Source organism: Methylobacterium sp. PvP105 (assembly GCF_017876975.1).
Taxonomy (GTDB): Bacteria; Pseudomonadota; Alphaproteobacteria; order Rhizobiales; family Beijerinckiaceae; genus Methylobacterium; species Methylobacterium radiotolerans.
In genome coordinates this window covers 360,001-475,343 of the sequence record NZ_JAGIPA010000005.1, presented here as the reverse complement: position 1 = coordinate 475,343, position 115,343 = coordinate 360,001, and the positions used below count along the sequence as shown (strand labels likewise).

97 protein-coding genes and 1 pseudogene (1 of these 98 running past the window's edge) are annotated in these 115,343 nt (G+C 71.5%); 55 read left to right on the top strand and 43 right to left on the bottom strand.

What is annotated here, in order from left to right; genetic code table 11:
• Positions 1-349: 349 nt before the first annotated feature.
• The 3 genes from J3A75_RS35710 to J3A75_RS35700 form a co-directional block, all read right to left on the bottom strand.
• Entirely contained in the window at positions 350-1,342 is a 993-nt protein-coding gene (locus J3A75_RS35710) for a hypothetical protein (protein ID WP_209651340.1), read from the bottom strand.
• Positions 1,343-1,690: 348 nt separating this feature from the next.
• On the bottom strand, positions 1,691-2,128 hold the full coding sequence (locus J3A75_RS35705; protein WP_052516883.1) for a hypothetical protein: 438 nt from the start codon (positions 2,126-2,128) through the stop codon (positions 1,691-1,693).
• A 438-nt stretch (positions 2,129-2,566) separates the two neighbouring features.
• Positions 2,567-3,229 carry a ribonuclease H gene (locus J3A75_RS35700; protein ID WP_024827260.1) on the bottom strand — a complete coding sequence of 221 codons (663 nt, stop codon included), beginning with the start codon at positions 3,227-3,229 and terminating at the stop codon, positions 2,567-2,569.
• A gap of 459 nt (positions 3,230-3,688) precedes the next feature.
• Here J3A75_RS35700 and J3A75_RS35695 point away from each other — a divergent pair.
• Positions 3,689-4,685 (top strand): annotated as a pseudogene (locus J3A75_RS35695) (MFS transporter); the annotation flags it as partial.
• Positions 4,686-4,760: 75 nt separating this feature from the next.
• On the opposite strand, the gene J3A75_RS35690 reads toward J3A75_RS35695, so the two are convergent.
• A complete protein-coding gene (locus J3A75_RS35690; protein ID WP_043073816.1) occupies positions 4,761-5,171 on the bottom strand; it encodes a group III truncated hemoglobin in 411 nt (136 codons plus the stop codon).
• Positions 5,172-5,487: 316 nt separating this feature from the next.
• Here J3A75_RS35690 and J3A75_RS35685 point away from each other — a divergent pair, with 316 nt between their 5' ends.
• The 5 genes from J3A75_RS35685 (at position 5,488) to J3A75_RS35665 (ending at position 12,887) form a co-directional block, all read left to right on the top strand.
• Positions 5,488-6,573: an efflux RND transporter periplasmic adaptor subunit gene (locus J3A75_RS35685; protein WP_024827263.1), complete on the top strand. Its 1,086-nt coding sequence runs from the start codon at positions 5,488-5,490 to the stop codon at positions 6,571-6,573.
• Positions 6,570-9,683, top strand: coding sequence for an efflux RND transporter permease subunit (locus J3A75_RS35680; protein WP_029359010.1), 3,114 nt, complete (start codon positions 6,570-6,572; stop codon positions 9,681-9,683). The genes J3A75_RS35685 and J3A75_RS35680 overlap by 4 nt, the downstream gene beginning before the upstream one ends.
• A 247-nt stretch (positions 9,684-9,930) precedes the next feature.
• Positions 9,931-10,473: a TetR/AcrR family transcriptional regulator gene (locus J3A75_RS35675; RefSeq protein ID WP_053621274.1), complete on the top strand. Its 543-nt coding sequence runs from the start codon at positions 9,931-9,933 to the stop codon at positions 10,471-10,473.
• A gap of 347 nt (positions 10,474-10,820) precedes the next feature.
• Positions 10,821-11,315 (top strand): PaaI family thioesterase, encoded by a 495-nt coding sequence (locus J3A75_RS35670; protein ID WP_245337763.1) that lies wholly within the window; start codon positions 10,821-10,823, stop codon positions 11,313-11,315.
• 111 nt (positions 11,316-11,426) lie between these two features.
• A complete protein-coding gene (locus J3A75_RS35665) occupies positions 11,427-12,887 on the top strand; it encodes an MATE family efflux transporter (protein ID WP_209651339.1) in 1,461 nt (486 codons plus the stop codon).
• 147 nt (positions 12,888-13,034) lie between these two features.
• On the opposite strand, the gene J3A75_RS35660 is transcribed toward J3A75_RS35665, so the two are convergent.
• The gene (locus tag J3A75_RS35660; protein ID WP_116656673.1) at positions 13,035-14,732 is read right to left on the bottom strand and encodes an IlvD/Edd family dehydratase; all 1,698 of its coding nucleotides are present in this window, start codon (positions 14,730-14,732) and stop codon (positions 13,035-13,037) included.
• Between the two features lie 443 nt (positions 14,733-15,175).
• On the opposite strand from J3A75_RS35660, the gene J3A75_RS35655 reads away from it, so the two are divergent.
• Entirely contained in the window at positions 15,176-16,099 is a 924-nt protein-coding gene (locus tag J3A75_RS35655) for a CDP-diacylglycerol diphosphatase (RefSeq protein WP_209651338.1), read from the top strand.
• Between the two features lie 16 nt (positions 16,100-16,115).
• Here the strand turns inward: J3A75_RS35655 and J3A75_RS37330 are convergent, their stop codons facing one another.
• Both J3A75_RS37330 and J3A75_RS35645 read right to left on the bottom strand, forming a co-directional pair.
• Positions 16,116-17,225 (bottom strand): DUF2254 family protein, encoded by a 1,110-nt coding sequence (locus J3A75_RS37330; protein ID WP_209651337.1) that lies wholly within the window; start codon positions 17,223-17,225, stop codon positions 16,116-16,118.
• A gap of 92 nt (positions 17,226-17,317) precedes the next feature.
• A complete protein-coding gene (locus tag J3A75_RS35645) occupies positions 17,318-20,482 on the bottom strand; it encodes an efflux RND transporter permease subunit (protein ID WP_012329726.1) in 3,165 nt (1,054 codons plus the stop codon).
• A 115-nt stretch (positions 20,483-20,597) separates the two neighbouring features.
• On the opposite strand from J3A75_RS35645, the gene J3A75_RS35640 reads away from it, so the two are divergent.
• The 11 genes from J3A75_RS35640 (at position 20,598) to J3A75_RS35590 (ending at position 31,663) form a co-directional block, all read left to right on the top strand.
• On the top strand, positions 20,598-21,815 hold the full coding sequence (locus J3A75_RS35640) for an efflux RND transporter periplasmic adaptor subunit (protein WP_209651336.1): 1,218 nt from the start codon (positions 20,598-20,600) through the stop codon (positions 21,813-21,815).
• A 7-nt stretch (positions 21,816-21,822) separates the two neighbouring features.
• Entirely contained in the window at positions 21,823-22,140 is a 318-nt protein-coding gene (locus tag J3A75_RS35635) for a DUF3862 domain-containing protein (protein WP_209651335.1), read from the top strand.
• A gap of 604 nt (positions 22,141-22,744) precedes the next feature.
• Positions 22,745-23,770, top strand: coding sequence for an ABC transporter substrate-binding protein (locus J3A75_RS35630; protein ID WP_043073811.1), 1,026 nt, complete (start codon positions 22,745-22,747; stop codon positions 23,768-23,770).
• Positions 23,767-24,522, top strand: a complete 756-nt coding sequence (locus J3A75_RS35625; protein ID WP_127993213.1) for a succinate dehydrogenase/fumarate reductase iron-sulfur subunit — start codon at positions 23,767-23,769, stop codon at positions 24,520-24,522. The genes J3A75_RS35630 and J3A75_RS35625 overlap by 4 nt, the downstream gene beginning before the upstream one ends.
• Entirely contained in the window at positions 24,519-24,848 is a 330-nt protein-coding gene (locus J3A75_RS35620) for a succinate dehydrogenase (RefSeq protein ID WP_029359020.1), read from the top strand. The genes J3A75_RS35625 and J3A75_RS35620 overlap by 4 nt, the downstream gene beginning before the upstream one ends.
• Positions 24,845-25,222 carry a succinate dehydrogenase gene (locus J3A75_RS35615; protein WP_024827274.1) on the top strand — a complete coding sequence of 126 codons (378 nt, stop codon included), beginning with the start codon at positions 24,845-24,847 and terminating at the stop codon, positions 25,220-25,222. The genes J3A75_RS35620 and J3A75_RS35615 overlap by 4 nt, the downstream gene beginning before the upstream one ends.
• A gap of 35 nt (positions 25,223-25,257) precedes the next feature.
• Complete coding sequence (locus J3A75_RS35610) at positions 25,258-26,130, top strand: fumarate hydratase (RefSeq protein ID WP_209651334.1); 873 nt, start codon at positions 25,258-25,260, stop codon at positions 26,128-26,130.
• 261 nt (positions 26,131-26,391) lie between these two features.
• The gene (locus J3A75_RS35605) at positions 26,392-27,003 is read left to right on the top strand and encodes a fumarate hydratase C-terminal domain-containing protein (protein WP_209651333.1); all 612 of its coding nucleotides are present in this window, start codon (positions 26,392-26,394) and stop codon (positions 27,001-27,003) included.
• Entirely contained in the window at positions 27,000-28,724 is a 1,725-nt protein-coding gene (locus tag J3A75_RS35600) for an L-aspartate oxidase (RefSeq protein ID WP_209651332.1), read from the top strand. The genes J3A75_RS35605 and J3A75_RS35600 overlap by 4 nt, the downstream gene beginning before the upstream one ends.
• A 13-nt stretch (positions 28,725-28,737) precedes the next feature.
• Positions 28,738-30,363, top strand: coding sequence for a thiamine pyrophosphate-binding protein (locus J3A75_RS35595; protein ID WP_209651331.1), 1,626 nt, complete (start codon positions 28,738-28,740; stop codon positions 30,361-30,363).
• Between the two features lie 295 nt (positions 30,364-30,658).
• Positions 30,659-31,663, top strand: coding sequence for an ABC transporter substrate-binding protein (locus J3A75_RS35590; protein WP_209651330.1), 1,005 nt, complete (start codon positions 30,659-30,661; stop codon positions 31,661-31,663).
• Positions 31,664-31,681: 18 nt separating this feature from the next.
• Here the strand turns inward: J3A75_RS35590 and J3A75_RS35585 are convergent, their stop codons facing one another.
• Positions 31,682-32,428 carry a sulfite exporter TauE/SafE family protein gene (locus tag J3A75_RS35585; RefSeq protein WP_012329714.1) on the bottom strand — a complete coding sequence of 249 codons (747 nt, stop codon included), beginning with the start codon at positions 32,426-32,428 and terminating at the stop codon, positions 31,682-31,684.
• 545 nt (positions 32,429-32,973) lie between these two features.
• Between J3A75_RS35585 and J3A75_RS35580 the strand changes: the two genes are divergently transcribed.
• The 7 genes from J3A75_RS35580 (at position 32,974) to J3A75_RS35550 (ending at position 42,481) form a co-directional block, all read left to right on the top strand.
• Positions 32,974-33,291: a UxaA family hydrolase gene (locus J3A75_RS35580; protein WP_029359027.1), complete on the top strand. Its 318-nt coding sequence runs from the start codon at positions 32,974-32,976 to the stop codon at positions 33,289-33,291.
• Between the two features lie 7 nt (positions 33,292-33,298).
• Positions 33,299-34,579, top strand: coding sequence for a UxaA family hydrolase (locus J3A75_RS35575; RefSeq protein ID WP_012329712.1), 1,281 nt, complete (start codon positions 33,299-33,301; stop codon positions 34,577-34,579).
• Between the two features lie 152 nt (positions 34,580-34,731).
• Positions 34,732-36,096, top strand: coding sequence for a cation:dicarboxylate symporter family transporter (locus J3A75_RS35570; protein ID WP_043073813.1), 1,365 nt, complete (start codon positions 34,732-34,734; stop codon positions 36,094-36,096).
• A gap of 12 nt (positions 36,097-36,108) precedes the next feature.
• Entirely contained in the window at positions 36,109-37,050 is a 942-nt protein-coding gene (locus tag J3A75_RS35565; protein ID WP_147021437.1) for an NAD(P)-dependent oxidoreductase, read from the top strand.
• A gap of 4 nt (positions 37,051-37,054) precedes the next feature.
• Entirely contained in the window at positions 37,055-38,044 is a 990-nt protein-coding gene (locus J3A75_RS35560; protein WP_024827283.1) for an Ldh family oxidoreductase, read from the top strand.
• A gap of 75 nt (positions 38,045-38,119) precedes the next feature.
• Positions 38,120-38,944: a GntR family transcriptional regulator gene (locus tag J3A75_RS35555; RefSeq protein WP_012329708.1), complete on the top strand. Its 825-nt coding sequence runs from the start codon at positions 38,120-38,122 to the stop codon at positions 38,942-38,944.
• 1,206 nt (positions 38,945-40,150) lie between these two features.
• Complete coding sequence (locus J3A75_RS35550) at positions 40,151-42,481, top strand: putative bifunctional diguanylate cyclase/phosphodiesterase (RefSeq protein WP_209651329.1); 2,331 nt, start codon at positions 40,151-40,153, stop codon at positions 42,479-42,481.
• Here the strand turns inward: J3A75_RS35550 and J3A75_RS35545 are convergent.
• Together J3A75_RS35545 and J3A75_RS35540 are read right to left on the bottom strand one after the other, a co-directional pair.
• Positions 42,470-43,483, bottom strand: coding sequence for a crotonase/enoyl-CoA hydratase family protein (locus tag J3A75_RS35545; protein ID WP_209651328.1), 1,014 nt, complete (start codon positions 43,481-43,483; stop codon positions 42,470-42,472). The two genes, J3A75_RS35550 and J3A75_RS35545, sit on opposite strands and share 12 nt — an antisense overlap.
• Positions 43,484-44,286: 803 nt before the next feature.
• Positions 44,287-45,240, bottom strand: coding sequence for a LysR family transcriptional regulator (locus J3A75_RS35540; RefSeq protein WP_043074684.1), 954 nt, complete (start codon positions 45,238-45,240; stop codon positions 44,287-44,289).
• Between the two features lie 95 nt (positions 45,241-45,335).
• Between J3A75_RS35540 and J3A75_RS35535 the strand changes: the two genes are divergently transcribed.
• The 3 genes from J3A75_RS35535 (at position 45,336) to J3A75_RS35525 (ending at position 48,635) form a co-directional block, all read left to right on the top strand.
• A complete protein-coding gene (locus tag J3A75_RS35535; RefSeq protein ID WP_245365012.1) occupies positions 45,336-46,517 on the top strand; it encodes an alanine racemase in 1,182 nt (393 codons plus the stop codon).
• A 185-nt stretch (positions 46,518-46,702) separates the two neighbouring features.
• Complete coding sequence (locus tag J3A75_RS35530) at positions 46,703-47,344, top strand: HAD-IA family hydrolase (protein WP_012329703.1); 642 nt, start codon at positions 46,703-46,705, stop codon at positions 47,342-47,344.
• 172 nt (positions 47,345-47,516) lie between these two features.
• On the top strand, positions 47,517-48,635 hold the full coding sequence (locus J3A75_RS35525; protein ID WP_053622053.1) for a metallophosphoesterase: 1,119 nt from the start codon (positions 47,517-47,519) through the stop codon (positions 48,633-48,635).
• Here the strand turns inward: J3A75_RS35525 and J3A75_RS35520 are convergent.
• Together J3A75_RS35520 and J3A75_RS35515 are read right to left on the bottom strand one after the other, a co-directional pair.
• A complete protein-coding gene (locus J3A75_RS35520; protein ID WP_012329701.1) occupies positions 48,613-49,038 on the bottom strand; it encodes a YeeE/YedE family protein in 426 nt (141 codons plus the stop codon). The two genes, J3A75_RS35525 and J3A75_RS35520, sit on opposite strands and share 23 nt — an antisense overlap.
• Complete coding sequence (locus J3A75_RS35515; protein WP_053622059.1) at positions 49,035-49,490, bottom strand: YeeE/YedE family protein; 456 nt, start codon at positions 49,488-49,490, stop codon at positions 49,035-49,037. Before J3A75_RS35515 ends, J3A75_RS35520 begins: the two co-directional genes overlap by 4 nt.
• A gap of 574 nt (positions 49,491-50,064) precedes the next feature.
• Between J3A75_RS35515 and J3A75_RS35510 the strand changes: the two genes are divergently transcribed.
• The gene (locus J3A75_RS35510; RefSeq protein ID WP_076730001.1) at positions 50,065-50,283 is read left to right on the top strand and encodes a hypothetical protein; all 219 of its coding nucleotides are present in this window, start codon (positions 50,065-50,067) and stop codon (positions 50,281-50,283) included.
• A 124-nt stretch (positions 50,284-50,407) separates the two neighbouring features.
• Here the strand turns inward: J3A75_RS35510 and J3A75_RS35505 are convergent, their stop codons facing one another.
• Complete coding sequence (locus J3A75_RS35505; protein WP_012329698.1) at positions 50,408-50,572, bottom strand: hypothetical protein; 165 nt, start codon at positions 50,570-50,572, stop codon at positions 50,408-50,410.
• A gap of 560 nt (positions 50,573-51,132) precedes the next feature.
• On the bottom strand, positions 51,133-53,940 hold the full coding sequence (locus tag J3A75_RS35500) for a hypothetical protein (protein ID WP_209651327.1): 2,808 nt from the start codon (positions 53,938-53,940) through the stop codon (positions 51,133-51,135).
• A 359-nt stretch (positions 53,941-54,299) separates the two neighbouring features.
• On the opposite strand from J3A75_RS35500, the gene J3A75_RS35495 reads away from it, so the two are divergent.
• The 4 genes from J3A75_RS35495 to J3A75_RS35480 all read left to right on the top strand — a co-directional run bounded on the left by J3A75_RS35495 (position 54,300) and on the right by J3A75_RS35480 (position 60,321).
• The gene (locus J3A75_RS35495; protein ID WP_209651326.1) at positions 54,300-56,108 is read left to right on the top strand and encodes a di-heme-cytochrome C peroxidase; all 1,809 of its coding nucleotides are present in this window, start codon (positions 54,300-54,302) and stop codon (positions 56,106-56,108) included.
• Positions 56,109-56,275: 167 nt separating this feature from the next.
• Positions 56,276-57,415, top strand: a complete 1,140-nt coding sequence (locus J3A75_RS35490) for a helix-turn-helix transcriptional regulator (RefSeq protein ID WP_012329695.1) — start codon at positions 56,276-56,278, stop codon at positions 57,413-57,415.
• Positions 57,416-57,474: 59 nt separating this feature from the next.
• Positions 57,475-58,755, top strand: coding sequence for a cytochrome P450 (locus tag J3A75_RS35485; RefSeq protein ID WP_012329694.1), 1,281 nt, complete (start codon positions 57,475-57,477; stop codon positions 58,753-58,755).
• 198 nt (positions 58,756-58,953) lie between these two features.
• Complete coding sequence (locus J3A75_RS35480; protein WP_043074688.1) at positions 58,954-60,321, top strand: peptidoglycan-binding protein; 1,368 nt, start codon at positions 58,954-58,956, stop codon at positions 60,319-60,321.
• 27 nt (positions 60,322-60,348) lie between these two features.
• On the opposite strand, the gene J3A75_RS35475 is transcribed toward J3A75_RS35480, so the two are convergent.
• From J3A75_RS35475 to J3A75_RS35420, 12 genes are all read right to left on the bottom strand, one after another.
• Entirely contained in the window at positions 60,349-60,549 is a 201-nt protein-coding gene (locus J3A75_RS35475) for a hypothetical protein (protein WP_012329692.1), read from the bottom strand.
• A complete protein-coding gene (locus J3A75_RS35470; protein ID WP_209651325.1) occupies positions 60,546-61,754 on the bottom strand; it encodes a PepSY domain-containing protein in 1,209 nt (402 codons plus the stop codon). Before J3A75_RS35470 ends, J3A75_RS35475 begins: the two co-directional genes overlap by 4 nt.
• Before the next feature lie 12 nt (positions 61,755-61,766).
• Positions 61,767-64,424, bottom strand: a complete 2,658-nt coding sequence (locus J3A75_RS35465) for a TonB-dependent siderophore receptor (RefSeq protein WP_209651324.1) — start codon at positions 64,422-64,424, stop codon at positions 61,767-61,769.
• 116 nt (positions 64,425-64,540) lie between these two features.
• Positions 64,541-65,488 (bottom strand): FecR family protein, encoded by a 948-nt coding sequence (locus tag J3A75_RS35460; protein ID WP_012329689.1) that lies wholly within the window; start codon positions 65,486-65,488, stop codon positions 64,541-64,543.
• A gap of 72 nt (positions 65,489-65,560) precedes the next feature.
• Positions 65,561-66,070, bottom strand: a complete 510-nt coding sequence (locus J3A75_RS35455; RefSeq protein ID WP_209651323.1) for an RNA polymerase sigma factor — start codon at positions 66,068-66,070, stop codon at positions 65,561-65,563.
• Between the two features lie 281 nt (positions 66,071-66,351).
• Positions 66,352-66,534 (bottom strand): hypothetical protein, encoded by a 183-nt coding sequence (locus tag J3A75_RS35450; RefSeq protein WP_012329687.1) that lies wholly within the window; start codon positions 66,532-66,534, stop codon positions 66,352-66,354.
• A gap of 27 nt (positions 66,535-66,561) precedes the next feature.
• Positions 66,562-67,263 carry a GntR family transcriptional regulator gene (locus J3A75_RS35445; RefSeq protein WP_209651322.1) on the bottom strand — a complete coding sequence of 234 codons (702 nt, stop codon included), beginning with the start codon at positions 67,261-67,263 and terminating at the stop codon, positions 66,562-66,564.
• Positions 67,264-67,547: 284 nt separating this feature from the next.
• Positions 67,548-68,849 carry an oxalate/formate MFS antiporter gene (oxlT, locus tag J3A75_RS35440; RefSeq protein ID WP_012329685.1) on the bottom strand — a complete coding sequence of 434 codons (1,302 nt, stop codon included), beginning with the start codon at positions 68,847-68,849 and terminating at the stop codon, positions 67,548-67,550.
• Between the two features lie 1,102 nt (positions 68,850-69,951).
• Positions 69,952-71,370 carry an FAD-binding oxidoreductase gene (locus tag J3A75_RS35435; protein ID WP_029358903.1) on the bottom strand — a complete coding sequence of 473 codons (1,419 nt, stop codon included), beginning with the start codon at positions 71,368-71,370 and terminating at the stop codon, positions 69,952-69,954.
• A gap of 222 nt (positions 71,371-71,592) precedes the next feature.
• The gene (locus J3A75_RS35430) at positions 71,593-72,894 is read right to left on the bottom strand and encodes an MFS transporter (RefSeq protein ID WP_012329683.1); all 1,302 of its coding nucleotides are present in this window, start codon (positions 72,892-72,894) and stop codon (positions 71,593-71,595) included.
• 132 nt (positions 72,895-73,026) lie between these two features.
• On the bottom strand, positions 73,027-74,199 hold the full coding sequence (locus J3A75_RS35425; RefSeq protein WP_012329682.1) for an alpha/beta fold hydrolase: 1,173 nt from the start codon (positions 74,197-74,199) through the stop codon (positions 73,027-73,029).
• A gap of 188 nt (positions 74,200-74,387) precedes the next feature.
• Entirely contained in the window at positions 74,388-74,597 is a 210-nt protein-coding gene (locus J3A75_RS35420; protein ID WP_012329681.1) for a hypothetical protein, read from the bottom strand.
• A gap of 260 nt (positions 74,598-74,857) precedes the next feature.
• Between J3A75_RS35420 and J3A75_RS35415 the strand changes: the two genes are divergently transcribed.
• The gene (locus tag J3A75_RS35415; RefSeq protein ID WP_059409469.1) at positions 74,858-75,772 is read left to right on the top strand and encodes a manganese catalase family protein; all 915 of its coding nucleotides are present in this window, start codon (positions 74,858-74,860) and stop codon (positions 75,770-75,772) included.
• Positions 75,773-75,823: 51 nt separating this feature from the next.
• Here the strand turns inward: J3A75_RS35415 and J3A75_RS35410 are convergent, their stop codons facing one another.
• Complete coding sequence (locus J3A75_RS35410; protein WP_012329680.1) at positions 75,824-76,114, bottom strand: hypothetical protein; 291 nt, start codon at positions 76,112-76,114, stop codon at positions 75,824-75,826.
• A gap of 332 nt (positions 76,115-76,446) precedes the next feature.
• On the opposite strand from J3A75_RS35410, the gene J3A75_RS35405 reads away from it, so the two are divergent.
• From J3A75_RS35405 to J3A75_RS35395, 3 genes are all read left to right on the top strand, one after another.
• On the top strand, positions 76,447-76,614 hold the full coding sequence (locus tag J3A75_RS35405) for a hypothetical protein (RefSeq protein ID WP_209651321.1): 168 nt from the start codon (positions 76,447-76,449) through the stop codon (positions 76,612-76,614).
• A complete protein-coding gene (locus J3A75_RS35400; RefSeq protein WP_116656730.1) occupies positions 76,607-76,954 on the top strand; it encodes a hypothetical protein in 348 nt (115 codons plus the stop codon). The genes J3A75_RS35405 and J3A75_RS35400 overlap by 8 nt, the downstream gene beginning before the upstream one ends.
• Positions 76,955-77,322: 368 nt before the next feature.
• On the top strand, positions 77,323-77,556 hold the full coding sequence (locus J3A75_RS35395; protein ID WP_012329676.1) for a hypothetical protein: 234 nt from the start codon (positions 77,323-77,325) through the stop codon (positions 77,554-77,556).
• A gap of 636 nt (positions 77,557-78,192) precedes the next feature.
• Here J3A75_RS35395 and J3A75_RS35390 read toward each other — a convergent pair.
• Positions 78,193-80,283 (bottom strand): prolyl oligopeptidase family serine peptidase, encoded by a 2,091-nt coding sequence (locus J3A75_RS35390; RefSeq protein ID WP_127992954.1) that lies wholly within the window; start codon positions 80,281-80,283, stop codon positions 78,193-78,195.
• 56 nt (positions 80,284-80,339) lie between these two features.
• On the bottom strand, positions 80,340-80,543 hold the full coding sequence (locus tag J3A75_RS35385) for a hypothetical protein (RefSeq protein ID WP_209651320.1): 204 nt from the start codon (positions 80,541-80,543) through the stop codon (positions 80,340-80,342).
• A 205-nt stretch (positions 80,544-80,748) separates the two neighbouring features.
• Here J3A75_RS35385 and J3A75_RS35380 point away from each other — a divergent pair, with 205 nt between their 5' ends.
• Positions 80,749-81,255: a lipocalin-like domain-containing protein gene (locus J3A75_RS35380; RefSeq protein ID WP_312892956.1), complete on the top strand. Its 507-nt coding sequence runs from the start codon at positions 80,749-80,751 to the stop codon at positions 81,253-81,255.
• Between the two features lie 66 nt (positions 81,256-81,321).
• Positions 81,322-81,756 (top strand): YybH family protein, encoded by a 435-nt coding sequence (locus J3A75_RS35375; protein WP_012329671.1) that lies wholly within the window; start codon positions 81,322-81,324, stop codon positions 81,754-81,756.
• Between the two features lie 46 nt (positions 81,757-81,802).
• Here J3A75_RS35375 and J3A75_RS35370 read toward each other — a convergent pair whose 3' ends face one another.
• From J3A75_RS35370 to J3A75_RS35360, 3 genes are all read right to left on the bottom strand, one after another.
• Positions 81,803-83,209, bottom strand: coding sequence for an MFS transporter (locus J3A75_RS35370; protein WP_209651318.1), 1,407 nt, complete (start codon positions 83,207-83,209; stop codon positions 81,803-81,805).
• 83 nt (positions 83,210-83,292) lie between these two features.
• Positions 83,293-84,816 (bottom strand): aldehyde dehydrogenase, encoded by a 1,524-nt coding sequence (locus tag J3A75_RS35365; protein WP_209651317.1) that lies wholly within the window; start codon positions 84,814-84,816, stop codon positions 83,293-83,295.
• Positions 84,817-84,900: 84 nt separating this feature from the next.
• A complete protein-coding gene (locus tag J3A75_RS35360) occupies positions 84,901-85,533 on the bottom strand; it encodes a GntR family transcriptional regulator (protein ID WP_012329668.1) in 633 nt (210 codons plus the stop codon).
• Positions 85,534-85,659: 126 nt separating this feature from the next.
• Here J3A75_RS35360 and J3A75_RS35355 point away from each other — a divergent pair, with 126 nt between their 5' ends.
• Entirely contained in the window at positions 85,660-86,445 is a 786-nt protein-coding gene (locus J3A75_RS35355; RefSeq protein WP_012329667.1) for an alpha/beta fold hydrolase, read from the top strand.
• A 96-nt stretch (positions 86,446-86,541) separates the two neighbouring features.
• A complete protein-coding gene (locus J3A75_RS35350; RefSeq protein WP_012329666.1) occupies positions 86,542-86,781 on the top strand; it encodes an Lrp/AsnC ligand binding domain-containing protein in 240 nt (79 codons plus the stop codon).
• 51 nt (positions 86,782-86,832) lie between these two features.
• Here J3A75_RS35350 and J3A75_RS35345 read toward each other — a convergent pair whose 3' ends face one another.
• Complete coding sequence (locus J3A75_RS35345; protein ID WP_012329665.1) at positions 86,833-87,441, bottom strand: helix-turn-helix domain-containing protein; 609 nt, start codon at positions 87,439-87,441, stop codon at positions 86,833-86,835.
• Positions 87,442-87,656: 215 nt separating this feature from the next.
• Here J3A75_RS35345 and J3A75_RS35340 point away from each other — a divergent pair, with 215 nt between their 5' ends.
• The 5 genes from J3A75_RS35340 to J3A75_RS36890 all read left to right on the top strand — a co-directional run bounded on the left by J3A75_RS35340 (position 87,657) and on the right by J3A75_RS36890 (position 91,920).
• Positions 87,657-88,985 carry an MFS transporter gene (locus J3A75_RS35340; RefSeq protein WP_409518696.1) on the top strand — a complete coding sequence of 443 codons (1,329 nt, stop codon included), beginning with the start codon at positions 87,657-87,659 and terminating at the stop codon, positions 88,983-88,985.
• Between the two features lie 93 nt (positions 88,986-89,078).
• Entirely contained in the window at positions 89,079-89,468 is a 390-nt protein-coding gene (locus tag J3A75_RS35335) for a RidA family protein (protein ID WP_024827311.1), read from the top strand.
• Complete coding sequence (locus J3A75_RS35330) at positions 89,465-90,034, top strand: MOSC domain-containing protein (protein ID WP_012329662.1); 570 nt, start codon at positions 89,465-89,467, stop codon at positions 90,032-90,034. Before J3A75_RS35335 ends, J3A75_RS35330 begins: the two co-directional genes overlap by 4 nt.
• A gap of 14 nt (positions 90,035-90,048) precedes the next feature.
• Positions 90,049-90,996: a PDR/VanB family oxidoreductase gene (locus J3A75_RS35325; RefSeq protein WP_012329661.1), complete on the top strand. Its 948-nt coding sequence runs from the start codon at positions 90,049-90,051 to the stop codon at positions 90,994-90,996.
• Between the two features lie 654 nt (positions 90,997-91,650).
• Entirely contained in the window at positions 91,651-91,920 is a 270-nt protein-coding gene (locus J3A75_RS36890; RefSeq protein ID WP_234742334.1) for a helix-hairpin-helix domain-containing protein, read from the top strand.
• 118 nt (positions 91,921-92,038) lie between these two features.
• Here J3A75_RS36890 and J3A75_RS35315 read toward each other — a convergent pair whose 3' ends face one another.
• The 4 genes from J3A75_RS35315 to J3A75_RS35300 form a co-directional block, all read right to left on the bottom strand.
• Positions 92,039-92,452, bottom strand: coding sequence for a thioesterase family protein (locus tag J3A75_RS35315; protein ID WP_012329659.1), 414 nt, complete (start codon positions 92,450-92,452; stop codon positions 92,039-92,041).
• A 168-nt stretch (positions 92,453-92,620) separates the two neighbouring features.
• On the bottom strand, positions 92,621-93,400 hold the full coding sequence (locus J3A75_RS35310) for an alpha/beta fold hydrolase (RefSeq protein ID WP_209651316.1): 780 nt from the start codon (positions 93,398-93,400) through the stop codon (positions 92,621-92,623).
• A 173-nt stretch (positions 93,401-93,573) separates the two neighbouring features.
• Positions 93,574-94,482 (bottom strand): ABC transporter substrate-binding protein, encoded by a 909-nt coding sequence (locus tag J3A75_RS35305; protein WP_116656723.1) that lies wholly within the window; start codon positions 94,480-94,482, stop codon positions 93,574-93,576.
• 3 nt (positions 94,483-94,485) lie between these two features.
• Positions 94,486-95,793, bottom strand: a complete 1,308-nt coding sequence (locus tag J3A75_RS35300) for an MFS transporter (protein WP_029358921.1) — start codon at positions 95,791-95,793, stop codon at positions 94,486-94,488.
• A 272-nt stretch (positions 95,794-96,065) separates the two neighbouring features.
• Between J3A75_RS35300 and J3A75_RS35295 the strand changes: the two genes are divergently transcribed.
• The 6 genes from J3A75_RS35295 to J3A75_RS35270 all read left to right on the top strand — a co-directional run bounded on the left by J3A75_RS35295 (position 96,066) and on the right by J3A75_RS35270 (position 101,431).
• A complete protein-coding gene (locus J3A75_RS35295; RefSeq protein ID WP_059409474.1) occupies positions 96,066-97,031 on the top strand; it encodes a LysR substrate-binding domain-containing protein in 966 nt (321 codons plus the stop codon).
• Positions 97,032-97,173: 142 nt separating this feature from the next.
• Complete coding sequence (locus J3A75_RS35290; protein WP_209651315.1) at positions 97,174-97,710, top strand: thiamine pyrophosphate-binding protein; 537 nt, start codon at positions 97,174-97,176, stop codon at positions 97,708-97,710.
• Complete coding sequence (locus J3A75_RS35285) at positions 97,698-98,294, top strand: thiamine pyrophosphate-dependent enzyme (protein ID WP_012329653.1); 597 nt, start codon at positions 97,698-97,700, stop codon at positions 98,292-98,294. Before J3A75_RS35290 ends, J3A75_RS35285 begins: the two co-directional genes overlap by 13 nt.
• A 158-nt stretch (positions 98,295-98,452) precedes the next feature.
• Positions 98,453-99,592 carry a hypothetical protein gene (locus J3A75_RS35280; RefSeq protein WP_012329652.1) on the top strand — a complete coding sequence of 380 codons (1,140 nt, stop codon included), beginning with the start codon at positions 98,453-98,455 and terminating at the stop codon, positions 99,590-99,592.
• Between the two features lie 155 nt (positions 99,593-99,747).
• Positions 99,748-100,776, top strand: a complete 1,029-nt coding sequence (locus J3A75_RS35275) for an amidohydrolase family protein (RefSeq protein ID WP_029358926.1) — start codon at positions 99,748-99,750, stop codon at positions 100,774-100,776.
• 382 nt (positions 100,777-101,158) lie between these two features.
• The gene (locus J3A75_RS35270) at positions 101,159-101,431 is read left to right on the top strand and encodes a hypothetical protein (RefSeq protein WP_043074702.1); all 273 of its coding nucleotides are present in this window, start codon (positions 101,159-101,161) and stop codon (positions 101,429-101,431) included.
• Positions 101,432-102,506: 1,075 nt separating this feature from the next.
• Here J3A75_RS35270 and repB read toward each other — a convergent pair.
• The 6 genes from repB to J3A75_RS35240 all read right to left on the bottom strand — a co-directional run bounded on the left by repB (position 102,507) and on the right by J3A75_RS35240 (position 108,794).
• Positions 102,507-103,391: a plasmid partitioning protein RepB gene (repB, locus tag J3A75_RS35265; protein ID WP_312892954.1), complete on the bottom strand. Its 885-nt coding sequence runs from the start codon at positions 103,389-103,391 to the stop codon at positions 102,507-102,509.
• Positions 103,392-103,513: 122 nt separating this feature from the next.
• Entirely contained in the window at positions 103,514-104,740 is a 1,227-nt protein-coding gene (gene repA, locus J3A75_RS35260) for a plasmid partitioning protein RepA (RefSeq protein WP_024827318.1), read from the bottom strand.
• A gap of 227 nt (positions 104,741-104,967) precedes the next feature.
• The gene (repC, locus tag J3A75_RS37325) at positions 104,968-106,098 is read right to left on the bottom strand and encodes a replication initiation protein RepC (RefSeq protein WP_209651314.1); all 1,131 of its coding nucleotides are present in this window, start codon (positions 106,096-106,098) and stop codon (positions 104,968-104,970) included.
• A gap of 181 nt (positions 106,099-106,279) precedes the next feature.
• Positions 106,280-106,504, bottom strand: a complete 225-nt coding sequence (locus tag J3A75_RS35250) for a hypothetical protein (protein WP_012329646.1) — start codon at positions 106,502-106,504, stop codon at positions 106,280-106,282.
• A gap of 488 nt (positions 106,505-106,992) precedes the next feature.
• Positions 106,993-107,595, bottom strand: coding sequence for a sigma-70 family RNA polymerase sigma factor (locus J3A75_RS35245; RefSeq protein WP_245297853.1), 603 nt, complete (start codon positions 107,593-107,595; stop codon positions 106,993-106,995).
• Positions 107,596-108,467: 872 nt separating this feature from the next.
• Positions 108,468-108,794 (bottom strand): helix-turn-helix domain-containing protein, encoded by a 327-nt coding sequence (locus J3A75_RS35240; protein WP_012329644.1) that lies wholly within the window; start codon positions 108,792-108,794, stop codon positions 108,468-108,470.
• A gap of 365 nt (positions 108,795-109,159) precedes the next feature.
• On the opposite strand from J3A75_RS35240, the gene J3A75_RS35235 reads away from it, so the two are divergent.
• The 3 genes in view from J3A75_RS35235 to J3A75_RS35225 are tightly spaced (at most 38 nt apart) and all read left to right on the top strand, a layout consistent with a single transcriptional unit that may run on beyond the window.
• Positions 109,160-110,923: a type I secretion system permease/ATPase gene (locus J3A75_RS35235; protein WP_209651313.1), complete on the top strand. Its 1,764-nt coding sequence runs from the start codon at positions 109,160-109,162 to the stop codon at positions 110,921-110,923.
• A gap of 3 nt (positions 110,924-110,926) precedes the next feature.
• On the top strand, positions 110,927-112,291 hold the full coding sequence (locus J3A75_RS35230; protein ID WP_209651312.1) for an HlyD family type I secretion periplasmic adaptor subunit: 1,365 nt from the start codon (positions 110,927-110,929) through the stop codon (positions 112,289-112,291).
• Between the two features lie 38 nt (positions 112,292-112,329).
• Positions 112,330-115,343: the 5' portion of a hypothetical protein gene (locus tag J3A75_RS35225; protein ID WP_209651311.1), read on the top strand. Its footprint extends 358 nt past the window's final position; only the first 3,014 of its 3,372 coding nucleotides appear in the window; its start codon is at positions 112,330-112,332; its stop codon lies off the right edge, out of view.

Genomic DNA, 115,343 nt, shown 5'->3' with positions numbered 1-115,343 from the left:
GGGGGCCTGGACGTTCTACGATAGGGGGTGGGGCAGCTACGTCATCGAGGTTGCTACGCGGACCGGACTCCGGCGTGCAGGGCCCGCCGTCGCCTGGCACAGCATCGCGGCTCGAACGCTACGGCGCCACCGCGATGACCGCTTCTGCCGCGTTGCGCGGCGGCAGCGGTCGGAGGAAACACGACCCGGAGCGGCCATTCGGTGCCCGACCCATCCCGGTCACGCAGGCGGCCATCGAGGATTTTCAGATCACGGTCCTTCGTCGCACATTCGGCCAATCACGAGCGGGACCACAGTTCTTCGAAGCTCCGCGCGATAGCTACGGACGCCTTGCTGCCTGCGCGACAATCTACACATTCAGATACGGTCGTCTTTTCGTGACCAGTTTGTCGATACCTGTCAGCCTCTCGCGCCACAGAGCCGCGTCCCTCTGCTTCGCGGACAGATCCGAAACCAGAGCTTCCATTTTATCGGATGAGAAGGGTGGGTTTGGGCAGAAATAAGGGGTCAGGGGCTTGTTGGCGTAATAATTGAAGAAGAGCGCCCTTCGATTCCTCCCTGTCGCGGGCTTGCCCCTGTGGAAATATCTGAAGGTATCGCAAAGTACTACCGTCCCTTTCGGTCCGGTAAATGATGTAACCTCGAAATCGATTTTGCCTTCTTTCCGGAGATTTACAAGTTTTTGATGCCTGAACCCGCGAAATGTCCGCGACATAGGGGCAAGATGCTGTAGATGAAGGATTTCCAGTGGCCCGCCACTGTCATCGACGTCATTGAGATAGACGGCAACTTTCACCATGGGATTGTCCTCGCTATCCCTGTGCCAAGTTCTCGCACCTCTCTCCGACCCGTCGGCTACAGTAAAGAATATATCAACGCCCCCGTAGGCCGCGGGAAGCCTCAGATACTGCTCGACAATTTCCAGAACCCCGATGTCGAGACCGGCTCGAAAGACGATCTTGAACTGATCCAAGAGAGAAGGATACAGGTCGAGCAATTTTATGGTGTCGATGTTCCGACCGGTCCTGAGGTAATGTTCCTCCATGCAATCGTAAATCTCATTCGCGGCAGCCTGAAACTTCACGCTTCCGAACGACTCGAAAATCCCGGCATCCGCCACGCAGAAGCCGTCCTCCACCAGAGCCTGCCCAAGCAATCTCACGTCGTCTCGCAATTCCGAGAGGTTGGAAGCGTGGGCTCGCACGAGGCTAGCCCTGCCGTCTTCTCTTCTCGTCTTAATAAGTCTGATGGAATAGATTTGGTGAATCGCCTTAGATGGCCACTGCAGGATCCTGTGAACGACTTTCTGGATGAAGACCGCGATCGCGCGAACGATTTTCATAGAGCACCGGTTCCTGAAAGGATGGACAGCTGTCTATAAGTCTTCTTCGAGGACGTCCTGCCGATGCAAACATCTACAATCCGAGGCACCGGAGCGCTCCGATCCAACAAGGTGGTCGCTATGGCGTAAGCAGTTTCAGATCCGAGACATTTCATTAATTATCGACACTCATGCCGCGGTCAATATCTGGCTGCCGCCAGATCTAGCAAAGACATATCGATCGGCGTCCGATCGAAGGTCCGTCTCCGGAGCCGTGAGAGGGCGCCAAGGCCGCGTCCCCGTCCCCGCACGCCTGCCGGAGGCGGGCCGGCGGTGCGGGTCGAACGAACAGCCGGACGCCGGCCGCCGTTACGCGGCGATCCCGTCAATCCCGATCGACGCCGTGCGCGTGGCCGCGTCGGGGCTGAGTCGATCGCTCACCCGGATCAGGTCCCGGAGGTGTGTGTTCGCCAGGATCGTGGAAGCGAGGACCGCTCCGACCGTGAGGACACTGAACAGCCGGGACGGACCCAGCACGGCCTCGAAACGCTCGCGCGGCAGGTCGAGGACCAGGGCGCCGCCCGTCTCCGTCTGGATGACGCTCGGGCGCGCATCGAGGACCATGAAGGCGCCCGTCCGGCTCACCGCCTCCCGGTCTCCTTGCTGGACAGTGTCTCGGCCGGAGAGCTTCATGACCGCGTAGACGCGGCCGTGCGGGCCCTTGCGCCGGACCGCGTCGGCCGTCGCCTCGGTTCGCACCGCCGTGTGGGAGAAGTGCGAGATCGGCAGTTGGCCGATGCGCGACACATCCCCAGACGACCCTGGAACCGGGCGTCGGGGAGGGTCCGCAGTTCGGCCGGTACCGGCCGCTCGCAGACCATCTCCCGCCATCGACGGAACGCGTTCCGAAGATGAAGACTGTCTATCGAGAAGAGCGGTTGCATCCGCGGCCCGCGCGCGCAACTCGCCGTTCGATGGGCGAGATGGGAACGCGGCCGTCTATTGTATATAATTTTGCGGCTCAAGATTCGCGGGCCGGAAGCGGGCGCGGAGACGGTGCCCGCTTCCACGAACGGCCGCCCGAGACGGGCAGGCAACGATCAAATTGGGGCAGGCCTTCGGGGAGACCGCGTCGCCCCCCGTGACTGTCCCGTGAGCTGGCCGGCTGCTGTTCGAGCGGCGGGCGCAGGCAGCGCAGTTCGGATCGAAGCGGCGATTGGGCGTCGCCCCGTCCGGCCCCGACCGCTACGTCCGGCCCGATCGCAGGCGTGCGACCTCGCTCGGACCGATCTCGAGGTAGAAGCGGATCGCATCGTCGACCAGGGCGTCGGGGGTGACGCCCGCCGCCTTCGCGGCCCGAGCGACCTGGAGACCGAGCGCGAGATCGACGCGCAGGTCGGCGCCACGGCTCGCCGGGGCCGGTGCGGCGGTCGGGGCCGTTACGGGGGCGGCACTGGTCCGCGACTCGAGCTTGCCGAGCTTCGCTTCGCGGCGGCCCCGGTGGACGAGCGCGTCGGCGCGCTCGTTGAGACGGTCGCCGGCATGTCCCCGGACCCAGGTCCACTTCACGTCGCGCGCCGCGTTCAATTCGTCGAGGCGCTTCATGAGATCGACGTTCTTCACGTCACCCGTGGTCGAGCGCCAGCCCCTCGCCTTCCAGCCGCGCATCCACTCGGTCACGGATTTGACGACGTACTGGCTGTCGCACCGCATCTCGATCGCGGCCCCGGCGGGAAAATGCTCGAGGCCCTTGATCGCGGCGGTCAGCTCCATCCGGTTGTTGGTCGTGGTGCCGGGCTCTCCACCGCACAGCTCCACTGTGCCGTCCGGGGCCGCGATGACGACGCCCCACCCCCCCGGCCCGGGGTTCGGGTCGCATCCGCCATCGGCATAAACGATCGTTCGCATCGTGGCGTCAGCCCTCTCGTACGCAGTGATCGGTGGGTGGCCGCCATCGATGCCCGAAATTGGCTGACAGATGGTAGCCCCAACCCGGGCCCGTGCCGCTGGCGGGCGGCGCGCCGGGCTGCCCGTCTATCACCGATCCCGCGCCGCGGCAGGGCCGGTCGGGCGCTTACCGGCGGGATCGAGACTGTCGCGGGCCTGCTCCTCCGAGCGGAGCGGCCGCCCCGCGGCATTCGGGTCGGGACCTGATCAGTCCGGCAGGGCGCGGCGTTGCTCGCGACCCGTTGCCGGCGTCCGCCCCGCAGGCGACGGCGCAATCCACCGGCGGGCCGCATCGGCCGCCGGGCGACAGGATTGTCTGAGGACCGTCCCGACGATCGGGCGCGGTGCCGGCGACGGCGCTCTCGTGTGAAAGACGCGGCACGGGCGGAGTCAGATCTGCGCCGGAATGGCTGAGGACGGATCGCCGACTCTGGCCGCGCCTGGCGTCGGCTCGCCGCTGCGACGGCGCTCGGCACGGTCGGGTACGTCGGCATGTGGTCGGTCGTCGTCGTGCTGTCCGCGGTGCAGGCCGAGTTCGGGGTTGATCGGGCGGCCGCACTGCCCTCTACCCTCACGATGCTCGGCTTCGCGGTCGGCGGCCTCTCGACGACCCCGTGGCAGTTCGCCCTCGCGCACGGAGTGCTCGTCGGGGCACTCGGCCGCTCGGTCGCCTGCGGGCCGCTGATGGCCGACGTGTCGCGCTGGTTCTGGCGCCGGCGGTGGAGCGCGGAGTCGACGCGTTCGGCCGGCGCGCGACGCGGGCCGGCATCGGCCTGTTCTGCCGCGTCGCCATGCTGCCGCTCGCGCTGCTCTTGCGCGGCCGGCCCGCCGGCCGTGACGACGCTGTCGCCCGCGGCGATGCAGGCCCTCCTGGTCGTGGCCGGTCTCGCGTGCTGCGTGGCGATGGCGATGCCGCAGGTCCACATCGTGGCGTGCTGCAGCGGTCTCGGGTACGGCATCGCCCGTGGCGCGCCGATGCTGTCGCTGATGCTCGGCTTCGGCATCGTCAGCCGGGTCGGGCTTCGTCGCCGACCGGATCGGCGGCCTCGCGACGCTGCTGGCCGGTGCGCTGCTGCAGGCGGCGGCACTCGCGCTCTATCCCGCGTTCGACGACCTGACCTCGCTCTACGTGATCTCGGCCCTGTTCGGTCTGTTCCAGGGCGGCATCGTGCCGGCCTACGCGATCATCGTGCGCGAGGACCTCCCGGCCGAGGAGGCCGGGGCGCGGATCGGTGCGGTACTGATGGCGACGCTCGCCGCCATGGCGCTGGGCGGCTGGCTCACGGGGGTGATCTTCGACGCCACCGGCTCCTACCGTGCGGCGTTCGTCAACGGGTCGGCCTGGAACGCCGTCAACGTGGCGATCGTGCTGTGGCTGATCCGCTGCCGTCGCGCGCGCACGAGGCTGGCCGCGCATCGAGAGCTCCGGAATCCCGGGCCGCCTGCCAGTCCAGGGCTCCCTGCGCGTCCTACGCCTGAGCCGTTCCGAGGGTCACGGCGCGGCCGATCCTGCATCGCGCACGGGCGACACGTCCGGCCGGAAGAACAGGCCGGCCTTCAGACTGTCGCCGATGCGGTGGGCGCGCGCGATCAGGAGGGCGGCAGGTTCGGACGCGAAGTGGGCGGAGGCTGTTTCCTCGAACAGGCCGAGCCATCGCGCGAAGTGCTCGGGCCGGAGACGGCCCAGCGCGAGATGCTTCCCGAACGGATTGCCCTTGTACCGGCCCGACTTGAAGAGGACCGACGACCAGAACGCCTGGACGGTCTCCATGTGCCGGGGCCAGTCCGCGTCGGCGATCGCGGCCGCGAAGACGGGTCCGATCAGCGCGTCGCCGCGCACGCGGCCGTAAAAGGCGTCGAGAAAGCGGGTGAGGCTGGCTTCGTCGAGCGCGACATCGGGCATGATCATGAGATGCCGGCGGGGGCCGGTCTCTTCAAGGGGACAGGACGCCCGCCGGGCCGGCGGCCGGAGGGGAGAGCTCGGGCCTCATCTTCGAACGGTGCTGGCCCTCGACCACGACCGAGGATGTCTCGAGCGTCCGGCATAGGCATCTGGCTGCCGGACGCATCCGGCCGAGAGCGGCGCGTCCGCCCGGTCACGTGAGGCGCTCGGCCGTCACCGAAGCGAGCCAGCGGGTCGAACGCCTCCGGAGCCATTGACCGCCCCGCGCCGCCATAATAAATGATGACTATAATTTTTAGGCGACGGGGTTATGGCGATGGATGGGCGATGGGTGATCGGGTTCGCCGGCTTGGCGCTCGCGGCATGCTCGCCCGCCGAGACCGCCGTCACGCCGGAGCCGCCGCTGGTCCAGACCGTCGCGGTCGCGCCCGCCACGGCGGCCGCCGCGCGCTACACCGGCGTGATCCGGGCCCGGACCGAGAGCAATCTCGGCTTCCGGGTCGGGGGCAAGATCTTCGAGCGCCTCGTCGACCCGGGCGACCACGTGCGCCTCGGGCAGCCCCTGATGCGGCTCGACCGGACCGACTTCACCCTGGCGCTCAACGCGGCCCGCGCCTCGGTCGAGGCGGCCCGCGCGCAGATGATCAAGGCGAGGGCCGACGAGGAGCGCAGCCGCAAGCTCGTCGGCGACGGTTGGACCTCGAAGCAGACCTACGACCAGAACAGGGCCGCGGCGGACGCCGCCATCGCCCAGTTCGCCAACGCCGAGGCGCAGGCGAGCCAGATCGCCAACCAGGCGGGCTATTCCGAACTCCAGGCCGATGCCGACGGCGTCGTGATGGAGGTGCCGAGCGAGCCGGGCCAAGTCGTCGCCGCGGGGCAGACGGTGGTGAAGCTCGCCCGCGACGGCGCCCGCGAGGCGGAGGTGTTCGTGCCGGAGGGGAGCCGGCAGCGCGCGAGAGGCACGGCGTCGGCGACCCTCTACGCCGAGGGGGAGAGCACCTATCCGGCCAAGCTCCGGGAACTGTCGGCCACGGCCGACCCGGCGACCCGCACCTACCGCGCCCGCTACATCCTCTCGGGCGGCGGCGAGACCGCGCCCCTCGGGGCGACCGTGACGCTCCAGCTGACCCCTGCCCAGGCACAGGCGAGGACTTGGGTGTCCGTGCCGCTCGGGGCCCTGTTCGACCAGGGCGGCGGCTCCGCCGTCTGGCGCTACGACGCCGAGACCCAGACCGTCGCGGCGCAGCCCGTCACCGTCGCGCGCCTGTCGGAGGAGAGCGCCGAGATCGCCTCCGGTCTGAACCCCGGCGACCGGATCGTCGCGCTCGGCGCCCATCTGCTCAAGGCCGGGCAGAAGGTCCGGCCGGCGAGCGCGAGCATGGCGGAGGCTGGCCGATGAACGCCTCCGGCTTCAACCTCTCGGCCCTGGCGGTGCGCGAGCGCGCCGTCACGCTGTTCCTCCTGCTCGCGGTCACGGCGGCCGGGATCTTCGCCTTCCAGAAGCTCGGGCGCGCCGAGGACCCGACCTTCACGGTCAAGACCATGGCGGTCTCGGCCGCCTGGCCCGGCGCGACCACCGACGAGATGCAGCGGCAGGTCGCCGACCCGCTAGAGAAGCGTCTCCAGGAACTCGTCTACTACGACCGGGTCGAGACGACCGTTCGCCCCGGCCTGATGCTGATGAAGGTCTTCTTCAGGGACTCGATGCCACCGGCCAAGCTCCAGTCGGAGTTCTACCAGGCGCGCAAGAAGCTCTCCGATCAGGCCTCCAGCCTGCCGCGCGGCGTGCTCGGGCCGCTGTTCAACGACGAGTTCTCGGACGTCTACTTCGCCCTCTACGCGCTCCAGGCCGAGGGACTGCCGCACCGGCATCTCGTGCTGCGCGCCGAGGACCTGCGCCAGCGCCTGCTGCGCGTGCCCGGCGTCGAGAAGATCAACATCCTCGGCGAGCAGGCGCAGAAGATCTTCGTCGAGGTCTCCTACCAGCGCCTCGCGACCCTGGGCATCACCGGCCAGCAGCTCCTGGCGGCGCTCGCCAACCAGAACGACGTGACGCCGGCCGGCTTCGTCGAGGCCGACGGCCCGCGCGTGTACCTGCGGCTCGACGGCGCCATCGACGGCCTCGACGCGCTCCGCAATCTCCCGGTGGCGGCCGGCGACCGCAGCCTCAAGCTCGGCGACATCGCCGTGGTGAGGCGCGGCTACGAGGACCCGAAGGTCTTCGCGATCCGCAACGACGGCGCGCCGGCCCTGGTGCTGGGCCTCGTGATGAAGCCGGGCTTCAACGGCCTCAGCCTGGGCCAGGCGCTCAATGCCGAGGAGGTCGCGATCCATCACGAACTCCCGACCGGCATCACCTTCACGAAGATCACCGACCAGGCGAAGGTGATCGACGACGCCGTCCACGAGTTCATGGTGAAGTTCTTCACCGCGCTCTCGGTGGTGATCTTCGTCAGCCTCGTGGCCCTAGGCTTCCGGGTCGGCGTCGTGGTGGCGCTGGCCGTGCCGCTGACCCTCTCGGCGGTGTTCGTGGTCATGATGGTCACCGGCCGCGACTTCGACCGCATCACGCTCGGTGCCCTGATCATCTCGCTCGGCCTCCTCGTCGACGACGCGATCATCGCCATCGAGATGATGGTGGTGCGCATGGAGGAAGGCGCCGACCGGGTCTCGGCGGCGACTCATGCCTGGAGCGCCACCGCCGCGCCCATGCTGACCGGCACGCTCGTCACCGTCGCGGGCTTCCTGCCGGTGGGCTTCGCCGCCTCCACGGCGGGCGAGTACGCCGGCAACATCTTCTGGGTCGTGGCCTTCTCGCTGATCGTCTCGTGGATCGTGGCCGTGACCTTCACGCCCTATCTCGGCGTCAAGCTCCTGCCGGACATCAGACAGGTGGAAGGCGGGCACGCGGCGATCTACGCCACGCGGAACTATCAGCGCCTGCGCCGGGTCGTGCGGCTCTCGGTCGATCACAAGTGGCTGGCGGCCGGCATCACCGTGGCGCTGTTCGCCGCGGCCGCGGCCGGCATGGGCAAGGTCGAGAAGCAGTTCTTCCCGAACTCGGAGCGCTCCGAGCTCATCGTCGAGGTGACCCTCCCGACCGGCTCCGCCTTCGCCACCACCGAGGCGAGCGTGCGGAAGGTCGAGGCGGCCGTGCGCGCGATCCCCGAGGCGGGCGAGATCACGAGCTATATCGGCCAGGGCATGCCGCGCTTTGTGCTCTCCTTCGATCCGGAGCTGCCGGACCCCGCCTTCGCGCAGGTCGTCGTCCAGACCGCCGACGCCCACGCCCGCGACGTGCTGCGCGGCAAGGTGCGCCAGCTCGTCGACGCGGGCGGCTTCCCCGAGGCGCGGGTGCGGGTGCTGCAGATCGTGTTCGGGCCGCCGGTGCGCTTCCCCGTCGCCTTCCGGGTGGTCGGACCCGACCTCGACGTCATCCGCCGCGTTGCCGCGCAGGTGCGCGACGTCATGATGGCCAATCCCAACATGCGCCTCGTCCACCTCGACTGGGGCGACAGGACGCCGAGTCTGCACCTCGCCCTCGACCAGGAGCGCCTGCGCCTGATCGGCCTGACGCCGAAGGAGGCCGGCCAGCAGCTGCAGAGCTACCTCAACGGGACGCCGGCGACCCAGGTCCGCGAGAACCTGCGCTCCGTCGACGTCGTCCTCCGCAGCCCCGGTCCCGAGCGCCGCTCGCTGGGCGACATCGGCGACCTGACGCTGACCACGAGGGACGGGCGGCAGGTGCCCCTCTCGCAGGTTGCGCACTTGGAGAGCCGCAACGAGGACGCGGTGCTCAAGCGCTACAACCGCGAGACCTATATCCGCGTGCAGGGCGACGTGATCGACGGCAAGCAGCCGCCGGACATTCACGCGCAGATCGTCCCCGAACTCGCCGCCGTGAAGGCGAAGCTGCCGCCCGGCTACCGGATCGACACGGCCGGCTCGGTGGAGGAGAGCGAGAAGGCGATGACGGCGCTGGTGACGGTCTTCCCGCTGATGCTGATCGTGACCCTGACGGTCATCATGCTGCAGGTCCGCTCGTTCACCACCATGGTCATGGTGTTCGCGACCGCGCCGCTCGGCCTCGTCGGTGCCGTCCCGACGCTGCTCGTCTTCCACCAGCCCTTCGGCTTCAACGCGATCCTCGGCCTGATCGCGCTGTCGGGCATCCTGATGCGCAACACGCTGATCCTGGTGGATCAGATCCACCACGACCGCGCGGCGGGGCTGTCGGATTACGAGGCCATCGTCGAATCGACGGTGCGGCGGGCCCGACCGGTGATCCTGACGGCCGCCGCCGCGATGCTGGCCTTCATCCCGCTCACGCACTCGGTGTTCTGGGGGGCGCTGGCCTACGTGCTGATCGGCGGCGTCGGGGTCGGGACCCTGCTGACGCTGCTGTTCCTGCCGGCGCTCTACGCCCTCTGGTTCCGGGTGGCGCGGGACGCGCGCGCGACGCCGAGCGCATCCGGCCCCGCATCGGTGCCCGTGCCGGCCGAGCCCTGACCCGGCCTCACCCCACCGATGCCCCGCCATCCGGGGCATCCCGCGATCGCGCGTTCGGGTCTCGGGCGCGCGGTGTATCGACCGGCCCGCGCTTCGCCCCCTCGCGCAGGCCGGTCGACAGCCTGACCGGCGGCCGCGGCGCGACCGCGACGCCGCCATCCGCCGGACCTCGAGCATGCACGGGCCGCCGTCCCTTCAATAAATGATATCGCGCATCTATGTGAGAGGGGGAGCGGAGGACGGTACGATGCCGAGGGTCTCACAGGAGCAAGCCAAGCTGAACCGCCAGCGCGTGGTCGAGGTCGCATCGGCCCTGTTCCGGGAGCGCGGCCTGCACGGTATCGGCGTCGTCGACATCATGGCGGCCGCCGGCCTGACCCATGGCGGCTTCTACGGTCAGTTCGCCAGCAAGGAGGCCCTCGCAGCGGAGGCGTTCGACGCCGCGATCAGCGCCGAGTACCGGGCGAACCTCGACGCCTTCATCGAGAACTATCTCTCCCTGGCGCACGTCCGGACGCCGGGGAGAGGCTGCCCCGTCGCGGCGCTGGTGAACGACGTCGGGCGCGAGCCGCCCGGGAGCGCCCTGCGATCGCGGTTCACCCAGGGGGTCAAGGGGCTCGCCGGCCTCATCGCGGACAGGCTGCCCAGAGCGTCCAGGGAGCGCCGCAGGCAGCGCGCCCTGATCGCGCTGTCGACCATGGTGGGGGCGGTGGTGCTGGCACGGGGTGTCGACGACGAGGCCCTGGCCGGCGAACTGCTCGAGGCGGCGCGCTCCACGATCCCGGGCTGAGCCGGTTCGAGGCGGCGCCTCGCTCGGGCCGCGTCATGGCCGGGACGGAGCCTGGGACGGGATCGGGTCGCCGGGGGCCAATCGGGCCGCATCGTCGCCGCAGCCGATACCCCCGTGGGGAGGACCGCATTCGGTCGGGGCCCGCTGGGCCGCGCCCCGTGTTTTTAGATTGTGATCTGCATTTATATAGATTACGCTCGACATCGACGCCCAGGCCTCCGGACCGACATCGCCCGACCGGGTCGTCCGCGAGGCCGCGGGTCCGTCGCTCGCCCCCTCTCCGAGAAGGCTCACCGATGACCGGCGACGCGGCTTCGAGATCGCCCGAGCCTTCGCGGCGGAGGATCGTGGAATGGGCGGATCCCCGCTCCATCGCCGCGGCGGGACAAGCCCTCGCGGGGATCGACTTCCTGCGCGCGCTCATGGCGGGGAAGATCCCGCCGCCGCCCGCGATCCAGCTGCTGGGCATCGAGCTCGTGTCGGTCGATCCCGGCACGGCCCGGATGTGCATGCCGGCCGCGGAGTACCTCTTCAACCCGCTGGGCTCCGTCCACGGCGGCTCCCTCGCCACGCTGCTCGACAGCGTCATGGGCTGTGCCGTGCACGCGACCCTGCCGCTGGGACGCGGCTACACGACGCTGGAGTTCAAACTGAATTTCCTGCGCGCCGCCACCGAACGGTCCGGGCTGCTGACCGCGGTCGGGCAGGTCGTTCACGCCGGTCGGCAGCAGGCCGTGGCCGAGGGCCGCCTCAGCGACGCGTCCGACCGCCTCGTCGCGACCGCGAGCACGACCTGCCTCCTGTTCGATCTGCCCGGGGCGAGGACGCCGCCCGCCGGCTGACCGCGCCCGCCGTCGACGCCCGCGTGACTGCACCGCGCCGAAGGTCGGTCCCGCGCCCCGTCGACATCGCGGGCGCTCGGCCGCGACCCCCGAGACTGTGAGGCCCCCGCCATGGACATCCGCACGCGCCGCCTGCTCGAAGCGCCCCTCGTGCCGACCCTGGCGCGAATGGCCGTGCCGAATGTCGTGGTCATGGTCGTCCAGACCTCCATCGGCCTGATCGAGACGTACTTCGTCGCGGAACTCGGAACCGATGCCTTGGCCGGCCTGGCCCTCGTCTTCCCGGTGGTGATGCTCGTCCAGATGCTGTCCGCCGGCGGCATGGGCGGCGGCATCCAGTCGGCGGTCTCCCGCACCCTGGGCGCGGGCCGGCGGGCGGAGGCAGATCTTCTCGCCTGGCACGCCGCCGCGATCGGCCTCGCACTGGGTGTCGTCACCAGCCTCCTCGCCCTGCCGCTGGGGCCGAGGCTCTACGCCGCGATGGGCGGCACCGGGGGCTCGCTCAGGGCCGCGACCGCCTACGCGGGCGTCGTGTTCGGCGCGGCGATCCTGATCTGGCTGTTCAACGCGCTGGCGGCGGTGATCCGCGGGACCGGCAACATGGCGCTTCCTGCCGGCGTCACCTGCGCGGGGGCCGTCGTGCTGATCCCGCTCTCGCCCGCGCTGATCTTCGGCTGGGGCCCGCTGCCCAGGCTCGGGGTCGTGGGCGGCGGCGTCGCCTTCGCGGGCTACTACGCCGCGGGCTCCGCCGTCTTCGCCGCCTACATCTGGTCCGGCCGCGGCGTCCTGCGACCGGGCCGGCGTCCCCCGAGGCTGACCTGGGCGCCGTCCCGCGAGATCCTGCGCATCGGCCTTCTGTCCGGCATCGCCAGCGTGACCTCGAACGTCACGGTCATCGCGGCGACCGGCTTCGTCGGGACGGCGGGGCCGGCGGCGGTGGCCGGATACGGCACCGGTGCGCGGCTGGAGTACCTGCTGGTCCCGCTCGTGTTCGGGCTCGGCTCGCCCATCGCGGCCCTCGTCGGGACGGCCCTCGGCGCCGGGATGGAGGTCCGCGCCCGTCGGGCCGCGCTGACCGGCGCCCTCGTGGCCGGCGGCCTGACGGAGACCATCGGCCTGGTGGCGGCCGGGTCCCCTGAGACCTGGCTGGGCCTGTTCGGAGGCGACCCGGCCATGATGGCCACCGGCTCATCCTATCTCCGCATCGTCGGGCCCTTCTACGGGTTCTTCGGGGCCGGCCTCGCCCTCTACTTCGCCGCCCAGGGCGCCGGCCGCGTCGGCTGGCCGCTCACCGCCAGCCTTCTCCGGCTGGGGGTGGCGCTGGGCGGCGCCTGGATCGCGGCCGTGCTCGGGCTGGGCCTGGCCGGGATGTTCGCCGCCCTCTCGGCCGGCTTCGTCACCATGGGCCTCGTCAATGCCGCCGCCTTCGCCACGGGGCGGATGATCCGAACCAGGGCCGCGCCCGGGACCACCGCGGCACCGGGCGCCGTCGCGGCGGGCGACGGTCCCGCCCTCCGGGCCGCGACGCCCGGACCGGAGCCGATGGGCCGCACGCGGGGCGCGGCGTCGTGACGCCCCCGACATCGCCAGGGCGGTGATGAGCGCGGCAGGCCTGCCGGGTCACGGGGCCGGCAGGCGGGGCTTGCCGAGTTCGGCGACGGGCGCGCCCCGGATGGCGGAGCCGGCCTCTGACGCGCCCGTCCGGGACGACCGGGGCCGTCAGCCCTCGGCCTTGGCGAGGAAGTCGAAGTCGCAGCCCTCCGGGGCCTGCGTGACGCTGCGCCGGTAGAGCGCCTTGTAGCCCCGAGCCGGGGCCGGCGGCGGCCGGTGGTCGGCGAGCCGGCGGGCGATCTCGTCCTCCGCGACCAGGAGATCGACGCGCTTGTCCTGGATCGACAGGCGGATGCGGTCGCCGTCGCGCACCGCCGCCAGCGGGCCGCCGACCGCGGCCTCGGGCGCCACGTGCAGGACGATCGACCCGAAGGCCGTGCCCGACATCCGCGCGTCGGAGATGCGCACCATGTCCTTCACCCCCGCCTGCGCCAGCTTCTTGGGGATCGGCAGGTAGCCCGCCTCCGGCATGCCGGCCGCGTGCGGGCCGGCATTCTGCAGGACGAGGATGTCGCCGGGCGCCACGTCGAGGTCGGGATCGTCGATCCGCGCCGACAGGTCTTCCAGGCCGGTGAATACCACCGCCCGCCCTTCCGACTCGAACAGCTCAGGCGTCGCCGCCGCGCGCTTGAAGATCGCCCCGTCGGGCGCGAGGCTGCCGGACAGGGCCACGAGGCCGCCGACCGGCGACACGGGATCCTCCGCGGTGCGGATGATCGCGCGGTCGACCCAAGCCTCCGGCTCGTCCAGGCGCTCGGCGAGCGTCCGGCCCTCCACGTCCACCGTGTCGAGGTGGAGGAGCGGGCGCAGCTCGCGCAGGAGCGCGCCCATGCCCCCGGCGGCGTGGAAATCCTCCATGTAGCCCTGGCCCACGGGCTTCAGGTCGACCAGCACCGGCGTCGCGTCGGAGATCTGATTGAACCGCTCGGGCGAGATCCGGATGCCGAGCCGCCCGGCGATGGCGGTGAGGTGCACGATGGCGTTGGTCGAGCCCGACACCGCCATCAGCACGCGGATCGCGTTCTCGACCGACTTCTCGGTGATCACCTGCGAGGGCCGGATCTTCGACTGGATCAGCCGCACCGCCGCGCGGCCGGTCTCCTCGGCGGCCACCAGCCGGTCGGAATGCACCGCCGGGATCGCCGCGGTGCCCGGCAGCGACATGCCGAGCGCCTCGGCGATGCACGCCATGGTCGAGGCCGTGCCCATCACCGCGCAGGTGCCGGCCGTGACGGAGAGCCGGCCCTCGACCTCGGCGATCTCCTCGGCGTCGACGGTGCCGGCCCGGTATCTGGCCCAGAAGCCCCGGCAATCCGTGCAGGCGCCGAGCCGCTGGCCCCTGTGGCGGCCGGTCGACATCGGGCCGGTGACGAGCTGGATCGCCGGCAGGTCGGCGGAGGCCGCGCCCATGAGCTGGGCCGGCACGGTCTTGTCGCAACCGCCGATCAGCACGACCGCGTCCATCGGCTGGGCCGCGATCATCTCCTCGGTGTCCATGGCCATGAGGTTGCGGTACATCATGCTGGTCGGGTTGAGGAAAACCTCGCCGAGTGACACGGTCGGGAACGGCCGCGGCAGGGCGCCGGCCGCCAGCACGCCGCGGGAGACCGCCTCGACCAGCTCGGGCATGCCCCGGTGGCAGTTGTTGAAGCCCGACGGGGTCATGGCGATGCCGACCACCGGCTTGTTCAGCAGGCCGACCGAGATGCCCATGGAGCGCGCGAAGGAGCGGCGCAGGTAGCGGGCGAAGTCGCGGTCGCCGTAATTGGTCAGGCCGCGGTCGAAGCCGTGCGGTTCGTCGGTCATGGTCGTCTCCTCGCGAGGGCGGCCCGGGTCACCCCGGCCGTCCGGTCTGTCTCAGCGGTCGCCGGGCTCCCGGCTCCTGACGCGCGTCGGGTCGGTCCTCGTGCGCGGTCCGTCCCACCCCTGTCCTTCTCGCCGCGATTCCGGCGGCGCGCCGCCTGATAGGTTGCGACCGCCGGCGGCACCGGGATGGGCAGAGGCATGACCCAGTTCGGCGGCGCTGACGAGGTCCGCGCAAGGCATGGCCCATCGGATAGCCGTCCGAGAAGGGGGCGCGCGGGATCCGGGGCACGAAAGACGCCGCGGCGTCACCGCGTCCCGCGCGATCCGTCCGGCGCTGCATCCGTAGCACGGCGGCGATCGCGCAGGCCGCTGGCGGCCTGTATGACGGTCCTGGCGTCGGCGGACCCGACGCCTCGCGCGGCAACCGGACACCGGGTCACGTCATGGATTTGCGCAGCGCCGCGGTCAGGCTCGCCCGTCAGGCGCGTGACGCCGTCCGTCGCCGGCCGAACACCGCGTCACCGCGCGGCTCCACCGGCCGCGCGAGGAGCGGGCTGTCGCGGAGATCGCTCGGCACCCTGATCATCCTCGCGGCGGCCTCGGTCTGGCTGGCTGTCGCCGTCGGGCCCAACCTCCTCGGAAACGGCGGAGCCCTGTGGGCGATCGTGCACGGCGCGTGCGTCCCCCACGAGAGGCGCGGACAGGGACCCGCACCTTGCAGCCTGGTCGACCTGGCGGGCGGGGTCGAGAAGGGCTACGCCATCCTCAAGGACCTCCGCGGGCGGGCGCAGTTTCTCCTGATCCCGACGGCGCGCATCACCGGCATCGAGAGCCCCGTGCTCCTTCGACCCGGGACGACGAACTACTTCGCCAAGGCGTGGCGCGCGCGGACCTTCGTCGAGGACCGCCTCGGCCATCCGCTCGACCGGCGCGACGTCAGCCTCGCGGTGAACGCGCGGCTGCGGCGGAGTCAGGGGCAGTTGCACATCCACATCGACTGCGTCCGCCTCGACGTCCGCGACGCCCTTCGCCGCCTCGCGCCCACGATCGGCGATCGCTGGGCGCCTCTGCCCGAACCGCTGGTCGGACGCCCGTTCAGGGCGATGCGCGTGCTCGGGGACGACCTCGACGCCGCGGACCCGTTCGACCTGCTGGCGCGCGACGGCGACGCGCGCGCCGCCATGGGCGAGCACTCGCTGGCCGTCGTGGGGGCCGAGTTCCCGGGCGGGAAGCCGGGCTTCGTGCTCCTCGACGGCCTGGTGACCAGCCGTTTCGGCAGGGCGGCCAACGGCGAGATCCTGCAGGACCACACCTGCGGTCTGACGGTCGAATCCCCGTCGACCGGGCTTCGGCCCCTGGAATTCTGACGCGGGCCGACCCGGCTCACGGTTGCGCGGAGCCCGGCCGGCGCCCGGTCGTCACGCGGAGGGCCGCTCCGGGCTCGCGCGGCGATCGAGCCCGCTCTACCGCTTGTACTCCGGGGAGAGATGATCGAGCGGGTTGGTGCGCGCGTCCTTCTTCCGGCCCGTGTCGGTACCGGCGCTCCCGCCCGCCATGACGTCCGTCGACGACGAGATGGCGCTCGGCGGTGAGACGGGTCCGGTCGACCGGTCGGCGGGGGCAGCGCCGCCCTTGGTCGTGCTGACGCCCGGGGGCAGCGTGGCCGCAGTCGGCTGATCGATCCGGCTCGCCGCCGATTGGGCGAGCACCGGTCCGGACGACAGGATCAGCGCGCAGGCGCCCGCGGCCGCGCGAACCGCGGAAACCCGGGCGGTGCCGCCGGAGCGCGTGCCTATCGAAACCATCGATCCATCCATCCCTGAGAGTCGGCCGGCCGTCGTCCGGTGACCCAATGGATCGGCGCGCGGGCAGTTCCGCTCCTCGTCGATCGGTGCGGCGACGCGGCCTCCGCGTGGCGCCGCGGCGGCCGCGCCCCGCGGTATGGAACGCGGGAGCCGTGTGCCGCCGCGGCCGGGCCCGGGACACCGCCTGCTCGACCGGCCGGATCGTCTCGCCGACCCGGCCGAAGCGGGTGAGCTGCCGCATCCAGCCCAGGAAGACGACGACGGCCAGGTCGATGACCACCACCATCGCCCCCAGCAGCACGGGGCGCCCGCCCGGCCCGTAGAGGGGGGTCGACAGGGCGATGATCTCGACCACCGAGAACATGAACGCGCCGAGGATCGTGGCGAGCGCGTCGTGCGCCGGCCGGTCTCCGGTCCACGGGGTCGTGGCGCGCCGCGTCACGCCCGACGACGCGGCACCGCGGGCGTTGACCGGAACGGTCAGCGAGAAGGCCGTCACCGTCAGCATCGCGGAGGCGAGGATGCTCAGGACAGGGCCGAAGGCGTCGGCGTCGGCGCTCAGGGCGAGATCCTCCTCCGCGCGGAACTGGAAGCGCCACGCGAGCAGGGCCGTCGGGACGCGGCCGACGCAGTCGAGCGCCGCGCGGACTCGGCCTGACGGAGGGTTCGGGACAGGATCAGCCGCCACGCGGCGGGACGGTCCTCACGCTCTCGCAGGCTCCCGTTCGCCGCCGAGCCCGGGATCGGCGGCGCGACCGTCTCGGCGACGGACCAGAGTGGCTACTCGGCCGGCTGCGCCGCGCCGGCCGGCCCGGACTGCGCCCTGGCGGCCGCGTCGCCCCGCCCGAGCAGCCGCTCGAAGGCGACGTAGAACGTCGGCGTGATGAACAGGGTGATGAAGGTCGCGACGACCAAGCCGCCGATCACCACCGTCCCCATGGAGACGCGGGCATGCGCCCCGGCGCCGCTCGCGATGGCGAGCGGGATCGAGCCGGTGATGAAGGCGAACGACGTCATCAGGATCGGGCGCATCCGCAGGCGCGCCGCGTCCTGGGCCGCCTTCAGGACGTCCTCGCCCTGCCGGCGCAGGTCCTCCGCGAAGGACACGAGCAGGATCGAGTTCTTGGCGGCGAGCCCGACGAGCAGCAGCAGACCGATCTGGCCGAAGATGTCGAGTTCGAGCCCGCGCACGGCCAGGAATCCGACCGCGCCGAAGATCGCGATCGGCGTCGCCAGCAGGATCACGAAGGGGAGGCGCAGCGACTCGTACTGCCCGGCGAGCAGCAAAAAGATCATCAGCACGCCGAGGCCGAAGATCAGCGGCGCGTAGCCGCCCGCGACCTTCTCCTGGAAGGCGACGTCGGTCCACTCCACCGCGTAGTCCGAGGGCAGCCGGCGCTTGGCCAGCGCCTCGACCTCCTTGAGCACCGTGCCGGAACTCGCGCTGGAGGCCACCTCGATCGCCACCTCGATGGCCGGGTAGGTGTTGTAGGACAGGACCGCGGTGGGGCCGGTGGTGAATTCCGCCCGCACCAGGGAGCCGATCCGCACGGGCTCGCCCCGGCTGTTGAGGACCGGAAGCGCCTGCAGATCCTGGATCGTGCGCCGGCCCGTGGCCTCGCTCTGCACGTAGACCTGATAGACGAAGCCGAAGCGGTTGAAGAGGTTGACGAAGCTCGACCCGACATAGGTCCCGAGCGCGTCGAACAGGTTCTGGAGGGGCACACCGAGCTGCTCGGCCTTGGCCCGGTCGATCTCCAGGCGGATCTGCGGCACGCCGTAGCTCGTCGTCGGCAGCGCCTGGGCGACGTTGGGGCTTTTCTCCATCTCGTCGATGAAGCGCTGGGCCGCCTCGGCGAGCTTGATGCCGCCGGCACCGCTGCGGTCCTGGATCTCGAGCGTCAGGCCGCTGCGGGTGCCGAGCCCCGGCAGCGGCGACGGGTTGACCACCCGCACCTTCCCGTCCGGATCGTGCCGGAATTCCTTCTGCACGCGGGCGATGATGGCGTCGGCCGAGGCCGCCCGCTCGCCCCACGGCTTCAGGACCGGGATCTGGAACCCGTAGAACGGTGCCACCGCGTCGGCGAGGATGCTGCGCCCCACGACGCCGATCGTGTGATCGACCTCCGGCATGTCCCGCAGGCTCCTGCCGAGCCGCTCGACCATCCGGTCGGTGCGCGCCACCGAGGCGCCCTTCGGCAGGGCGACATCGGCGAAGAAGTAGCCCTGGTCCTCGTTCGGGACGAAGCCGGTCGGGCGCTGCATCACGAGGAGCGCGGTGAGCGCCGCGAAGGCCGCGAAGGCGAGGCCGACGAGCACGAGGTGGCGGGTGAGCCGGCCGATCATCGCGGTGAGGAGGCCCGCGGCGCGCTCCAGCGTCCGGTTGAACCAGCGCAGCGGCGCCCTCCACCGGCTCCGGTGCGCCCCGGCGCCCTCCGGGCGGTGCTTCAGGATCAGGCCGCAGAGCGCCGGCGTCAGGGTCAGCGAGACCACGGCCGAGATCATCACCGAGATCGCGATGGTCAGGGCGAACTGGTTGTAGAGTTGGCCGGTCAGGCCCGGGATGAAGGCCACGGGCACGAACAGGGCGGCCAGCACCAGGGTGGTGGCGATCACCGGGCCGGCGACCTCGTTCACCGCCTCCCGGGCGGCCGGGCGCGGCTCCATCCCCTCGTCCATCAGCCGCTCGGTGTTCTCGACCACGATGATGGCGTCGTCGACCACGAGGCCGACCGCCAGCACCAGGCCGAGCAGGCTCAGGGTGTTGAACGAGAAGCCGAGCAGCGCCATCGGCCCGAAGGTCCCGACCAGCGCCACCGGCACGGCGATCGAGGGGATCAGCGTCGCCCGCCAGTTCTGCAGGAACAGGTAGGTGACCACCACGACGAGGATCAGCGCCTCGAACAGGGTGTGCACCACCTCGCGGATCGCCTCGCGGACGAACTCGGTGCGGTCGAGGGCGATCTTGTACTTGAGCCCCGGCGGGAACCGCCGCGCGAGCTCCGCCATCGTGGCCTTCACCCCGTCCATGACGTGGACGGCGTTGGCGCCCGGCGTCTGGTAGAGGCCGAGGGTCGCCGACGGCTCGCCGTCGAAGCTGGAGCGCACGCCGTACTGCTCCGAGCCGAGTTCCACCCGCGCCACGTCGCGCACCCGCACCACGGAGCCGTCGGGGTTGGCCCGCAGCAGGATGTTGGCGAATTCCTGGGGTTGGCTGAGCCGTCCCTGCGTGACGACCTGCAGCTCGAAGGCGGTGGGCGCGCCGTCGGTCGGCGGCTTGCCGAGGGAGCCGGTGGTGATCTGCTCGTTCTGCTGGCTCACCGCGCGGATCACCGCGTCGGGGCTGATCGCCAGCGCCTCCATCTTCACCGGGTCGAGCCACAGGCGCATGGCGTAGCGCTTCTGGGAGAAGTTCTGGATCCGGCCCATGCCGTCGACCCGGCGGAGCGGTTTGATCACCTGGGTCTCGGCCCAGTTGGCCAGGAACAGCTCGTCGTAGGGCGCACCCGGATCGGCGTAGAGCACGATGTTACCGAGCCGCTGGCGGGAGCTCTTCTGGATCTCCAGCCCCTGCGCGCGCACCGAGGCCGGCAGCTTCGCCTCGGCCCGGTTGGCGCGGGTCAGCACCTCGGCGGCGGCGGCGTCGAGGTCGGAGCCGATCTCGAAGGTCGCGTCGAGGTTGACGCTGCCGTCCGTGTTGCTGGTCGAGGCGATGTAGAGCAGGTGCTGGGCGCCGTTGATCTCCTGCTCGAGGGGCGTCGTGACCGCGTCGTAGGCCTGCTGCGCGCTGGCGCCGGGATAGGTCGCCTGGATGTTGATGATCGGCGGCGCGATCTCGGGAAACTGGGCGATCGGCAGGGTGAGGCCGGCCACGGCGCCGATCAGGGTGATCAGAACCGAGATGACGGCCGCCAGGACCGGCCGGTCGACGAAGCGGGCGAACATCGGACCTCGACGGTGATCGGTGGCCGCGAGGACCGCGGGCTTGCAACGCGAACGCGTTTGGCGTGTTCCCCGTCGGGCTCGGCGCGGGCGCGCCGCAGCGGGAGGAGCAGTCAGCGTGCGGGCGGGGCTTCGGACCGGACTACTCGGATGTGGCGCCGCGCTGGTCCTGGCGGCGGGCGGCTGGTTCGCGATGGGCCGGCCGGAGCCCGCGGCCCTGATGAGCGCGCTGCCTTGGTCGGACCGGCCGGCCGAGACCGCCGAGACCGAGCCGCCGATCGCCGTCACGGTGACGGCGGCGCGGACCCGGACGGTGCCGATCAGCTTCACCTACACGGGCACCATCATCGCGCAGCAGGACGCGGCCCTGCAGGCCCGGGTGACCGGCGACGTCACCGAGCGCCCCTTCGAGCCCGGGAGCCACGTGAAGAAGGGGCAGGTTCTGTTCCGGATCGATCCGCGCCCGTTCCAGGTGGCGCTCACCCAGGCCCAGGCCCAAGAGGCGCAGGCCAAGGCGCAGCTCCAGTTCGCGCAGGCCGAGGTGAGCCGGACCGACACGCTGGCCGACAAGGGCTACGCGTCGGAGCAGCGGCTCCAGCAGCTCCAGTCGAACGCCGCCGCGGCCGCCGCCCAGGTCCAGGGGGCCGAGGCCGCGATCGCGCGGCAGAACCTCAACCTCGACTACGCGGTGGTCAGCGCGCCCTTCGACGGGCGGGCGAGCCTGTCGATCGTGAACCCCGGCGACCTCGTCATCGAGAACCAGACGGAGCTGGTCACGGTGGTGCAGCTCGACCCGATCGACGTGCAGATGGCGCTCTCCTCCGAGGATTCCGAGGCCTTGCGCGAGGCGATGCAGACCGGCCCGGTGACCGTGGAGGTGCTGGACGAGGCCGGCAAGCCCGTGCGCGACGCCAGGGTCTACCAGCTCGACAACCGGTTCGACCCCCGCACCGCCCGGCGCCTCGTGCGCGCGCTGCTGCCGAACACCGACGAGCGCTTCCTGCCCGGTCAGTTCGTCCGCGCGCGGGTCAAGACCGGCACCGAGGAGAAGCTCCTCGTCCCCACGGTCGCGCTGTCGGCCCGGCTCGCCCAGCGGATCGTCTACGTGGTGGACGATCAGGGCGTGGTCCGCCAGCAGCCCGTGACCACGGGCGACAGCTTCGGCGAGGACACCGCGATCCTGGCCGGGCTCAAGGCCGGCGAGCGGGTAGTGACCGACCATCTCCAGGACATGCGGCAGGACCTCAAGGTCGAGATCCGGTCGGCGGACGCGGGTGCCGCGGCCGAACCGCGGGCGCCGGAGGCCGACGGGCCCGCCCCGGGCGCGCCGGGCTGAGCGGGCGATGCGGTCCGCGCTCCCGATCGCGCTCGTGCCGGCGCTCGTTCTGATACTGCTTCCGGCGCCGGCCGCCGGGGCCGCGGCGCCGCACTGCCGCGTCGACCATGCGCACTATGCCGCCCTCGGGAAGGGGATGACCTACCGCCAGGTGCGCGCCCGTCTGGGTTGCGACGGCCGCCGCGTCTCGCACCTGACCGTCGGGCGGGTCCGGCGCGCGACCTATTCCTGGCCCGGACGCGGGACGTACGGCGCCAACATCACGCTCACGTTCCGCAACGACCGCCTCACCGACAAGTCGCAACTCGGCCTGCGGGCGCCCTGAGCGGTGCGCCGCGCCGGACGATGACCGTCCCTTCCCGGCGCGGGGTGCGCGGTGCCGCCCGCGGACCGCGCCCCGGCACGCCCCGGGGCCGCGTCCCGGAGACCGAGCGCGCGATCCTTATGCGCCGCCCCCAGTCTTGTAAATTACCTAACACTCTCGCGCGCGATCCCGGTCGAGGGACGCATGTGGCGGCGCATCGGCGCCGTGCGACGCTCCATCGGGAGCGGGCGGGCGCAAACCTCGACGCCGCGCCCGGCTCTCAGCGATGCGGAATCCCACGGACCGGTCGCGAAGTCTCCGAGGCGAACCGGCGACCGACCCGGCGGGTGTCACAGGGACGCGGGCAGGACCTTCCGCCGGTCACGTCGATCAACCCGTCGGCGCCAGCGCGCGCACGGGTCAGCCTCTGCCACTCTGGCCCGCGGTCCCGTCGTGCCGGGCGCAACCGACGGCGCGCTTCGGTGCGGCCCCACGGACGGCCAGCGAACAGGTCATATATATGATACATGATTATTGACAGGCCTCGTCCGGAGCGTATCCTCGACCCGACGCCGACGAAGTCGCACAACTCGCAAGATCGGCGCGCAGACAGGTGAGGAGCGCCATGACGGCACGGAGCATGATCCGGCTCGTCGGGACGGTCGCGGCCCTGTGGGGGGCCCTCGGCGCCGCCCGGGCAGAGGTCTCGACCGTTCGGCTCGCCAAGCAGTTCGGGATCTCCTACCTGCCCCTGACCGTGATGGAGGAGCAGGGCCTGCTCGAGAAGCAGGCCAAGGCGCGCGGCCTCGACGTCAAGGCCGAGTGGCTGCGCTTCACCGGCGGCTCGGGGATGAACGAGGCCCTGCTCTCCGGCAACCTCGACCTCGCCTCCGGCGGCGTCGGCCCGTTCCTGACGATCTGGGGCCGCACGCTCGCCAACATCAAGGTCAGGGGCGTGGCGGCGCTGAACGCGATGCCGCTCTGGCTGGTGACGACCAACCCCGCGGTGAAGTCGATCGCGGATTTCGGGCCGCAGGACAAGATCGCGCTGCCGACCGCCAAGACCTCGATCCAGGCGATCACCCTGCAGATGGCCGCCGAGAAGGCGTTCGGGCCCGGCCAGCAGGGCAAGCTCGACCCGCTCACCGTCTCGATGGGTCACCCGGACGCTCAGACCGCCCTGATGGGCGGCCGCTCCGAGATCACCGCCCATTTCGGCTCGCCGCCGTTCCAGGAGATGGAGCTGAAGGATCCGCGCGCCCGCAAGGTGCTCGACAGCTACGACGTGATGGGCGGCCCCCACACCTTCAACCTCGTCTGGGCCACCAGCCGGTTCGTCACCGACAATCCGAAGGTCACGGCGGCCTTCCGGGCGGCGCTGGAGGAGAGCCTGACGCTGATCCGCGAAGACCCCGCCCGGGCCGCGGCGCTCTGGATCAAGGCGGAGGGGTCGAAGCTCTCGCAGGACGAGGCCGTCGCCCTCATCCGCGCGCCACAGAACGCCTGGACGACCAAGCCGCAGCGCATGCTCGACTACCTCGCCTACATGAACCGGGCCGGGCTGGTCTCCGCCACCGCGGCCAGCGAGGGTGAGCTGTTCTTCCCCGCGCCGGCCGCCGGCAGCGGCGCGCCGAAAGAGGCCACGCGGTGACGGCGGCCGCGGATCGCGCCGCCGTCACGCCGGAGGCGAGCGCGGCGCTGCGGGTCCACATCCGGCGGGGCGCGGCGGTCGCGGCCTTCACGGTGCCGCGCCGGGCCAACCAGACCGTGCTCGACGTCGTCACCGAGATCCAGCGCGACCAGGACCCCACCCTCGCCTACCGGTTCGCCTGCCGGGTCGGCATGTGCGGCTCCTGCGGCATGACGGTGAACGGGCGCCCGCGCTGGACCTGCCGCACCCGCGTGGCCGCGGTCGCGCCGGACGGGGTGCTGACGCTCGAGCCCCTGCGCAACCTGCCGGTGGTGAAGGACCTCGCGGTCGACATGGAGCCCTTCTTCGAGAAGTGGCGCCGCGCCCACGGCTATTTCGAGCCGGGCGAGACCCCGCCCGACGATTTCGCGACGGTCGCGCCGGATTCGCCCGCGCGCCAGGAGGTCGATGCCGGCATTGAGTGCATCAATTGCGGCGTCTGCTACGCCGCCTGCGATCTGGTGACGTGGAACCCCGATTACCTCGGACCCGCGGCCCTCAACCGGGCCTGGACGCTGGTCAACGACGTGCGCGACCAGGATCGCGACGGGCGGCTCGCCGCGGTGGCGGGCGATGCCGGCTGCCATTCCTGCCACAGCCACATGAGCTGCACCGAGCATTGCCCGAAGGGCCTGAGCCCGACCTTCTCGATCGCCGGCCTGAAGCGCGAGACCGGCAAGGCGGCGCTGCGCCGGTTCTGGAGGCGCGGATGAGCCCGCTCCTGTACCTCGCCCAGCGCAGCACTGCCGCGATCCTCGCGGTCACGGTCGCGGTCCACCTCGGCACGATCGTCTACGCGGTGCGCGGCGGGCTCACGGCCGGCGAGATCCTGGGCCGGACTCAGGGCAACCTCGCCTTCCTGCTGTTCTACGCGGTCTTCGTTCTGGCCGCCGCGATCCACGCCCCGATCGGCCTGCGCAGCGTCCTGCGCGAGTGGGCCGGCTGGCGCGGCCGCTCCCTCGACCTCGCCATGATCGCCCTCTCGGCCCTGCTCGCCGGGCTGGGCCTGCGGGCGGCACTCGCGGTGTACGTGGCATGAGGACCGCCGCGAGCACGGCCGGGCGGACCGGCATCACCCGCGCGTCCCTGCGCCGGCCCGGCTTCGCCGCCGCGCTGATCCACCGGCTGTCGGGGATCGCCCTGGCGCTGTTCCTGCCGATGCACTTCATCGCGCTCGGCACCGCGCTCCAGGGCGCCGACCGGCTGGAGCGCTTCCTCGGCCTCACCCATAACGGCTTCGTCCGCACGGCCGAATGGGGCCTCGTCTGCGCGCTCGCCGTCCACATGGCGCTGGGACTGCGCGTGCTCGCCATCGAGTGGCTGCGCTTCCGCGAGCGCAACGCCCGCGTCGTGTCGGGCTGTCTCGCGACCGCCTTCGCGATCGGCCTCCTGTTCCTCCTCAGCGGGGCCTGACCGTCGCCCATCGCCCTCGTCAGCGGAGACCCGCCATGGATCTCGACATCCGCGAATTCGAGGAGGTCTGCCGCGACCTCTACGTCCGCGCCCTGAAGATCCTGCCGCCCGACATCAAGGCGGGCTTCGCCGACCTGCAGCGGGCCGAGACCAGCGCCACCGGTCGCGCCATCCTCGACACGATGGTGGAGAACGTCGCGGTCGCGGAGCGCACCAAGAACATCCTCTGCCAGGATACCGGCATCCCGATCTACAACGTCGTGATCGGCGCCGGCGTGCGCGTCGACGGCGCCGCCTTGAAGGCCGCGATCCGGCGCGGCTGCGAGCGGGCCACGACGGAGTTTTCCTTACGCTCCTCGGTGGTCCACCCGATCACCCGCCGGAACGCGCAGACCTCCTGCGGCATCCGCGTGCCGATCATCCACGTCGATTTCGACGACCGGCCCGAGACCGTGGCGGTGGAGATGATCCCGAAGGGCTCGGGTTCCGAGAACGGCTCGTTCCTGCAGATGCTGCTGCCCTCGGACGGGATCGGCGCGGCCAAGCGCTTCGTCATCGATCGGGTGATCGAGCTGGGCGGCCGGGTCTGCCCGCCGACCATCGTGGGCGTCGGGCTCGGCGGCACCTCGGACCTGTGCATGCACCTCGCCAAGGTGGCGGCGACCCGGCCGCTGCGCTCGGTCTGCGCCGACCCGGACGGCGCCCGGATCGAGGCCGAGCTGTCGCGGGCGGTGAACGAGCTCGGCATCGGCCCGCAGGGGCTCGGCGGCCGGTCGACGAGCTTCGCCGTCCATGTCGAGCTCGCCGCGACCCACATCACCCAGAACCCGGTCGCGGTGAACATCCAGTGCCACTCGGCCCGCCGCGCCCGCGCGACGCTCACGCCCGGCGGCATCGCGTTCGAGTGAGCGGCGATGCTCCGGGTTAGCCGTGGATCGATACGCTTCGCGACGGGGGCGCGGGTCCCCTCTCCCGTTCGGGAGAGGGACAGGGTGAGGGGTGCGACCTCTCCCGAAGGACCTGATCCCTCACCCCAACTCTCTCCCGCACGGGAGAGGGGGCCCGTTGCGCCACGCACAAGCCGATCCGTGAACATCCGCGGCGGCAGCGGAAGCGGACTCCGGGCGCCCGGAGACATCGCACCACGCCTTTGACCTGAGGAGTACCCCGTGGCCCACCACGTCCTCGACCTGCCGGCCACTGAGCCCGAGATCCGGGCGCTCCGGATCGGCGACACCGTCACCCTGCGGCGCTGGCTGTTCGGTATCCGCGACGCCACCCTGATCCACATGTTCGACCGGGACCGCCGCACCCGGCTCGACCTGGACGGTCACGCGGTGATCCACACCGCGCCGAACGTCCACCGCGTCCCGGTCTCCAACGCGGCGCCGGTCGGCTTCGCGCCGTTCTGCATCGGCACCACCACGTCGATGCGCATGGAGCGCTTCACCGACGCCCTGATGGCGCGCGAGGGCGTGCGCCTCATCGTCGGCAAGGGCGGCATGGGTCCGGCGACCCTCGACGCCTTCGCGCGGCGCGGCGGCGCCTACCTGGCGATCGTCGGCGGCGCGGCGGCGCTGGAGACCACCTGGATCGAGACCATCGTGGATGTCGACCTCGACGACCTCCACCCCGAGAGCCTGTGGCAGTTCGCGATCCGCGATTTCGGGCCGCTGCTGGTCGGGATGGATTCCCACGGCGGCTCGCTCTTCGCCGACGTGCAGCGCGACGTGGCCGCCCGGCGCGACGCCGTCATCGCCTCCCTGGAGGACGCCCGATGAGCCCCGAGCCGATCGAGACCGACATCCTGATCCTCGGCTCCGGCGGGGCCGGGCTGTTCGCGGCGCTCCACGCCAAGAAGGTCGCGCCCGAGCTCGACGTCACGGTCGCGGTGAAGGGACTGCTCGGCAAGTGCGGCTGCACCCGCATGGTCCAGGGCGGCTACAACGTGGCGCTGGCGCCGGGCGACTCGGTCGAGCGGCACTTCATGGACACGGTCGAGGGCGGCAAGTGGCTGAACGACCAGGCCCTCGCCTGGATGCTCGTCACCGAGGCGCAGGTGCGGATCCGCGAGCTGGAGACCGAGCTCGGCTGCTTCTTCGACCGCAACCCGGACGGCAGCGTCCACCAGAAGGCGTTCGCCGGCCAGACCTTCGACCGGACGGTGCACAAGGGCGACCTCACCGGGATCGAGATCATCAACCGCCTGTCCGAGCAGGTCTGGCGCCGGGACGTGCGCCGCCTGGAGGATCACCGCGCCCTGGAACTGATTCCGGCCCGGGACGGATCGGGGCTGGCGGGCGTGCTGATGCTCGACATGCGCACCGGCGCGCCGAAGCTGGTGCGGGCGAAGGCCGTGCTGCTCGCCACCGGCGGCGGCCCGACCATGTACAAGTACCACACGCCGTCGGGCGACAAGTCCTGCGACGGGCTCGCCATGGCGCTGCGCGCCGGGCTGCCCTTGCGCGACATGGAGATGGTGCAGTTCCACCCGACCGGGCTGCTCGCCGGCGCCGGCACCCGCATGACCGGGACGGTGCTGGAGGAGGGCCTGCGCGGGGCCGGCGGCTGGCTCCTCGATTCCACCGGCCAGCGCTTCATGGAGGCCTACGACCCGCGGGCCGAGCGCGCGACCCGGGACGTGGTCAGCCGCTCGATCATGCGGCGGCTCCGCGATGGTTTTTCCACGCCGAGCGGGGGCGTCCACATCCAGATGAGCCATCTCGGGCCCGAGGACGTGCGCCGCCGGTTCAAGGGCATGGTCGAGCGCTGCGCCGATTGCGGCTTCGACCTCGCGGGCGGCCTCGTCGAGGTCATCCCCACGGCCCACTACATGATGGGCGGCCTCCGGTTCGCGGTCGACTGCACGACCGCGCTGCCGCGCCTCTTCGCGGCCGGCGAGGATACCGGCGGCGTCCACGGGGCGAACCGGCTGGGCGGCAACGGGGTGGCAAATTCCACGGTGTTCGGGGGGCTGGCCGGCCAGTCCATGGCGCGGGCCGTGCGGCGCGAGGGTTCTTTCGCCGACCCAGACCCCGCCGCCGTCGAGGCGGGCCTGGCCCGCGCCTACGGGCCGCTCGGCCGGCCGGCGGAGTCGCTGCCGGAGATCCGCGAGGCGCTCTACGAGACGATGTGGGCCGATGTCGGCATTCTGCGGGACGCGGCCGGCCTGACCCGGGCGCTCGCCACCCTCGACGGGCTCTCCGACGCGGTCGCCCGGGCCGGCGCGCCGGACGGCGACCGTCGCTACGCGCTGACCTGGATGGACCGGCTGAACCTCGAGAACCTCGTCCTGGTCTCGCAGGCTATCGCCCGGGCGGCGCTCGCCCGCACCGACAGCCGCGGCGCCCATTTCCGCGAGGACTTTCCGGAAGCCTCGGATCTCGCGACCTCGCACTACACCGTGGTCCGCCAGCGCGGCGGGGCGCTCGACCTCGCGATGGAGCCGGTGCACTTCACGCATGTGCGGCCCGGCGGCTCGCTCCTCGACGCCGCCGCCTGAGGAGAGCCCGTCCATGCAGACCCTGCGCGGCGCCGACATCGTCGCCCGGACCCTGGAGGCGCTCGGCGTCACCCGGATCTTCACCCTGTCGGGCAACCACATCATGCCGGTCTTCGACGCCCTGCTGGAGACCGGGATCGCCCTCGTCCATACCCGCCACGAGGCGGCCTGCGTCCACATGGCCGACGCCTGGGGCCGGCTGACCGGCGAGGTCGGCGTCGCGCTCGTCACGGGCGGACAGGGCCACACCAACGGCGCGGCGGCGCTCACCACGGCGCTCGCGGCGGACTCCCCCGTGCTGCTGCTCTCCGGCCATGCGGGGCTCTCCGAGCTCGGGCGCGGCGCCTTCCAGGAGCTCGCCCAGGCCGACATCGCCCGGCCGATGACCAAGGCCGCCTGGACCGCCGGCTCGGTGGCTTCCCTCGGGCCGGACCTCGCCCGGGCCTTCCGGATCGCCCGGGAGGGGCGGCCCGGTCCGGTCCATCTGAGCCTGCCGGTCGACCTGCTGGAGACGGCCGTCCCCGCCGCCGCGGTGCGGATCCCGGACCGGGCGGCGGCCGCCCTGCGGGTCGCCGAGCCGGCACCGGATCTCGTGGCCGACCTGCTCGCCGCGCTGGCCGGAGCGGAGCGGCCGCTGATCGCCTGCGGTCCGGCCCTGTGCGACGGCTCCGGCCGGGCCGCGATGGCAGCGCTGGAGGAATCTCTTGGCCTGCCGGTCGTCGGCATGGAGAGCCCGCGCGGGATCAACGACCCGGCGCTCGGCGCCTTCGCGGAGGTGCTGGCGCGGGCCGACCTCCTCGTGCTCCTCGGCAAGCCGCTGGATTTCACCCTGCGCTTCGGCGCGGCGCCCGCCCTCGCGCCCGATTGCCGCTTCGCCATCGTCGATCCCGATCCGGCGCTCCTCGCCCGCGCCCCGGCCGACCGCCTCGCCGTCTCGGGCCTCGCCGATCCGCGGCCGGTGGCGGCGGCGCTGACCGCGCGCGCCACCGCCCTCCCCCGCCGGGAGGCCTGGCATCGGGACGCGCGGGCCGCCCTCGCCTACCGGCCGCCCGCCTGGGCGGATCTGCGCGGGATCGAAGGGCGCCTGCACCCGGTGGAGCTGTGCCGGGCGGTCGCGGCTTTCCTGGAGGACCACCCCGACGGCACGCTGATCTGCGACGGCGGCGAGATCGGGCAGTGGCCCCAGGCCCTGGTCCGCGCCGGGCGCCGGCTGATCAACGGCGTATCGGGCACGATCGGCGCGTCGATCCCCTTCGCGCTCGCCGCCGCCCTGGAGCGCCCCGGCGCCCCGGTGGTCGCGGTCCTGGGCGACGGCACCTTCGGCTTCCACATGGCCGAGTTCGACACGGCCGTGCGCTATCGGATCCCGTTCATCGCCGTGGTGGGCAACGACGCGCGCTGGAACGCCGAGCACCAGATCCAGCTGCGCAGCTACGGCCCCGAGCGGACGCGCCACTGCGACCTGCTCCCGACCCGCTACGATACGGTGGTCCAGGCGCTCGGCGGCTTCGGGGCGCTGGTGACCGAGGCGGCCGCCTTCCCGGCGGCGCTGGAGGCGGCCCAGGCCAGCGGCCTGCCGGCCTGCGTCAACGTGATGATCGAGAGCGTGCCGGCGCCGGTGATCCGCCGCCCCGGCTGAGGGAGTCGGTCCTTGAACTCACACCGCGTCCGCTGCACCGGCGACGGCCGCTGAGATTCCCCGCGCCCCGCTTGCGGGGCGAGGGATGTGACGACCCTGTCGTCGGCGCATCGAGGCAGCAGCCGAGGGGAAGGGGGCGATTCAGGACGAGGCTCCCCCGGGATCGCCCCCTCCCCGCCGCTCGGGCTACGCCTTCGCGTCCCTCACGGACGGCGGGGCGCGCGCGGGGAGAGGGGGCGTCGCGCTCGTCCCCGAGGAACGTGTTCGAGCGTGGTAGCCGGCTCGGGAGGGGATCATGCGCAGACGCGACGTTCTGGCCGGGGCCGCGGCGCTCCTGGCGAGCCCCGTCCCGGGGCGGGCCGAGGAGGCCGGCGCCGTGGCGATCGCCCGTCAGCCGAGCCTCGGCCACCTGCCGCTGATGCTGATGGAGGAGCAGGGCCTGCTCCAGAAGGCGGCGATGGCCCGCGGCGTGGCGGGGCTCCAGGCCCGCTACCTCACCCTCGCGGGCGGGGCCGCCATGAACGACGCGCTGCTCTCCGGGCAGATCCAGTTCGCGGCCGGCGGCGTGCCGCCCCTCGTGCTGCTCTGGTCGAAGACGGAGGGCACCGCCATGGCCGTGAAGGGCGTGGCGGCGATGAACAGCATGCCGCTCCTGATGAACACCAGCAACCCGAAGGTGCGCACGCTCGCGGACTTCACCGATCGGGACAAGATCGCGCTCCCCGCCGTGAAGGTCTCGGTCCAGGCGATGTTCCTGCAGATGGCGGCCGAGAAGGAACTCGGCGCGGCCCGCCGCAACGACCTCGACCAGCTCACCGTCACCCTGTCGCATCCCGACGGGATGGCGGCGCTCCTCGGAGGAACCGAGGTGACGGCGCATTTCACCGCCGCCCCGATCCAGGAGCTGGAACTGCGCCGGCCCGGCATCCGCACGGTGCTGAACAGCTTCGACGTGCTGGGCGAGCCCTCGACCTTCAACGTTGTCTGGACCTCCGGCTCCTTCGCGAGCGCCAGCCCCCGGGTCGTCGCGGCCTTCGGCGCCGCCCTGGACGAGGCGCTCGCCGCGATCGCGGCCGACCCGTCGGAGGCGGCGCGCGCCTACGTGCGGCTCGCCCGCGACGGGAGCGATGCCGGGTTGATCACCGAGATCCTGAACGACCCGCAGGTCTCCTTCACGGCGACGCCCCGGGCGGTCGGCAAGGTCGCCGCCTTCATGGCCCGCACCGGCACGATCCGCCACCGGCCGGAGAGCTGGAAGGACCTGTTTCTCGCGGGCGTCCACGCCCGGGACGGGAGCTGACCCGTCGCGGCGGCCGCCTCAGCCCTGCAGCAGGCCGGGGAGCGCCAGCGCCGTGGTGGTCAGCCCGATCGCCGCGAGCAGCGCCAGGACCAGGGTGCGGAAGCGCCGCTGGTCGATCCGCGCGAACAGCGCGAGCCCGGCCAGCACGCTCACCAGCACCACCGGCAGCGCCAGGGCGAGGTCGCCGACGAGCTCGGGCGGGATCGGGTCGAGAGTGACCAGGATCGTCAGGGCCCAGACCTGCATCACCAGGGTGAAGGACTGGTAGACCGCCCGCTGGGTGCGCGGATCCCAGCCGCGCACGAGGCTCCAGGCCGTCGGCAGCGCCCCGGACAGGCCGGCGATGCCGCCCAGCACGCCGCCCAGGAAGCCGATCGCGCCGTCGCTCCAGCGATTGCCGAAGCCGACCCGGTAATCGGCGCGCAGCAGGGCGACCCCGCCGCTGTACAGGACCAGGAAGGCGCCGATCGCGACCTTGATGCAGCGCGGATCGAGGTCGTGCAGCAGGTGGATGCCGATCGGCGCGCCGACGAGGCCCGGCAGGATCATCGCGAAGGCGGTGCCCCGCGGCGGCCAGGTCCGCAGGCGCAGGATCGAGATCACCTGCGAGAGGATGCTGCAGACGAGCACCAGGGCGGTCGCCTCGACGGGCGTGCGGATCGACAGCAGGGTGCCCGAGGCGATCAGCGCGAAGGCGAAGCCCGTCAGGCCCGAGATCACGCCGGCGCAGCCGACGCACAGGATGAGCAGGAGCGTCTCGTTCACCGGGCGTGCCCGGCCGGGCCGAGGCCATCCGCGCGCGCACCCGCCATCCTCGTCCTCCCGGCCCGTCTCCCGCCGGAGGCGGGCTTGATCTGCATATATCTTATATAAGAGTTGCCGCCCGGGGCAAGGCGCGCGACTCGCGCGCCGGATCGGACGGGCCACCCGGATATATCGCGCGCGCCCCCCTCTGCGCGGCCTTTCCTGTTCGCACCCCACCGGCCGCCACGCGTTCTCCTCCACCTTATGGGGAGGAGCCGGAGGTGGGGCGGAACAGGAGGCACCCTCGCGCGCGATCCAGGCCCCCCCTTCTCCCTCGCTTCGCCCAGCAAGGGAGGACGGACTTACGCCTGTCTTGCGGGGGCCTGATGTCCGGCAGAGGCGTGCGGGCCCGGAAGCCTGAGCGAGGCGGGCGACCTGCGGTGCCGTCCCCCAAGCCCGCGAAATCACCTCCGCCCCTCGATCGGCCGTTGACGAGCGCAATATCATACGTCTTATATAAGACTTGTCGCCGCCGAGAAGCCGACGACCACCGTCAGGAGGACCGCATGAGCAGCCACGCCGCGTCCGGCGCGGGGCACCGCAAGCCGCATCTTCTCGCCCATTCCCCCCAGGACAACGTCGCCGTCGCGGTGATCGAGGGCCTGAGCGCGAACACCGACGCCTTCGGGGTGGTCACCGAGAACGACAGCACCTTCGAGGTCGCCGTCCGCCACGACATCCCGATCGGCCACAAGGTGGCGCTCACCGACCTGAAGGCGGGCGACACGGCCATCAAGTACGGCCAGGACATCGGCAAGGTCATCAAGGACGTCGCCAAGGGCGAGCACGTCCACGTCCACAACGTCAAGACGAAGCGCTGGTGAGGTGACGATGTTCAAGGAAGCCGCTCAGCTCGAACACGAGATCGCCACCCCCTTCGTCGGCGGTGCCCCCGATCAGTTCGCCACGAAGGCGCTCGCGACCGAGCGGGCCTCGGAGAACTACACGGCCGCCACCTTCATGGGCTGGCGCCGGGAGAACGGCCGGGTCGGCGTGCGCAACCACGTCGTGCTCCTGCCGCTGGACGATCTGTCCAACGCCGCCTGCGAGGCGGTCGCCAACAACGTGAAGGGCACGATGGCGCTGCCCCACGCCTACGGCCGGCTCCAGTTCGGCGAGGATCTGGATCTCCACTTCCGCACCCTGATCGGGATCGGCTCGAACCCGAACGTCGCCGCCGTCGTGGTGATCGGCATCGAGGACCAGTGGACCAACCGCGTGGTCGAGGGCATCGCCAGGACCGGCAAGCCGGTCGTCGGCTTCGGCATCGAGGGCCACGGCGACATCGCGATCGTCGCCAAGGCGAGCTACCAGGCCAAGCGCTTCGTGCAGTGGGCCACCGAGCTCCAGCGCGAGGAATGCCCGATCGCCGACCTCTGGGTCTCGACCAAGTGCGGCGAGTCCGACACCACCACCGGCCTCGCCTCCTGCCCCACCGTCGGCAACATGTACGACAAGCTGATCCCGCACGGGATCTACGGGGTGTTCGGCGAGACCTCCGAGATCACCGGCGCCGAGCACCTGTGCCGCGAGCGGGCGATCAGTCCCGAAGTCTCCGACAAGTGGTACGCCATGTGGAAGGCCTACCAGGACGACGTTATCGAGGCCCACAAGACCGACGACCTGTCCGACTCGCAGCCCACCAAGGGCAACATCGCGGGCGGCCTGACGACGATCGAGGAGAAGGCGCTCGGAAACCTGGAGAAGATCGGCCACGAGTGCCGGTTCATCGACGCGCTGCAGCCCGCGGAGGCGCCCACCAAGGGGCCCGGCCTCTACTTCATGGACACGTCCTCGGCGGCGGCCGAGTGCGTGACCCTGATGGCGGCGGCCGGCTACGTGGTCCACACCTTCCCGACCGGCCAGGGCAACGTGATCGGCAACCCGATCGTCCCGGTGATCAAGATCACCGGCAATCCCCGCACCGTGCGGACCATGGGCGAGCACATCGACGTCGACGTGTCGGGCGTGCTCACCCGCGAGATGACGATCCCGCAGGCCGGCGACGCGCTCATCGACATGGTGGTGCGCACCGCCAACGGCCGGCTCACGGCGGCCGAGTCCCTCGGCCACCGGGAATTCGTGATGACGAAGCTCTACCGCAGCGCCTGACGCGCGAGTCGCCGACGCACACGTCCCGCGCCCGCGGACCGCGAACCGGTCCGCGGGTGCCGCCCCGACGCCACGGGGTTCAGGACCACGAGGGAGCGCACGACTGCGGGCGAAACCGCGGCGGCCTCCGTCCCGTCACAGTGGAGGAACGCATGAGGCTGCTCCGGTCGATCTACGGCCAGGTTCTGCTCGGCATCGCGCTGGGCATCGGCGTCGGCGTGGTCGCGCCCGACTTCGCGGTGGGCTGCAAGATCCTCGGCGACATGTTCATCAACCTGATCAAGATGATCGTCGCCCCCGTCATCTTCTGCACGGTCGTGGTCGGCATCGCGCATGTCGGCGACATGAAGAGCGTCGGCCGGATGGGCCTGAAGACCATCCTGTACTTCGAGGTCGCCACGACGGTGGCGCTCGCCGCGGGCCTCCTGTTCGTCAACCTGCTGCGGCCGGGCGATGGCGTGAACGCCACGGTCGACAGCCTCGACGCCAAGCTCGTGGCCGGCATCGCCAGCAAGGCCCACGCGCAGTCGCCGATGGAGATCGTCGCCAACATCATCCCGCACAGCGCGGTCGACGCCTTCGCCAAGGGCGACCTGATCCAGGTGATGTTCTTCTCGGTGCTCGTCGGCCTGGGGCTCGCGATGCTGGGCCGGCGCGGCGAGTTCCCGCTCAAGGTGGTCCACGCCTTCGGCGACGTGCTGATGAAGGTCGTCGGCCTGATCATGCACTTCGCCCCCGTCGGCGCCTTCGGCGCGATGGCCTTCACCATCGGCAAGTTCGGGCTCGGCATTCTCGCCCAGTACGGGATGCTGATCGTCTCGCTCTACCTGACCTTCATCGTGTTCATCGCGGTCTTCCTCGGCGGCGTGATGCGCTTCTACGTCGGCCTGAGCCTGTGGAAGCTGTTCCGGTACAGCCGCGAGGAGCTGTTCATCCTGCTCGGCACCACGAGCTCGGAATCGGTGCTGCCGCGGATCATGGCCAAGCTCAACGGGCTCGGGGTCGACAAGAGCGTCACCGGCCTCGTGATGCCGGCCGGCCTGTCCTTCAACATGGACGGCTCGTGCATCTACCTGACCATGGCGATCGGCTTCATCGCCCAGGCCCTCAACGTGCCGCTGACCTGGGAGCAGGAGCTCGGCATCCTCGCCATCGCGCTGGTGACCTCGAAGGGCGTGGCGGGCGTGGCCGGCGCCATCCTGTTCGTGCTCGCGGCGACGCTCCAGGCCTCGCAGCTCCTGCCGGTGGCGGGCATCGCGCTGATCATCGGGGTGGACCGCATCCTGAACGAGCTGCGCTGCGTGACCAACGCGGTCGGCAACATGGTGGCGACCCTCGTGATCGCCCGCTGGGAGGGCAAGATCGACCTCGCCCACGCCCGGGCGGTGCTCGACGGCCGCATCACCCCGAACCTCGACCTCCTCGACGACGACGGCGAGGCCGCGGACGCGATCCCCGCCCGCGAGCCGGCGGCGGCCTTCCGCCGCCCCCTCCCCGCTGCCGTGCCGGCGACCTGAGAAGGATTCACCATGCCCAAGGTCATCATCAGCGAGTTCATGGACGAGGCCGCGATCGCGGCCGAGCTCGCCGGCCTCGACGTGGTGTACGATCCCGGCCTCGTCGACCGGCCGGAGGACCTCGCCGCCGCCGCCGCCCGGGCCGACGCCCTGATCGTGCGCAACCGGACGCAGGTCCGCGGCGCCCTGCTCGACGCCGCCCGCGACCTCACGGTCGTCGGCCGCCTCGGCGTCGGCCTCGACAACATCGACCTCCCCGCCTGCCGGGCGCGCGGCATCGCGGTCTACCCGGCCACCGGCGCCAACGACGGCGCGGTCGCCGAGTACGTCATCGCCTCCGCGCTGCTGCTCCTGCGCGGCGCCTACGGGGCGAGCGCCGCCGTCGCCGCCGGCGCGTGGCCGCGCAACGCCCTGATGGGCCGCGAGATCGCCGGCAAGCGCCTCGGCCTCGTGGGCTTCGGCGCGATCGCCCGCGAGACCGCCCGGCGGGCGGCTGCGCTCGGCATGGCGGTCGCCGCCCACGACCCGTTCGTGGCCGCGGACGACCCGGCCTGGAACCCGGCCACCGGTCCCGTGCAGAGCCGGGCGCTCGACGCGCTGATCGCCCAGAGCGACGTGCTCTCGCTGCACGTGCCGCTCACCGATCGGACCCGCGGCCTGATCGACGCGGCGGCGCTGGCGCGGATGCCGAAGGGCGCGATCCTGATCAACGCGGCGAGGGGCGGCGTGGTGGACGAGGCCGCCGTGGCGCGAGCCCTGCGCTCCGGCCATCTCGGCGGCGCGGCGCTGGACGTGTTCGACCGGGAGCCCCTCGACGCGGCGGCGGGCGCCGTCTTCGCGGACGTGCCGAACCTGATCCTCACGCCGCACATCGCCGGGGTGACGCAGGAATCGAACGTGCGCGTCTCCGCCGTCACGGCCCAGGCCGTCCGCCGCCACCTCACGGAGCGCTGAGCCGATGCCGAACCTCACCCTGTCGGAGGCCGAGGCCCTCGCCGCCGACGCCCTCGTCCGATGCGGCACGGCCGAGGCCGCGGCCCGGAGCGTTGCCCGCGCGCTGGTCGGCGCCGAGGCGGACGGGCTCAAGGGCCACGGCCTGTCGCGGGTCGCGCCCTACGCCGCGCAGGTCCGGGCCGGGAAGGTCGTGGGCGACGCGGTCCCGCTTGCGTCACGCCCGCGGCCGGGCCTGCTCGCGATCGACGCCGCCCACGGCTTCGCCTACCCGGCGATCGATCTCGCCCTGGAGGCGCTGCCGGGTCTCGCCCGCCAGCAGGGCGTGGCGGCGGCGGGCATCCGCCGCTCGCACCATTGCGGCGCCGCGGGGCGGCCGGTGGAGCGCCTGGCCGAGCAGGGCTGCGTCGCGCTGCTCTTCGCCAACACGCCCGCCGCGATGGCGCCGTGGGGTGGGCGCCAGGCGGTGTTCGGCACCAACCCGCTGGCCTTCGCCTGCCCGCTGCCGGGCGGCGCGCCGATCGTGGTCGACCTCGCCCTGTCGAAGGTGGCCCGCGCCAACATCGTCGGGGCGGCCAGGCGCGGGGAGCCGATCCCCGAGGGCTGGGCCCTCGACGCCGACGGGCGCCCGACCACGGATGCGGGGGCCGCCCTCGACGGCACCATGGTGCCGCTGGGCGACGCCAAGGGCACGGCGCTCGCCCTGATGGTGGAACTGCTCGCCGCCGGCCTCGTCGGCGCGCGCTTCGCCGGCGAGGCCTCCTCGTTCCTCGACGCCGCGGGCGACCCGCCGGGGACCGGGCAGCTGATCCTCGTCCTCGACGCGGCCGCGCTCAGCCCGGACGCGCCGGAGCGCTTCGCGGCGCTGGCCGGCACGATCGCGGCGCAGGACGGCGCCCGGCTCCCCGGCAGCCGCCGGCTCGGGCTGCGCCGCCGGGCCGCCGAGGCCGGCCTCGACGTGGCCGAAGCCCTCGTCGCCGAGATCCGGGCGCTGTGACGCGGATCGCCTGTGCGGACGAGGAAGCGGTGATTGCTCCCGTCGTCTGGCCGACGTAAGCGAGAGGAGGGAGAGGTGCTGGACACAACCTTCGACGCTCTACCCACGGATGGGGCTCTGCGTCGTCACGCGATGGAACGGTCAGGCGAAGGGCAGGCAGGTTCGGGGCGCACAGATTCGGGAGGCGCCCGCACGGTCGGCTTCCGCCCGCTCTACCGGCAGGTCTACGACACGCTGCTGAAGCGCCTGGCCGACGCGGTCTGGCAGCCGGGCCAGGTCCTGCCGAGCGAGGGGCAGCTCGCCGCCGAGCTGGGCGTCAGCCAGGGGACGGTGCGCAAGGCCCTCGACGCGCTCACCGCCGACAGCCTGCTGGTGCGCCGCCAGGGCCGCGGGACCTTCGTGGCCGATCACGACGACAAGCAGAGCGTCTTCCGCTTCCTGAAGCTGCGGCCGGACGGCGACGGCGCCGGCATGCCGTCGAGCCGGGTGACGGGGATCGCGGAGGCGGCCGCCAGCGCCGACGAGCGCGGGCGCCTCGACCTCGTGCGGTCCGCCCGCGTGGTCCGGATCGAGCGCGTGCGCGCCGTCGACGCCAAGCTCTGCGTGGTCGAGACGATCAGCGTGCCCGCCGGTCTGTTCCCGGGCATCGCCCAGATCGAGCTGCCGAACACCCTCTACAGCCTCTACGCCACCCGCTACGGCATCACGATCGCCACCGCCAACGAGCGCCTGAAGGCCGTGGCGATCGCGCCCCGCGAGGCGGAGCTGCTCCAGGTGGCCGCCGGCACCCCCGCCCTCGAGATCGACCGCGTCGCCATCGATCTCGAGGAGCGGCCGGTCGAGTGGCGTCTCTCGACCTGCCTGACGCAGGACATCCACTACCTCTCCGTCCTTCGCTGATCGGGATCCCGTCGGGAGCGTCGCCCCGCGGCCGAAGGCGGGCGGGCCGAACCGGACCGCGGCCGCGGCAGCCCGAGCGGGAGCGCGCGATGACCGATCGCGCGAGACGGGATTTCACGCGGCTGAGCGGGAGCCGCGCCGGAACCCCGCCGGCTACAGGCGCAACGTCGTCGAGCCAACCCGCGTGCGGGCGGTCTAGAGGGGCGATCGGCATGTCCAGCACCCGCCCGCTTCGCCCGGCGGTCGCCGCCGCCCGGGCGCTCGCCACCGCGCCAGATACCGACGCGCCGGATACCGACGGCGCAGTTCCGGCCGGCCCCGGATGCCGCGCTCGCGGCCGGCTCGCAGCCCGCGCAGGAGAAGTGCCTGACCTGCCGCTCGGCCGACTACGTCGCCAGGCAGCCGCCCCGGAAGGGGCAGGCGTTCTGGGACGCCGAGGTCGCCAATCGCCAAGCTGTGCCGAGGGAAGCCAAGATGATGAAGGTCTACCGGGCGCCAGTCGCGGGGGAGCAGGCCAGGGCCAACGCGGCCCATCTCGGTGCGGCCCACTGAGCGCCGAGACCGGGCAGGAGGCCGCGCGATGACCGCCAGAACCGCCCTACCGGACCGGTCCGGCTCGCGCGTCGCAGAGGCTGTCGCCCCGTGCCCGCCCCTGCGAGGCTGCTCGCCTGCAGCGCGGCGGTCCCCCGCGCCCGGCAGCGATGTCACGAGCGCGCGCGTTGCGCCCGGGAGGTGTAAGTCCTCAACACGACGACATCGGCAGGACGGGATGAAGACGTCGAGTGAGAAACGGGACGAGCAGGACCGCCCTGGGACCGGGGCAAGAGCGCCCGATCGTTCCGACATCTGACGAGCAGGCCGACGTCTTCCGATCGAATACGGCCGCGCAAGACGACGTCTCTGGATACGGGCCGTCAGCGGCGCGACGCCCGACGGGACATGTGTGAATCCTCCGCGTCCGCTCCCTCCGTATCTGTTCCGCACGGCCCGTAACGCTATCGCTATTCGCCTCCGCGAATGGCCATAATTATAAAATATTCGCGGCCATTATATGAATGTTCGATGCATAGACACGCCCGACGAGCGCCGTTAACCACGCCCTTCAATATCTTTGAAATTCGAGGCCGCTAATCTGCGGAGATAATTTCGGATTGGACTGCCTCAGTGACGACAGCCGCAACGAGAGCGAAGTAGCGAGACGCCGCTTTGGGACTGTACTCCAAACTGCGGGCCGCACTGGCTGAAGACGCCCTGCTCTCGCGCGACGTGAAGCGGTCGCTCGTCGACGGGCTGTATCAGCCCTTCGCCTCTCTCGCGGTCGGCGCCGCGTCCGGCACGATCGTCGCCACGGCCGCGGCGTTCTGGTCCGATGATCGGGCGATCACCCTGACCGCGTTCGCGGTCGGCCTGATCGGGCTCACCCGCGTCCTGCTCGCTCGGGTTTACCTGACGAAGGGCCCGGAAAAGTACGATCGGCACGAAATCTGGGAGACATACTTCTCCGTCGGCGCGTTCGCCTACGCCGCATCGCTCGGTATCCTGTCGTTTCTCATCACGACCCGGTCGTCCAACCTCGCGCTCCAGGTCATCACCCCCACGTTCACCATCGGTTACGCCGCGGGCATCTCGGGCCGCAACGCGGGCCGCCCCCTGCTGGCCATCGCGCAGGTTGTCCTGTCGGCCATGCCGCTGTCGGCGGGTCTGCTGGTGTCCGGCGACGGCGAGCGGGCCTCGCTCGGCATCCTCTCGCTCCTGTTCGCCTACGGCATGATCGATATCACGCTCAGCACGCGCGAGATCATCGTGTCGGCCCTGGTCACGACGCGCGAGAAGGAGGCGCTCGCCGCGAAATTCCAGGCCCAGGCCAATCTCTTCGACATCGCGTTGCGCAACATGTCGCACGGGCTGTGCATGTTCGACGCGCGCGGCCGCCTTCAGGTCTGGAACGACCAGTTCCTCTCGATATCGGGCATTCCCTCAAGCCGGATCCATACCAACTCCACGGCCAGATCGCTGTACAAATTGAGCCGCGCCATCGTCGATGAGAGGTCTGCGGGGCGCGGCTCGACGCTCTCGACGTTTGCGGCGGCGTCGAATGCGTTGCGATCGGGGAATCTGGTCTTGATCCTCCCCGACGATCGCGTGGTCTCGTTGATGCAGCGGCGGACCGCCGAGAAGGGCTACGTCATCATCTTCGAGGACATCACCGAGCGGCGTCGAAACGAGGCCCGCATCCAGCAGATGGCGAGTTACGACGATCTGACCGGCCTGCTGAACCGAAGCAGCTTCAAGGCCAAGGTCTCCGAGGCGCTGAAGGCCAGCGCCCGCAGCAAGGGAGATTTCGCGGTCCATCTGCTCGACCTCGACCACTTCAAAGTCATCAACGACACGCTGGGGCACCCGGCCGGAGACCGATTGTTGCAGATGGTCGCGGACCGGCTGCGCGGGATCGGGGCGCTATCCGGATTGGTCGCCCGCCTCGGCGGCGACGAGTTCGTCATCGTCCAGCAATCCGTCACGTCGCCGGCTGTCGCGGAGGATCTCGCGCGGCGCGTCCTGCAAGAACTGGAGCGGCCTTTCGATATCGACGGCACTCACGTCACCGTCGGCGCCTCGATCGGCATCGCGATCGCCCCGTTCCACGCCAACGACGAGGACAGACTCCTGAAATGCGCCGATATCGCCCTCTACGCCATCAAGGGGGCCGGCAGGAGCGGGTTCAAGATCTTCCAGCATGAGATGGAAGCGGCCACGCGCGCGCGGCACGCCCTCGAGTCGGATCTCCGGGCCGCTCTGACCAACGGGGAGCTGGAGCTGCACTATCAGCCGATCGTCGACTCGAGCACCGGGGCGATCGTGAGCTGCGAGGCCTTGCTTCGGTGGCACCACCCCGTCTCGGGATACATCCCGCCGTCGGACTTCATCCCGGTGGCCGAGGACACGGGGCTCATCGTCCAGCTCGGCAACTGGGTGCTGAACGAGGCCTGCCGCGAGGCCCGGAAGTGGCCGTCGACCGTGAGCGTCGCGGTCAACATGTCGCCGCGTCAGTTCGGCGATCCGCAGCTGGCCTTCCACGTCATCGGCGCGCTGAATCGCTCCGGCCTCCCGGCGCATCGCCTGGAACTCGAGATCACGGAGAGCGTGACGCTGGGCGCGACGCACAAGATCGTCGAGACCATCAACAAGCTCCGCCAGCTCGGGATCCGCCTGTCGATCGACGACTTCGGGACGGGTTACTCGTCCCTGAGCTCCCTGAGAAATTTCGCCTTCGACAAGTTGAAGATCGACCGGTCGTTCGTGTCGGATCTGGACCGGAAGGCCGAGTCGACCGCGATCATCCGGGCGATCGTCGGCATGGGACGAAGCATCGGGATGGCCATCGTCGTCGAGGGCGTCGAGACCGAGACGCAACTCTCCATCCTCCGCACGGAGGGCTGTGATCTGATCCAGGGCTACGTCTTCAGCCGTCCGGTCGCCGCGCCGCAGATCCGGACTATGCTCGCGGCCGCGGGGCCTCTGACGAGGCTAGCGAGCTGACGCCGACAGCGCCCGTGCGGGCACCGTGCGTGCCTGAGCGGCCTGGGCTTTTCCCCTGAGCTTGTCCTGAGCCAGAACGAGCCGCTCCATGATGCTCAGATCCCTGTCGGTGAGGTTCATCGCGGCGGCCGCCCAGACCGCGACGATCTTTCTCAACTCGTCCAAGGATATGCGATCGACCTCGCGGGCCGCTTGATAGATCGCCTGCTGCCCGTTGCGCCGCCGACGGTTGCCGGCGATGTAGGCGCGCACGGCGGCCTCGCCCTGGCCGCGCTCGGCGAGGATGTGAACGATCCCCAGTTCGTGCATCTCTTCGGCGGTGTAGGTTCTTCCATCGAGGATCATCTCCTGAGCCTTGATGGTCCCCAGTCGCCGGGCGAGGAAGCTGTACGCTCCCATACCGGGGAAGAGTCCGAAGAGTATTTCCGGAAAGCCGAATTTGGTGCCCTTCTCGGCGATGATCACGTCGAACGAGAGCAGGCCCTCGAACCCCCCGCCCAGCGCGTCGCCCTGAACGAGGCCGATCGTGATGATCGGCAGATTCAGCGCGTTCATGTTGCGGTGAAGAACATCGACGCACGCGTTGCCGTAGCCGACCAGCGCGGCCTCGTCGCCCGCGCGGATCTTGCTCGCGAACAGGTTCAGATCACCGCCGAGACTGAACACGCCGGGAAATCGCGACCCGAAGACGAAATAGTTCAGATCAGGACCGCCGCTGCCGAAGACCCGCTCGATATCGTCCTGCAGCCGGCTGAAATCGGCCAGCATCTCGGGATTCTGGCAGGGGCGTCCGTGCGGGCGCATGAAGGCCCACAGGGTGTTGCTGCCGGCTTCGAAATCGACTTCGATCTGAGCGAGTTCGGAGAGGCCGGGATCGGCGGGCGATACGGCCGGAGCGATCCGCGTCTCGCTCGGTCGCCGCGCGGGCGTCGGCCGCCGTCGCAGCGGCACAGGACCGGGGTAAGGCACCAAATCTTTGGCGAGGCCTGTAATAGACGCCATTTCATTTGGATCCGTTAAGTGGTCCTTAACCGTATCGCGGCCGGCCCCGCAGGGCTAGGCGGCCGGAGCGGCCCTCCTCAGATAATTAATCTTTGGTTAATTTCTGGCCGATTAGCCGCTTTTGCTTGCAAGCCGGGGCTATTGGGATGTGGCGGCCCGTCGACGCCCAGGTGATCGTGCGGCACGGGTCGCGTCCACGTCGCTCTCGCCGCCGCCGGCCCTGCCCGAGCGACGCGCGGGGCCCGTCCCATCGGGCCCGTAGACCTCCGCCGCGCGACCCAGCCCTGTGACCGCCCTGCCCCGCCGCGCTGCCCCGCCGCATCGCGACCCGCGCCACCCGGAAACAGGGCCGAATGCCGCGCCGTTGGCCGAGGCGCACGGCGCGGCGCGACGGCGGCTGACGCTCCTCGGCGGCGGGCGCGTGCTGGCGGTCTGCCGCGTCTCCCTGGGCTTCGCGCCGATCGGCCCGAAAGCGACGGAAGGCGGCGGAACGCGACGGCAGAACACCCGAGGGTCACGACCGCATCGCGGGCAAGAACCCGAACAGCATCGCCCGCCTCGCGGCGGATCCCCTATCCGGACGCAGCCGACCGCGCCGCGGCATCCGCGGCCGGCGCGCCGCCCGGCGGAGACATCGTGATCCACGGCCTCAGGAACGGCTTCTCCTGGGTCGGACGCCCGCCTCGTCTGACCGATTGGACGGATGGCTGCGCGGGCGCGACCCGCGCCTCGGAAGGAGCCCGGCCGGGACGCCGGGAGGCCTGTGCCGGCCGGGGGACAGTCCCTCGGCGTCCGGGCAGGCCTCAGCGGACGGGGTCCTGGGCGGGCCCGTCCGGCCCCCGGGCTGTGCGCCACGGCAGCGGGTCGAACGCGCGTCGGAGCGCCTCGAGGAACCGCTCCGTCCGGGCCGCGCGCGACCGCCGTTGCGAGCCGAGCAGGGCGACGACCGGCGCCGACGGCAGGGCGTAACCTTCGAGCAGGCGCGTCAGCCGCCCGGCGCGCAGGTCGTCGGCGACGTCCCATTCCGAGCGGACGATCACGCCGAGGCCCGCGAGGGCCCAACCGCGCACCACGTCGCCGTCATTGCTGACCAGGCCCGCGTCCACCCTGACGCGCGCCTCGGCGCCGTCCGCCGCCCGGAAGCGCCAGAGCGTCACGTCCTCGTCGTTCTCGCGCAGCGCGATGCAGGTGTGATCCCGCAGGTCGACCGGCACGCGCGGGGCCGGGTGCCGGGCCAGGTAGGCGGGCGCCGCGCAGAGGATCCGATCGTTCGGCGCGAGGGCGCGCACGGTCAGGCTCGGGGTCGCCTCCCTGATCTCACCGACGTGGATCGCGAGGTCCCAGGTCTCGGACGGGATGCGACCCAGGCGGTCCGAGAGCAGCAGGTCGATCCGCACGCCCGGATGCCGGAGCCGGAACGCCGTCACGACCGGGGCCACGTGCCGGCGCCCGAAGCCGAGCGGGGCGACGACGCGCAGATGTCCGGTCACCGCGCCGACGCGCTCGGCCAGGGCGTCGGCGAGATCGTCGAAGGCGCCGAGGAGGTCGCGGCCGCGCTCGGCCAGCAGCTCCCCCTCGTCGGTCAGCGTGAGGCCGCGGCCGGACCGGTCCACCAGATGAACCCGCAGCCGCTTCTCGAGACTGCGCAGCCGCTGCGTCACGGCGGGCGGGGACACGTTCAGGCTGCGCGCCGCGGCGGCCAGAGACGGGCTGGCCGCCACCGCCGCGAAGAACCGGAGATCGTCGGTGTCGAGCATTAAGGCTGACCTTAATCCAGAATGCCGAACAGATTAATGGTGTCTTCCGGCCCGGCATGGTCTGTCACCCGGCAGTGAGACAGGGAGGCGCGGACATGCCGGGCAATCGAGCCGAGGCGCCGTTGCGGTCAGCGGAGATCGACGGAGCCTCGAGCCCCCTCCAGACGCCGTGCCTGCTCCTCGACGAGGCGCGGCTGCGCGCGAACCTCGCGGGGATGCGGGCGCACCTGGACCGGCTGGGCGTCACCCTCCGGCCGCACCTGAAGACGGCGAAGTCGATCGACGTCGCCCGCCTGGCGATGGCCGGTCCGGCCGGCCCGGCGATGGTCTCGACCCTGCGCGAGGCCGAGTACTTCGCCGAGGGCGGGGTGCGGTACATGATCTACGGCGTCGGCATCGCCCCGCAGAAGCTCGACCGCGTCGGCGCGATCCGGCGACGCTGGGGCGCGGACCTCGCCGTGGTGCTCGACTCGATCGAGCAGGCGGACGCGGTCGCCGCCTGGGCCGCGCGGACCGGCGACCGTCTGCCGGTCCTGATCGAGGTCGACGCCGACGGCCATCGCTCCGGCGTGAAGCCGGCGGACGCGGCGCTGCTGGTGGCGATCGGGCGCGCGCTCGGCGCGGGGGCGGACCTGCGCGGCGTGCTGCTCCATGCCGGCGACAGCTACGGCCTCAGCGATCCCGAGGATCTCGCCGCGGCCGCGGAGACCGAGCGCGCGGCGGCGGTGACGGCGGCCACCCTGCTGCGCGGGGCGGGTCTGCCGTGCCCGGTGGTGAGCGTCGGCTCGACCCCGACCGCGCGCTACGCCCGGGACCTCGCCGGGGTCACCGAGGTTCGGGCCGGCGTGTTCATGTTCGGCGACCTGTTCCAGGCCGGCGTCGGCTCCGTCGCGGTCGACGACATCGCGGTGAGCGTGCTCGCCACCGTGATCGGGCACCGCCGCGACAAGGGCTGGATCATCACCGATGCCGGCTGGATGGCGCTGTCGCGCGACCGGGGCACGGCCCGGCAGGCGGTCGATCAGGGCTACGGCGTGGTCTGCGACCGCGCCGGCCGCCCCTATCCGGACCTGATCGTCGCCGACGCCAACCAGGAGCACGGCATCCTCGCCCTGCGCCCGGGCTCCCGCGCCGCCCTCCCGGAGCTGGCCATCGGCGACCGCGTGCGCGTCCTGCCGAACCACGCCTGCGCGACGGGCGCGCAGTACGACCGCTACCACGTCCTCGACGCCGACGGGCGGGTCGCCGCCGTCTGGCCGCGCATCAATGGCTGGTAGGCGGTGCCGACCGTGACGGCACGGATGGCGCGCACCTCGACCGCCCGGCGACGCCGGACGCGACGGGAGCCGGTCCGGATGCGGTGAGGCGCGGACTGACGCGCCGGGACGCTGCGGCGCGGCCCGCGGCCGCGCGACGGACGGCACCGCCCGCTGCGGCGCGCGACACGGAAGGAGACCCCACCATGACATCCCACCGGTTCGACGCCGTCCTGTTCGATCTCCTGACGGCCCTGCTCGACAGCTGGTCCCTGTGGAACTCGGTCGCCGGCAGCGAGGAGGCCGGCCGCCGGTGGCGGGCCGAGTACCTGCGGATCACCTACCGGACGGGGGCGTACCGGCCGTACGAGGATCTCGTGGCCGAGGCCGCCGAGGCGGTGGGCATGCCGCGCCGCCTCGCGGCGGACCTCGAGGACCGCTACGGCGAACTCCGGCCCTGGCCCGGCGTGACGGAGACCCTGCAGGCGCTCGCGGCGCGCTCCGTGCGGCTCGGCGTCGTGACCAACTGCTCCGAACGTCTGGGGCGCATCGCCGCCGGTTGCGTGGGGGTCGAGCTCGACGCGGTCGTCACGGCGGAGCGCGCCGGATTCTACAAGCCCGATCCGCGTCCCTACCGGCTGGGACTGCAGGCCCTCGGGGTCGAGCCCGCGCGCTGCCTGTTCGTCGCCGGCTCGGCCTTCGACCTGGTGGGGACGGCGCGGGTGGGGCTGGCGACGTACTGGCACGACCGCGCGGGCATGGCGGCCCCGGACGGCGCGCCGCCCCCGCTGGCGCACGAGACCACCCTGGAACCGCTGCGCGGCTGGTTCGAGCCGAGCGCGCGCTGACGCCGGCGCTCGCCGGGCGCAGCGGGTGCGGTCCCGGGGCGGGCAACGGGTCGGCGGAGGGCGCCTTCAGAGCCGCCGACGGCGGTCCTTCCGGTCGCCGCGCACCGAGCGACCGGGTCGAACCGGGCGCAAGCTTTGCCTTTCGGCCGCCGCCCGGTCCATGTAGCCGCCCATGATCCGCCTCATCCCCAGCCTGCCCGCGGCCTACGTCATCGCGCGGGTGGTGTGGCCCCTGCCGGCGCCGCTCGCGCTTAGGCTCGGCCTCGCCGCGCTCCTCCTCGTCGCCTCCCAGTACCACCTGTGGAGCCGCCTCTCCTCCGGGTCGGTCTTCGCGCCGGAATTCCCGCGCCCGGTCGTGATCCTGTTCAACTGGGCGTTCGGCGCGATCGCGCTGGCGGCGGTGACGCAGCTCGCCCTCGACCTCGTCGCCCTGATCTCCCTGGCGCTGCCCGGAGGCGGCTGGGCGATCCCGACCGCTTGGCGCGCCGCGCTGGCCGCGGCGGCCGCGTGCCTCTCGGCCGTCGCCGTGTGGCGGGCCGCGCGCGTGCCGCCGCTGAAGGACGTCCCGGTCGCGATCGCGGACCTGCCCCCCGGCCTCGACGGCTACACGATCCTGCACCTGACCGACCTGCATATCAGCCGCCTGTTCCCGGCCGCCTGGGCGGGGGCCGTCGTCGCGCGCGCCAACGCCCTCCGGGCCGACCTGATCGTGGTGACCGGCGACTTCATCGACGGGTCGCTGGAGGCCCGGCGGAGCGACGTCAGGCCGTTGCAGGACCTGCGCGCGCGCGACGGAGTCTGGGCCGTGCCCGGCAACCACGAGTACTTCTTCGACCACGACGCCTGGATGCGCCACCTCGCCGGGTTGGGGATCCGCGTCCTCGCCAACGCCCACACGGTCCTGAGGCGCGGCGGCGCCGCGCTGGTGCTGGCCGGCGTCACCGACCGCTCCGCGCCCGCCACGGGGCATCCGGGCCCCGACCTCGACGCAGCCCTGGCGGGCGCGCCCGAGGGCGCGCCGATCGTTCTGCTGGACCACCAGCCGGCGAACGCCGCCCGGGCCGCGGCGCGCGGCGTGGCGCTCCAGCTCTCCGGCCATACCCACGGCGGCATGATCCGCGGCCTGGACCGGCTGGTGGCGCGCGGCAATGCCGGGTTCGTCTCGGGCGCGTACCGGGTCGGGACGATGCGGCTCTACGTCAGCAACGGCACCGGGCTCTGGCCCGGCTTCGCCCTCCGGCTGGGGCGTCCGTCGGAGCTGACGCGGGTCACCCTGCGGAGGGCCACCTGACGCGGTGGAGCAGCATCCCGGCGAGCATCGCCGCCACGAACAGCGCGACCTCCGGCAGGCCGAGGCTCAGGCCGGCCAGGGCCGGGCCGGGACAGAAGCCGGCGAGCCCCCAGCCGACGCCGAACAGCGCGGCTCCGGCGAGCAGCCGGGCATCCACGCTCCGGTTCGTCGGCACTTCGAAGCGCGGCGCCAGGGCGGGCTGCGCCATCCGCGCCTTGATCGCGTAGCCCAGCGCCGAGACTCCGACGGCCCCGGCCAGCACGAAGGCGAGGCTCGGATCCCAGGCGCCCGCGACGTCGAGGAAGCCCAGGACCCGCTCGGGGTCCATCATGCCCGAGAGGGCGAGGCCGACGCCGAACAGCAGGCCGCTCACCAGGGCGGCGAGGAGGCGCGGCGCGCTCATCGCGTCACGCCGTGCCGTACGAGGAAGACGGTGACGATGGCCGCCGCCATGAAGGTCGCGACCGCCGCCAGGGAGCGCGGCGAGAGCCGGGCGAGTCCGCAGACCCCGTGACCGCTGGTGCAGCCCGAGCCCAGGCGGGTCCCGTAGCCGACGAGGAGACCGGCGGCGATCAGCATCGGCCACGACGCGCCCGCGCGGACATCCGGCCAGTGGCCCGCCGCCAGCCGGTACAGGGCGGGACCGGCGAGGAGCCCGACGAGGAAGGCCGCGCGCCAGGCCCAGTCGCGGGCCGCCGGCCCCAGGGGGCTGTCGAACAGGCGGTCGAACAGGCTGTCGAGCAGGCCGCCGAGGATGCCGCTGATCCCGGCGATGCGGCCGTTGGCCAGAAGCAGCAGCGCCGCCGAGGCGCCGATCAGGGCGCCCCCCGCGAGCGGAGCGAGGAAAGCGGTCACGGTCCGTCTCCGATCTGCCCGAACTTCGCGGCCTGGCCGAGCGCCCGATCCGGCGCGTCGGGCGCGCGCCGGGAGCCGCCGCGGTCGGCGGTTGATCGCGAGGATATCCTCGACCGCGTCGAGAAGCGCCCGGAGGCGCGGATCGGTCAAGCTGTAGAAGGCCACCCTGTGCTCGCGCCGGCTGGCGACGATATCGACGGTGCGCCGCTCGCCGAGCTTCTCCGACAGGGTCGGTTGCCGGACGCGCAAGCGCCGCCCGATCCTCGGCCGACACGTCGCCCTCGGTGCGATCTGACCGGAACCGTCCTCGCTATCGAAAGGTGCGATGCGAGACCTGTGCGAGCCGGACGCGTGACCTGATCCGATCGCGCCACGACCCGGCTGCCGCCGCACGGATGCCGGGCTGCCAACGCCGCTCGAAGTCTTCGACGATCAACCGGGAGGTCTCGGTCGACTTCGCCACCGGGGCAGAGCACGACAACCGGATCACGACGCCCGGCACCGTCCGGGGTTGACGGAGTTGCGCAGATTGGACAGGTTCCAATCACTAACCTGTGTTACAGTCAGGGCGCCGATGTCCACTGATCTTCCCCAGGGTAGAGTCACGTTCCGCGGCCGCGGTCTGGCCTTCGCGCACGGCGCCAAGCTCGTGCTGAAGGTGTGCCCGCTGTGCTCGCAGTGGAACGCGCCGCGGGCTGCCGACCTCGGGCAATGCGGCTGGTGCGCCTACACCCCGTCCGGTCGCGACGTCGAACCCGCGCCGAGCCGCCACGACACCGAGGTCACCTCGTAGACGGCACAGATGCTCGGAACGGAGCGCGCCGCCCATCGCGGCGATGGGAACGCGGAGCGACACAGTCGATCCTGACGGCCGTCGGGGCGGAGATCGGCACCGCCGCCGACAGGCGCCGCCCACTTCAGCTGTACTGGAGCTCGGCCCTCGCCCGGGAGAGTTTGCGCAGGATTCGGCGGATGTGCTCGCGGAGCATGAGAGTCTCGTCGGTCGGGCTCTCATCGGGAGGCACGGCCAACACATCCAAGACGCTTACGGCCCGGTAGCGCATCCGCTCCTCCGCCAACATGATGACGTGTCCTAGCAGCGACTTCTAATTAACGCATCCATCATTTGATCGATTCCGCGCTTCTGAGGCGAGCAAGTTTACGTAGATCTCCCAATTCAGGCCCCGATCCGATTGCGCAATAGAGTTTCCGACCCCTCCGCTTCACCGAACCGCCGCCCCAGCGAAATAATCCCGGCCCCACTCAGCTTCGATCGTAGCGTCTCTTGGCGGACGATGGCCGGCTCAACAGGGATCGCGGCGTGGGCGCGAAGGCCTTCTCGGCACCACCCGCGCCGCGGCGGTCGCGACGCCGTGAACAGGGTCGCGTTCGCCGCGCCTCGATGCCTGTGCGACGTGCCGACGTCCTGAGCGCGGCGAGATCGGCACCGGCTGTCCCGAGCCTTGGCCGCGCGAGGGGAGACGGATCATCGCCTCCGTCACGAATCCGGTGCCGAGGTGCGGACAGCGCGACGGGCCGCACCCCGGCGCGGGTCTTCCCGGATCTCCGCGTCCGCGCGGCTGCCGCGGTCGGCCGCCCCCTTGCGATCGGAAGGCGGCCGTGTCCGGCACGATCGCCGGCGCTAGCAGTCCGGGGGGCGCCGCCCGATCTCGCTGTCGAGATACACGGACCAGTCCGACAAGGTCGTGAGCTTCGAGCCGAACATCTTGCTGACCTGATGGAAGCCCAGGGCGCGGTAACTCTCGAACTGGCTCTCCGAGAACCACTGGTTGGCCGTGCTCTCGTGCGGGAAGGCCGGGCTGGTGGCGCCGTAGGCGCGGACTTCGGCGGGGATGTCGTCCAGGAAGCTCGGCTTGATGTAGATCAGCGATGCCGCGTCGCGGGCGCCCGGATACGCGATCGTACCGCGCGCGTAGCCCAGCGCGCCGGCGCGCTTGCCCTCGCGCTCGATCGTCGAGCGGGCGAGAATGCGCATCTCGCCCATCTGGACCTTCGCCAACCCGTCCACCTCGGCCTTCCGGATCACGCTGCCGAGGTCGAAGAAGGTGCAGTGTTCGTCCTGGCCCGCGTCGATCACCACGATCCGCGCGCAGCGCCGCCGCAGCATCTCGTAGACGCCGAGATTGTCGAAATGGCCGCCGTCCGAGAGGTAGATCGCCTGCCGGACATCGGTGCTGCGGCCGCCCAGCTCGCTCAGGAGCGCGAGCACGGAATTCCTCGGCTTGGCGAGCTTCAAGTCGTCCCGGCGCGCCACCGCGGGGTTGGGCAGCCAGGCGCCGAGCCGGACGTTGAACAGGGTCATCAGGAACGCGATCGGGCGCGACGAGTGATAGCCCCAGTTCGGGCTGACCGCGGCCCCGGAGATCGTCAGCAGCCCGCCCAGCAGCGGCCCTCTGCCCGCGCTGACACGATCGCCCCGCGTCTCCATCCCGGCATACTGCGATGTGCGGATGTAGGCCCCGCGCGGACCGCCGGTGGCGGGCAGGTCGCGCGCCCTGTCCGCGCGGTCGAGGACAGCCGAGCCGCAGGCGAAGGGTGTCGCGGTGAACGAGGCGGCCTTCCGCTCCGCCCACTCGGTGTGGAGGAGATCGGTCAGGTTGAGCGTCATGTTGACGACGGGCAGCAGCCGCTTCTCCGTCCCGAGTTCGGCGATGCGCGGGCTGTCCTCCTCGTCGAAGTCGGTGAAGGGATCGGCGTCGCGCCGCGCCCGCGCCGAGCCGAGGAACCCCCGGGTCAGGCGGTTGCGGTAGACGCCGTGCATGGAGAAGCGGTTGACGTTGACGCGGCCGAACAGCCAGACGGCCCCGGCCAGGACCGCCGCCACCGCGACATCCAGGATCACGATCATGCCGTAGGGGTTGATGCCGCAGCCGGAGCCGACCTTCGCGCCGCCGAGCGCCCAACCCGGCAGCAGGCAGTCGCCCCACCAGTCGTACGCGGAGCCGAGGAGGCGGCCGAGCCACCAGCCCATCAGGGCGAACAGGCTGATCCCGAAGACCGCGGCCATCGCGCTGAGGCCCATCATCACGAGGTCGTCCATCCGCCCCTTGGCGGCCAGGGACTGCGCGCGGACGAAGACCTGCTTGCCCAGGAAGGCGGCGGCCGGGCCGGTGGCGAGGGCGGCAAGCGCGCTGAACAGGGCGGGGATCTGCGCGTCGTGGCGGCCGAGGGCGTCGGCGGACAGGACGAGGCAGCACAGGCACAGCCCCGTCCAGCCCATCGCGGCCAGCAGAAGCTGTCCGTCGACCCGCGCGACCCACTCGCGGTCGAGGTCGGCGCACTCGGCGCTCTTCCGGAACCCGATGAAGATGACGCTCTGGAGCAGGTGGATGACGATCAGCGCCGGCGGGGCCGCGTAGGTCAGGGTCTGTGAGACCTCTGCCCGTTCGGCATCGAAGCTGGCAGCCCCGCCGACCAGCCAGTCGATGAAGGCGCCGGTGCAGAGACTGATCAGCGCGGCCGAGACGAGGCTGCTGGCGAGCCAGGGACCGACGTTCCGCTCGTACAGCCAGAGGCCGGGATGACCCTTCGCGGTCTGCCAGATCAGGCCGCTGAGATAGGCCGTGACCTGCACGGCGAAGTACGCGAGGCCCAGACGGCACAGGGACAGGCCCGAGACCGGCAGCGGCTGCTCGAACAGCGCGCGGAGCGTGAACGGCAGCGCCAGGGCCCAGACGCAGGTCGGCGCGACGATGCAGGCCGCGACCCGCGCCGGGGACGCGTACGCCGTGACGCCGCCGGTCCGCGGCCGATGGCTCGGCAGGAGGATGCAGGCGCTGAACGTCGCGACGAACAGCGCCGCGCTGCCGAGCACCAGGGGCAGCCACAGCGTGCTGCCGCGCGCAGCCTCGAGCGCCGTCCTGTAGGCGAGCAGCGCGAGGGGAACGAACAGCAGCAGCGGGAAGATGATCAACCAGTTGAGGATCGTGTTCCGGATGTAGAGGACGATGCCGGCCCAGGTGTCCGACGACAGGATCCCGACTTCCGGCGTCAGGTAGTTCGTGTACCGCCGCAATTTGGCGAAGATCTCGTTGCCCGAGCCGCCGAGCTGGCGCTCGGCCTCGGCGATGCTGCCGCACTGGCGTATGAACGTCTGCAGCCAGCCGCCCGCGAAGCCGCCCCCCGATACCGTCGACAAGTAGTGGAACTCGCCGAGCATCCGCCGGCTGGCCAGGGCCTGCAGGGCACCGAGGCAGAAGGTGGCGCTGCGGATCCCGCCCCCGGACAGGCACAGGGCGGCGAGCCGGGCCTGGTCGGCCCGCGCCTGCCAGGGCGCGCGATCGCCGGGCTGCGGCGGTCCGCAGAAGTGATCCATCTCCTCTTCGAGTGCCTGCTCGGTATCGAGGAACCACGCGTCCCGGCCCGTCATCACCGCGGGCAGGTGATGGGACGGGGCATCCGCCTGGATGTCTGCGAGACTGGCGCTCATCGCTCCTCCTATCGCCCGCGCGGTGCCGGACTTCGCGGTTCAGCCGTTCCGATCAGCGGTCGCGCAAACATCTCTCCGCCGGCCATCGGCACAGTTTATGCTAAAATTTTACACCATCAGTATTGATGTCATGAACGATTTCATAATCTATATGCGACAGACGATTCTATCGATGCAGCATTATGGCGGCGCGACACCGCCGCACCGCCGACAGCGAAAATTACAGTCGCTCCGAGCCTCACAGAAAAACTGTATTCGAACATCATCCATTTGAAGGACGCGCGGGCTTCGATCGGCGTTTACTGGAATCGGCAGACACTTCGCGAAGGCAGGGTTCCCGCCATGTCCCAGGTGCGATCGTGACCGGCTCCCGGGCCGCCCGCGCCGCCGCGCTCACGGCGATGATCCTGGTCCCGGTGCAGGCCGGGTTGCGCGCCGCCGACCGGGAGCCGGGGGACAGGCCGGACGGCGGCCCGCACTTTCTCGATCAATCCTGGACGTCGCAGGAGCGCGCGTGGTTCTACGGGGCGAGCCAGGGCTCGCAGATCATGCCGTACGCCTGGTTCATGTCCCTGGAGCGCCCGGACGACGACAGGCTCTTCGTCGCGGACGGGCTCGCGCGCTTCGGCTACCTGCCGAACCCGTATGACGGGACGCGCGGATCGAACCGCAGCGGGCTTCCCATCGGCTTCGTGAAGGATGTGGACGATCGCGGCGAGTGGATCGGCATGACCTGCGCCGCCTGCCACGTGAACCGGATCGACCTGCGCGGTCGGTCGATCCTGATCGATGGCGGCCCGGCCGATGCCGACATGTTCGCCTTCATCGAGGAACTGGGCCGCGCCCTCGCGCAAACGCGCGACGACGGGGCGCGCTTCGAGCGCTTCGCCCGCCGCGTCATCCCGGCGGAACTGTCGGCGCCGGGGGCGGGCCCGTCCGAGGCCGACCGCCGCCGGCTGCGGGTCAGCCTGACGCGGTTGGCCGAGGATTTCTCCCGCTACGTCGCGTCGAGCCGGACCGCGGTGCCCTGGGGGCCGGCCCGCCTGGACGCCTTCGGCATGATCTTCAACCGGGCGACCGGCATCGATCTGCGCGACCCGCACAACATCGCCCCGCCCGACGCGCCCGTCAGCTACCCGTTCCTGTGGGATACGTCGTGGCACGACCGGGTGCAGTGGAACGGCTCGGCCGCGAACGGGCTCGCCGTCGAGCGCCTCGGCCGAAACGTCGGCGAGGTCCTGGGCGTCTTCGCCCGTGCCGACATCCGTGAGCCGATCCTGCCGCCGCTGTGGTTCGAGACCTCGGCGGACCGGGTCAACCTCCTGCGGATCGAGAACCAGCTGGGCGCCCTCACGGCGCCGGCCTGGCCCGACCGGATCGCGCCGCGCACCGAGGCGCAGACCCGCGACGCCGCGGCCGGCAAGGCCCATTACGACCGGTACTGCGTGTCCTGCCACGCGATCGCCCCGACCGGCGCGAACCGCACGCTGACCGTGACCCTGACGCCGCTGGCCGAGATCGGGACCGACCCGAAGATGGCGACGAACGCCGTGTCCCGGCGCGCGCGGACCGGGATCCTCGAAGGGGTCCGGATGCCGTTCCTGGCGACGACGCCGCCGCTGGCCGCCGAGACGAGCAGCCTCGACCTCGTGGCCGCGCTCGTGGCCGGCGCGATCCTGGCGCCGCTCGACCGCGGACCGGAGCCGTCGGGCGTCGGGGCGGACCAGGCCGTCATCCTCGAGCGACTGCACAAGCGCGGCGCCGCCGTCCTCGAAGCCCGCAACGCGATGCTCGACGATGTCTCGACCGCCGGCGGCAAGGGCCTCGTCGCCGCGTTTGTCGGGGCGCGGAGGGACCGCGACCTGCTGGTCTACAAGGCCCGGCCCCTCAACGGGATCTGGGCGACGGGCCCGTACCTGCACAACGGCTCGGTGCCGAACCTGTACGAACTGCTGCTGCCGTCCAGCCGGCGATCCAGGACGTTCCGGGTCGGCAGCCGCGAGCTGGACGAGGACCGGATCGGCTTCCGGTCCGACAGCGGGCCGTTCCTGTTCGACACCGCGTTGCCGGGCAATGCCAATACCGGCCACGAGGGGCCCGCCTACGGGACCGAGCAGCTCGACGAGACCCAGCGCCGGCAGCTCCTGGAGTACCTGCGAACCCTCTAGGCGCCTGCCGCAGACCGAATCTCCACATCACCAGTATTGATTTGCATCTCAACTGCATCCGTAATGGAAGACCCGGGTTCGAAACCTATCGGTCCGATCAGAATCCTGGAGATCTGAGGACACTCAAGACGCGCACTCACCACTCGCACTCACCGCGGAGCGTGGCCATGCAGGATCTCGAGGCGTATTCGGTACTGGTGGGGTCGATCTACGACCGCGTCGGCCAGCCGGAGGAGTGGTCGGCGCTCCTGGAGGATCTGACCGACTTCGTCGGCGGCCGGGTCGGGCAGCTCGCCGTGTTCAGCCTCGACGGGAACCGCAAGCCGCTCTGGGCGGTGTCCGGCTTCGAGCGGGCGCGGTACCGCGAGTTCCTCTACCGGCACGCCACCGAGGATCCGCGCCTCCCCTACATCCTGTCGAACCAGGGCAAGGTCATCCGCGCCGAGGAGGGCGTCGACGCGGTGCAGTTCCGCGAGTCGGCCCTGTTCAAGGAGGTCGTGCAGCCCTTCGAGATCGAGCACAGCCTCGTCACCTACTTCGCCAAGGAAGCCGACGTGATGGCGACGCTCGCGGCGATGCGCGGCGAGGACGGCGGCCCCTTCCGGTCCGACGAGGTCCGGCGCCTGGCGATGCTCGTCCCGCACCTGCGCCGGGCCTTCGAGCTGTACGCGCTGATGCGCCAGGCATCCGAGCGCACGTCCGACCTCGCCTCCGCCCTGGACCTGCTCGACGCCGCCGTGATCCTCACCGATTCCGACCTGCGCGTCGCGCACGCCAACCGCGCGGCGGAAGCGCTCGCGCGGTCCCGGGCCGGCCTGTCCTTCGTGAAGGGCAGCCTCGTCCTCAAGGACAGCCAGACCGGGCGGCGGATCGCCCGCGCGGCCGGCGAGGCGCTCGCGGCCGCGAGCGGCGACGTGGCGATCACGCAGGCCGACCACATCGCGGTGACCTGCGGCGAGAGCGGCGTGCCCTACCGCGTCTCGTTGCACCCGCTGTCGAAGCGGCCGGCGGGCACCGGGTCGAAGGTGCGGGCCGAGCTGGCGATCGTGATCCGGACCGGGACCCAGAAGGTCCAGGAGAGCAACGCCGCGCGGCTGCAGAAGCTGTTCGGGCTGACCGTCGCCGAGTCGAACCTCGCCAACGCGGTGGCTTCGGGGCGGTCCCTCGACGCCCACGCCCGGGACCGCGGCATCGCGATCTCGACCGCCCGCACCCAGCTGCGCGCGCTGTTCGCCAAGACCGAGACCCACCGGCAGGGCGAGCTCGTGGCGCGCCTGCGCGAGGGGCTGGACGTCTCGCTCAACTGACCACCGCGCGTCGGGCCGGACGGCCCGCGCCTCTCCGCGAAGAACCTTGGAGGTCGTGCATGCGCGCCGCCGCTCCCGAGACGCCCTGCCTCACGTTCCTGGAGGCCCTGCCGGTGTCGGAGCGCTGGCAGCGCGCCCGGGACTGGATCGCCCGCGCGCCGCGGCCCTTCTTCGCGCAGCTTCGCGCGCGGCGGACCGCGCTGGATTGCGGCGCGGCCATCCTGGTCGCCGGCCGCGCGGAGGTCGAGGAGATCCTGTCCTTGCCGCAGGTCTTCTCCGTCGCGCTCTACAAGCCCAAGATGGGCGAGTTCATGCTGGCGCTCGACGGCACGGAGGTGAATTACCGCGACAAGGCGGTCATGCGCGCCGTGCTGTCCTGGCGCGACCTCCCGGCCATCCGCGATCTGGCGGGCGCCGTCACCGACGCGGCCCTCGACGCGGGCGAAGGATCCATCGACGTCGTGGCGTCGCTCTCGCGCCTCGTGCCGCTGCGGATCGTGCAGCGGTTCTTCGGCTTCGCGGCCCCGGATGCCGACCTCCTGCGCTGGTCGTACGCGAACCAGTTCGACCAGTTCAACAACCTTCCCTTCGACGCGCGCCCGGATGCCGAGGCGATCCACGCGGCGGCGGATCGGGCGCGCCAGGAGATGCGGGCGGCGTTCGCCAGGATCATCCCGGCGCGCGTCGCGGCGATCGAGGCCGGCGCCGACCTGCCCGACGATGTCCTCACCCGCCTGCTCCGGCTGCACCTGCCGGCGGCGGCCGGCTTCGGCATGGACCGCGTCGTCATCAATGTCGGCGGCCTGCTGATCGGGGCCATCGAGACCACGTCGGAGGCCGTGGTGAACGCCCTCGCCGAGCTCCTCGGCCGGCCGCAGGTCCTCGAAGCCGCGCGCGCGGCCGCCCGGACCGGGCCCGCCGCCTTCGACGGTTACGTGTGGGAGGCGCTGCGCTTCGCGCCGATCGTCGCCTTCATGTTCCGCCAAGCGGAGACCGACCACGTGCTCGGCCGGGGCAGCCCGGCCGAGAGCCGGATCGCGAAGGGCCGGATCGTCCTGCCCCTCAGCCTCTCGGCGATGTTCGACGCGACCGGCGTGCCCGAGCCGGACCGTTTCGACCCGACCCGCCCGGATCAGACCTACCTCCATTTCGGCCGGGGCCATCACGAGTGCCTCGGCCGCTACGTGGCCGGCGCGATGATCCCGGAGATCGTCCGCCGCATCCTGCTGCGCGACGCCGTGCGGGCCGAGGGCGCGGTCGAGGACGGGGGCACGCCGTTTCCGACCGCGTTCCGGATCTCCTACGCCGGACGGTCGGCGGGCGCCGCCGCGCCCGGTTAGCCCGGCGCGCGGGCAGGACGTCGCCGATACCGGGCGCCCGGCCCCTCCGTCGGGAGCCCGCGCCGCGCGACCGCGCGTCCGGATCCGGGGCGTCGCGTGCAGACCCGCCCGATCGGCGCCCGGCCGCGCGGGGGCTCCGGCCGCGCCGCGCGGACCGTCCCGTCAAGGCTTCGTCACCGCAGATCCCGGAGCATCGACATGGCATCCTTCACGGATTTTCAGGACGGCTACGAGCGGACCTGGGCGTCGCTTCAGATCCGGCCGGAGAAGCTCGCGACCGTGCGCGAGCTCGCGCAGCAGCTCGCCGCCGGCAAACTGCGCTACCGGGAGATCGAGGCGCGCACGGGCGTGCCCTGGTGGTTCGTCGGGCTCTGCCACTACCGGGAATCGGCCTTCGACTTCGACACGTATCTCGGCAACGGGCAGACGCTCGGACGACGGACCACGATCGTCCCGAAGGGACGCGGTCCCTTCACCGGGCCGCAGGCCTTCGTCGAAGGGGCGGTCGACGCGCTGCGCCTCCAGGGCCTGATCGGGGTCGGCGACTGGAGCGTCGCGCGCGCCCTCTACCGGCTCGAGGGCTTCAACGGCTACGGCTACCACGGCCGGGGCGTGAACTCGCCGTATCTCTGGGGCGGGTCGACGGCCTACGGGCCGCCGGGCGCGCGCGGCGGCAAGTTCGTGCGCGACCACGTCTTCGACCCGAACGTGGTCGACACGCAGATCGGCACCGCGGTGATCCTGCGGAGCCTCATCGACATCGACGCCACGGTCGCCCTCGCGGCGCCGCGCGCCGTCGAGGCTGCCGTGTCCCGCGAGCCCGACGACGAGCTCGCCGACAGCACGCTCTGGGTTCAGCAATCCCTCAACCGCCTCGGCGCGGCGCCGCCCCTCGTCGAGGACGGCCGGAACGGGCCGCGGACCATGGCGGCCGTGGCGATGTTCCAGGAACGGTGCGGCCTCGACGATTCCGGCCTCGCGGATGCGCGCACGATCGCGGCGATCCAGGAGGCGCTGCGGCCGGCGCCGGACAGGGCGGTGCTGGCGCGGATCCAGGACCTGGAGCGCCAGGTCGCCGCGCGGGCGGCCAGCCCGACGCAAACCGCCCCGCTGCAACCCGTCCCGATGCATCCGGCGGTGATCGCGCCGGCCGCGCCCGTGCCGGCCGCGCCCCCCGCGGATGCCGCGGCACGGCTGGACGAGCTTCTCCAGGCCCTGCGCCGGCAGATCGACGGCGCGCGCCTGCCGACCGCCCAGGTCCTGCCCGGCCCGCCGGCAGCGCGTCCCGCCGGCGCGGTCCTCGGGCCGGTCAACGGCGCCCTCGGGCAGACGATCGGGCAGCTGCTCTCCGGCAAGAAGTCGGCGATCGGTATCGTCGGCGCGGTCGTCACGCAGATCCTGTCCCAGGTGCCGGCCGGCACAGGTCTGGGCCAGGTGCTCGCCCAGCTCACGCCCGCCTTCGGGCTGAGCCCCTACACGATGCCGATCTTCATCGCGCTGACGGCGTGGGGCGTGCTCGGGAAGTTCGAGAAGTGGAACGCGCGCGCGGGGCAGGCGGTGGCGTAGCGCGCAGGGTCCCGAGAAGGCCGGCGCTCACGAGGCGCCGCGCCGCCGACACTGCCTCCGATAGGCGAAGGCCGCCGTGACCGGCGGCAGGGCCGCGAGCACGAAGCCGGCGGCCTTCCACGCGGCCGCGTCGCCGAGCATCACGACGAGGCCCGCGACCGTCAGCGTCGCGAGGCCCAGCGCGAACAGGACCGGCCGCCGCTGCCACAGCGCGGACACCCCGCTCATGCGGGACCTGCCTGCGCGCGACCGGCGCGCCGCCCGCGCCCGCGCGTCCACCACAGCCAAGCCCCGTTGCCGGTGATGAACAGGGTGGCCCAGGACAGCGCGCACCAGAGGATCTTGAGCGGCCAGGACCCGTAGTCGCCGAAATGCAGGGGCTGCGACAGCCTGACGATCGTGAGGTACCAGGGGAGACGGGCCACCTCCGCGACCCGGGCGTCGCGGGCGTCCACCAGGGCGATCTCGAACAGGCGCTTCTGCAGACCGGTCGGGCCGGCGAGCAGCACCGTGTAGTGCCGGTCCGTCGACAGCACCGTGTCCGGAACGATCATCAGCGTGGCCCGCCAGCCGGGCCGGGCGGCCTCCGCGGCGGCCCGGACGGCGTCGAGGGAGACGGCGGCGGGTCCGTCGACGCGCCCGGCGGAGGCCGGGGCGTGGGCGCGCACGAGGCGCTGCAACTCGGTCGCCTGCCACGCCAGGAGGCCGACGCCCCCGAGGGCGAGCGCGATCCCGGTGACCGAGACGAGCAGCGTCCAGCCGAGCGTGGCGACGCCGATCAGGTTGTGCAGATCGCGCTGGCGCAGGGCCGCGCCGCACCCGCGCCGGACCGCGCCGAAGGCGAGTCCGCGGATATAGGGCCCGTAGATCACGGTGCCCGAGACCAGGCAGAGCACGACCAGCAGGGCCACGGCGCCGCCGGCGAGCTGCCCCGGCAGGCCCAGGAACCAGTTCGCGTGCAGCCGCAGCAGGAGGCCGAGGGGCGTCGTCCGCGGGTCGGGCCGCGACAGGACCGCGCCGCTCCGCGCGTCCATCAGCACCGGATCGGCCCCGGCGACCGTGCGGATGCCGGGCGCGGCGAGGCTCACCGTGACCCGCTCCGGATGCTCCGCGTCGAGCGCGACCGCGACGACGCGCCGGCCCGGCGCGCGCGCCAGCGCCGCGTCGGCGAGCGCGGCCAGCGGCCGGAGCGGCGCGTCAGAGGCCTCGACCGCCGGCTCGAAGCCCGCCCAGGCGTCGATCTCCTCGTGGAAGATCAGGACGGTCCCGGTCAGGCAGAGCACGAGGAAGAACGGCGCCGCGACCAGCCCGCTCCAGCGATGCAGCCACAGGCCCAGGCGGAAGGTCCGCGAGGCCGTGAACCGGGGGCTCGACGCAGGCCGGCCCCCCGCCGGGGCCGGTCGCCCGGAGACGGTCGGTGCCGCGCGCGTCATCGGCCGGCGACCCTACCAGCGATACGTGAGCGTCCCGAACACGCTCCGGCGGAACCCCTCGAAGACGTAGCCGGTGTAGAAGCCCGACGTGAAGTACCGCTGGTCGAAGATGTTGTTGGCGTTCACCGACAGGACCGCGCCCTTCCAGGCCGGGTTCAGCTGGGCGAGGTCGTAGTTCAGCGAGGCGTCGACGAGGGCGTAGGCCGGGATGCGATCGACGTTGGTGGCGTCCGTCCGTTCGCCGACGTAGCGCACGCCCGCCCCGGCCCGGAAGCCGGCGAAGGGCGAGTTCAGCGGGAGGGTGTAGTCGGCGAAGAGCGACAGGGTGTTGTCCGGCGCGTTCGGCAGGCGGTTGCCGACGAGCGCCGGGTTGGTCGCGTTCCGCGTGACCTTCGTGTTGAGGTGGGCGTAGCCGAAGATCAGGTTGAACCCGTCGAACAGGCTCGCCTTGCCCTCCAGCTCGAAGCCCCGCGATTCCGCCGCGCCCGTCACGATGAAGAAGCCGGGATTGAGGGGGTCGGCGAGGGGGATGTTGGTCTGCGTGATCTCGAAATACGACGCGGTGACGAGCGCGTTGGTGCCGACCGGCTGCCACTTGACGCCGCCCTCGATCTGGCTGGCCTCGCGGGGCGGCAGCGCCGAGCCGTCCGCCCGCTGACCCGCGATCTGCGGGTTGAACGACGTCGAGTAGGCGGCGTAGGGCACGATCCCGGCGGCGAACGCGTAGCCCAGGGCGGCCCGGTAGCTCAGGGCCGAGAAGTTCTGGTTGTCGATCGTCGTCCGGTTGAGGGTCGCGACCGGCAGGTTCGGGAAATTGAAGGTGGTCCGGACCTGCTGCTCGACCCAGTCGTTGCGCAGGCTGCCCGTGAGGATGAAGCCGTTCCACTTCATCTGGTCCTGGACATAGGCGCCCGTCTGCTGCTGCAGCGCCCGGGTCGCGACGTTCGTTCGCTGCGGGAAGGCGATGCCGAGGTTGTAGACCGGATCGTACAGGTCGATCAGGCGGTTCGCGGCGCTCGTCGGGTAGCCGTTCGGGAAGGTCCGCGCGTCGCGGCGATAGTAGTTCTGGAAGCCGACGCCGAGGACGACGTCGTGCTGGATGTCCCAGGTGTCGAAGCGCCCCTGGACGTAGTTGTCGGTCAGGAGCCCCTGGCTCGACTGGTCGCGCAGGTACGGGAAGACCGAGACGGCGAGGAAGCCGGGCGGCGTGAAGGCCGGGCTGGCGCCGACCGCGTCGAACTTCGAGGTGGTCTCGTAGGCCCGGAAGGCGGCGTGCAGCAGCCATCCCGGCGCGAAGCTGTGGTCGAGGATGTAGCCGATCTCCTTGTTCTCCAGGAGGCCGGTGTTGAAGTTCGGCTGCCCGACGAACGGGCTGCGCGGGAAGAAGCCGCGCGCGCTCGGCAGGATCGAGCCGACGATCGGCAGGCTCTGCTCCGATCCGCCGCCGCGGTACTCGGCGTACTTGCCGAGGACCGTGAGGGCGGTGTCGGCGTCCGGCCGCCAGGTCAGCGCCGGGGCGATGAAGGTCCGGTCGTCCGGCGTGTACTTGACCTGGCTGTCGGCGTTGCGGACGAGGCCGGTCACGCGATAGGCGAATTGCGGCGCGCCCTCGACCGGGCCGGACAGGTCGAAGCCGGCCTGGACGCGCCCGTAATTGCCGCCCTGGAGGAACACCTCGTTGAACGGGACGAAGGTCGGGCGCTTCGAGACGAGGTTGATGATGCCGCCCGGCTGGCCCTGGCCGTAGAGGACCGAGATCGGCCCCTTCACGACGTCGACGCGCTCGTAGGCGTAGGGCTCGATGTTCTGGTCGAACGAGTTGAAGCCGTAGCGCAGGCCGTCCTCGTAGACGCTGTCGAAGTTGTTGGCGTTGAAGCCGCGCAGCGTGAAGGTCGGACCGCCCTGGCCGCCGGGATAGTCGACGGCCTGGACGTTGGGCGTGTAGGCGACCGCGAGGTTGACGTCCTGCACGCCCCGGACATTCAGCTCGTCCCGGGTGATGACGCTGACGGTGGCGGGCGTCTCCAGGATGGAATCGTTGCCCTTCGAGCCCGCCGTGGACCGGGTCGCGACGAAGCCCGTCGTCCCGAAGGTCGGCTGCTGGGCCTCGACCGAGAGCTCGTCGAGGGTGACCGCCGCGGCGGCCGCCCCGACCGGCGTCGGCGCATTCGAATCCCCCGGCGGCAGGGACGCCTGGGCGTAGCGCGGGTTCACGAGGGTGATCGTCGCGTGCTTCGCGGCGCGGTAGGTCAGCCCCGTCCCGTCGAGCAGCCGCGCGAGCGCCTCCAGGGGCAGGACGTCCCCCTCGACGCCCCGCGTCGCGCGGTTCTCGGTCAGCGCCGTCCGGTAGGCCAGCGACAGGCCCGTCCGCGCGATGAGGCTCGCCAGGGCCGGCTCGAGGGGACCGGGCGCGATCGAGAGCCGGACGCGCCGCGCCGAGAGCGCGCGCGGCGGCCCGGCGTCCCCGGCGGCGACGGGCACGATGTTGAGCCGTTCGCCGGCTCGCACGAAGGTCGGGGTGATCGGCCGTTCCTGCGCGGCCGAGGCCTGCCCGATCGCGATCAGGGACGCGCTCGCCAGGGCCGCCCTGCGCCACGTGCCGCCCAGCGCGCTTCCGAGAGTGCCGCCCAGCGCGCTGCCGAGAGTGCCGCCGAGATTCCACACCGCCATCCCTGCCCCCGTTCCGCGGAGGGCGGCACGCTCGGCGCGCGCTCTGGGCCCTCACGGACACACGACAATCGAGCCGCGCGACTCCTGACCTCCCCGCGCGGGTTTTTTTCGCCCCGTCAGCCCGGCGGCCTGACGAGGACGAGGTACGGGGTCAGGCGCGTGACGCGCAGGCCCATCGTCGCGACCAGCACGTCGAGCGCTTCGTCGGTGTCGCGGATGTCGAGCGTCCCGCTGAAGCGCTGCGCGCCGAGCCCCGAGCCGAGCAGGACGATGCGTCCGCGCCGATATCGGTTCAGGTCGGCCACGACCGCGGCGAGGGGCTGCCCCGTGACGACGAGCCGGCCCTCCCGCCACGCCGTGGCGCGCCCGACATCGCCGCGCTCGACCATCAGGTGGCCGTCGGCGCTCCGGAGGGCCACCTCGCCGGCCCCGATCGTCACGGCGCCGGCGGATGTCGACGCGTCCACGCGCCCCTCCGCCACACCGACCGGTTCGGCGTCCCCGCCGGCCCGGACGAAGAAGCGCGTCCCCACCGCGCGAACCCGCAGACCGCCGCCGTGGACCACGAAGGGCCGGCCGCTGTCGGGCACGACATCGAACTCCGCCTCCCCGCGCAGCAGGTGGACGTCGCGCTCGGCGGCCGTGAAGCGCAGGACCAGCGCCGTGTCGGTGTTGAGGGCGGCGCGGCTGCCGTCGGGGAGCCGCGTCGTCTCGATGTCCCCGATACCGGTCCAGACATCGGCGCGGACGCGGTCGAGGAGCCCGCTCTCGTAGGCGACGAAGCCGGACAGGCCCAGCGCCGCCGCGAGACCGACGAGGCGCGTCGGCGGCCGCCGCTTGCGCCGGCGGGTATCGGGCGCGCGCCCGGCGACGCGCCGCCACGCCTCCATCTCCGCGTAGGCCTCGGCATGGGCCGGGTCGGCCGCGCGCCAGGTCGCGAAGGCTGCCCGGTCGGCGTCGGTCGCGTCGGGGGAGGCCAGGCGAACCACCCAGAACGCGGCCCGCGCGTAGACCGGGTCGTCCGCGGCCTCGTCGTCGCCCGCGGGCGTCCGCTCCTCCTCCATGTCGACCCGCTGCCCGCTCCGCCCGTCCGACCTATGAAGACCATCGAGGCCGCGAAGTCCTGACGTGCCGGATCAGAAGAATTCGTGGCACGCGCGGCGGATGTGCAGCAGCGCCTTGATGAGGTGCTTCTCGACCATGTTGCGGCTGACGCCGAGACGGGCGGCGACCTCCCCGTTCGAGAGGCCCTCGAAGGTGCTGAGGAGGAACGCCTCGCGGCAGCGCGGCGGCAGCCCGTCGATCGCCGCCGCGACGAGGCGCAGCTGCTCGCGGGCGATCACCTGCGTCTCGGTCTGCGCGCGGCCGTCCACGACGCTGGACAGCTTGAGATCGGTGATGGACCGGAACAGGCCGGCCTCGAACCGGCGGCGCTTGCCGAGATTGGCGGCGACGTTGCGGGCGAGGTGGAACAGGAACAGGCGCGGCTGCTCCAGGTCGGTGGTGGTGAGCGCCTTGACGAGACGGAGATACGTCTCCTGCGCGGCATCGGCGGCATCCGCGGGATTGCCGAGCTTGCGGAGCAGGAACCGATGAAGGTTCAGGTTCTCGCTGCGATGCAGGGCATCCACCGATACCGCCGCCATTACTCCAATCCTCAGATGCTCGCGCCGTGCACAGTCGCGTGCAGCGTCCGACGGATTAAAATAATATGGCCCCGATTGGCGCAAGCGGCTCAGATCTTTGTAGCACCTCTAAACTGCGGTTGCTCTGTTCGGTCAAACGGTTGTCTAGACGCGAGAAATGAATGGCCGGACAGCGGGGCGTTGGACTGGAATAATTCCAGCCCTCCCGGCTGTTTCCGGCGCCTGTTGCAAATCTGCGGCATGGCGAGCCGCAGAGGCCGCCTTGCCCGCGCCGCGCCCGCTCACTCGGCGAGCACGAAGGCGAGGCCGAGGATCGCCACGAGCAGCGCTCCGCCCGCGAGTTCCTCACGCGGCTCCTCCGCGAAGCGCGTCGACCGGCTCGCGCTGGCGATCCCGGCTCCGACGAGCCCGATGATCAGGAAGCCGAGGCCGAGCAGATCGGTCATGTGAACGGACGGTAGCATAGGTCGATTCTCCGTCGGCGGTGGCTCTTACCCCTCTGGCCAAGCCCAGTGCGCCTCGACGTGCGCGATCAGCCCGAGCGCGTGATCGCGCACGAGGACCGCGGCCCGATCCGCGTCGCGTGCCTGCAGGGCGGCGATGATGGCGGCATGCTCGCGCATCGAATCTTCGAGCCTCCCGGCCCGATGGAGGAAGGCCGACCGGAGCGCCCGCATGTGGATGAACAGGTTGGTCGTCATCTCGACCATCAATCCGCAGCCGCCGAGACGGACGATCGTCCGATGAAAGTCGAGGTTGGCCTCGTCGTAGGCTTTCAGATGATCGGGTAAAGTGGATATGTCGAAATCTTCGAACGCCCTGCCGAGCGCGCGAAGTTCGGAATCTTCGGCGTGCCGCGCGGCGGCATGGGCCGCCATGCCCTCGAGCGCGGCCCAGACGGTGATCATCTCGACGATCTCGCGCTTGGTCTTGCGCGTCACGAAGAGGCCGCGGCGCGGCACCGTGCTCACGAAGCCTTCCCGCTCGAGAAGCGTCAGGGCTTCCCGGACTGGCGTGCGGCTGATGCCGAGATCCTGCGCGATCTGGTGTTCGTGCAGCCGGATCTGCGCTGAGCCGTCGTAGAGATCCATCGCCAGGATCGATTGCTTGATGCTGTCGTAGGCCTGCTCGCGCAGGCTCGCGGTCTGCCCGATCGAGGCCGGACCCAGGGAGGTCTCGGGAGGCTGCAGCACAGTCGATCTCCGAAAACGCGGGAACTGGTTCCAGCCTCAGATCTCGGGCGGGCGCCGGAGCGCGGCTGGAATGTCGCGTGAGAGCGAGGCGCCGACGAAGCACGGCATGATCGGAGGTGTACGCCCGAGGATCCGCAGGTGCCCGCTGCGACGTGCGTCCCGAAGAGACGCCGCGACGGTGCCGGCGGCGCGCACCCCCCTCGATCGTCTCTGCCCCGGCTCCGAGATTCCGGAGCCGGGGCGTCGCGGGTCCGGCCCGGCCGCGGGGCGGCCGAGCCGGTCGCTCAGGCGTGCGCCAGCGTCAGCGCCGGCGCCGCGGCGTCGTTGTTCGCCGCGTGGTGCTGCTTGAGCATCGGCCGCAGCACCGCGATCGCCAGGATGGCGGCGATCAGGTCCATGGTCGCCACCGTGTAGAGGACCGTCGCCCAGGTACCGGTCGCCTGCATGATCAGGTTGCCCACCGGCACGAACAGCGCCGCGAAGCCCTTGGCGCAGTAGAGCACGCCGTAGATCTTGCCGATGTGCTTCGAGCCGAAGGTATCGGCGGCGGTGGCGCTGAACAGCGAGTAGACCTCGCCCCAGGCCAGGAACACCACACCGGACAGGATCACGAAGGCCCACGGATTCGAGCCGAAATAGCCCAGGGCCACGATGCCGATACCCTCCATCGCGAACGCGATGAACATCGTCTTCTCCCGTCCGATCCGGTCGGAGACGAAGCCGAAGAGCGGGCGCGAGATCCCGTTCATGATCCGGTCGAGCATCAGCGCGAAGGGCAGCGCCGCCATGGCGAAGAAGTACAGGTTGACCTGGAAGTTCTTCACCCCGAGATCCTGCGCGATCACGCCGAGCTGGGCCACAGCCATCAGGCCGCCCGTCACCGTGCAGGTGAACATCAGCAGCATCACGTAGAACACGGGGGTGCGCAGCGCCTCGCCCAGCGTGTAGTCGCGCCGCGACTGCAGGACCTTGGTGGAGAACGGCACCTGATCCTTGCGCGGGGCGCGCATGGCGATGGCGGCGGCGATGATGATGGCGCCCTGGATCAGGCCGAAGACGAAGAAGGCCTGGGCGTAGTTGCCACCGTCGATCATCTTGGCGATCGGCAGGATGGTGAGCGCCGAGCCGGCGCCGTAGCCGCCCGCCGTGAGGCCGACCGCCAGGCCGCGCTTGTCCGGGAACCACTTGAGCGCGTTGTTGACACAGGTGGCGTAGACGCAGCCGACGCCGATACCGCCGGCCACTGAGCCGAGGTAGAAGCCGCTCAGGCTGGTGGCGTAGGAGTTGATGACCCAGGCCAGGCCCGTCATCAGGCCGCCGAACATCACGACGCGGCTAGGGCCGTACTTGTCGATGAAGTAGCCCTCGATCGGGGTCAGCCAGGTCTGGACGACGACGAAGATCGTGAAGGCGACCTGGATCGCGGCGCGGTCCCAACCGAAGGTCTTCTGGATCTCGGGAACGAACAGCGTCCAGGCATACTGGATGTTCGCCGCGGCAACCATGCAGATCACGCCGAGCACGATCTGCAGCCATCGATTGGTACTGGGTATTGCCGTAGCCGGCGTGGCATTTGGCATGGCCATGAGCTTCCTCCCTCGTCCCTGCGCTGACATTCGGCGACGTGCTATAGGATTGGCGTGCACGTCGGCGCATCGCCGGCCTCGCCGAAACCTCATGTCGGGTTCCGATATTGGCTTTGCGGCATGCATTATTCTGTGTGCCAGGATCCTATGGCAAGCAAAATAATTCACACGCCGCGGTCGACGGAGCGGGATTATAAGGCGGCGCCGCGCGTGCAGCCTCGCTGCGCGACCGCCCTCCCCTCGATCCTCGCCGGTTCGGGCGAGGCCTCGCGGCCGGTTCCGGGCTTCGCGGACATCCGTCCCGGCTGTGCCGGTGAAGCCGGCTATCCGCGACGCAGCGTCCGGTAGATTCCCGAGCCCGGTGCCGCCGCGTTGACGGGCCGGTCCCGGATCGTGCTGGCCGGGAGGATCGGCTGGGACCGGACGAATCGGCGATGAAGCGCGGGGCAGGGGCGAACGATGGGCCGGCCGTGCCGACGCCGCGCCGGATCGGAGAACCGACGACGCACCGACATCGCCGCAGCCCGTGAGGCGATCGATGTCTCCGGTCCGAGATCCTGTCGTCGATGCGAAGCGTATCGCGGACCGAAGGTCGGTCAGGCCCGGACGATGGAGGGCCCTGAGCGCGGGCACACCCGCCCGCGCCGGCTCGCGACCGGGAGCGTCCGCTCACGGGACGCTGTGAAGCCATCTGATCGTGGCTCCGGGAGTGGGCGGGCAGAAACCGATCCCGCCCTGTCGCCGGATACGCAATCCACCGACGCCGTTCGAGCCCGATCACCGTATCCGCGCGGGCGGCCAACGGTGCTGATGGGCGCGGGCCCGGGCCTCCGAGCGGGCCGACGATCCGGCGGGCGTGGGCTCGCGAGAGGCCGTGCGTCTCCGGCTCAGGGACCGTGCCTGAACCCGATCGGGATGCGGCGGGGCCGCCTTGAGGGGATGGCGCAATCGACGACACGGCCGCGCGGTCACGGCCAGGGCCGTGCCGAGCTCGGCGGTCCGGGCCCCGAGCGCCCGCGGGTCGAGCCCGACGCGGTCGGACGACGCGAGGCCCGCGAAGGAGCGGCCCTCCGGGGCCGGCGGGTCGCGGACCGCGTCCGCGTCAGGGGATCAGCTTGCCGGGGTTCATGAGGTTCCGGGGATCGATGGCGCGCTTGAGGGTCCGCATGAGGCCGAGCGCCTCCGGCCCGTGCTCGCTCTCCATGAAGCGCATCTTCTTCTGGCCGATCCCGTGCTCGCCCGTGCAGGTGCCGCCCAGGTCCAGCGCGCGGGCGACGAGCCGGTCGAGAAAGCCGGCCACCGCGGACATCTCCTCGGGGCTGTCGGCATCGACGAGCGGGAGGGTGTGGAAGTTGCCGTCGCCGACATGGCCGGCGATCGGCGCCGTGAGCCCGGTCGCGGCGATGTCGCGCTTCGTCGCCTCCACGCATTCCGCGAGCCGCGAGATCGGCACGCAGACATCGGTCGACATGTTCTTGATCGTGGGACCGGGCCGCAGCGCGACCGCGGCCCAGTAGACGTCGTGGCGCGCCTGCCAGAGGCGTGCGCGCGCGTCGGCCCCGGTCGCCCAGTCGAACGGGCCGCCGCCGAGCTCGGCGGCGATCTCGCCGAACCGCTCGGCCTGCTCCCGCGCGCCCGCGTCCGTGCCGTGGAACTCGACCAGGAGCAGCGGGGTCTCCGGCAGGGTCAGCTTCGAGTAGCGGTTGCAGGCCGCGACCTGCACCTCGTCGAGCAGCTCGATGCGCGCGACCGGGATGCCGGATTGGATCGTCAGGATCGTGGCGTCGCAGGCCGCCTTGATCGAGGGGAACGGGCAGATGCCCGCCGAGATCGCCTCGGGGATGCCGTGCAGGCGCAGCGTGACCTCGGTGATGATCCCGAGCGTGCCCTCCGAGCCGACGAGGAGCCGGGTGAGATCGTAGCCGGCGGACGACTTGCGCGCCCTCCGGGCGGTCGTGACGATGTCGCCGTTCGGCATCACCGCGGTGAGCGCGAGCACCGCATCCTTCATCGTCCCGTAGCGCACGGCGTTGGTGCCCGATGCCCGCGTCGCCGCCATCCCGCCGATCGTGGCGTCCGCCCCGGGATCGATGGGGAAGAACAGGCCGGTATCGCGCAGGTACGCGTTCAGCGCCCTGCGGGTGACGCCGGCCTCGACCGTGCAGTCGAGGTCGTCGGCATTGACCGCGCGGACGCGATTCATCGCGCCCGTGTCGATCGAGACGCCGCCGAACGGCGCGTTGACGTGGCCCTCGAGGGAGGTGCCGACGCCGTAGGGCACGATCGGCACGTCGCGCTCGGCGCAGGCGCGCACGACGGCCTGCACCTCCGCGGTGGCGTGCGGGAAGACCACGAGGTCCGGCGGCTCGCACGGCGCCCAGGTGAGCTGGTTGGCGTGCTGCTCGCGCACGGCCCGGCTCTCCGTCACCCGGTCCCCGAGCACGGCCCGCAAGGCCTCGGTGAGACCCGCGATCGTCGCCGCGTCCGGGCGGGTGCGGGGGGCGGGAGCGGGTGCGTTCATGGGCTGCTCCGATGGGTTCGAGCCGGCGCGTCGCCGGCGACGGCGTGTCCCCGGGCTCGCGCGGCCCCGCAACACGGCCTCCGCCGGGAGGACAGTCCGACGCTGCCATAAGTCGATCGGCCGCCGGCCGCCACCCGCCGCCGCCCCCCGGGCGCGGCAGGGCGGCGGCGCGATCCCCTGCCCCCAGATCGCGTCTCCTGCGCCGCGTCTACTCCGCCGCGTCTACTCCGCCGCCTGCGCACCGCGCGCCGCGGCCTGCTCCAGGTGTGGGTCGTGGGTGAGGCAGAGGACCGTCACCATGGCGGCGAGCCCGGCCGCCGCGATGAGGAGGAGGCCGCCCGTGAAGGTGCCGGTGGCATCCTTGATCGCGCCGACCGCGTAGGGGGCCGCGAAGCCGGAGAGGTTGCCGAGGGCGTTGACGATGGCGATCCCGCCGGCCGCCGCGGCGCCGGACAGGAAGGCGGTGGGCAGCGTCCAGATCACCGGGAGGCCGCCGAAGACGCCGAAGGCCGAGACGCTGAACAGGACCATCTTGGCGTAGGGATCGGAGACCAGTGCCGCCCCGGCCGTGCCGCCGGCCGCGAGCAGGAGCGCGAAGGCCGCGTGCCCCTTGCGCTCGCCCCGGCGGTCCGAGGAGCGTCCGAGGGCGAGCATGCCGACGATCCCGATCGCGAAGGGGATGAGGCTGACGAGACCGGTCTGGACGTTCGTGAGGTCGAAGCCCTTCACGATCTGCGGCAGGAAGAAGCTGAGCCCGTAGAGCAGCGCCACGTTGCCGAAATACACGAAGGCGACGGCGAGCACGCGCCGGTCGAGGAGCGCGTCCCGGACGCTGTAGCGGCGGGCGGATTCGCGCGCCCGCCGCTCCTGCGCGAGGCGCTCGGTGAGCCAGGCGCGCTCGTCCGCCGGCAGCCAGGCCGCCTGCGCCGGCCGGTCCGTCAGGAAGCCCAGGACGATGCCGGCGCAGATGACGGCCGGCAGGGCCTCGAGGACGTAGAGCCACTGCCAGCCCCTGAAGCCCCAGACCCCGTCGAGGCCCAGCAGCGCCCCCGAGACCGGCGCGCCGACGACGCTCGACAGCGGGACCGCGACCATGAAGGTGCCGATGATCCGCCCGCGGTAGCGCGCGGGGAACCACAGCGTGAGATAGAAGATGATGCCGGGAAAGAAGCCGGCCTCCGCGGCGCCGAGCAGCAGGCGCACGGCGTAGAAGCTCGTCTCGCCGACGATGAAGGCCATCGCGCCCGACAGGAGCCCCCAGGTCAGCATGATCCGGGCGATCCACACCCGCGCCCCGACCCGCTCCAGGATCAGGTTCGACGGCACCTCGAACACGAAGTAGGTCAGGAAGAAGATGCCGGCCCCGAGGCCGTAGGCCGTGGCGGAGATGCCGAGGTCCTCGTTCATGGTCAGCGCGGCGAAGCCGACATTGACCCGGTCGAGGTAGGAGATGAAGTAGCAGGTGATCAGGAGGGGCAGCAGCCGCCTGCTGACCCGCCGGACGGCGCGCGCTTCGACATCCATCGGTCGGCCTCCCTCGAGGATCCGGACCGGACGCCGTGCGCCCGGTCCGACCGGTTCTCCGGCCGGTTCGCGGGAGACATAGCCGGGCGGCGGGCGCCCCGATAGCCGAGGACGCGGTGCGGCGGCGGGCGCCTACGCGCCGGTGCGGTGCCCGGCCCCGCCGCGTGCGAGCGCGTCGAGCAGGAGGTCGACGACGGCTTGGGGCCGCTCCTGCTGCACCCAGTGCCCCGCCCCCGCCACGAAGTGGCAGCCGAGCAGGCCCGCGCCGGCGGCCTCCTCCATGCGCCCCAGCGCGCCCGGCACCTGGAACGGCCCCCAGTCGCGCGCTCCGGACACGAACAGGAGGGGAACCTCGATCCGCCGGCCGGCGAAGCGCGCGAGGTCGCGGTCGATGCTGCCATCCATGCGGCACCGGTAGCCCTGGAGCGCGCCCTGGAAGCCGGACCGCGCGTACTCGGCTGCGTAGACGGCGAGCTCCGCGTCCGTCAGCCAGGCGCAGTCCGCGCCGTCCCGCGGCGGCATCTCCGGCGCCACCGTCGCGGGCATCGTCCGGCCCTGATCCATCACGTAGTAGGTCGGCATCTCGGCGAGGGTCTCGGCCGTCCAGCCGGCGAGCGCGCGGGGTCGGTTGTCCGGCCAGTCGGCGCTCTTGTGGTGGAAATAGGCGCGCAGGAAGGCGGCGAGGCCCTGGGGGCTGCGCTCCATGTCGGCGGCGGCGCGTCGGGACGCGTAGTAGCGGTGATAGTGCGTGCGCGGGCGCGGCAGGGCGGCCAGTGCCGCGTGGATCGGGTCGTCGGCCGGCGTCCGGAGGCCCCGGGCCAGGGCGTCGAGCCCCGGCGCCCCCGCGAAGGGCGCGCTCATGAGGGCGACCGTGCCGAAGAGATCGGGCCGCGCCAGGGCGCAGTAGCCGCAGACCCAGGACCCGTAATCGTGTCCGACGAGCGCCGCGACCCTGTCGCGCGTCAGGGCGCTCATCAGGCACAGCAGGTCGAGGAGATGGTTGTGCAGGCGGTAGGGCGCGAGGTCGTCCGCGAAGGCGACCGGCGCGTCCGCGGTGCGGCCGTAGCCCCGGAGGTCGGGGGCGACGACGTGGTAGCCCGCCGCGGCCAGGGCCGGCATGACCTTCCGCCAGGAATAGGCGATCTCGGGGAAGCCGTGCACCAGCAGGATGAGGGGGCGGTCGGGGCCGGCCTCGCCCGCCTCCAGCACGTGCATGCGCAGGCCGTTGACGCCCTCGACGAAGCGGGCGCGGATGCCGGCCGGGAGCGCGGCCGGATCGAGCGGGGGCAGGACGTTCGTGACCATCGCCGCGCGCTCCCGAGTCGATCGTTCGACGGCCTCTGAACGTACCCGATCCCCGATCCGACCGCGAACCGCCGGGACGCGCGGGGACGGGCAGGCTCGAAGCCGCGACGCGCGCCGGCCTGCCTCGCTCGCCGACCCGCGGGCGTCCGGTCCTGCGTCGGGCGCGCGATCGGCGCGCGGCCGAACCGTCAGGCCATCAGGGCGGCGCGGCCCTCCCGGTGCCCGGCCTCGGCCCGCCACGCGTCGCGCTCGGCCTCCAGCCCCTGGATCCGGGCATGGAGCTGTCCCGCATCGATGGCCGTCTCCATCAGCATGTCCTGCGCGCTGGCGAGCTGCTCGCGCAACTCGGAATTCTCGGTCACGAGGGTCAACAGGATCGCAGCCACGTCGTCGCCCATTCGTCCACCTGCCTCACCGTCCGGGGTCGCGGCTGGTAGGACCGGCATGGTTACCGCCCCTGAAAGGATGGCGGCCGGCCGGCCGTGCCGGAGCCGCTGTCCACAGCAGGATTGCGCCGACCGCCGGCACACCGCCCGCGATCCACGCCGTCACGGCCGCGCGGTGAGCCCGACGCGCGCTGTCGCGACGCGGCCGCAGGAACAATCGTCCGTGCGGGAAGATGCCGTCATGCGCACCCCGCGCGAACGGAGCTGCTCGCATGTTCATGAAGCTCGACCGCCTTCAGGCCGAACTGCCACAGCCGAAGAAGCCCGATCCCAACGCGGCGGCCGCGCTGCAGGAGCTGCTCGGCGGCAAGTACGGGGAGATGTCGACCCTCGGGAACTACATGTTCCAGAGCTTCAACTTCCGCAACAAGTCGAAGCTGCGCCCCTTCTACAGCCTGGTGTCGAGCATCTTCGCCGAGGAGCTCGGGCACGTGGAGCTGGTCTCGACCGGCATCGCGATGCTCAACAACGGCCCCGGCGACGACACCGAGGAGGTCGACGTCTCGAAGGCCCCGTTCCACGACATGCAGGACATCCGGCTCGCCGGCAGCTTCCTGAGCAACGGCGGCGGCGCCACGCCGGTCAATTCCAACGCGCAGTCCTGGAACGTCGACATGGTCACGACGACGGGCAACATCATCATCGACCTGCTGCACAATTTCCACCTGGAATGCGGCGCGCGCCTGCACAAGCTGCGCGTCTACGAGACCCTCAAGGATCCGACCGGCCGGGAGGTCTGCGGCTACCTGCTCGTGCGCGGTTCCGTGCACGCGCACGCCTACGCGCTGGCGCTCAAGAAGCTGACGGGCGTCGAGATCGAGAAGATGCTGCCGACCCCGAACATCGTTCTCGACAAGATTCCGGAATGCCAGAAGTATCTGCAGGAGGGCTCGCACCGGCGCCTCTACCGCTTCAGCCCGGACGACTACAAGGAAGCGGCCGGCGTCTGGTCGAACGACGAGGTCGCGCTGCCGGGCGATCCGCCCGGCAACCTCGAGGTCGTCGACGGCCTGCCGGAGGGCGGCAAGGTCCCGGAACTCGACGGCAATTACGGGGCGTTCGCGCCCAACTACGCCCCCGAGGAGATCTTCGAGATCGCGAGCAAGCTCTACAAGAAAGGGCGCTGAGCCGCGCGCGGAGCCCCGCGGTCTCAGGGCCGTGGGGCACGCCGTCCTCGGTCAGTACCAGTCGTCGTCGTCGGCGGGCGATCCCGGCGGCAGGGGGCCGTCACCCATCACCCCGGGATCCCCGTAGTTGAACGGAGGTCCGTCGAAACCGACGACGCCGTCCGGATTGTCCGGCGTCACGTTGGGATCGACCTTCAGCTCGGTATCCTCGCGCCCGAGCCGTTGATCGAGGCGATCCACGCGCTTGAGATCCCGCTGGATCGGGATGTCCTGCTGGGCCTGCGCGACGATGACGGGGCTCGTCAGAGCGAATACCAGAGCGGCGACGGTCAAGCGTGTCATGGCAATCGGCCTTTCGCGTCCAGGCGCGCTCATGGCGTCGATTCATACCGTACACGCGCCATCGAGCATAGCATTGACGGCCGTCAACACTAATCGCGCGTGCATGTCGGCCGGACACGCCCGCGGCGAGATCGCGTCGCCGTCCGGCGCGGGCGGGTCGAGGTCTGCCGCCGCGCCGTGGAGCGCGCGCACCCGTCGAGCCCTCGCGGCATGCCGGCACGCCTGCGGGCGTGTCGGCCGGGCGTTCGCTTTCCGTACTCATGTGGCACCGGAGCGGCAGTCAGCGCGCGGCGGCTCCGCTACGGTGCGGACGTCTCCACGAGGCGCCCTCGATGCTCATCTCCGCCCTGACCATCCGCCGCGTCTTCCTGCTGGGACTCGTGCTCGTCGCCCTCGTCGCGCTCGCGGACGGCGTGGCCCGCCATGAGCTGCGCACGGCCACGCGCGCGATGACCCTGGCCGACGCGGCCCCGCAGGCGGATCGCGCGTCCGATGAGTAGGCGGTCGCCCTTCGCGGCGGGCCTCGCGCTCCTCGCAGCCCTCGCCGGTGCCCGGCCCGCCGCGGCGCTGGAAGCGGGGCCGGGCGACCTGCCGGGCCTGGAGCGCGCTTGGCACGGCTGCGTCCGCGAGGCCTTCGACCGGCAGCCCGCACACAGGAGCAAGCCCGGACGGGAGCGGGGTGCCCTGGACATGTGCGAACCGCAGGAGGACGCCTACGTGGCCGCCCTGATGGCCGCTCGGCCGATCGACGCGAACCGCCCGGCCCTGGCCTGGGCGCGGACCTGGATGGCCTACGTGGTGGATCCCCTGAAGGACTGGATCGCCGCGCTGCATCGCTGAGCCGTCCCACCCGCGGTCGGCCAGGCGCGCCGGTCCCCGAGCGTGTGGCGAGAGGCGCTGCCGCGAGCCCGCGACCGATCGCGGGCTTCCGGCGACCACATCGCGCGCCCGTGCGGGGCGAGATGCCCAAAGGTCTCGCGCAGCTCTATCGAAGGCGCGCTTCGAGCATTCGCGCCAGTCATGTGCATCCCTTCGCATTGTTCGTGCGTTCCATCCTCGAACCAGCCGATATTTCGGTGCGATTGTCGACATAGAGGAGGCGCGAATGCTGCGCGGTGGATTGCTGTGGCTGCTGGGAATCCCGCTGCCGATCATTCTGTTGTTGTATTTCCTCGGCGTGTTCCACTAGGCACCGGCAGGCGGACGTCGTGCCCTACACGGTCGAGATCACAACGCCGCCGGTTCAGATCGACGGCGCCGAGCAGGCGTCGCGGATGTACCAGCTGCCGGATCCGTTCAGCACGCTGGCCGAGGCCAAGGAGGCGGCGATCACGCATATCGCGGGACTGGGCCTCGATCCGGCCGGCGTCCTCTACACCGTCTTCGACCGCGAGGGCTTCACGGTCGCCTCCAACGCGGATCAGCGCGCCGAGGCCGGATAGATCGGGCCAGGTCCGGGTCCGGTCCCGCTCTGCGGGGTCCTCCGAGCCGGGAGGCGGCCGTCCTGCCCGCCTCCGGCCGGTGCGCAGCCCGAGATCCGTGCGCGAACAGCGGCTCCGCAGGTGTTCCCGGACACGCCGGGCCTGAAAGCTCGGGCGTACATCGGGATCACACCGCGAGCACGGTCGCGAACCCGATGGAGACGACGATGACCTGGACGAACCGCATCACCCTGGCCGCGACCCTGATCGCCGGCGCCATCGCCCTCGTGACCTACGCGCAGGCCCTCAGCCTGCCGGCGCATTTCGCGTGAGCGAGATGCGCCCGGCGGCTGTCCCGCTCACCGGGGCAGCCTGAACCCGGCCCGGTTCCGCCGTGCAGCGGGCCCCTTCGCGCCGCACCCGCCCGGCCGATCCGGCCTCTCGTTGCAGGTGGTGGTCCCGGGTCTCGCCCGAGACCCGCGGCTCGATGAGAGGCGTGCACGACAGGGTCCTGAAGGGCTTCTCCTACGCGATGATCGGCGCCTTCCTGGGTGGCCTCGCGATGACGGTGAGCGGCTCGGCCGGCGTGCTGATGGGCTTCTGAACCGCGCAACGCGCTGGTCCTCAGTTCCGCCCGAGCGCAGGCCGAGGCCGCGCTCACGCGACCGGGTCCTCCCATCCGATGGCGCGGCGCAGGAAGGTGAGCCCCAGCGCCCTGAACGCCGCCGTCTGCTCGCTGTCCTTGCCGGCGCCGTGCCCGCCCGTCGCGGGCTCGTAGAAGGCGACGTCGCAGCCGAGGACGCGGAGCTTCTGCGCCATCTTCCGCGCGTGGCCGGGATGAACCCGGTCGTCGCCGCGGCTCGTGGCCAGAAGGATCGGCGGGTAGGGCCGCCCCGCTTCGGCGGCGTGGTAGGCGGAGATGCCGGACAGGAACGCCCAGTCCTGCGGATCGTCCGGATCGCCGTATTCCCCGATCCAGCTCGCGCCGGCGAGGAGCTTCGTGTAGCGGCGCATGTCGATGAGCGGGATCGTGCAGGCCAGCGCCCCGAACCGCTCCGGGTAGCGGGTGAGCATGTTGGCGATCAGCAGGCCCCCGTTCGAGCCGCCCTCGGCCGCGATCCGCCTCGGCCGCGTCACGCCGCGGGCGACGAGGTCGGCGGCCACCGCGGCGAAGTCGTCGTGCGCCCGCGCCTTGCCCTCGCGCCGGCCCGCGTGGTGCCAGCGGGTGCCGAACTCGCCGCCGCCGCGGATGTTGGCGGTCACGCAGGTGCCGCCGCGCTCCAGCCAGAGCTTGCCCAGCACGGGCTGGTAATCCGGCAGGCGCGAGAGGCCGAACCCGCCATAGGCCGTCAGGTAGACGGGGGCCGCACCGGTCTCGGCCTCCGGCCCGACCTGGACGTAGGGCACGCGCGTCCCGTCCGCCGACCGGGCCTCGTGGCGCGTCACCCGGATGCCGCGCGCCTCGAAGGCCGGGGGCGCCTGACGCAGCACGGCCGGGGCGTCGAGCGCGGGCGGGAAGGCGAGCAGCGCCGGCGGCGTCACCGGATCGTGGGCCAGCGCGAGCAGGGCTCCATCCGCCCGCTCCGGATCGCCGTCGAGGGGCCAGAGATGGACGGAGCCCAGCGCGGGCAGCCCGGCGACGGCCCGCTCGGTCCATCCCCCCGGCCCCGGCTCGAAGACGCGGTAGGTGGGACGCAGGTCCTCGAGCACGTCCACGATCAGCCGCCCGGCCGACCAGAACACGCCCTGGAGGGCGCGCCGCTCGTCCGGCCGCCACAGGACCGTGAACGCGCGGCGGCCCGCCAGAAGATCGGGCAGCGCGATCGCCAGCACCGTGTCGGTGTCATGCGCGACGCCGTCCACCGTCCAGGGCCGCCGCGGCCGCACGGACAGGTGGTTCCGGTGCAGCTGGACCCCGGCATGCGTGGGCAGGTCGAGGCGCACGCGCAGGCCGGTGCGGTCGCCGATATGGATCGCCGCGTCGAAGAAGCCGAGCCGCTCGACGACGGTGATCCGCTCCGTCCCGGTCTGCCGGTCGGACGCGCCCCAGACATCCATGCTGGTCTCGGCGGTCTCGAACAGGACCGGCGCGTCGCGCGGATCCGTGCCGCGCGGCCAGAGCCGGACGGTGCGGGCGTATCCGGACCGCGTGGCCATGCCCGGCCCGAGGGCGCTCGACAGGAGCACGGTGTCGCGATCGAGCCACGTGGCGCCGCCCTTGCCCTCGGGCAGGACGAAGCCGTCGGCCACGAAGGTGCGGGTGTCGAGATCGAACTCGCGGATCACGGCCGCGTCCTTGCCGCCGCGGCTGAGGCGCACCAGGGCGCGGTCGAGATCGCCCTTGAGGATCGCCGCCCCGGCCCAGACCCAGTCCTCGCCCTCGGTCGCCGCGAGGCTGTCGAGATCGAGCAGGATCTCCCAGTCCGGGACCGCGGCGCGGTAGCCGGCCTCGTCGACGCGCCGCCACAGGCCGCGCGGATGCGCGCCGTCCGTCCAGAAATTGTAGAGCCAGGCGCCGAAGCGCTGGACGAACGGGATCCGGCCCGGCCGGTCGAGGAGGTCGCGGGCGATGTCGCGGTCGCGGAGGAAGACGGCATCGCCGTAGCGGGCGAGCGTCTCCGCGTTGCGCGCCTCGACCCAGGCCAGCGCGTCGGGCCCGTCGACCGCCTCCAGCCAGAGGTAGGGATCGTCGTCGGGTCGGGCGAGCGTCGGCCTGGGATCGGGGTGGGGGTCGGTTGCCGCGGACATGGCCGGGAGCGTAGCCCGTGCGCGCCGTCCTCAAAAGTCGCGCGGTGCCCCTCCGATCAGCGGTCAATCGTCCCGGACGCGCAGATCTTCGCGCGCGTCGCGCAGGTCGAGCGGCGGATCCGGTCGCGCGGATCAGGGATGTTCCGCGTGCGCGCGGCCGATCCCGCCCCCTGAAACGTCGCCCGCTCGCCCGCCATCGTCTCGACCGGCGGGGCGCGCACGTCCTTCGTGCGGAAATATACTGGTCTTATCGCCGCCATTCAGATCATCGCAGCGCTTTGACTGTTTTGGATTTCGGTATTTCAGCACATTGGGCTTGCGCGCACCTCGATTATGGTCTTCTATGACGGTTCGGTGGCGTACGTTCCGGTTCGTGCTCTGAGTCCCCATGCCGTCTCGGGGGTCGCAACGATGCGCATCGGCGAGCAAGGGTCACGCGGTTCTCGCCGGGAGGGCCTCGGCCACGTGGCGACGATCGGCCTCGTGGGCGCCGCCGTCCTGGCCTCGGGCGCGCTCGGCGTCTCGGCCGGACGAGCGCTGGACGGGGACGCGGTCGTCGGGACCTGGCGCCTCGTCACGGCGACGCGCCGGATCGTGGACACGGACGAGACCATCGACGCCTACGGCGGCCCGAAGCCGACCGGATGGATCCATTACGGCCGCGACGGGCGCATGATGGTGGTCTGCGCCTACGAAGGCCGGGAGAGGCCGATCGCCAACGACAAGATGTCCGACGCGGACCGGGTCAAGCTCCACAAGACCTTCTTCGCCTATGCCGGGACCTACCGGTTCGAGGGCGACCGGATCATCCACGACATCGACACGTCGTGGAACGAGGCCTGGACCGGGACCTCCCAGGTCCGGCACGTCGCGCAGGAGAACGGGCGGCTCATCCTCCGGACGGTGCCGTTCAAGTTCAACCTCGACGGCAGGATGAGCATCATCACTCTCACCTGGGAGAAATACCCTTAGTCGAAGCCCGCAGACCCCGTGCCGTCACGCTCTCATCAACCAGAACACTTCACGATGGAGGAAGACATGCTGCGCCCTCACGTCCTGCACGCGACCGTGCTCGCCGTGGCCCTGATGACGCCGAGCCTGTGCCGGTCGGATACCGTGCAGGCCGACGCGCAGAGCGCCGCGAGCCGGTGGGACGCGGCGTATAACGGCGGCGACATGGACACGCTGGCCAAGCTCTACGCGCCCGACGCGATCGTCGTCACGAAGGGCGCCCCGCAGACCAGCGACGGCATTCAGAAGTTCTTCGCCGGGCTGAAGGCGAAGGGGTGGGACGAGCACAAGACGACGGTGAATTCGGCGCTGCCCAAGGACAACCTGCTCATCGTCTCCGGACGCTGGGAGATGACCGGCCCCGGCGACGGGGGCGCGCGGAAGAAGTTCGAGGGCAACTGGGTGAACGTGCTGGAGAAGCGCGACGGGGCCTGGCGCACGGTCCTGCACACCTGGAACTGATCGCTCCGCCCGGCCGGGAGACGGCCGGGCGGCGGGCCGCCCGGTCTCAGAGGATCGGCCGCGGGACCGCGTCCCGCGCCCGGTCGGCCGGGCCGCCCTCGGCCGGCGCGACGCCCGCCTCCAGGCTCTCCAGGCTCTGGCTGCGCGGCTCGACGCCGAACGCCGCGACCGCCACGATCTGCAGGGCGAGCAGCCCGATCATCAGGCAGGTCACGCCCGCGATGCCGTAGGCCTCGAACAGGGTCACGACCAGGAAGGGCGTCACGATGGTCGCCCCGCGCCCGACCGTGTTGCACAGGCCCGAGGCCCGCAGGCGCACCTCGGTCGGGAACAGCTCGGGGATGTAGATCCCGAACAGCAGGGCCACCAGCACGTAGATCGGCACCGTCAGCCCGAACCCGACCAGCGGCAGCAGCACCGGGTCGAGGGTCATCGGGTAGAGGATCCCGAACAGGATGGCCGTCGCCGAGGCGCCGACGATCGTCGGCTTGCGACCCCAGCGGTCGGCGGTCAGGGCGCCGATGGCGCTGCCCACCGGCGCGCCGAGCCCCATCAACAGCGCGTAGCCGAAGGAGGTCGCCACCGAGAGTCCCTGCCGGATGAAGAAGGTCGGCAGCCAGGTCACGAAGCCGTACAGCAGGGTGTTGATCACCACGAGGCACAGGCAGCCCAGCAGCAGCCGCGACAGCAGCGGCGGCCGGAACAGGGCGGCGAGCCCGAGCTGCGTGACCGGCGCCATCGCGGCGGCGGGCGGCAGGGGCGCGCCGCGGGCGGCCTCGGCCTCGATCGCGCGCATCAGCGCCTCGGCCTCGGCGTGGCGCCCCACGGCCTCGAGCCAGCGCGGCGATTCCGGCAGGCTCTTGCGGGCGTACCAGACGGCGAGCGCCCCGAGACCGCCCAGCGCGAACATCGCCCGCCATCCGAAGGCTGGGATGATCAGGTAGCCGATCAGGGAGGCGGCCGGCAGGCCCGTGACGACGAACACCGCCATGAGGCCGAGGAAGCGCCCGCGCGAGCGCGCCGGCACGAACTCGGTCATGGTCGAGTAGCCCACGACGTTCTCGGCCCCGAGCCCGACGCCCATGATGAAGCGGAGCACGATCAGCACCGTCATGTTGGGCGCGAAGGCCGCCCCGAGCGCGGCCAGCCCGAAGACCAGCAGGTTGGCCTGGTAGGTGAAGCGCCGCCCGTAGCGGTCGCCGAAGAAGCCCGTCAGGAACGAGCCCGCCATCATGCCCACGAAGGTGGCCGAGACGAACCACGCGTTCTGCGGCAGGGTCGAGAAGCCGCTCTTCAGCGTCGCGCCGAGCACGGTGGCGGCGATGTAGATGTCGAACCCGTCGAAGAACATGCCGATCCCGATCAGCCACATGATGCGGCGGTGGAACGGCCCGATCGGCAGGCGGTCGAGGCGGCCTCCGGCGTTGACCGCCGGGCTCACGGCTTCGGACATGGGGCGTTTCCTTCCTCGGGTTCGGGGCCGGCGCGGAAGGGGTCCGTCTGGCGCGGACCTCGTATCCCCCGCGCCGTCGGTCGTCAGTTGAGGCGGCGCTGGCCGGCCGTGTCGCGGTACCAGTCGAAGGGCCCGTCGCCGGTCGCGACCATCACGCTCTTCACGTCGAAATGGTCGTTGAAGCTCTCGATGCCGCACTCGCGGCCGAGGCCGCTGTCGCCGACCCCGCCCCAGGGCGAGGCCGGGTCGAGGCGGTGGTGGTCGTTGATCCAGACGATGCCGGCCTTGACCGCGTGCGCCACCCGGTGGGCCCGGGCGACGTCGCGGGTGCGCACGGCCGCGGCGAGGCCGAACGGCGAGTCGTTGGCCAGCCGGAGCGCGTCGGCCTCGTCCTCGAAGCGGGTGACGCTGGTGAAGGGCCCGAACACCTCCTCCTGGAAGATGCGCATGTCGGCGGTGACGTCGGCGAACACGGTGGGCTCCACGTAGTAGCCGCCCTCGAAGCCCGGCACCCGGGCCGCCCGCCCGCCCGCGACGGCGCGGGCACCCGCGTCGCGGCCGTAGCCGGCATAGGCCAGCACCCGCTCGCGCTGGCGCTCGGAGATGACCGGGCCGAGCTGGGTCGCCGGGTCGAAGGGGTCGCCGAGGCGGATCGCGGCGGTCTTGGCGGCGAGCCGCTCCACGAACTCGTCGTAGATCGAGGCCTGGACGAGGTGGCGGCTGCCGCAGACGCAGGTCTGGCCGGCGCCGATGAAGGCGCCGAAGGCCGCGTAGTTCACCGCCCGCTCGACGTCGAAGTCGTCGAACACCATCACGGGGGTCTTGCCGCCGAGTTCCATGGTCTGGTGGGCGAAGACCTTCGCGGCCGCCGAGCCGGCGATCCGGCCGGCCTCGGTGCCGCCGGTGAGCACGAGCTTGTTGATGTCGCGGTGCTCGGCCAGCGCCTTGCCGGTGGAGGCGCCGAGCCCCAGCACGATGTTGAACACGCCCGGCGGCAGGCCGGCCTCGGTGAAGATCTGCGCGAGCTTCAGGGTCGTGAGCGGCGTGTACTCGGAGGGCTTGACCACCGTGGTGCAGCCGGTGGCGAGCACGACCGCCAGCGACTTGCACAGGATCATCAGCGGGTGGTTGAACGGCGTGCAGTTCGCCACCACGCCGATCGGGGTGCGGCGGGTGTAGTTGAGGTAGTTGCCCTCCACGGGGATCACGTCGTCGCGCCGCGCCAGCGCCACGCCCGCGAAGTAGCGGAAGAAGTCCGGCAGCCGCGAGAGCTGGGCCCGGGTCTCGTTGACCGGCCGGCCGTTGTTGGTGGTCTCCAGCCGGTAGAGCGTGTCGAGACTGGCCTCGAACGCGTCGGCGAGCCGGTTCACCAGCCGGGCGCGCGCCCGGATGTCCATCCCGCCCCACTCCCGGCCCTCGAAGGTGGCGCGGGCCGAGCGCATCGCCCGGTCGACGTCGACCGGCCCCGAATTCGGGATGCGGGCGATGACCGCGCCGGTGGCCGGGTTGCGCACGTCGATCAGCGTGCCGTCCCCGGCCTCGACCTCGCGCCCGTCGATGAAGTTGCCCCGGGTCTCGACCGTCGGTTCCGGCGCGTGCAGGGTCATGGCGTCTCTCCCGTGTCGGGCCCGCTGTCGGGCCCGTGTCGTGTTCGACCGCGTCCCTCGGCTCCGCGCCGGGCGCGGCCTCGTTCAGAGGACGATCGCGCTGCGCTCCAGGGCGGTCAGGATGCGGCGCTCGGCCTGGGCGACGTGCGCGCGCACGAGGCGCCGCGCGCCGCGCCCGTCGCGCCGTTGCACGGCGTCGATGATGGCGGCGTGCTCGTCCACCAGCTGCGCCGGATCGCGCCCGCGGATGCCGTCGAGGCTGACGCGCACCAGCCGGTCGGCCTGCTCGACGAGGTCGCGCACGGTCGCGGCCATGCGGCGGTTTCCCGACGCCTCGGCGAGGGCGATGTGGAACGCGCGGTTCTCCGCGATGAAGTCGGCGCCGTCCGCGACGGTGCGGAACGCGTCGAGGGACGCCACGACGGAATCGGGCGCGCCGGCGGCGGCCTCGGCCGCGCAGGCCGGCTCCAGGGCGAGGCGCATGCGCAGCAGATCGCGGGCGTCGGCCACCGAAATCGCGTTGATCTGATATCCCTGGCGGGCGTGAACCGTGACGAGGCGCTCGCGCTCCAGGCGCAGCAGTGCCTCCCGGACCGGCTGCCGGCTCACGGCGTAGCGCTGGGCCAGCTCCTGCTCGCGCACCTCGGCGCCGGGACGCAGGACGCAGGCCAGGATGTCGGCGCGGATCGCCGCGTAGATGTTGTCTCGGAGCAGCACGCGCAGCCTCGTTCGGTCGACACATGCTGCCATCCGTGAAATATCACGTCAACAGGATTGCGAGCGAACGTGTCGGATGCGACAGCGTCGTGGAGCCGCCGGCAGAGGCGGCGGGGGAGGTCTCGGATGCAGGCGATGTTCGCGGATGGCCAGGTCGCGGTGACCGCGTGCGGCGAGGGCCCGCCCCTCGTCCTGCTGCACTCGCTGCTCGCCGACCGGACGAGCTTCGACCGGGTCACCCCGGCGCTCGGCCGCGACTTCCGGCTCCTCCTCCCCGACCTGCCCGGATTCGGCGCCTCCGCGCCCGCCCCGGGCGGCCTCGAGGCCGTCGCCGACCGGGTCGGCGCGGCCTTGCGCGCGGCGACCGGGGGCCGGCCGGCGGCCGGGCTGGGCAACGGCTACGGCGGCTTCGTGCTGCTGCTCTGCGCCCTGCGCCACCCCGACCTCTTCGACCGGCTCGTCTTCGCCGATTGCGGCGCCTGCTTCCCGGAGCCCGGCCGGGCCGCGTTCCGCGGCATGGCCGGGGCGGCGGCCGAGAAGGGGCTCGCGGCGATCGCCGACACGGCCATGCGCCGCCTGTTCGCGCCCGCGTTCCAGGCCGCGCACCCGGACCTAATGGCCGAGCGCCGGGCCGCCTTCCTGCGCACGGACGTCGACGTGTTCCGGGCCGCCTGCGCGGCCCTGGCCGGCCTCGACCTGCGCGCCCGCCTCTCCGAGATCCGCGCGCCGGCGCTGGTGCTCGTCGGGGAGGAGGACGAGGCGACCCCGCCGGCCATGGCGCGCGAGCTCGCGGCCGGCCTGCCGGACGCGCGGTTCGTGACGCTGCCGGACTGCGCCCACGTCCCGCAGCTCCAGGCCCCCGAGATGTTCGCCAGCGAGGTCCTGGCGTTTCTCCGGCCGGGCGCCGCCTGACCGGGCGCGCGGAACGGTGCTAGGTTCGGCCGCTCCGGCGGGGTCGGTGGTCCCGATCCGCGCGGCCGCGACGGCGCGCCATCCAGCGAGACGGACATGAAGACATTTTTCGTGCAGATCAAATGCGAGATCGGCAAGACTTACGCCGTGTCCGACGCGCTCGTCGCGATGGAGATCGCGTCGGAGATCTACTCCACGGCCGGGCGCTTCGACATCATGGCCAAGTTCCACGTGGACAACGGCGTCGATATAGGGCTGTTCGTGAACGACTTCCTCCTGCGCCTGGACGGCGTGAAGGATTCCGAGACGATCATCGCCTTCAAGGCCTTCCACTGACGCGCCCGTCGCGCGGAAGCCGCGCGCCGCGGACGTCCGGGGCGCCCCGGCTCAGCGGACCCGCGACGGGTCGATCACCAGGAAGTACTCGCACGCCTCCGTGCCGACATTGGTGAAGGCGTGCCCGGCATCGGCCTCGAAATACAGGCTGTCGCCGGTCTCCATGATGACCGCGCGCTCGCCGATCACCGCCCGCAGGCGGCCGCGCAGGACGTAGATGTACTCGGACACGCCGCGGCGATGGGCGGTGAACTCGCCGGTGCTGGCGCCCGGCGGCAGCGTGTTGAGCACCCAGTCGATGCCGCGCCCGGGCAGGACCGGCGAGATGCAGCGCCGCAGGTAGCCGGACGCCTCGTCGCGCAGGATCGGCTGGCGGCTCGCCGGGATCAGCAGGATCTCGCGCTCCGTCGCGGGCGCCATCAGCCGCGAGAAGGTGACGCCGAGCGCCTCCGCGAGGCGGGACAGCACCACCGTCGACGGCACGGCCTCGGAGCGCTCGATCTTCGAGATCATCGAGCGGCTGACCCCCGAGCGCGCCGCCAGCGTCTCCAGCGACAGGCCCTGCTCCCTGCGGCGCCGCCGGATCTCCTCGGCGATGTGGATCTGCGGGGACGTCTCCGTCGCTGCCGGGTCCGCCCCGATGATCGTCCTCGCCGTCATGCCCCGTCATCCGCGCCCGCGACCGGCCCGCGCGACCGGGGCGCGGCACCGAGAGAGTCGCCCCCGCCTAACGCAGGGGCGGCCGAATTGCACCTTGCGCCGCACTGCGCGCCGCACTGCGCGACGGGTCGGCCGCCGGGCCGCTGCGCGCCGGGCTGGCACGCCGCTTGCCTCCACAAGAATGGATTTTCATCCATCACAGTGGAGGATGTGCCGTGGCCGATACCGCGTTGCCCTTTGAGGCGTCCCCGGCTCTCGAGGCCGGCCCGGTGCCGGTCGCCGACCGGCGCCAGATCGTCTGGTCGAGCGTCATCGGCACGACGGTCGAGTGGTACGACTTCCTGATCTACGGAACGGCCACCGCGCTCGTGTTCAACAAGCTGTTCTTCCCGAGCTTCGACCCGCTGGTCGGCACCATCGCGGCGTTCGGCTCCTACGCGGTGGGCTTCCTGGCGCGCCCCCTCGGCGGCGTCATCTTCGGGCATTTCGGCGACAAGATCGGCCGCAAGGCGATGCTCTCGCTGACCATCATCATCATGGGCCTCGGCACGTTCCTGATCGGGTGCCTGCCGACCTACGCGCAGATCGGCCTGTGGGCCCCGATCCTGCTCGTGGCGCTGCGCCTGGTCCAGGGCATCGGGATCGGCGGCGAGTGGGGCGGCGCGGTCCTGATGGTGGTGGAGAGCGTCCCGGCGGAGCGGCGCGGCTTCTTCGGCAGCATCGTCCAGCTCGGCTACCCCCTCGGCGTCATCGCGTCGATCGGGGCCTTCGCGCTGTGCGGCTTCCTGCCGGAGGCGGAGTTCCTCGCCTGGGGCTGGCGGATCCCGTTCCTGGCCAGCGCGCTGCTGGTCGGCCTCGGGCTGTTCATCCGCCTGCGGCTGCACGAGACGCCGGCCTTCCAGCGGGTGAAGCGGCAATCCGCGGTGGCGCGCCTGCCGGTCATGGAGATCCTCACCGAGCACCCGCGCACCTTCCTGAAGGCCGTGGGCCTCAAGGTCTCGGAGATCGCCTACGTCAGCGTCGTGACCGTGTTCTCGATCTCCTACGTGACCGGCCAGCTCGGGCTGTCGCGCAGCATCATCCTGAACGGGATCCTGGTGGCGGCGGTGATCGAGCTCTTCACCCTGCCGGCCTTCGGCTGGCTGTCGGACCGCTACGGCCGCCGGACGCTGTTCGTCGCCGCCTGCCTGTTCTCGATCGCCTTCGCGTTCCCGCTGTTCACCCTCCTCGACACGCGCGACCCGATGGTCATCACGCTGACCGTCGCGGTGGCGCTGAGCTTCGGCCAGGGGATCATGTTCGGCACCGGCGCCGCCTGGATGTCCGAGCTGTTCGACGCGCGCCTGCGCTACAGCGGCGCCTCGCTGGGCTTCCAGGTGGGCGCGGCCCTGAGCGGCGGCTTCACGCCCCTGATCGCCGCGGCCCTGCTGGGCTGGAGCTCCGGCGCGACCTGGCCGATCTCGGTCTACCTGATCGCCCTCGCCTGCATCACGCTGACCGCCACGCTCCTCGCCCCGGAAACGGCGCGGAAGCCGATCGACTGACCGGTCGGCCGGCCGTCCCGAAGGCGCGCGGACGCTTCCCATAGAGTGGATTATCGTCCACTATCTGAAACAACCCTGCGAGAGACCGACCGCATGACGAAGCACACCATCCGCACCGAGAAGGCCGCCCCGGCGGTCGGGCCCTACGCCCAGGGAATCCGGGCCGGCGGGCTGGTCTTCGCCTCCGGACAGCTGCCGATCGATCCCGCCACCGGCGCGTTCCCGGAGGGGGTCGAGGCGCAGACCCGGCGCTCCCTCGCCAACCTCGCCGCCGTGCTCGAGGCGGGCGGAGCCAGCCTCGCGAGCGTCGTGAAGACGACGGTGTTCCTCAAGGACATGAACGAGTTCGCCGCGATGAACGCGGTCTACGCCGAGCACTTCCCGGGCGAGGCGCCGGCCCGCTCCACCGTCGAGGTCGCGCGCCTGCCGCGCGACGCCCGGGTCGAGATCGAGGCGATCGCGCTTGCCACGGAGGCCGCATGACCAGCGAGACGGCACCCCGCATGGTCGAGGCGTTCGCGCACGCGGCGGGATCGGCCGCCGTTCGGGTTCCGGGCGGCGCCACCGGCTGGGTTGGCACCCTGACCCACATCCACATCGCCCCCGCGGCGAGCTTCGAGATGGAGGCGCTGTCCGAGGCCGTGTGCGTGGCCGGCCGCGGGATCGAGGGCGACCGCTACTTCCTCGGCACCGGCACCTACTCGCCCAAGCCCGACGTGCGCGAGGTCACGCTGATCGAGCAGGAGGCCCTCGACGCCCTCAACCGCAACGACCCGCCGCTGCAGGAGGGGCCGCTGCGCCTCCTGCCGGGGGATCATCGGCGCAATCTCACGGTGCGCGGCGTGCCGCTCAACCACTTGGTCGGCCGGCGCTTCCGGGTCGGCGCCGTGATCCTGCGGGGTGGGCGCCTCAACTTCCCCTGCCGTTATCTCGAGGAGCTTCTCGGGATGCCGGTCTACCTGCCGCTCTACAATCGCTCGGGCCTGAACTGCGGGATCGAGAGCGGCGGCGTGATCCGGCCCGGCGACGCGATCGAGCTGCTGGACTGACGGAGCTGCGCGCGATGACGGCCCGCCTGATCATGAAGCTGCGCGTCGCCGAGGCGGTCGCGACGACGCCGGAGGTGCTGCACCTCAGCCTCGTCCATCCCGCGCGCCCGGAACTCCCCGCCTGGACGGCCGGCGCCCACGTCGACCTGCGCCTGCCGGATGGTCGGGTCCGGCAGTACTCGCTGTGCGGCGACCCGGCCGACCGGGGCCGTTACGAGATCGCGATCAAGCGGGAGCCGGTCGGCCGGGGCGGCTCGGCCTGGGCACACGACACGCTCGCGCCGGGCGCGTTCGCCCACGTCTCCGCGCCCCGCAACAACTTCCCCCTCGAGCCCGACGCCCGCCGCCACCTGCTCGTGGCCGGCGGGATCGGGGTGACGCCCCTGCTCGCCATGGCGCGCGCGCTCTCCGCGTCGGGGGCCGAGTACGCGTTCCATCTCTGCGCCCCCTCCCCCGGGCAGGCGCCGCTGCTGGCGGAGGTGCGGACGGTCTGCGGGCCGCGCCTCAGCTGCTGGTTCGGGTCCGAGGGGCGGCGCCTCGATCCCGGCGCCCTCGGCCCGGCCGAGGCCGGGACGCACGTCTACGCCTGCGGGCCGCGGCGCCTCATGGACGCGGTGCAGACGGGCCTGGTCGCTCGGGGCTGGCCCGTCGAGCGGGTGCACAGCGAGCATTTCGAGCCGCTGCGCGACGAGGGCTTCGTGCCGGAGCCGTTCGAGGCGCGCATCGCCTCCACCGGCCAGGTGCTCCACGTCCCCGCCGACCGGTCCCTGCTCGACGTCCTGCGCCGCGCGGGGTTCGACCTGCCGTCCTCCTGCGAGCTCGGCGTCTGCGGCTCCTGCGAGTGCGGCTATCGCGACGGCACGGTCATCCACCGCGACGCGGTGCTGCCGCTCACCAAGCGCCGGAGTCGCATGATGGCTTGCGTCTCGCGCGCGCGGGACGCCGTGACGCTCGACCTCTGACCACGGGATCCGCGAAAGGGCATTATCAGACGTACCGTCTCGCGCGGGCGCCCTTCCAGGCTCGGACCGGGCCGCGCGGGTCCAGATCACGGGCCCGTCCACCTGCCGGAGCGGCGTCTCCGGCCGACCGCTTCGCCGCACGGCCCGCTCCAGCCTGGAGACTGCGCCGGTTTGGTGGCTGCGCCAGTGCGCCGCACGATTCGGATCAGCGAACCTCGCGCGGCGGATGGCGATGCCGCTCGGGCTGGGTTAGCCCGCCTCGATCGTGCCATCGCCGTGGGGCAGTCCCCCGCCCGCCAAGAGGAGGTCGTGAGAATGAGCCGATCCACGCTGTCCATCAGCGCCGGTCTGGCGGTGGCCGCAGTCGTCCTGGCGGGCCTCTGGGTTTCCTACGGACCCCGTCCTCACGCGAGCCGCGACAGGCAAGCGTCCACGACGATACCCGTGTCCAAGCAGGACCGATCCGGGATTGATCCCCAGGGAGAGAGCATCCGCTCCGTGTATCCGGGGCCGGGTTCCGGATCTGCCCAGCGCGTCGCCCCGGCGCCGCGGACCGGGGCGGCGGCCCCCCCGCCGTCCTCGGCGGCAATCTCGGCGGCAATCCCGGCAGTACCGCCGGATGCTCCGACCGCGGGCGGGGCGGCGGCGAGGCCGATGCCGCCGCAGCCGGCCGACAGCGCGTCCGGCTCGGGCCAGCCGCCGGCCTCTCCGGGTCAGGGCGTCGACCTCAACACGGCGTCCGTCGAGGAGCTGAACGCCCTCGGGGCCGGCATGATCGGACGCAGGATCATCGCGTTCCGGCCCTACGCGTCCCCGGAGGATCTCGTGACCCGGCGTGTCCTGAAGAAGGCCGATTACGAGGCGATCAAGGCTGCCGTCGCGGTGCGGCAGACCGATGCCGCGGGCGCCGGCCGCCCCGATTGAGCGTCGCGATCCTCAGGACAGAGCTTGGCTCCGCCGAGCCGTCAGGAGTGAGCCCTCCAGGGGACGCGCGTTCTTCGCCGTGAATGCGCGTCCGGCGGCGGTGCCGAGCCGCGCCGGACTACACGCGCCGCGACGGCGCGGCCTGCTTACCGGCGAGCCGCTTGCCGAGCCGCTCGATGTCGACGATCATCCGCTCGTGCGTCCCGGCCCCGATCTGCTCCGTCTCGTCCCAGGCCGCGACGCGGAACTGGATCTGGCGTCCGGCGACGCCGACGACCTCGGCCTCTGCCCGGACGCGGTGGCCGACCGGAGTCGCCGCCATGTGGGTCACGTCCACCTTCGTTCCGACGGCGCTCTCACCGGGATCGAGGTATTGGCGAACGGCGTTCAGCGCCGCGTTCTCCATGATCAGGACCATCATCGGCGTGGCGAAGACCGGCGGCAGGATGTTGTCCTTGAACTGGCTGGCCAGATGTGACGGCCCGACCAGCATGGCGAAGCTCCCCTTCGCACCCAACGGGATGTCCTGCATGCGCGCGCTCCAGATCCGTTTCAGCCCGACCACCGATAGGTAGGGCCGCGCGACCGCGTCCGGCCAGCCTCGGGCCTTCGCCGCACGCAGCCCTCCCCTCCCCTGCCCGCCGCTCGGCCCGCCAGGGGACCGCCAAGGGATTACCGTAGCACCGCGGAGCGCGCCCGGTCAGCGCCGGCGGCGGGGCTGGCCGGCCGCCTCCAGGATGAGGTCCGCGATGTCCGGAGCGCGCGAGATCAGCGACAGGTGGCTCGCCTTGAGCTCGACGGTCCGCGCGTTCATGCGCTTGGCCATGAACCGTTCGAGGTCCGGGTCGATGGTCCGATCCTCGGTCGACACCGCGTAGAAGCTCGGCTTCGAGCGCCAGGCCGCGTGGGTGGTCCGTCCCGTCAACAGGGCCTTGCGGAACGGCTGCTGGACCGCGAACAGCACCCGGGCCCTCTCGGCCGGCAGATCGCCCGCGAAATCCCGCAGGAACGCTGCCTCGCTCAGGCGCCCCTCGTCACCGTCGAACTCGATGCCGGCCGCGGCGGGCGGTGTCGGGTAGGTCCTGGCCAGCGCCGCGTAGTCCTCGTTCGCGTCCGGCGCCCGGGCCGCGACGTAGACCAGGGCCGAGACCTTCGGGTCGATACCGGCCTCGGTCACGATCATGCCGGAGAACGAGTGACCGACCAGCACGGTCGGCCCTTCCTGCCGTGCCAGCACGCGCTGCGCCGCGGCCACCGCCTCCTCGAAGGTGGTCAGCGGGTTCTGCACGGAGGTGACGGTGAGGCCGGCCGCCTGCAGGTGCGGGATCACCTCGGACCAGCACGACCCGTCGGCGAACAGCCCGTGCACCAGCACGACGTTGCGCGCCCGCGGCGGGTCCTGGGCCTCGGCCGCGCCGGGAAGCAGCGCGGCCGCCGCGCTGGCGGCGAGCGCGCGGTTCAGCGTTCTGCGCGTCATCATGGGGGCCTCCGTCTGGACGCGTCGGTGCGGGGCGTCCCGTCCCCGTTCGCCGTCGGCGCGGGAAGGATACACCCGGTGACCGGCGAGGCGCACTTCTCGGCGCGGGCCCCGGCGCGCTCTGCCGGGCGGACGGCAACCGGTCGGGCGGGCCGGGTCTCAGGCGGGTGCGAGCGTCACGACGACAAGGAGCGGTGCGCCGCGCGCAGGTAGCGCCGGTCGATGTAGCGGTCCGCCTCCGAATGACGGCGGTTCGGCAACGCGCGGATCAGCGCGCTGACCTCGATCAGGGCCTGGACCGCGGCCGTGCTCGCGTCGCCGTCGCGGGGGAAGATCGCTTCGTCCGTGTAGGTCTGCCACGCCCTGGCGAGGTAGGCGGGCGCCACGCCGGTCTCGACCGCCGCGACGCGGGTCGCGGTGTCCGGATCCCGGTAGAACAGCGCGTGGGCGCGCACGAACGCCCGCAGGAAGCGCGTGAGGATCGCCGCGTTCTCCGCGGCCCAGCGCGCGTCGACGTTCAGGGACGTGAACTGGAAGTCCGGGACGTCCGCACGGGGGTCGCACACGACGCTGAAGCCCGCGTCGATCGCGACGGCGTCGAGCGGGGCCCCCTGCAGGCCGGCGTCGATCGCGCCGCTCTGGAGCAGCTCCCAGCGCGCCAGGATGGGTCCGACGGCCCGCAACGCGTAGTCGCCGGGATAGGTGAGCCCGCGGGCGGCGAGCAGCTTCATCACCAGGGACGAGCTGCCCGCCTCCAGGGACGAGACGCCGATCACCTTGCCGCGCAGGCCCGACACGTCCCGGATCTCCGGGCGGGCGATCAGGGAGAACGGCAGCTTGTTGACGTTGCCGCCGACGATCGTGAGGTGGCCCCCGGCCTCCCGGTCGAGGACGACGTGCTCGGTGATGCCGTAGGCGAGGTCGACCCGCCCGTCGCGCAACCGCTCGGTCACGGCATCGACGCCCTCGTGGAGCTCGATCGCCACGGTGAGGCCCTCCTCGGCGAACAGGCCGGCGTGCTGCGCGATCCAGACCGGGAGGTTGAAGTAGTTCCGCGACACGGCCGCGAAGGTGAGCCCGGTCATCGGTCAGCGGCTCGCGGCGCGCAGGGGAACCGGCGCGGCGGGCAGCGGCGGGGCCGCCCCGCGGATCGGACGACGCGCGCCGAGCAGGACGATCAGCGCCCCCGCCAGGAGCAGCGCGCCCGCGATCAGGAACGCGCCGGCGAAGCCGCCGGTGCCCGCCACGACGTAGCCGGTGACGATGGGGGCGGCGAGGCCGAACGTGTTCCCGCCGACGATGAGCAGGCTGACGGCCGCGCCGTTGGCGGCGCCGTCCTCCAGGAGGTCGGCGGTGAGGGCGATGTTGAGGCCGGCCACGGTCCCGACGCAGCTCAGCGACACTCCGAACAGGCAGAGGATGAGCCAGACCGGCTGGACGAGCGGCGTGGCGAGGATGACCGACGAGGCGAGGAGGAGTCCGGCGATCAGCTTGCGCCGGTCGGCGGGCGTCGCTCCGGGCCGGCGCAGGAGCCGGTCGCTCAGGGCGCCCACGGCGAGGCCGACCAGCGCGGCGATGCCGTAGGGGATCGCGGTGAACAGGCTGCTCTTCAGCACGTCGAGGCCGCGGCTCACCGCGAGGTAGTTCGGCAGCCAGGTCATGAACAGGTAGCTGGTGTAGACGGTGCAGCCCTGCGTGATCGCGAGCGCCCACATCGACGGGCTGCGCAGCAGACGCGTGACGGGCAGGCCGGACGCCGCGCCCGCGGTCCGCCCCTGCGGGCCGCGACGGCTCAGGATGTGGGCGCGCTCCGCGTCGGTCAGCCACGCGGCCGCCTCCGGCGCCCGGTACAGGGCGAACCACGCGGCGGCCAGGACGAGCCCGAGGCCGCCGGCGATCCAGAACGATTCCCGCCAGCCGAAGACCGTGACGAGCCAGCCGACGAGGGGCGCCCCGAGGCACAGCCCCGCGTAGGACCCGCTGTTCAGGCAGGCGGTGGCGAGGCCCCGCTCGTCCCGCGGGGCCCAGGCGCAGGCGATGTGGCCGCCGGCGGGATAGTTCGCCGCCTCGCCGGCCCCGAGCGCCAGCCGGGCCAGGTACAGGGCCGGCAGCGAGGCGGCGAGCCCGGTCCAGACCGCCGCCAGCGACCAGACGGCCAGCGCGGCGGCCGTGAGGGTGCGGCCGCCGAACCGGTCGGCAGCGATGCCCATCGGGATGAGGAGCAGCACGTAGGTCCAGAGGAACGCCGAGAACACGTAGCCCAGCTGGATCGGCGACAGCCTGAACGTGGCGGCGATCGGTGCCGCCGCGACCGAGAGGTTCACGCGGTCGACGTAGCTCACGAAGGTGAGCAGGAAGAGGCCCCCGTAGACCGCGAACCTGCGCGAGCCGATCATGGCGCATCCTCGTTGACCGCGGCGGCGATCGCCGCCCGGACGCGCCGGGCGGTCGTCGTGCCTGCAGGTGTGGGTCCGAGGCCCGGCGCTTCGGTCCGGGAGACTCGGACGTGCGGACCCCTTATCGAGCCGCGGCGGCGGTCAACGGTAAGACCCTTTCGGTATACCTGCTATCGCCCGGGACGATACCGGCGCGCGGTCGCGATCGGCCGGGGAACGCGCCCGGAGCCCGGCCGGTAATGCTGCAGGACCCGGCCGCCGCGTGGATCGCCATGGACATTGCGCAGCTCAGAACGCTGATCCACGTCGCCGAACTCGGCAGCGTCAGCAAGGCGGCCGACCGGCTCAACATCGCCCAGCCTGCCCTCAGCCGGCAGATCCGCCAGCTGGAGCAGGAACTCGGTACCGACCTGTTCGAGCGCCACGGGCGCGGCATGGTCATCACCGAGACCGGGCGCGCGGTGCTGGTGCACGCGAGCCGCGTGATGGCCGAGATGGAGGCGATCCGCGACACGGTCGCGTCCGGTCGCACGTCGTTCCGGGGCACGGTCTCGGTCGGCACCACGCCGACCGTCGCCGAGATCGTGACGGTGCCGCTCGTCACGGCGCTCCGGCGCACGCATCCCGACCTCGCGGTCCGGCTGAGCGCGGCCTATAGCGGGCACATCCTCGACTGGCTGCAGCGCGGGCAGATCGACGTGGCCGTGTCGTACAACCCGCGCCGCCTGCACACGCTGCGCATCGTCCCGATCATGATCGAGACGCTGCTCCTCGTCGGCCCGGGCGGCCGGGAGGAGCCGGGCGCGCCCGTGCCCTTCGCCCGCCTCGCCGGCATGGACCTCGTCCTGCCGAGCCCCGGTCACATGCTGCGCGACATCGCCCACGACTGTGCCCGGCGGGCCGGCATCGAGCTCCGCGTGGTCGTCGAGGCGGACTCGTTCCAGTCGCTGATCAACCTGGTGCGCGCCGGAATCGGGGCCACCGTGCTGCCGCTGGCGCCGGTCCACGCCATGGTGGCGGCGGGCGACCTCACGGCGGCGCCGCTCACGGATCCCAGTCCGACCCGCGAGCTGGTCGTCGCCTATCCCGCCGACCGGCCGGTGAGCCGCGCCGCGCGCCTCGTGGGCGAGACGGTGATCGGGATCGCGGCCGATCTCGCCGCGCGCGGCGTCTGGATGGGCCAGGTGCTGGACGCGTCGCGGGCGGCCCACGCGTCTGGCCGGGACGCTCGAGCCTAGCCGCCCGAGCTAGACATCCGCGGCATCTCTCGTTTCGCCGATTGCTATTGGCCCGGGCCGGGCCGGCGCCTCTACGATCCATCCCGAACCGGCGGGGGTCGGCCACGACCGACGGGTCAGGGCGGCAGGGATGAGGGGGGCGATGACGGGCCAGGAACCGGACCACGCGGCGGACTGGCGCCGCGACGTCTTCCGCGGACTCAAGGCGGCGGGCGTCCGGCACGTGGCCTACGTGCCCGACGCGGGGCACGCGACCGCGATCCGCCTCGCCGAGGCCGACCCGGATCTCAACGCCGTCGTGCTGACCACGGAAGAGGAAGGGATCGGCTACCTCGCGGGAGCCTGGCTCGGCGGGCAGCGCGGGGCGCTGCTGCTGCAATCGAGCGGGGTCGGCAACTGCATCAACACCCTGGCGCTGCCGGCCTGCGGCGGCTTCCCGCTCCTCATGGTCGTCACGATGCGCGGCGACTGGGCCGAGTTCAATCCCTGGCAGAACCCCATGGGGCAGGCCACCGAGGCGTCCCTGAAGCTCATGGGCGTGATGACGTGGCGGGCCGACGCGCCGGACGCCGTCGCGCCGCTCCTGCACGGCGCCGCCACCATGGCGTTCGAGGGCAACGCCGCCTGCGCCCTGCTGCTGGGGCAGCGACTGATCGGAGAGAAGTCGTGGCTGAAGTGAGCGCGGGCGGGCCGCTGGAGCGCCGGGAGGCCGTGGCGCGGCTCCTGGCCGGCCGGGACGATCTGCTGGTCATCACCGGGCTCGGCTCGCCCTCCTACGACGTTATGGCGGCGGGCGACCATCCCGGAAACTACTACCTGTGGGCGGCGATGGGCTCGGCCGCGACGGTCGGCCTCGGCCTCGCCGTCGCCCAGCCGGCCCGACCCGTCCTGGTGATCACCGGCGACGGCGAGATGCTGATGGGGCTCGGCGGGCTCGCGACGATCGCCCTCCAGCGACCGCCGAACCTGACCGTCGCGGTCCTCGACAACGGCCATTACGGCGAGACCGGCATGCAGGCGAGCCACGCCGGCCGCGGCCTGGCGCTCGAGGGGGTCGCGGAGGCCTGCGGCTTCCCGTGGAGCCGGGCGATCGCCGACAGCGCCGGCCTCGACACCCTCCGCGACCGGGTCGCCGCCCGGGCGGGCCTGACCTTCGCGGCGATCAAGATCCGTCCCGAGAACCCACCGCGCGTCCTGCCGCCGCGGGACGGCGTCCACGTCAAGAACCGCTTCCGGGCCGCGCTCGGCTACCCGACTTCCTAGAGCGCGCCCCGGCGGCGGCCGGGACCGCGCGACCGGGAACATCCCGGCGGAAGCGTCGCGCGATGTCACCCGGATATGCTGCTCGATGCTGGACGAGGCCCGCCTTTCAGCCTCTGATGGTGCTGCGAATTGAATAAAAGCCGGGAGAGGAAACCGAGATGCTGCGACGCGTGCTGCGTCAGCTGACGGCTGCGGCCGCCCTGACATTCGCCGGTCCCGCCGTCGCCGAGGAGCCGCTGCGCTTCGAGGTCGATCCGGCCTGGCCGCAGCGCCTGCCGAACGACTGGATCATGGGCCAGGCGGCGGGTGTCGCGGTCGACGCGCAGGACAATGTCTGGGTCATCCAGCGGCCGCGCACCCTCACCGACGACGAGAAGGCCGCGAGCCTCGATCCGCCCCGCACCCGATGCTGCAAGCCGGCACCGCCGGTCCTCGTCTTCGATCAGGCCGGGCGCCTGGTGAAGTCCTGGGGCGGCCCGGGCGAGGGCTATCAATGGCCCCAGAACGAGCACGGCATCCACATCGACCACAAGGGCTTCGTCTGGCTCGCCGGCAACGGCGACACCGACGGCCAGATCCTGAAATTCACGCCGGACGGCAAGTTCGTCCTGCAGATCGGCAAGCAGGGGCCGCAGACCGACAGCCGGGACACGAGCCGCCTCGGCAAACCGGCCGGCATGATGGTCGATCCGGAGACGAACGAGCTCTACGTGGCCGACGGCTACTACAATCACCGCGTCATCGTGTTCGACGCGGAGACCGGCGCGTTCAAGCGGATGTGGGGGGCCTACGGCAAGCCGCCGACCGACGACAAGCTCGGCCCCTACGATCCGGCGGCGGCCCCGTCCCAGCAATTCGCCAACCCGGTGCACTGCGTGCAGATCGCCCGCGACGGCCTCGTCTACGTCTGCGACCGGACCAACGACCGGATCCAGGTGTTCAGGAAGGACGGCACCTTCGTGAAGGAGATGTTCGTCGAGAAGAACACCCGGGCCAACGGCTCGGTCTGGGAACTCGCCCTGTGGCCGGACGAGCGCCAGACCTACCTGCTCAACGCCGACGGGGCCAACAACGAGGTTCGCACCCTGAGCCGCGACACCGGCGAGGTCCTCGGCCGCTTCGGCCGCAACGGCCGGATGGCCGGCGACTTCCACTGGGTCCACAACCTCGCCATCGACTCCAAGGGCAACGTCTTCACCACCGAGGTCGACACCGGGAAGCGGGCGCAGAAGTTCCTGTTCCGGGGCGACATGGTGCTGCGCAAGCGCGCCGCCCTGCCGGAGGACGGCGCGCGATGATCGGCGCGGCGGATCCTGGAACGGGCGGACCGGACGCCGGCGCCCGGTGCGCGTGCTGCCTGCCCCGCCGCGGCTTCATGGGCCGCCTCGCCGGGCTGGGAGCGGCGGCGATGACGGCCGGCGCGGCGCGTGCCGAGCCGTCGCGCTACACGGGTTTGGTCATCGACTGCCACGGGCATTACACCACCGAGCCGGCCGCCCTGCTGGACTGGCGCAAGCGCCAGATCGGCGCGCTCAACGACCCGGGCCAGTCCCCCGCGCCGTCGGACCTGCGGGTCAGCGACGACGCGGTGCGCGCCAGCGTGAGCGGGCGGCAGCTCAAGCTCCAGTCCGAGCGCGGCATCTCCCTGGCGCTGTTCTCGCCGCGGGCCGGCGGGATGGGCCACCATATCGGCACGGCCCGCACCAGCCTCGACTGGTCGATCGTGTCGAACGACATGATCCACCGGGTGACGAGCCTGATGCCGCGGAACTTCGTCGGCGTCTGCCAGCTGCCGCAATCGCCCGGCGTCTCGCCGAAGGCCTGCGTACCCGAGCTGGAGCGCTGCGTCCGGGAGCTCGGCTTCGTCGGCTGCAACGTCAACCCGGACCCGTCCGGAGGTTACTGGACCGACCCGCCGCTCTCCGACCGTTTCTGGTACCCGCTCTGGGAGAAGATGGTCGAGCTCGACGTGCCGGGCATGGTGCATGTCAGCGCCTCGGCCAATCCCAACTTCCACGCGACCGGCGCGCATTACATCAACGGCGACACCACCGCCTTCATGCAGTTCGTCACCTCGGACCTGTTCAAGGACTTCCCGACGCTGCGCCTGATCATCCCGCACGGCGGCGGTGCCGTGCCCTATCATTGGGGGCGCTACCGGGGGCTGGCCCAGGACGCGAAGCGGCCGCCGCTGTCCGAGCTGATGCGCAACGTCTTCTTCGATACCTGCGTCTACCACCAGCCCGGCATCGACCTGCTGCTCAAGGTCGTCCCGCGCGAGAACGTGCTGTTCGCCTCCGAGATGGTCGGCGCGGTGAACGGGATCGATCCCGAGACCGGCCACGCCTACGACGACACCAAGCGCTACGTCGAGGCCGCCGCGATTCCGGACGCGGACCGGGCCAAGATCTATGCCGGGAACGCGCTGCGCGCGTATCCGCGCCTCGCCGAGCGGCTCCGGTCAGTCGGCGTGACGCCGTAGCCCTTCCGGCCCTGCCGGGCACGACGCGCGGGATCGGGCGGGACCGGAGGACCCTATCGGGTCGGTGGCGGCTTCCTGCCGACGCGGGAACGCCGATTGCGCGAGCCCCGCGTGGCCGCGTATCCGGCCGCCCACTCCGCCGTGCTCGTCTGGCAGACACCGTCAAAATCTGCAGTGACGGGCGCCCCCGCCAGGTGGCCCCGGCACCGGCCGTCCGGCGCCGCGTCGTCAAGCGCAACGCCCTCAGGGGTCGCATGCTCGTCGCCCATGGCTGCCGCCAAGCCTTGGAACGAACTCTTCGCTAAGCCGGTCGGCCCGGGGCGGTCGCAGCCCGCTTCCGGCCGAGATCACTCTAGCGCGCCTGGATGTCGAGACACCGATCATGAGAACGCTCATCGCCTTCACGTCGGTCATGATTGTGTGCGCTGGTCCCGCCCTCGCCCAGACTGATCGGCCGGGCGGAAACTGCGGCGACGATCCCGAGACGACAGGTGCCCTGCCCGCCGACCCGCGCAGCCTCTATCTGCCGGGCGAGCGGCCTGCCCGAGACCAGGACACGGTCGAGATCACGCCGCCCGAGGAAAGCTGGCAGGCGGCGGCCCGGGAGGATGCCGAGCGGCGGCGGCGCGCCATCCTCGCCTGCGGCGTGGACTGACGCACCCGTGCGTCGGAATCAGCCGCCGTGGCTCAGTTGACGGCCCGACCGAGAGCGGCCGCCGGAAGGAGGGTCCAGCCGTGGGCAGTGGCCAGACGGATGTCCCCCTGCCCTGCCGGCCCAGGATACGACACGGCCGGCGTCACCGACCCGCGCCGTGCCGCGACAGGTCCCGAGAATCCGGGCGCGTCGCGCAGCCGTCAGCAGGCCCCTTCGACGGGTGTGATTCCGAAGGCGCGGCCACGGATGTCGTCACGGTGCCCTACCCCGGGCGTGTGCGCCTCGATGATCGTGGCCGGCTTCCGAGCGGCACGGCGGGTCGCGGAACATGGCTAACAATCCCTGAACGACCGCCGCTCCGCGTCCGGGGTCAGCTTCCGGCGTCGCGGCGAGCACCGTCGCCTCCCCGGGTCGGGGGTCGCCCAAGAGGCCGAAGACGGGGTCGGCAGCTCCTCCCGGCCGCCGTCGGAGATCGCGCTCCGGCGCATCAGCCGTTGGCGCCCCCTGCCCTCCGAAGCCTCGCCGTGCCGGCGTCGAGAGACCGCGCGGCGCCAGTTCTCAGGCTCTCCCGCAGCTAACCACCGCGAAGGCCGGCTCCACCGGAAATGCGTCAGGGATCGGGCCGACGCACCTCACCCGAGCGGCCAATGCAGCAGCCCGTTGTCCGATATCGGGAGCCGCTCCGGCCAACCAATCGGTGAGGCCCTCCCCTCGAATCGGAGGGGCCGCCGCCCGATGATCCGGCCCTCGAGATCGGCGACGGCCGACGTGTCCGGGCATCCCCTGCGCGTCCGGCGCTCGTCGGCGCAGCGCCCTCCCCTCCGGGCGAACCGCCTTCCGGCGAGCGGTGAGGGCGCGATCCCCTTTGCGACCAGGCGCGGAACGATCGCGCCCGTCGGAGACATCACAGCACTGATCCTGACCGGCCATGCGGCCGCGCGTCACTCGGAGAGAAGACGCTCGGTGCGGCTTCCGCCATCGTCGCCGGCAAAGCTTCGGGAGATCGGCTGTGCATCCGGCACAGCCGATCTCCAGATCTCCCCAACGCCGCCTCGGTCTGCGGCGCCTGGGGTGGTCAGCCTCGGCTCGTTCGATAGGCTGCGAGGAGTTCGGGCAACCGGTCGGCCAGGTAATCACCGAAGCCGGGCGCGATCGACTCATCGAGCGTCAGGCGCAGACCGGTCGTGCTCCGCTCTACGCGGGCGAATTTCAGGCCTCTGGGATCCTTCAGCGTCTCGGCCTTCGGCTTCGCCTTCTGCGGCTGCGGCGCGGCGAGTTCGGTCAGGATCACGGCGAAGCGCTCATCGGAGGGTCTGCCGACCAGCTTCGGCGAGGCGAGGACGGCGGCGATCCGCTCCGGGCTCGCCGCTCGGATCCGGTCGGCGAGCGTCAGCCAGCGCGGACGACCGACCTTCGGGGCCGGACCGATGATCGTCAGAACCGGGGCAGGGATGCTCTCCGCGATGTCGAGATAGCGGTCGAGCTCGGTCCGATGCACGGCCATCGCCTTCAGGATCAGGTCGCGCGCGATGCCGGCCCGCTCCATGTTCCGGGCGAAATGGGCACGCTCGATGTAGCTGAGATCCTCGCGCGCCAGATTCTCTGAGCCCTGTGCGATCACGAGCTCGGCGTCGGTCAGGTCCTGCACGACGGCGCGCACGGGCTTGCCCAGCGCCGTCGCCGCCCGCGTCCGTCGCCGCCCGTAAGCGATCTCGTAGCGGTCGGGCTTGGTCGGATGCCGGCGAACGAGGATCGGGGTATGCTGGCCCTCCTCCCGGATCTGATCCACGAAGGCCTCGAACGTCGCGTCCGTCGCGTCGGGCACCCGGTCGGCGATGGCGGATGGCTCACACAGACCCGGATCGAGTTCCACCACGGCCCCGTCCTGCGCGGCTACAGGACGGGCCGCCGCCCACATGGCGGCGATCGAGCGCGCCGCCGCGGGCCGCTTCTCCGCCACCGGGGGAGGGGGTGTGACACCTGTCACAGGGGGGTAAGCCGTTGAAGAATCGGGATGCGCGGGCGAAGCCACATCCGTCTGGATCGGCGCGCCCATGATCGCGCTCAGGCGCTTCTTCTGGCTCATACCCGGCCCCATGCACGTGCGATCAAGGTCTCGATCTCACTGTTGACCGCGTCGAGCGCGTCGAGCGCGCGGCGGTAGGTCGAACCCGTCACCTCGTCGCGACGAAGCGGTGTTTCGTACACGGTCTGGCCGCGCAGGCCCGAGTTCGAAACCGCGGCCGACTGCAGCATGGCTTTGGTCAGAACGCGCTCGCCGAACAGGCCGCGCAACATCGCGACCACCTCGGTCTGCGGGGTGTCCTGCGGCTCGAAGCGCGTGACGAGGTAGCGGAACCAGTCGTGGGTGCGCACGCCCCCCTGCTCACGCACCGGCTCCATCAGCTCGTCCATCATCGTGAGGAACTGGCGCATGCTCGAGACGTCGAGCATCTGCGGATGGATCGTGATGAGGAGCGAGGTCGACGCGCACAGAGCCGCGATGGTGAGGTAGCCGAGGCGCGGCGGACAATCGATCACGACGACGTCGTAGCGGTCCGCGACCTCCTCCAGAGCGAGTCCGGCCCGCACGAAGAACGGCGGCTCGGGATCGTTCGCCTTCCGCCGCGCCATGTGGTTGGGCGCCTCGAACTCAAAAACCTCAAGTTCCAGATCGGCCGGCACCAGGTCCAGTCCCGTGAAGTAGGTCGGCCGGATGACCGCGCCGAGGCCGCACCGCTCCTCGCCGTAGCGGATTGCATCATAGATGGTGCGGTAGGGCTCGCGCTCGTTCTCGGGTCGGACGCCGAGCAGCGTGGAGAGGCTGGCCTGCGGGTCGAGGTCGACCGCGAGCACGCGGTAGCCGCGCAGCACGAGCGACTGGGCGAGGTGCGCGGCGGTCGTTGTCTTGCCTGAACCGCCCTTGAAGTTGACGCAGGCGATGATCTGCAGATGCTCACCTCGGTCGGCATCGCGGTGTGGCAGGTAGCGGCGTCCCACGCGGTCGATCTCATCGAGATGCGCGCGCAGGGCGTGGATGTCGGCCAGCGTGTACATCCGTCGTCCACCCGGCGCGACCTCGGGCTCGGAGACGAGAAGGTCGGGGGAGAGTTGCCGGATCCGACTGTCGGTGACGCCCAGGATGCGCGCGACCTCACCGGAGGTGAAACGCCGGAGCGTCTTGGCCTCGGACGGCGAGAACACGACGGACGCGATCTCGCGCAGTTTCGCACCGAGCAGCCGAGCATCGTCGCCGGCGGTCTGATTTGGCGCAGGCACGAGCCGCCCGCCGGAGAGATGCTGGTTCATCGGCCCTATCTCGTTCACGGTGAAACGGTTGAAATGCCCAGATCACCGCAAGCGATAGGATGAGCCCGATTCGCGCGGACCTGTCCAGCCCCGGGCGGCCGGGCCCTGCGCGGCGGACGATTCCTGAATGCGCCTCCTGAAAGCAGGGCAGGGGACGCGGGTGGGAACGTCGCCCCACACCGATACCGGTCCGCGACGCGCGGGAGCCGGCCACCGGCCCGCTCGGCTCACGTCATCTTCCTCCGCCGCATCGCCATGAGTTCGGCTTCGAGTCCGTAGCGACCTTCGGAACACAGGCGGACGAGCTGCCTGAAGTAGCCCCCCGGATTCCGGATTCGAATCTCACCCCGCCGCACGTCGTCGTCGTGCAGCTGCGCGACGATCAGTACGAGCACCGAGGCCCGGAACGGACCGAGGGCCTCACAGGCCTCACCCCAGGCGGAGGGATGCGCCCCGATCCCGCCCCGCATCAGACGGCCGACCTCGATGACGTCCGCCTCCGTTCTGAGCTTAACGCCGAATTCACCAGCCACCGGGCAGGCAGCCGCGATGAGACCCGGTTCGGGCAGGTGGATTGGCCCAGGCTCCTTCTCGGGAGCCCTTGCACAAGGATCGGTAGGAGATCCGGTGTCTTGTTCTAATTGGCGGCTGGATATGCCGGCAGAGGCGGCTTGATAGAACCGTTCCTCCGTCATGATCTGAAGTTCCCCCCAAGCCTCAAGGACGAGATCCGGTTCGGCGTTCGACGCTCTGCGGCTCGGCGTACTCAGCTCCAGCGATTCCTGCGCTGCGAGCAGATCGGCCACGTCCGTTCTCGGAAAGCGCGTGCGGAGGGCGGTGAGGGCCTCCGACACAGCGCGGCGGCGGACGGTCAGGAGATCGAACGACCGACGTCTCCGGACTTCTCGCGCGGTCGCCTCAGCGAGCACCTCTGTCCATTCGCCCTGTCGGGCAACGATCGGCGTGAGGTCGAAGCCGTAAGCGTCGATGATGGCGCCGCCCGGTGCCCGGATGGCGAAGCGCTTGCCGTTCGCGCTGTCCCGGGGCGTGATGACCTCCAGGGCCACGAGGTCGCGCAACCCGTAGCGGAGCGCGCGCTCCGACAGCCCGGTCATTCCGCACAGGTGCTCGTTCGACGGCCAGACCACCAGGCGCTCCCACCCCTGCTCGCCCCACACGGCGCAGAGCGCCGAGAGGATGGCGCGCAGGGCAGGGCGCAGGCGCAGGGCCTTGGCGGCGTCCCGGCCGGCGGCCGAGAGCTCCCTGCGCGAGATCGTTCGCCCGGCCTCGAGCGCGCGTCTCCGGCCGGCGAGCGCGGCGCGCGTGAGCGGCCGGCCACCGGAATGAACTGTCTCCACCTCAACCGCCTCCTCTCAGGAGGCAAAGCGGGACCGTTCACCCCGAAGGGTGTTCTTGACGACGGCCTGGGGGAGGGGGCATAAAGGGGGTGCGAATCGCCTGTCGCGCCCCATCCCAGGGTATGTCAGGTCCAAAGGCCTCGAGGTTCCCGCCTCGGGGCCTTCTGCTTTGCCCGTTACGTCATGCCGATTTCTCCTCGAAGGCAGACGCGAGCGCCCACTCGATCGCCTCGGTGCGGCTCTTGAACCGACCGTTCTGGATCGCTTGGTCGATGACAGCCTTGACCGACGGCTTCAGCCACACGTTCTGCTGGGTCATGCCCTTCTGCTTGAGAGCCTCCCTGCGACGTGTCTGACGGCGAATATCCGCCGCCTTCAGCTCTGCCAGCCGTTCCTCTGCGGTCATCGGTCCCCGCCCGATTCTGCCAACGTGACTGTTCATGTGGACCGATTCTGCAAACCGAGTCCAGCGGCGGCAGAGATTCGTGCGGGGATGGAGGGGTTTGTTAAGGGCGACCTGCTCCGCAGCCTCACCCGCGATGACCTGTGAATCGGCCCGGGACGCGCGGCCAATCTCGCGGCGGTCAACACCGGGCGGGCTCGAACCTTGCCGAAGGGTGAGCGCTGGACCGCGGGACGAGCGATCGAGCATCACGGCCGCGATGTCGCGGTCGGCGCCCCCGACAGACGCCCGTGCGGTTCGAAGCGGGCGGGGGAGGGGCGTGCGCCAGGGTGCCCGTATCAGCGGCGAGGGCCGGATGTCTTTCCGAGACCTCCGAGGGCTTCGCGCGTCGCGCGCCTCATCTCACCGCTCCGATCCGGCCAGGCGACGAGGATCCCGGTGGCGCCGAGGTTCGGCGCCTTCCGTGATCCCCTCGGAGCAGCACGCCGCTCTCAGGCGAGATGCGCGACGAGCAGGGCACGGGCGCGGCTCACCCGGCTCTTCACGGTCCCGGTCTGGCAGCCCATCACCTCAGCGGCCGCCTCGTAGGTCAGGCCCTGTGCCCCGACCAGGAGCAGGGCCTCCCGCTGCAGTTCCGGCAGCTTGCCGATGTGGGACCAGACGACCTGCAGATCCGAACCGTGCTCCTGAGCTGCCGGGGCGGTGAGTTGCGCCGCGACAGCGCCGTTCACGTCCTCGATCTCGCGCTTCCGCTTGCGGCATTCGGTGTAGAACTGGTTGCGCAGGATGGTGCACAGCCACGCCTTCAGGTTGGAGCCCGGTATGAACAGCTCCTGTCGCGCCCAGGCCCGGAGCACCGTCTCCTGGACCAGATCGTCGGCGCGCGAGGCATCGCCCACGAGCGAGAGGGCGAAGGCGCGCAGGCCGGGGAGTGCCTCGGTCAGGCCGTCGCGAAAAACGGCGGCGTAGTCCCGTTGCGGTCCCTCCAGCGCCGCATCGAGCTGCGCGACGAGCTCCAGCAGACGCGGCGGTGTCTGTGCCCGTGTCACGGCCTCGTAGGCGACGCGCAACTGCAGACCGAGATGATCCCGCACGCCGGCCGGTAGAGCGGCCAGTTCCGGGGGATCCTGCCGGCTCGGCCGACGGGCCTCTCCGTCTTGAGCAACCAACGTGTCCGTCAAGTCACGTCCTTTCAAAGCGCTCGTCGCACGCCCCGATCCCGGCCCGCCCTGGGGCCCGCTCGGCGGCCCGCAGCGGCATCGGGCCATCCGACGGGACCGACCCGGATGCGCGCGTCATCGAGCGTTCATCTCCGCAGATAGGGCCAGCCACCTGACTGTACAGTGAACATCTAACCCTGCAAATGCGGGATCGTTCTCGGCGGCCCGAGCGTTGGGCCTCGCTTCGATCGGATGGGAGGTGTCAATGATGAAGTGAGCGGGTCCCGAAGATCTTCGCGTCCAGGGCGGCTCGAACGGCGATGTTCCCCGAGTCCGAGCGACGAATGTCGTGTCACGGTGAACGGAATACGGCGTCGGGAGCGGTGCGCGATCCCCACGAGACTGCGAGCTGCGCGCGCGGCGCCGCTGTGGCCCGCCAGATGAGGAACTTCAGAGCAGCTTCGATGCCGCAGAATGTAGAATATTGGATCACGGACAGACCGGATGGCCGGTTCGATGTTGTCGTGAAACTTGAATCCGGAAAAACCGTTCGCCGCACCGGGTGTGTCTCCCGAGCGGAGGCCGATACATGGATCGAAGGGCTGCGAATGCTGATGGCGGCGATCGGCGCACCCGTCTCTGCTGCCGACGCGACCCCTGAGGACGCCTCGGCCTTCGGGTCACAGACGATGCACGATGCGGGTCACTCCACGTCCTGAGCCCGCGCGGCTGGTCGTCTCCTTGCCGGGAACCGTCACGCGCGCCTCGCTCATCCGAGCGATCCTCACCTTGAGAGCGTCGATGGCCTACGCCTCGCCGGTCCCGGGCTTCCCGGCCGGATCGCCGAACAGGATCTCGTGGGTGATCGGGTCGTAGAAGCGCATGACGCTCCGGACGAACGCTCTCGGCTCGATCGCCAGCGCCTCGGCCCAGGCGCGGTACCGATCCGGAGGTATCCGGCCGCGCCCGGTCTCCAGCTGCGAGATGAAGGTGTAGTAGTCCGCACCGACCAGCGCTGCGAGCTGTCGTTGCGACAGGCCGCGTGCCTCCCGAAGTTCCTTCAAATAGCGCCCGCCCTCCCGACGCAGCTCCAGCACCTCCTCGGAGTCCAGGCGTTGCTGATGAGCATACACGGAGTCTCGCCTTCCTGCCGACCGACGCCACTCAGCGCGGCGCTTATACAGCAAAAACCATATAGCCGACCCGGCGTCGCGCTGTCCAGACACGCGCCGTCGACCGTCGCCCCCGAACGCGACCCGATGCTTGGCAGGTATCCGACCAGCGCTATCATCATCCCGTAGGAAACGGTTTGAACAGAGGCGCGGAATGCCGCAATACCGGTCAGTGTCTCCAAATAGCGGCCCATGATTGTCGAGAATCGGACACGTGACCCACGCTCGCTGATCTGAGCGCCCGCGGGTCACGGACGCGAGCAGGACGGGAATCTGAGCCACCGGGTGTCGCCGGTCGTGCCGAACGATCGCAGGAAGAGGGCAGTATGGGCGATCATGCGCTGCAATCGGCACTGACCGTCGGCCTGCGCTCCCTGCGGCCGGTCCTGACGACCGCCGTGTTGTTCGGGCTCTTCATCAATCTGCTGCTGTTCGTCAGCCCGCTCTACATGCTCCAGATCTACGACCGCGTGATCCCGAGCCGGAATGAGACAACCCTGGCGGGGATCACGCTGATCGCGGCGTTCGGCCTGGCCGTCTACGCGATCTTGGAGATGCTGCGCGCCCGCCTCCTGGTACGCGGCGGCGTCGTGTTCGATCAGAAGATTGCCACGCCGATCTTCGATGCTGCCCATCGCGGCACGTTGGTCAGGCCCGGCGCGCAGCACGACACGGCGCTGCGCGACGTGGACATCCTGCGGGAGTTCCTGACCGGAAGCGGCATGCTGGCGTTCTGCGATCTGCCCTGGATCCCGATCTTCCTGCTCGCCTGCTTCATCTTGCACCCCTGGTTCGGCTGGATGGCGCTCGTGGGCGGCGGCACGATCCTGGGCCTCACGCTGCTCAACGAGGTCGCGACCCGCCGGACGCTCGACGCCGCCAGTCAGGCCTCGCGCGAGGCGGGGCAGAGCGCCGCGACGGTCTTTCGAAACGGTGAAGTGCTCCAGGCCATGGGCATGGTGGCGTCCATGCGCGGGCTCTGGAGCCGGCGTCACGACGATGTTCTGCTCCTCCAGGCGCGCGCGAGCGATCGCGCGGGCCTGATCGTCGCCGCCACGAAGTTCATCCGCATGCTCCTGCAGACCCTGGTGCTCGGCATCGGCGCGTATCTCGCGATGCACCGCGAGATCTCGGCCGGGTCGATGATCGCCGCGTCCATCATCATCGGCCGCACCCTCGCGCCGATCGAGGCTGTCGTCGGAAACTGGAAGGGCTTCACGGCGGCGCGGGCCAGCTATCGGCGACTGACCGATCTCATCGCCGTCGCCGGCTCGGAGACGCGCCGCCTCGTGTTGCCGCGACCGCGCGGCCTGATCGAGGCCGAGACCATCTCGGTGGCCGCCCCCGGAGCGTCGCGAGCCATCCTCGAGGACGTGAGCTTCCGGCTCGAGCCCGGCAGCGTCGTCGGGATCATCGGCCCGAGTGCCGCCGGCAAATCGACGCTCGTGCGCGCGCTCACCGGTGTCTGGCCCTTGCTGGAAGGCACGGTGCGCATCGACGGCTCCGACCTGGGCCACTGGGACAAGGCTCTGCTCGGGCAGCATGTCGGTTACCTGCCCCAGGACGTTGAGCTGTTCGACGGGACCGTCGCGCAGAACATCGCGCGCTTCGCCGCCCTGGACGATGCGCGCGTCATCGAGGTTGCCCGAAGGGCTGGCTGTCACGAGCTGATCCAGTCCCTGCCGGAGGGTTACAACACGGTGATCGGGCGCGGGGGACACGGTCTGTCCGGAGGGCAGCGGCAGCGCATCGCTCTGGCCCGGGCCCTCTACGGCGAGCCGAGCCTGGTCGTGCTCGACGAGCCGAATGCGAGTCTCGACCAGCACGGCGAAGCGGCGCTGATGCGCGCCGTCGCGGCCCTGAAGCAGTCCGGGGCGACGGTCGTGATGGTGACCCACAAGATGAGCCTGCTGGAGGAGGCCGACCATATCCTGCTCATGGGCGAGGGCCGCGTCCAACTCTCCGGACCGCCCAATCAGATCCTCGGCCACATCACCGGCCAGAGGCCTGTCCCGACCCTGGTGCCGCCCGTCGGCCCCACGACGTCCCAGAGCCACCGAGGCTCCGACGGGCAGCGGAGCGCGGGGTAAGCGATGACCGTCCCGCGCGCCGCGATCTTGAGCCCGTCACCTGTCCAGAAAGCGCCCGATGGAGAGCGGCCGGGTGTCACCGGCCTGACGAACTGGCGCGCCTACGCGGTGGCCGGCTACGCGCTCATCGTCGCGACGTTCGGAGTAGTCGGCACCTGGGCCACGTTCGCGCGCCTCGACCGGGCGGTCATCAGTCCCGGGGTGGTGGTCGCGGAAGGCAGCCGCAAGGTGGTGCAGCATCTCGAAGGTGGCATCGTCCAGGCGGTGCTGGTCCGGGACGGACAGACGGTCCGCGCGGGCGATGTCCTGCTCCGCATCGATCCGGTGCAATCGCGTGCCAGCAACGATCTCCTCCGTGGCCAGCTCGACGCGGCCCTGATCCTCGAAGCCCGCCTCCGTGCGGAGCAGAGCCAGGCGCAAGACCTGCTCCTGCCGCCGGAGATCGCGGCGCGGCGCGCTGAGCCGGCCGTCGCCGGGATGATCGACGATCAGGCCAGCCAGCTGTCGGAGCGGCGCGGGTCCTTCCAGGCGCAGCTCGCCCTCATCCAGGCGCGCGTCACCCAGTTGAGGACGGAGATTTCCGGGCTCGCGGTCGAGAAGGCCTCGGTCGAGCAGCAGGTCGCCCTGATCAAGCAGGAGCTGGAGGGCCTGCGCGGCCTGCGCGAGAAGAACCTCATCCCGCTCTCGCGCGTCCTGATGATGGAACGCGAGCACGCGCGCCTGGAAGGCGTGATCGGGCGGTCCGTGGCGGAGACCGCCAAGGCGCAGAACGGCATCAACGAAGCGGGGATGCAGACCGCGCAGCTTAAACAGAAGCTACAGGAGGCGCTGACTGCACAGCTCCTGGACACGCGGCAGAAGATCGCCGAGCTGCGCGAGAAGCTCATCGTGGCCCAGGATGTCCTCCGTCGGCACGAGGTCCGGGCCTCGCATCAGGGCGTCATCCAGGGCTTGAAGGTCTACACGATCGGGCAGGTGGTCCGCTCGGGCGAGCCGCTGATGGAGATCGTTCCGACGAACGACAGGCTGGTGATCAGCGTGCAGTTCGCGCCGAACGATCTCGAGGCGGTCCATGCCGGCCTGCGGGCCGAGGTGAAGTTCCCGGCTTTTCAGACGCGCCGCATGTCGGCGATCTTCGGCACGCTGACGATGGTGTCCCGCGATCGCCTGATCGACGACGGCACGAAACACGCCTACTTCGCCGGCACCGTCGAGATCGACGACCGCCAACTCCCGGACGACGTACGGTCACGCCTCCTGGCCGGCCTGCCTGCCGAGGTCGTCGTCTCGGCCGGCGAGCGCACCGCGCTCGACTATCTGGTGGCTCCGTTCTTCGACGCTCTGGGACGCAGTTTCCATGAGCGCTAGACCCTGCTTCTCAGTCACTGTGCGGACGTGAGGTCCCGATGGGCGCGGTCATCTCATTCTTCCGACCCGCGGCGACGTGCCGGGGTGGCTGGTCGCAGCAGGAACTCGCGGAATTCTACCGCGTCGAGGCCGCCCTGGTCCGGGCCGGCCTGCAGATCGGGAGCGAGCAGGGCCTGAGCGACGAGGCGGATCCCTGGTTCGTCTTCTGCCGGCCGGATGGCGACGCCGTCATGCACTTCGCCAGGATCGACGGCAGCTACGTCATCGCGTCCGAGGTCTTGGACAGCCCGATGCGGGGCAGCGATTTTCGCGCTCTCATCAACGAGATCGCCCGACGCTATCCCGAGCTTCTCCCGATCCCGCAGAGTGCCGGTGAGACGAAGCTCTCGGTTCACCCGGCGGCGCTGCTCGCCGCCCTCGTCGCGGCCGCGGCCCTGAGCCTGTCGCCCGACGACGCCCGCGCCGCTGACGAGGCCCGGTCGACCGAGAGCGCGTCCCAGGCCCCTCACGCGGGCCAGGCGCATCAGCAAGGGCCGTCCGAAGCGCGCGACACCGGTGATGCCGAAGACCGCGACGCGCATCGCAAGCAAGTCGGGATCATCGTGTTCTCGGCGATGGTCTTCGCTGTGGACGCCCTCGCCGACCACCCGGCGCAGGGAACCGAAGCGCCATCAGATCTCGGCGCACCGGGTGGCATCAAGGCCTTCCCGGAGGACCAGGGCGGCGTATCGCCGACGGCGGGCGGAGCGCTGAGCCCGGTCCAGGCCGGTGGACCGCACAGCTCCGGCCGGCACGAAGGTCCGACGAGCGGCGCCTCCGGTTCCGTAACGGTCGAACCGATCTCGGTCGTTGCCGCCCGACCCGATGCTGCGGATTTTGGATCGATCGGCCTCAGAGATCCGGCCTCAGCCACGGGGCCGGCGCGGGCAGGCACGGAGCCCGCATATCAGCCCCTGGTGCACGGTGTGGAGGCGGGCGCAGCCCGCGCGGCGGGTTCATCGTCCTCTCCGGATGCCGGATCGGACGGCAGTGCCGTGGCATCGGGGGACGCCCAAGCGCGGGAACAGCCAGCGCCATCGCCAAGCGCGACCGGTGAGGCCGGACCGCAAGTCCGGAGCGCGAACGCGACGACCGGGCCTGGTGCGTCCGAAGCTCCGCCCGCCCAGGTCAATGGCCTCAACTCCGCCGCACAACCCGAATCGAAACATGCGCTGCTCGCGACCGGGGAGGCGCAGTCAGGAAACTCGAACAACGGCTCGCGGGCGAGCACCTTTCCAGACGAACGAGCACGACCCGAGGCGAGCCCGGATGCGGATCCCTCGGGCAGAGGCGCGGGCGCACCCGAACGGGAGCAGCACGGCACGGACAGCCACAACGCAACAACGGTCGCTGGTGAGAGCCCTTCTGCGGGCACCGCGCAGGGCCGAGTGGAGGCTGCGGGGGCTGGCGGCGGTCAAAACGGCGATGGACCCGGCCGGAGCGCTGAAGCGCCGGGACATCGGGAGGAAACAGCAGCGGTCCAACGGGAGGCGGACGGTCGCGGCTCGGCCGGCAGCGCGGATCCGGGTCAACCGTCCGGCATCGCGCAGGTCGAGACCAGCGCTGCCGATCCGGGCCAAGCGCAGGTCGGTCCCGGACGGAGCGCCGAGGCTCCCGGGCATCGAACGGCGGGCTCTGCCCAGTCCGATCCGAGCGATCACGAGACACCTGACAGCGTGAGCCCTTCCCCCGCGGCAGACGTCGCACAGGCTCGCGCGAACAATGCGGATCCGCGACACGGGCAGGCTGGCGCGGAATCGGGACGGACCGCCGAGACACCAGGGCATCTCGAGAGCTCGGCGCCGCGAACGCGGGTCGCGCACGAACAGGGCTGGAGCACCGATGCGGATCCCGCTCAGCCGCAAGTCAGCGCGCAGGCGCGGGGGGAGAGGGCGGATGCAGGTCACGGCCAGGCCGTCGTCGGCCACGGCACCGCCGCCGGTCCAGATACAGACTCAGCCGCCGCACAGGCAGGTCCCGCCCAGAACAGGGTGAGTGCTGGCGAGGCAGGTCACTCGCAGGCCGGGGCGGAACCGGGCCGCAGCGCCGAGGCGCCGAGACATCTCCGGGACACGACACCGCACGCGCAGGATACCGACGGTCATGGCACCGGGGCCGACACGGTCCAAGGCCAACCGTCAGCGAATGCGCAGGTGAGCGTTGCCGATCCAGGTCACACGCAGGCAGTCGGACCCGGGCGGAGCGCCGCGGCGCCCGGGCATGGTCAGGACACCGGACCGCACGCGCAGGATGCCGGCGGTCCGGTCGCGGCGAGCAACCCCGACCCGGCCACGCCGTCAGCTCACGCGCAGGCGCAGGCGAGCGCTGCCGATCCAGCGCACGGGCAAGCCGCCGAACCCGGGCGGAGCGCCGGGGCGCCCGGACATGGTCAGGACACCGGACCGCACGCGCAGGATGCCGGCGGTCCGGTGACGGCGAGCAACCCCGACCCGGCCACGCCGTCAGCTCACGCGCAGGCGCAGGCGAGCGCTGCCGATCCAGCGCACGGGCAAGCCGCCGAACCCGGGCGGAGCGCCGGGGCGCCCGGACATGGTCAGGACACCGGACCGCACGCGCAGGATGCCGGCGGTCCGGTGACGGCGAGCAACCCCGACCCGGCCACACCGTCAGATCACGCGCAGGCGCAGGCGAGCGCTGCCGAGCCCGCGCACGGGCAGGCCGCCGAACCGGGACGGAGCGCCGAGGTGTCGGGGCATCTCCAGGATACGGAAGCGCGAGCGCGGGATGTTGGCAGCCACGCCACGGCCACCGACGCGAACCGTGCCCCGCCGTCAGACGACGCGCCGGCGCAGCCGAGCGCCGCCGATTCCGGGCACGCTCAGACCGACGCAGGGCCCGGTCGAGGCGCCGAGGCATCCGGGCATCCCCAGGAGAACGGACCGCCTCCGCAGAATGTGGCCGAACCGAGCGCGGCGACCGGCACCGACACAGGGATCCCGTCGAGCAACACGGCAGGCCGAACGGTCGACGCGGTGTCCGGTCCACGGCATCT

Excerpts from the sequence above, each read along its gene's own strand:
- J3A75_RS35525 (WP_053622053.1), top strand. The coding sequence starts at position 47,517 with ATGATCCGCCTCATCCCCAGCCTGCCCGCGGCCTACGTCATCGCGCGG.
- J3A75_RS35430 (WP_012329683.1), bottom strand. The coding sequence starts at position 72,894 with ATGGATGTCGAAGCGCGCGCCGTCCGGCGGGTCAGCAGGCGGCTGCTG.
- J3A75_RS35475 (WP_012329692.1), bottom strand. The coding sequence starts at position 60,549 with ATGAGCGGGGTGTCCGCGCTGTGGCAGCGGCGGCCGGTCCTGTTCGCG.
- J3A75_RS35310 (WP_209651316.1), bottom strand. The coding sequence starts at position 93,400 with ATGATGACGCGCAGAACGCTGAACCGCGCGCTCGCCGCCAGCGCGGCG.
- J3A75_RS35415 (WP_059409469.1), top strand. The coding sequence starts at position 74,858 with ATGTTCATGAAGCTCGACCGCCTTCAGGCCGAACTGCCACAGCCGAAG.
- J3A75_RS35350 (WP_012329666.1), top strand. The coding sequence starts at position 86,542 with ATGAAGACATTTTTCGTGCAGATCAAATGCGAGATCGGCAAGACTTAC.
- J3A75_RS35250 (WP_012329646.1), bottom strand. The coding sequence starts at position 106,504 with ATGACCGCAGAGGAACGGCTGGCAGAGCTGAAGGCGGCGGATATTCGC.
- J3A75_RS35675 (WP_053621274.1), top strand. The coding sequence starts at position 9,931 with ATGCCGAGGGTCTCACAGGAGCAAGCCAAGCTGAACCGCCAGCGCGTG.
- J3A75_RS35635 (WP_209651335.1), top strand. The coding sequence starts at position 21,823 with ATGCGGTCCGCGCTCCCGATCGCGCTCGTGCCGGCGCTCGTTCTGATA.
- J3A75_RS35485 (WP_012329694.1), top strand. The coding sequence starts at position 57,475 with ATGCGCGCCGCCGCTCCCGAGACGCCCTGCCTCACGTTCCTGGAGGCC.
- J3A75_RS35610 (WP_209651334.1), top strand. The coding sequence starts at position 25,258 with ATGGATCTCGACATCCGCGAATTCGAGGAGGTCTGCCGCGACCTCTAC.
- J3A75_RS35330 (WP_012329662.1), top strand. The coding sequence starts at position 89,465 with ATGACCAGCGAGACGGCACCCCGCATGGTCGAGGCGTTCGCGCACGCG.
- J3A75_RS35385 (WP_209651320.1), bottom strand. The coding sequence starts at position 80,543 with ATGGCGGCGATAAGACCAGTATATTTCCGCACGAAGGACGTGCGCGCC.
- oxlT (WP_012329685.1), bottom strand. The coding sequence starts at position 68,849 with ATGGCCATGCCAAATGCCACGCCGGCTACGGCAATACCCAGTACCAAT.
- J3A75_RS35505 (WP_012329698.1), bottom strand. The coding sequence starts at position 50,572 with ATGTTGGCGGAGGAGCGGATGCGCTACCGGGCCGTAAGCGTCTTGGAT.
- J3A75_RS35615 (WP_024827274.1), top strand. The coding sequence starts at position 24,845 with ATGAGGACCGCCGCGAGCACGGCCGGGCGGACCGGCATCACCCGCGCG.
- J3A75_RS35470 (WP_209651325.1), bottom strand. The coding sequence starts at position 61,754 with ATGACGCGCGCGGCACCGACCGTCTCCGGGCGACCGGCCCCGGCGGGG.
- J3A75_RS35235 (WP_209651313.1), top strand. The coding sequence starts at position 109,160 with ATGGGCGATCATGCGCTGCAATCGGCACTGACCGTCGGCCTGCGCTCC.
- J3A75_RS35500 (WP_209651327.1), bottom strand. The coding sequence starts at position 53,940 with ATGAGCGCCAGTCTCGCAGACATCCAGGCGGATGCCCCGTCCCATCAC.
- J3A75_RS35565 (WP_147021437.1), top strand. The coding sequence starts at position 36,109 with ATGCCCAAGGTCATCATCAGCGAGTTCATGGACGAGGCCGCGATCGCG.
- J3A75_RS35465 (WP_209651324.1), bottom strand. The coding sequence starts at position 64,424 with ATGGCGGTGTGGAATCTCGGCGGCACTCTCGGCAGCGCGCTGGGCGGC.
- J3A75_RS35290 (WP_209651315.1), top strand. The coding sequence starts at position 97,174 with ATGACGGGCCAGGAACCGGACCACGCGGCGGACTGGCGCCGCGACGTC.
- J3A75_RS35410 (WP_012329680.1), bottom strand. The coding sequence starts at position 76,114 with ATGACACGCTTGACCGTCGCCGCTCTGGTATTCGCTCTGACGAGCCCC.
- J3A75_RS35600 (WP_209651332.1), top strand. The coding sequence starts at position 27,000 with ATGAGCCCCGAGCCGATCGAGACCGACATCCTGATCCTCGGCTCCGGC.
- J3A75_RS35315 (WP_012329659.1), bottom strand. The coding sequence starts at position 92,452 with ATGCAGGACATCCCGTTGGGTGCGAAGGGGAGCTTCGCCATGCTGGTC.
- J3A75_RS35480 (WP_043074688.1), top strand. The coding sequence starts at position 58,954 with ATGGCATCCTTCACGGATTTTCAGGACGGCTACGAGCGGACCTGGGCG.
- J3A75_RS35390 (WP_127992954.1), bottom strand. The coding sequence starts at position 80,283 with ATGTCCGCGGCAACCGACCCCCACCCCGATCCCAGGCCGACGCTCGCC.
- J3A75_RS35375 (WP_012329671.1), top strand. The coding sequence starts at position 81,322 with ATGCTGCGCCCTCACGTCCTGCACGCGACCGTGCTCGCCGTGGCCCTG.
- J3A75_RS35300 (WP_029358921.1), bottom strand. The coding sequence starts at position 95,793 with ATGATCGGCTCGCGCAGGTTCGCGGTCTACGGGGGCCTCTTCCTGCTC.
- J3A75_RS35665 (WP_209651339.1), top strand. The coding sequence starts at position 11,427 with ATGGACATCCGCACGCGCCGCCTGCTCGAAGCGCCCCTCGTGCCGACC.
- J3A75_RS35335 (WP_024827311.1), top strand. The coding sequence starts at position 89,079 with ATGACGAAGCACACCATCCGCACCGAGAAGGCCGCCCCGGCGGTCGGG.
- J3A75_RS35700 (WP_024827260.1), bottom strand. The coding sequence starts at position 3,229 with ATGCGAACGATCGTTTATGCCGATGGCGGATGCGACCCGAACCCCGGG.
- J3A75_RS35435 (WP_029358903.1), bottom strand. The coding sequence starts at position 71,370 with ATGAACGCACCCGCTCCCGCCCCCCGCACCCGCCCGGACGCGGCGACG.
- J3A75_RS35365 (WP_209651317.1), bottom strand. The coding sequence starts at position 84,816 with ATGACCCTGCACGCGCCGGAACCGACGGTCGAGACCCGGGGCAACTTC.
- J3A75_RS35305 (WP_116656723.1), bottom strand. The coding sequence starts at position 94,482 with ATGACCGGGCTCACCTTCGCGGCCGTGTCGCGGAACTACTTCAACCTC.
- J3A75_RS35535 (WP_245365012.1), top strand. The coding sequence starts at position 45,336 with ATGCCGGGCAATCGAGCCGAGGCGCCGTTGCGGTCAGCGGAGATCGAC.
- J3A75_RS35620 (WP_029359020.1), top strand. The coding sequence starts at position 24,519 with ATGAGCCCGCTCCTGTACCTCGCCCAGCGCAGCACTGCCGCGATCCTC.
- J3A75_RS35450 (WP_012329687.1), bottom strand. The coding sequence starts at position 66,534 with ATGCTACCGTCCGTTCACATGACCGATCTGCTCGGCCTCGGCTTCCTG.
- J3A75_RS35575 (WP_012329712.1), top strand. The coding sequence starts at position 33,299 with ATGTTCAAGGAAGCCGCTCAGCTCGAACACGAGATCGCCACCCCCTTC.
- J3A75_RS35425 (WP_012329682.1), bottom strand. The coding sequence starts at position 74,199 with ATGGTCACGAACGTCCTGCCCCCGCTCGATCCGGCCGCGCTCCCGGCC.
- J3A75_RS35455 (WP_209651323.1), bottom strand. The coding sequence starts at position 66,070 with ATGGCGGCGGTATCGGTGGATGCCCTGCATCGCAGCGAGAACCTGAAC.
- J3A75_RS35685 (WP_024827263.1), top strand. The coding sequence starts at position 5,488 with ATGGATGGGCGATGGGTGATCGGGTTCGCCGGCTTGGCGCTCGCGGCA.
- J3A75_RS35460 (WP_012329689.1), bottom strand. The coding sequence starts at position 65,488 with ATGGAGGAGGAGCGGACGCCCGCGGGCGACGACGAGGCCGCGGACGAC.
- J3A75_RS35490 (WP_012329695.1), top strand. The coding sequence starts at position 56,276 with ATGCAGGATCTCGAGGCGTATTCGGTACTGGTGGGGTCGATCTACGAC.
- J3A75_RS35230 (WP_209651312.1), top strand. The coding sequence starts at position 110,927 with ATGACCGTCCCGCGCGCCGCGATCTTGAGCCCGTCACCTGTCCAGAAA.
- J3A75_RS35660 (WP_116656673.1), bottom strand. The coding sequence starts at position 14,732 with ATGACCGACGAACCGCACGGCTTCGACCGCGGCCTGACCAATTACGGC.
- J3A75_RS35630 (WP_043073811.1), top strand. The coding sequence starts at position 22,745 with ATGACGGCACGGAGCATGATCCGGCTCGTCGGGACGGTCGCGGCCCTG.
- J3A75_RS35530 (WP_012329703.1), top strand. The coding sequence starts at position 46,703 with ATGACATCCCACCGGTTCGACGCCGTCCTGTTCGATCTCCTGACGGCC.
- J3A75_RS35405 (WP_209651321.1), top strand. The coding sequence starts at position 76,447 with ATGCTCATCTCCGCCCTGACCATCCGCCGCGTCTTCCTGCTGGGACTC.
- J3A75_RS35345 (WP_012329665.1), bottom strand. The coding sequence starts at position 87,441 with ATGACGGCGAGGACGATCATCGGGGCGGACCCGGCAGCGACGGAGACG.
- J3A75_RS35655 (WP_209651338.1), top strand. The coding sequence starts at position 15,176 with ATGGATTTGCGCAGCGCCGCGGTCAGGCTCGCCCGTCAGGCGCGTGAC.
- J3A75_RS35690 (WP_043073816.1), bottom strand. The coding sequence starts at position 5,171 with ATGCCCGATGTCGCGCTCGACGAAGCCAGCCTCACCCGCTTTCTCGAC.
- J3A75_RS35540 (WP_043074684.1), bottom strand. The coding sequence starts at position 45,240 with ATGCTCGACACCGACGATCTCCGGTTCTTCGCGGCGGTGGCGGCCAGC.
- J3A75_RS35680 (WP_029359010.1), top strand. The coding sequence starts at position 6,570 with ATGAACGCCTCCGGCTTCAACCTCTCGGCCCTGGCGGTGCGCGAGCGC.
- J3A75_RS35570 (WP_043073813.1), top strand. The coding sequence starts at position 34,732 with ATGAGGCTGCTCCGGTCGATCTACGGCCAGGTTCTGCTCGGCATCGCG.
- J3A75_RS35520 (WP_012329701.1), bottom strand. The coding sequence starts at position 49,038 with ATGAGCGCGCCGCGCCTCCTCGCCGCCCTGGTGAGCGGCCTGCTGTTC.
- J3A75_RS35325 (WP_012329661.1), top strand. The coding sequence starts at position 90,049 with ATGACGGCCCGCCTGATCATGAAGCTGCGCGTCGCCGAGGCGGTCGCG.
- J3A75_RS35560 (WP_024827283.1), top strand. The coding sequence starts at position 37,055 with ATGCCGAACCTCACCCTGTCGGAGGCCGAGGCCCTCGCCGCCGACGCC.
- J3A75_RS35645 (WP_012329726.1), bottom strand. The coding sequence starts at position 20,482 with ATGTTCGCCCGCTTCGTCGACCGGCCGGTCCTGGCGGCCGTCATCTCG.
- J3A75_RS35370 (WP_209651318.1), bottom strand. The coding sequence starts at position 83,209 with ATGTCCGAAGCCGTGAGCCCGGCGGTCAACGCCGGAGGCCGCCTCGAC.
- repA (WP_024827318.1), bottom strand. The coding sequence starts at position 104,740 with ATGAACCAGCATCTCTCCGGCGGGCGGCTCGTGCCTGCGCCAAATCAG.
- J3A75_RS35580 (WP_029359027.1), top strand. The coding sequence starts at position 32,974 with ATGAGCAGCCACGCCGCGTCCGGCGCGGGGCACCGCAAGCCGCATCTT.
- J3A75_RS35595 (WP_209651331.1), top strand. The coding sequence starts at position 28,738 with ATGCAGACCCTGCGCGGCGCCGACATCGTCGCCCGGACCCTGGAGGCG.
- J3A75_RS35590 (WP_209651330.1), top strand. The coding sequence starts at position 30,659 with ATGCGCAGACGCGACGTTCTGGCCGGGGCCGCGGCGCTCCTGGCGAGC.
- J3A75_RS35400 (WP_116656730.1), top strand. The coding sequence starts at position 76,607 with ATGAGTAGGCGGTCGCCCTTCGCGGCGGGCCTCGCGCTCCTCGCAGCC.
- J3A75_RS36890 (WP_234742334.1), top strand. The coding sequence starts at position 91,651 with ATGCCGCCGCAGCCGGCCGACAGCGCGTCCGGCTCGGGCCAGCCGCCG.
- J3A75_RS35295 (WP_059409474.1), top strand. The coding sequence starts at position 96,066 with ATGGACATTGCGCAGCTCAGAACGCTGATCCACGTCGCCGAACTCGGC.
- J3A75_RS35710 (WP_209651340.1), bottom strand. The coding sequence starts at position 1,342 with ATGAAAATCGTTCGCGCGATCGCGGTCTTCATCCAGAAAGTCGTTCAC.
- J3A75_RS35510 (WP_076730001.1), top strand. The coding sequence starts at position 50,065 with ATGTCCACTGATCTTCCCCAGGGTAGAGTCACGTTCCGCGGCCGCGGT.
- J3A75_RS35420 (WP_012329681.1), bottom strand. The coding sequence starts at position 74,597 with ATGGGCGACGACGTGGCTGCGATCCTGTTGACCCTCGTGACCGAGAAT.
- J3A75_RS35270 (WP_043074702.1), top strand. The coding sequence starts at position 101,159 with ATGAGAACGCTCATCGCCTTCACGTCGGTCATGATTGTGTGCGCTGGT.
- J3A75_RS35355 (WP_012329667.1), top strand. The coding sequence starts at position 85,660 with ATGCAGGCGATGTTCGCGGATGGCCAGGTCGCGGTGACCGCGTGCGGC.
- J3A75_RS35545 (WP_209651328.1), bottom strand. The coding sequence starts at position 43,483 with ATGGCGTCTATTACAGGCCTCGCCAAAGATTTGGTGCCTTACCCCGGT.
- J3A75_RS35280 (WP_012329652.1), top strand. The coding sequence starts at position 98,453 with ATGCTGCGACGCGTGCTGCGTCAGCTGACGGCTGCGGCCGCCCTGACA.